The organism is Virgibacillus sp. DJP39 (assembly GCF_049310925.1).
GTDB lineage: Bacteria > Bacillota > Bacilli > Bacillales > Amphibacillaceae > Virgibacillus_F.
In genome coordinates this window covers 1-115,343 of sequence record NZ_JBMERP010000001.1, presented here as the reverse complement: position 1 = coordinate 115,343, position 115,343 = coordinate 1, and the positions used below count along the sequence as shown (strand labels likewise).

General features: G+C 36.5%; 108 protein-coding genes, 2 tRNA genes and 4 other annotated features (1 of these 114 running past the window's edge). Of the genes, 16 read left to right on the top strand and 94 right to left on the bottom strand.

Features of this window, described 5'->3' with window-relative positions; translation table 11 throughout:
* The 18 genes from nadE to ACOI1D_RS00465 all read right to left on the bottom strand — a co-directional run.
* Positions 1 to 225, bottom strand: the beginning of a protein-coding gene (gene nadE / locus ACOI1D_RS00550) for an NAD(+) synthase (RefSeq protein WP_422498322.1). 519 nt of this gene lie to the left of the window's left edge; the window shows 225 of its 744 coding nt (coding positions 1–225); the start codon lies at positions 223 to 225; its stop codon lies off the left edge, out of view.
* A gap of 132 nt (positions 226 to 357) precedes the next feature.
* Positions 358 to 1,254, bottom strand: coding sequence for a SafA/ExsA family spore coat assembly protein (gene safA / locus ACOI1D_RS00545; RefSeq protein WP_422498321.1), 897 nt, complete (start codon positions 1,252 to 1,254; stop codon positions 358 to 360).
* 154 nt (positions 1,255 to 1,408) lie between these two features.
* On the bottom strand, positions 1,409 to 2,689 hold the full coding sequence (gene obgE / locus ACOI1D_RS00540; protein WP_422498320.1) for a GTPase ObgE: 1,281 nt from the start codon (positions 2,687 to 2,689) through the stop codon (positions 1,409 to 1,411).
* Positions 2,689 to 3,225, bottom strand: coding sequence for a Spo0B domain-containing protein (locus ACOI1D_RS00535; RefSeq protein ID WP_422498319.1), 537 nt, complete (start codon positions 3,223 to 3,225; stop codon positions 2,689 to 2,691). The genes obgE and ACOI1D_RS00535 overlap by 1 nt, the downstream gene beginning before the upstream one ends.
* A 574-nt stretch (positions 3,226 to 3,799) precedes the next feature.
* Positions 3,800 to 4,090, bottom strand: a complete 291-nt coding sequence (gene rpmA, locus ACOI1D_RS00530) for a 50S ribosomal protein L27 (protein ID WP_422498318.1) — start codon at positions 4,088 to 4,090, stop codon at positions 3,800 to 3,802.
* Positions 4,091 to 4,104: 14 nt separating this feature from the next.
* Entirely contained in the window at positions 4,105 to 4,434 is a 330-nt protein-coding gene (locus ACOI1D_RS00525) for a ribosomal-processing cysteine protease Prp (protein ID WP_422498431.1), read from the bottom strand.
* A gap of 12 nt (positions 4,435 to 4,446) precedes the next feature.
* Positions 4,447 to 4,755 (bottom strand): 50S ribosomal protein L21, encoded by a 309-nt coding sequence (gene rplU, locus ACOI1D_RS00520; RefSeq protein ID WP_422498317.1) that lies wholly within the window; start codon positions 4,753 to 4,755, stop codon positions 4,447 to 4,449.
* A 15-nt stretch (positions 4,756 to 4,770) separates the two neighbouring features.
* Positions 4,771 to 4,845: a sequence feature (ribosomal protein L21 leader region), on the bottom strand.
* A gap of 73 nt (positions 4,846 to 4,918) precedes the next feature.
* Positions 4,919 to 5,779 carry a M50 family metallopeptidase gene (locus tag ACOI1D_RS00515; protein WP_422498316.1) on the bottom strand — a complete coding sequence of 287 codons (861 nt, stop codon included), beginning with the start codon at positions 5,777 to 5,779 and terminating at the stop codon, positions 4,919 to 4,921.
* Complete coding sequence (locus ACOI1D_RS00510; protein ID WP_422498315.1) at positions 5,766 to 6,539, bottom strand: peptidoglycan DD-metalloendopeptidase family protein; 774 nt, start codon at positions 6,537 to 6,539, stop codon at positions 5,766 to 5,768. The genes ACOI1D_RS00515 and ACOI1D_RS00510 overlap by 14 nt, the downstream gene beginning before the upstream one ends.
* A 920-nt stretch (positions 6,540 to 7,459) precedes the next feature.
* Entirely contained in the window at positions 7,460 to 8,257 is a 798-nt protein-coding gene (gene minD, locus ACOI1D_RS00505; RefSeq protein ID WP_422498314.1) for a septum site-determining protein MinD, read from the bottom strand.
* Positions 8,250 to 8,936, bottom strand: coding sequence for a septum site-determining protein MinC (minC, locus tag ACOI1D_RS00500; protein WP_422498313.1), 687 nt, complete (start codon positions 8,934 to 8,936; stop codon positions 8,250 to 8,252). Before minC ends, minD begins: the two co-directional genes overlap by 8 nt.
* Positions 8,937 to 9,003: 67 nt before the next feature.
* Positions 9,004 to 9,537, bottom strand: coding sequence for a rod shape-determining protein MreD (gene mreD, locus ACOI1D_RS00495; RefSeq protein WP_422498312.1), 534 nt, complete (start codon positions 9,535 to 9,537; stop codon positions 9,004 to 9,006).
* The gene (gene mreC, locus ACOI1D_RS00490; protein ID WP_422498311.1) at positions 9,537 to 10,418 is read right to left on the bottom strand and encodes a rod shape-determining protein MreC; all 882 of its coding nucleotides are present in this window, start codon (positions 10,416 to 10,418) and stop codon (positions 9,537 to 9,539) included. Before mreC ends, mreD begins: the two co-directional genes overlap by 1 nt.
* A 16-nt stretch (positions 10,419 to 10,434) precedes the next feature.
* Positions 10,435 to 11,475, bottom strand: a complete 1,041-nt coding sequence (locus ACOI1D_RS00485; protein WP_422498310.1) for a rod shape-determining protein — start codon at positions 11,473 to 11,475, stop codon at positions 10,435 to 10,437.
* 244 nt (positions 11,476 to 11,719) lie between these two features.
* A complete protein-coding gene (radC, locus tag ACOI1D_RS00480) occupies positions 11,720 to 12,409 on the bottom strand; it encodes a RadC family protein (RefSeq protein ID WP_422498309.1) in 690 nt (229 codons plus the stop codon).
* A gap of 194 nt (positions 12,410 to 12,603) precedes the next feature.
* Complete coding sequence (locus ACOI1D_RS00475) at positions 12,604 to 13,533, bottom strand: hypothetical protein (protein WP_422498308.1); 930 nt, start codon at positions 13,531 to 13,533, stop codon at positions 12,604 to 12,606.
* Positions 13,534 to 13,778: 245 nt separating this feature from the next.
* Complete coding sequence (locus ACOI1D_RS00470) at positions 13,779 to 15,305, bottom strand: sensor domain-containing diguanylate cyclase (RefSeq protein ID WP_422498307.1); 1,527 nt, start codon at positions 15,303 to 15,305, stop codon at positions 13,779 to 13,781.
* A gap of 287 nt (positions 15,306 to 15,592) precedes the next feature.
* A complete protein-coding gene (locus ACOI1D_RS00465; protein ID WP_422498306.1) occupies positions 15,593 to 16,867 on the bottom strand; it encodes a bifunctional folylpolyglutamate synthase/dihydrofolate synthase in 1,275 nt (424 codons plus the stop codon).
* A gap of 131 nt (positions 16,868 to 16,998) precedes the next feature.
* Between ACOI1D_RS00465 and ACOI1D_RS00460 the strand changes: the two genes are divergently transcribed.
* Positions 16,999 to 17,892, top strand: a complete 894-nt coding sequence (locus ACOI1D_RS00460; protein WP_422498305.1) for an ATP-grasp domain-containing protein — start codon at positions 16,999 to 17,001, stop codon at positions 17,890 to 17,892.
* Positions 17,893 to 17,905: 13 nt separating this feature from the next.
* Positions 17,906 to 18,781 carry an ATP-grasp domain-containing protein gene (locus tag ACOI1D_RS00455; protein WP_422498304.1) on the top strand — a complete coding sequence of 292 codons (876 nt, stop codon included), beginning with the start codon at positions 17,906 to 17,908 and terminating at the stop codon, positions 18,779 to 18,781.
* 77 nt (positions 18,782 to 18,858) lie between these two features.
* On the opposite strand, the gene ACOI1D_RS00450 is transcribed toward ACOI1D_RS00455, so the two are convergent.
* A complete protein-coding gene (locus ACOI1D_RS00450; protein WP_422498303.1) occupies positions 18,859 to 21,501 on the bottom strand; it encodes a valine--tRNA ligase in 2,643 nt (880 codons plus the stop codon).
* 94 nt (positions 21,502 to 21,595) lie between these two features.
* Positions 21,596 to 21,823, bottom strand: a binding site (T-box leader).
* A gap of 137 nt (positions 21,824 to 21,960) precedes the next feature.
* Between ACOI1D_RS00450 and ACOI1D_RS00445 the strand changes: the two genes are divergently transcribed.
* Complete coding sequence (locus tag ACOI1D_RS00445; RefSeq protein ID WP_422498302.1) at positions 21,961 to 22,149, top strand: hypothetical protein; 189 nt, start codon at positions 21,961 to 21,963, stop codon at positions 22,147 to 22,149.
* Here ACOI1D_RS00445 and ACOI1D_RS00440 read toward each other — a convergent pair.
* The 8 genes from ACOI1D_RS00440 to hemA form a co-directional block, all read right to left on the bottom strand.
* Entirely contained in the window at positions 22,146 to 22,883 is a 738-nt protein-coding gene (locus tag ACOI1D_RS00440; RefSeq protein WP_422498301.1) for a hypothetical protein, read from the bottom strand. The genes ACOI1D_RS00445 and ACOI1D_RS00440 overlap by 4 nt on opposite strands.
* A 429-nt stretch (positions 22,884 to 23,312) precedes the next feature.
* A complete protein-coding gene (spoVID, locus tag ACOI1D_RS00435; RefSeq protein WP_422498300.1) occupies positions 23,313 to 24,284 on the bottom strand; it encodes a stage VI sporulation protein D in 972 nt (323 codons plus the stop codon).
* 291 nt (positions 24,285 to 24,575) lie between these two features.
* The gene (hemL, locus tag ACOI1D_RS00430; protein ID WP_422498299.1) at positions 24,576 to 25,865 is read right to left on the bottom strand and encodes a glutamate-1-semialdehyde 2,1-aminomutase; all 1,290 of its coding nucleotides are present in this window, start codon (positions 25,863 to 25,865) and stop codon (positions 24,576 to 24,578) included.
* Between the two features lie 33 nt (positions 25,866 to 25,898).
* The gene (gene hemB / locus ACOI1D_RS00425) at positions 25,899 to 26,879 is read right to left on the bottom strand and encodes a porphobilinogen synthase (protein WP_422498298.1); all 981 of its coding nucleotides are present in this window, start codon (positions 26,877 to 26,879) and stop codon (positions 25,899 to 25,901) included.
* The gene (locus ACOI1D_RS00420; protein WP_422498297.1) at positions 26,876 to 27,661 is read right to left on the bottom strand and encodes a uroporphyrinogen-III synthase; all 786 of its coding nucleotides are present in this window, start codon (positions 27,659 to 27,661) and stop codon (positions 26,876 to 26,878) included. The genes hemB and ACOI1D_RS00420 overlap by 4 nt, the downstream gene beginning before the upstream one ends.
* Positions 27,662 to 27,664: 3 nt before the next feature.
* Complete coding sequence (gene hemC / locus ACOI1D_RS00415; protein WP_422498296.1) at positions 27,665 to 28,591, bottom strand: hydroxymethylbilane synthase; 927 nt, start codon at positions 28,589 to 28,591, stop codon at positions 27,665 to 27,667.
* Positions 28,592 to 28,606: 15 nt separating this feature from the next.
* Positions 28,607 to 29,425, bottom strand: a complete 819-nt coding sequence (ccsA, locus tag ACOI1D_RS00410) for a cytochrome c biogenesis protein CcsA (RefSeq protein ID WP_422498295.1) — start codon at positions 29,423 to 29,425, stop codon at positions 28,607 to 28,609.
* 20 nt (positions 29,426 to 29,445) lie between these two features.
* Entirely contained in the window at positions 29,446 to 30,819 is a 1,374-nt protein-coding gene (gene hemA, locus ACOI1D_RS00405) for a glutamyl-tRNA reductase (protein WP_422498294.1), read from the bottom strand.
* Between the two features lie 209 nt (positions 30,820 to 31,028).
* Between hemA and ACOI1D_RS00400 the strand changes: the two genes are divergently transcribed.
* Positions 31,029 to 31,511, top strand: a complete 483-nt coding sequence (locus ACOI1D_RS00400; RefSeq protein WP_422498293.1) for a LiaI-LiaF-like domain-containing protein — start codon at positions 31,029 to 31,031, stop codon at positions 31,509 to 31,511.
* 29 nt (positions 31,512 to 31,540) lie between these two features.
* On the opposite strand, the gene ACOI1D_RS00395 is transcribed toward ACOI1D_RS00400, so the two are convergent.
* The 16 genes from ACOI1D_RS00395 to ACOI1D_RS00320 form a co-directional block, all read right to left on the bottom strand.
* Positions 31,541 to 32,281 (bottom strand): amino acid ABC transporter ATP-binding protein, encoded by a 741-nt coding sequence (locus ACOI1D_RS00395; RefSeq protein ID WP_422498292.1) that lies wholly within the window; start codon positions 32,279 to 32,281, stop codon positions 31,541 to 31,543.
* Positions 32,282 to 32,296: 15 nt separating this feature from the next.
* Entirely contained in the window at positions 32,297 to 32,959 is a 663-nt protein-coding gene (locus ACOI1D_RS00390; RefSeq protein ID WP_422498291.1) for an amino acid ABC transporter permease, read from the bottom strand.
* Positions 32,960 to 33,021: 62 nt separating this feature from the next.
* Positions 33,022 to 33,840, bottom strand: coding sequence for a transporter substrate-binding domain-containing protein (locus ACOI1D_RS00385; RefSeq protein ID WP_422498429.1), 819 nt, complete (start codon positions 33,838 to 33,840; stop codon positions 33,022 to 33,024).
* 340 nt (positions 33,841 to 34,180) lie between these two features.
* On the bottom strand, positions 34,181 to 34,762 hold the full coding sequence (gene yihA / locus ACOI1D_RS00380; RefSeq protein WP_422498290.1) for a ribosome biogenesis GTP-binding protein YihA/YsxC: 582 nt from the start codon (positions 34,760 to 34,762) through the stop codon (positions 34,181 to 34,183).
* A complete protein-coding gene (gene lon, locus ACOI1D_RS00375; RefSeq protein ID WP_422498289.1) occupies positions 34,749 to 37,079 on the bottom strand; it encodes an endopeptidase La in 2,331 nt (776 codons plus the stop codon). Before lon ends, yihA begins: the two co-directional genes overlap by 14 nt.
* 291 nt (positions 37,080 to 37,370) lie before the next feature.
* Positions 37,371 to 38,645, bottom strand: coding sequence for an ATP-dependent protease ATP-binding subunit ClpX (gene clpX / locus ACOI1D_RS00370; RefSeq protein ID WP_422498288.1), 1,275 nt, complete (start codon positions 38,643 to 38,645; stop codon positions 37,371 to 37,373).
* Positions 38,646 to 39,072: 427 nt separating this feature from the next.
* Complete coding sequence (gene tig / locus ACOI1D_RS00365) at positions 39,073 to 40,359, bottom strand: trigger factor (RefSeq protein WP_422498287.1); 1,287 nt, start codon at positions 40,357 to 40,359, stop codon at positions 39,073 to 39,075.
* 128 nt (positions 40,360 to 40,487) lie between these two features.
* Positions 40,488 to 41,465: a DUF3196 family protein gene (locus tag ACOI1D_RS00360; protein WP_422498286.1), complete on the bottom strand. Its 978-nt coding sequence runs from the start codon at positions 41,463 to 41,465 to the stop codon at positions 40,488 to 40,490.
* Between the two features lie 236 nt (positions 41,466 to 41,701).
* Positions 41,702 to 41,775, bottom strand: a tRNA-Arg gene (locus tag ACOI1D_RS00355).
* Positions 41,776 to 41,797: 22 nt separating this feature from the next.
* Positions 41,798 to 41,871: transfer RNA gene (locus ACOI1D_RS00350), tRNA-Gly, on the bottom strand.
* A gap of 129 nt (positions 41,872 to 42,000) precedes the next feature.
* Positions 42,001 to 42,513: a metallophosphoesterase gene (locus ACOI1D_RS00345; RefSeq protein WP_422498285.1), complete on the bottom strand. Its 513-nt coding sequence runs from the start codon at positions 42,511 to 42,513 to the stop codon at positions 42,001 to 42,003.
* Positions 42,514 to 42,528: 15 nt separating this feature from the next.
* Positions 42,529 to 43,122 carry an XTP/dITP diphosphatase gene (locus ACOI1D_RS00340; RefSeq protein WP_422498284.1) on the bottom strand — a complete coding sequence of 198 codons (594 nt, stop codon included), beginning with the start codon at positions 43,120 to 43,122 and terminating at the stop codon, positions 42,529 to 42,531.
* Positions 43,122 to 43,886 carry a ribonuclease PH gene (rph, locus tag ACOI1D_RS00335; protein ID WP_422498283.1) on the bottom strand — a complete coding sequence of 255 codons (765 nt, stop codon included), beginning with the start codon at positions 43,884 to 43,886 and terminating at the stop codon, positions 43,122 to 43,124. The genes ACOI1D_RS00340 and rph overlap by 1 nt, the downstream gene beginning before the upstream one ends.
* A gap of 116 nt (positions 43,887 to 44,002) precedes the next feature.
* Positions 44,003 to 45,055, bottom strand: a complete 1,053-nt coding sequence (locus ACOI1D_RS00330; protein ID WP_422498282.1) for a GerMN domain-containing protein — start codon at positions 45,053 to 45,055, stop codon at positions 44,003 to 44,005.
* 138 nt (positions 45,056 to 45,193) lie between these two features.
* On the bottom strand, positions 45,194 to 46,009 hold the full coding sequence (racE, locus tag ACOI1D_RS00325; RefSeq protein ID WP_422498281.1) for a glutamate racemase: 816 nt from the start codon (positions 46,007 to 46,009) through the stop codon (positions 45,194 to 45,196).
* Between the two features lie 23 nt (positions 46,010 to 46,032).
* A complete protein-coding gene (locus ACOI1D_RS00320) occupies positions 46,033 to 46,485 on the bottom strand; it encodes a MarR family winged helix-turn-helix transcriptional regulator (protein WP_422498280.1) in 453 nt (150 codons plus the stop codon).
* Positions 46,486 to 46,724: 239 nt separating this feature from the next.
* Here ACOI1D_RS00320 and ACOI1D_RS00315 point away from each other — a divergent pair, with 239 nt between their 5' ends.
* On the top strand, positions 46,725 to 46,949 hold the full coding sequence (locus ACOI1D_RS00315; protein ID WP_089531918.1) for a helix-turn-helix domain-containing protein: 225 nt from the start codon (positions 46,725 to 46,727) through the stop codon (positions 46,947 to 46,949).
* Between the two features lie 48 nt (positions 46,950 to 46,997).
* On the opposite strand, the gene ACOI1D_RS00310 is transcribed toward ACOI1D_RS00315, so the two are convergent.
* From ACOI1D_RS00310 to ACOI1D_RS00295, 4 genes are all read right to left on the bottom strand, one after another.
* A complete protein-coding gene (locus ACOI1D_RS00310) occupies positions 46,998 to 47,432 on the bottom strand; it encodes an acyl-CoA thioesterase (protein WP_422498279.1) in 435 nt (144 codons plus the stop codon).
* 83 nt (positions 47,433 to 47,515) lie between these two features.
* The gene (gene sdhB / locus ACOI1D_RS00305; protein WP_422498278.1) at positions 47,516 to 48,280 is read right to left on the bottom strand and encodes a succinate dehydrogenase iron-sulfur subunit; all 765 of its coding nucleotides are present in this window, start codon (positions 48,278 to 48,280) and stop codon (positions 47,516 to 47,518) included.
* 19 nt (positions 48,281 to 48,299) lie between these two features.
* Positions 48,300 to 50,051 carry a succinate dehydrogenase flavoprotein subunit gene (gene sdhA / locus ACOI1D_RS00300; protein WP_422498277.1) on the bottom strand — a complete coding sequence of 584 codons (1,752 nt, stop codon included), beginning with the start codon at positions 50,049 to 50,051 and terminating at the stop codon, positions 48,300 to 48,302.
* A 42-nt stretch (positions 50,052 to 50,093) separates the two neighbouring features.
* Positions 50,094 to 50,705 carry a succinate dehydrogenase cytochrome b558 subunit gene (locus ACOI1D_RS00295; RefSeq protein WP_422498276.1) on the bottom strand — a complete coding sequence of 204 codons (612 nt, stop codon included), beginning with the start codon at positions 50,703 to 50,705 and terminating at the stop codon, positions 50,094 to 50,096.
* Between the two features lie 442 nt (positions 50,706 to 51,147).
* Between ACOI1D_RS00295 and ACOI1D_RS00290 the strand changes: the two genes are divergently transcribed.
* On the top strand, positions 51,148 to 51,585 hold the full coding sequence (locus tag ACOI1D_RS00290; protein ID WP_422498275.1) for a YslB family protein: 438 nt from the start codon (positions 51,148 to 51,150) through the stop codon (positions 51,583 to 51,585).
* A 52-nt stretch (positions 51,586 to 51,637) separates the two neighbouring features.
* On the opposite strand, the gene uvrC is transcribed toward ACOI1D_RS00290, so the two are convergent.
* The 10 genes from uvrC to polX all read right to left on the bottom strand — a co-directional run bounded on the left by uvrC (position 51,638) and on the right by polX (position 64,303).
* A complete protein-coding gene (uvrC, locus tag ACOI1D_RS00285) occupies positions 51,638 to 53,413 on the bottom strand; it encodes an excinuclease ABC subunit UvrC (protein ID WP_422498274.1) in 1,776 nt (591 codons plus the stop codon).
* A gap of 252 nt (positions 53,414 to 53,665) precedes the next feature.
* On the bottom strand, positions 53,666 to 53,980 hold the full coding sequence (gene trxA / locus ACOI1D_RS00280) for a thioredoxin (RefSeq protein ID WP_422498273.1): 315 nt from the start codon (positions 53,978 to 53,980) through the stop codon (positions 53,666 to 53,668).
* 206 nt (positions 53,981 to 54,186) lie between these two features.
* Positions 54,187 to 55,164 (bottom strand): electron transfer flavoprotein subunit alpha/FixB family protein, encoded by a 978-nt coding sequence (locus ACOI1D_RS00275; protein WP_422498272.1) that lies wholly within the window; start codon positions 55,162 to 55,164, stop codon positions 54,187 to 54,189.
* A gap of 27 nt (positions 55,165 to 55,191) precedes the next feature.
* On the bottom strand, positions 55,192 to 55,965 hold the full coding sequence (locus tag ACOI1D_RS00270; protein WP_422498271.1) for an electron transfer flavoprotein subunit beta/FixA family protein: 774 nt from the start codon (positions 55,963 to 55,965) through the stop codon (positions 55,192 to 55,194).
* A 124-nt stretch (positions 55,966 to 56,089) separates the two neighbouring features.
* The gene (locus ACOI1D_RS00265; RefSeq protein ID WP_422498270.1) at positions 56,090 to 56,863 is read right to left on the bottom strand and encodes an enoyl-CoA hydratase; all 774 of its coding nucleotides are present in this window, start codon (positions 56,861 to 56,863) and stop codon (positions 56,090 to 56,092) included.
* A 20-nt stretch (positions 56,864 to 56,883) separates the two neighbouring features.
* Positions 56,884 to 57,468 carry a TetR/AcrR family transcriptional regulator gene (locus tag ACOI1D_RS00260; protein ID WP_422498269.1) on the bottom strand — a complete coding sequence of 195 codons (585 nt, stop codon included), beginning with the start codon at positions 57,466 to 57,468 and terminating at the stop codon, positions 56,884 to 56,886.
* 222 nt (positions 57,469 to 57,690) lie between these two features.
* Positions 57,691 to 59,385, bottom strand: coding sequence for an AMP-binding protein (locus ACOI1D_RS00255; protein WP_422498268.1), 1,695 nt, complete (start codon positions 59,383 to 59,385; stop codon positions 57,691 to 57,693).
* Positions 59,386 to 59,778: 393 nt separating this feature from the next.
* Positions 59,779 to 60,186, bottom strand: coding sequence for a DUF350 domain-containing protein (locus tag ACOI1D_RS00250; protein ID WP_422498267.1), 408 nt, complete (start codon positions 60,184 to 60,186; stop codon positions 59,779 to 59,781).
* 28 nt (positions 60,187 to 60,214) lie between these two features.
* Entirely contained in the window at positions 60,215 to 62,557 is a 2,343-nt protein-coding gene (locus ACOI1D_RS00245; RefSeq protein WP_422498266.1) for an endonuclease MutS2, read from the bottom strand.
* 27 nt (positions 62,558 to 62,584) lie between these two features.
* On the bottom strand, positions 62,585 to 64,303 hold the full coding sequence (gene polX / locus ACOI1D_RS00240) for a DNA polymerase/3'-5' exonuclease PolX (RefSeq protein ID WP_422498265.1): 1,719 nt from the start codon (positions 64,301 to 64,303) through the stop codon (positions 62,585 to 62,587).
* Between the two features lie 328 nt (positions 64,304 to 64,631).
* Here polX and ACOI1D_RS00235 point away from each other — a divergent pair, with 328 nt between their 5' ends.
* Positions 64,632 to 64,946, top strand: coding sequence for a hypothetical protein (locus tag ACOI1D_RS00235; protein WP_422498264.1), 315 nt, complete (start codon positions 64,632 to 64,634; stop codon positions 64,944 to 64,946).
* Between the two features lie 204 nt (positions 64,947 to 65,150).
* Here ACOI1D_RS00235 and ACOI1D_RS00230 read toward each other — a convergent pair whose 3' ends face one another.
* Positions 65,151 to 65,705 carry a CvpA family protein gene (locus tag ACOI1D_RS00230; protein ID WP_422498263.1) on the bottom strand — a complete coding sequence of 185 codons (555 nt, stop codon included), beginning with the start codon at positions 65,703 to 65,705 and terminating at the stop codon, positions 65,151 to 65,153.
* A 5-nt stretch (positions 65,706 to 65,710) separates the two neighbouring features.
* Entirely contained in the window at positions 65,711 to 65,971 is a 261-nt protein-coding gene (gene zapA / locus ACOI1D_RS00225; protein ID WP_422498262.1) for a cell division protein ZapA, read from the bottom strand.
* A gap of 135 nt (positions 65,972 to 66,106) precedes the next feature.
* Here zapA and rnhC point away from each other — a divergent pair, with 135 nt between their 5' ends.
* Positions 66,107 to 67,051 (top strand): ribonuclease HIII, encoded by a 945-nt coding sequence (gene rnhC, locus ACOI1D_RS00220; RefSeq protein WP_422498427.1) that lies wholly within the window; start codon positions 66,107 to 66,109, stop codon positions 67,049 to 67,051.
* Between the two features lie 65 nt (positions 67,052 to 67,116).
* Here rnhC and pheT read toward each other — a convergent pair whose 3' ends face one another.
* From pheT to ACOI1D_RS00205, 3 genes are all read right to left on the bottom strand, one after another.
* Positions 67,117 to 69,543 (bottom strand): phenylalanine--tRNA ligase subunit beta, encoded by a 2,427-nt coding sequence (pheT, locus tag ACOI1D_RS00215; RefSeq protein WP_422498261.1) that lies wholly within the window; start codon positions 69,541 to 69,543, stop codon positions 67,117 to 67,119.
* A 14-nt stretch (positions 69,544 to 69,557) separates the two neighbouring features.
* Entirely contained in the window at positions 69,558 to 70,592 is a 1,035-nt protein-coding gene (pheS, locus tag ACOI1D_RS00210; protein WP_422498260.1) for a phenylalanine--tRNA ligase subunit alpha, read from the bottom strand.
* A gap of 335 nt (positions 70,593 to 70,927) precedes the next feature.
* Positions 70,928 to 71,665, bottom strand: coding sequence for a TrmH family RNA methyltransferase (locus tag ACOI1D_RS00205; protein ID WP_422498259.1), 738 nt, complete (start codon positions 71,663 to 71,665; stop codon positions 70,928 to 70,930).
* A gap of 101 nt (positions 71,666 to 71,766) precedes the next feature.
* Between ACOI1D_RS00205 and sspI the strand changes: the two genes are divergently transcribed.
* The 6 genes from sspI to ACOI1D_RS00175 all read left to right on the top strand — a co-directional run bounded on the left by sspI (position 71,767) and on the right by ACOI1D_RS00175 (position 77,630).
* Complete coding sequence (sspI, locus tag ACOI1D_RS00200) at positions 71,767 to 71,982, top strand: small acid-soluble spore protein SspI (protein WP_422498258.1); 216 nt, start codon at positions 71,767 to 71,769, stop codon at positions 71,980 to 71,982.
* Positions 71,983 to 72,336: 354 nt separating this feature from the next.
* Positions 72,337 to 73,914 carry a hypothetical protein gene (locus ACOI1D_RS00195; RefSeq protein WP_422498257.1) on the top strand — a complete coding sequence of 526 codons (1,578 nt, stop codon included), beginning with the start codon at positions 72,337 to 72,339 and terminating at the stop codon, positions 73,912 to 73,914.
* 16 nt (positions 73,915 to 73,930) lie between these two features.
* Entirely contained in the window at positions 73,931 to 75,154 is a 1,224-nt protein-coding gene (locus tag ACOI1D_RS00190) for an ABC transporter permease (protein ID WP_422498256.1), read from the top strand.
* On the top strand, positions 75,151 to 76,281 hold the full coding sequence (locus ACOI1D_RS00185; RefSeq protein ID WP_422498255.1) for an ABC transporter permease: 1,131 nt from the start codon (positions 75,151 to 75,153) through the stop codon (positions 76,279 to 76,281). Before ACOI1D_RS00190 ends, ACOI1D_RS00185 begins: the two co-directional genes overlap by 4 nt.
* Entirely contained in the window at positions 76,274 to 76,945 is a 672-nt protein-coding gene (locus ACOI1D_RS00180; RefSeq protein WP_422498254.1) for an ABC transporter ATP-binding protein, read from the top strand. Before ACOI1D_RS00185 ends, ACOI1D_RS00180 begins: the two co-directional genes overlap by 8 nt.
* A 64-nt stretch (positions 76,946 to 77,009) precedes the next feature.
* Positions 77,010 to 77,630 (top strand): lytic transglycosylase domain-containing protein, encoded by a 621-nt coding sequence (locus ACOI1D_RS00175; protein WP_422498253.1) that lies wholly within the window; start codon positions 77,010 to 77,012, stop codon positions 77,628 to 77,630.
* A 43-nt stretch (positions 77,631 to 77,673) separates the two neighbouring features.
* Here ACOI1D_RS00175 and ACOI1D_RS00170 read toward each other — a convergent pair whose 3' ends face one another.
* Both ACOI1D_RS00170 and ACOI1D_RS00165 read right to left on the bottom strand, forming a co-directional pair.
* Positions 77,674 to 78,759, bottom strand: a complete 1,086-nt coding sequence (locus ACOI1D_RS00170; protein ID WP_422498252.1) for a M42 family metallopeptidase — start codon at positions 78,757 to 78,759, stop codon at positions 77,674 to 77,676.
* Between the two features lie 77 nt (positions 78,760 to 78,836).
* Positions 78,837 to 79,322 (bottom strand): dUTP diphosphatase, encoded by a 486-nt coding sequence (locus ACOI1D_RS00165; RefSeq protein WP_422498251.1) that lies wholly within the window; start codon positions 79,320 to 79,322, stop codon positions 78,837 to 78,839.
* Positions 79,323 to 79,442: 120 nt separating this feature from the next.
* Here ACOI1D_RS00165 and ACOI1D_RS00160 point away from each other — a divergent pair, with 120 nt between their 5' ends.
* A complete protein-coding gene (locus ACOI1D_RS00160) occupies positions 79,443 to 79,835 on the top strand; it encodes a sigma-w pathway protein ysdB (RefSeq protein WP_422498250.1) in 393 nt (130 codons plus the stop codon).
* 150 nt (positions 79,836 to 79,985) lie between these two features.
* On the opposite strand, the gene ACOI1D_RS00155 is transcribed toward ACOI1D_RS00160, so the two are convergent.
* From ACOI1D_RS00155 to citZ, 23 genes are all read right to left on the bottom strand, one after another.
* The gene (locus ACOI1D_RS00155; RefSeq protein WP_422498249.1) at positions 79,986 to 80,558 is read right to left on the bottom strand and encodes a TVP38/TMEM64 family protein; all 573 of its coding nucleotides are present in this window, start codon (positions 80,556 to 80,558) and stop codon (positions 79,986 to 79,988) included.
* Positions 80,559 to 80,817: 259 nt separating this feature from the next.
* Positions 80,818 to 81,093 carry a DUF1294 domain-containing protein gene (locus tag ACOI1D_RS00150; protein WP_422498248.1) on the bottom strand — a complete coding sequence of 92 codons (276 nt, stop codon included), beginning with the start codon at positions 81,091 to 81,093 and terminating at the stop codon, positions 80,818 to 80,820.
* A gap of 639 nt (positions 81,094 to 81,732) precedes the next feature.
* Positions 81,733 to 82,089: a 50S ribosomal protein L20 gene (gene rplT, locus ACOI1D_RS00145; protein ID WP_422498247.1), complete on the bottom strand. Its 357-nt coding sequence runs from the start codon at positions 82,087 to 82,089 to the stop codon at positions 81,733 to 81,735.
* A 66-nt stretch (positions 82,090 to 82,155) separates the two neighbouring features.
* Positions 82,156 to 82,350, bottom strand: coding sequence for a 50S ribosomal protein L35 (gene rpmI / locus ACOI1D_RS00140; RefSeq protein WP_404453472.1), 195 nt, complete (start codon positions 82,348 to 82,350; stop codon positions 82,156 to 82,158).
* A gap of 30 nt (positions 82,351 to 82,380) precedes the next feature.
* Positions 82,381 to 82,884 (bottom strand): translation initiation factor IF-3, encoded by a 504-nt coding sequence (gene infC, locus ACOI1D_RS00135; RefSeq protein WP_422498246.1) that lies wholly within the window; start codon positions 82,882 to 82,884, stop codon positions 82,381 to 82,383.
* Between the two features lie 152 nt (positions 82,885 to 83,036).
* Positions 83,037 to 83,164 (bottom strand) — a sequence feature (ribosomal protein L20 leader region).
* A 149-nt stretch (positions 83,165 to 83,313) separates the two neighbouring features.
* Entirely contained in the window at positions 83,314 to 85,257 is a 1,944-nt protein-coding gene (gene thrS / locus ACOI1D_RS00130) for a threonine--tRNA ligase (protein WP_422498245.1), read from the bottom strand.
* A gap of 165 nt (positions 85,258 to 85,422) precedes the next feature.
* Positions 85,423 to 85,647: a binding site (T-box leader), on the bottom strand.
* 56 nt (positions 85,648 to 85,703) lie between these two features.
* The gene (gene ytxC, locus ACOI1D_RS00125) at positions 85,704 to 86,558 is read right to left on the bottom strand and encodes a sporulation protein YtxC (RefSeq protein ID WP_422498244.1); all 855 of its coding nucleotides are present in this window, start codon (positions 86,556 to 86,558) and stop codon (positions 85,704 to 85,706) included.
* Positions 86,559 to 86,667: 109 nt separating this feature from the next.
* Complete coding sequence (gene dnaI, locus ACOI1D_RS00120; RefSeq protein WP_422498243.1) at positions 86,668 to 87,603, bottom strand: primosomal protein DnaI; 936 nt, start codon at positions 87,601 to 87,603, stop codon at positions 86,668 to 86,670.
* A 30-nt stretch (positions 87,604 to 87,633) separates the two neighbouring features.
* On the bottom strand, positions 87,634 to 88,962 hold the full coding sequence (locus ACOI1D_RS00115; protein ID WP_422498242.1) for a replication initiation and membrane attachment family protein: 1,329 nt from the start codon (positions 88,960 to 88,962) through the stop codon (positions 87,634 to 87,636).
* 18 nt (positions 88,963 to 88,980) lie between these two features.
* Positions 88,981 to 89,445, bottom strand: coding sequence for a transcriptional regulator NrdR (nrdR, locus tag ACOI1D_RS00110; RefSeq protein WP_422498241.1), 465 nt, complete (start codon positions 89,443 to 89,445; stop codon positions 88,981 to 88,983).
* A gap of 26 nt (positions 89,446 to 89,471) precedes the next feature.
* Positions 89,472 to 89,852: a cytosolic protein gene (locus ACOI1D_RS00105; protein WP_422498240.1), complete on the bottom strand. Its 381-nt coding sequence runs from the start codon at positions 89,850 to 89,852 to the stop codon at positions 89,472 to 89,474.
* Between the two features lie 216 nt (positions 89,853 to 90,068).
* Entirely contained in the window at positions 90,069 to 90,446 is a 378-nt protein-coding gene (speD, locus tag ACOI1D_RS00100) for an adenosylmethionine decarboxylase (RefSeq protein WP_422498239.1), read from the bottom strand.
* 298 nt (positions 90,447 to 90,744) lie between these two features.
* Positions 90,745 to 91,776, bottom strand: a complete 1,032-nt coding sequence (locus ACOI1D_RS00095) for a glyceraldehyde-3-phosphate dehydrogenase (RefSeq protein WP_422498238.1) — start codon at positions 91,774 to 91,776, stop codon at positions 90,745 to 90,747.
* Positions 91,777 to 91,911: 135 nt separating this feature from the next.
* Positions 91,912 to 92,511, bottom strand: coding sequence for a dephospho-CoA kinase (coaE, locus tag ACOI1D_RS00090; RefSeq protein ID WP_422498237.1), 600 nt, complete (start codon positions 92,509 to 92,511; stop codon positions 91,912 to 91,914).
* 11 nt (positions 92,512 to 92,522) lie between these two features.
* A complete protein-coding gene (gene mutM, locus ACOI1D_RS00085; protein WP_422498236.1) occupies positions 92,523 to 93,347 on the bottom strand; it encodes a DNA-formamidopyrimidine glycosylase in 825 nt (274 codons plus the stop codon).
* A 14-nt stretch (positions 93,348 to 93,361) separates the two neighbouring features.
* The gene (polA, locus tag ACOI1D_RS00080) at positions 93,362 to 96,001 is read right to left on the bottom strand and encodes a DNA polymerase I (protein WP_422498235.1); all 2,640 of its coding nucleotides are present in this window, start codon (positions 95,999 to 96,001) and stop codon (positions 93,362 to 93,364) included.
* 36 nt (positions 96,002 to 96,037) lie between these two features.
* On the bottom strand, positions 96,038 to 96,334 hold the full coding sequence (locus ACOI1D_RS00075; RefSeq protein WP_422498234.1) for a hypothetical protein: 297 nt from the start codon (positions 96,332 to 96,334) through the stop codon (positions 96,038 to 96,040).
* Positions 96,335 to 96,726: 392 nt separating this feature from the next.
* Positions 96,727 to 98,100, bottom strand: a complete 1,374-nt coding sequence (gene pnpS, locus ACOI1D_RS00070; protein WP_422498233.1) for a two-component system histidine kinase PnpS — start codon at positions 98,098 to 98,100, stop codon at positions 96,727 to 96,729.
* Positions 98,100 to 98,792 carry a response regulator transcription factor gene (locus ACOI1D_RS00065; RefSeq protein WP_422498232.1) on the bottom strand — a complete coding sequence of 231 codons (693 nt, stop codon included), beginning with the start codon at positions 98,790 to 98,792 and terminating at the stop codon, positions 98,100 to 98,102. The genes pnpS and ACOI1D_RS00065 overlap by 1 nt, the downstream gene beginning before the upstream one ends.
* A 140-nt stretch (positions 98,793 to 98,932) precedes the next feature.
* Positions 98,933 to 99,412 (bottom strand): MaoC/PaaZ C-terminal domain-containing protein, encoded by a 480-nt coding sequence (locus tag ACOI1D_RS00060; protein ID WP_422498425.1) that lies wholly within the window; start codon positions 99,410 to 99,412, stop codon positions 98,933 to 98,935.
* A gap of 350 nt (positions 99,413 to 99,762) precedes the next feature.
* Entirely contained in the window at positions 99,763 to 100,701 is a 939-nt protein-coding gene (gene mdh / locus ACOI1D_RS00055; RefSeq protein ID WP_422498231.1) for a malate dehydrogenase, read from the bottom strand.
* A 21-nt stretch (positions 100,702 to 100,722) separates the two neighbouring features.
* Complete coding sequence (icd, locus tag ACOI1D_RS00050) at positions 100,723 to 101,994, bottom strand: NADP-dependent isocitrate dehydrogenase (RefSeq protein WP_422498230.1); 1,272 nt, start codon at positions 101,992 to 101,994, stop codon at positions 100,723 to 100,725.
* A gap of 195 nt (positions 101,995 to 102,189) precedes the next feature.
* Positions 102,190 to 103,305, bottom strand: coding sequence for a citrate synthase (citZ, locus tag ACOI1D_RS00045; protein ID WP_422498229.1), 1,116 nt, complete (start codon positions 103,303 to 103,305; stop codon positions 102,190 to 102,192).
* A 288-nt stretch (positions 103,306 to 103,593) separates the two neighbouring features.
* Here citZ and ytvI point away from each other — a divergent pair, with 288 nt between their 5' ends.
* On the top strand, positions 103,594 to 104,700 hold the full coding sequence (gene ytvI, locus ACOI1D_RS00040) for a sporulation integral membrane protein YtvI (protein ID WP_422498228.1): 1,107 nt from the start codon (positions 103,594 to 103,596) through the stop codon (positions 104,698 to 104,700).
* Between the two features lie 14 nt (positions 104,701 to 104,714).
* Here ytvI and ACOI1D_RS00035 read toward each other — a convergent pair whose 3' ends face one another.
* From ACOI1D_RS00035 to dnaE, 7 genes are all read right to left on the bottom strand, one after another.
* The gene (locus ACOI1D_RS00035) at positions 104,715 to 105,101 is read right to left on the bottom strand and encodes an FxsA family protein (protein WP_422498227.1); all 387 of its coding nucleotides are present in this window, start codon (positions 105,099 to 105,101) and stop codon (positions 104,715 to 104,717) included.
* Between the two features lie 79 nt (positions 105,102 to 105,180).
* Positions 105,181 to 106,941: a pyruvate kinase gene (pyk, locus tag ACOI1D_RS00030; protein WP_422498226.1), complete on the bottom strand. Its 1,761-nt coding sequence runs from the start codon at positions 106,939 to 106,941 to the stop codon at positions 105,181 to 105,183.
* Positions 106,942 to 106,971: 30 nt separating this feature from the next.
* Complete coding sequence (gene pfkA / locus ACOI1D_RS00025; RefSeq protein ID WP_422498225.1) at positions 106,972 to 107,931, bottom strand: 6-phosphofructokinase; 960 nt, start codon at positions 107,929 to 107,931, stop codon at positions 106,972 to 106,974.
* Between the two features lie 117 nt (positions 107,932 to 108,048).
* Positions 108,049 to 109,011: an acetyl-CoA carboxylase carboxyl transferase subunit alpha gene (gene accA / locus ACOI1D_RS00020; RefSeq protein WP_422498224.1), complete on the bottom strand. Its 963-nt coding sequence runs from the start codon at positions 109,009 to 109,011 to the stop codon at positions 108,049 to 108,051.
* Positions 109,008 to 109,868 carry an acetyl-CoA carboxylase, carboxyltransferase subunit beta gene (gene accD / locus ACOI1D_RS00015; RefSeq protein ID WP_422498223.1) on the bottom strand — a complete coding sequence of 287 codons (861 nt, stop codon included), beginning with the start codon at positions 109,866 to 109,868 and terminating at the stop codon, positions 109,008 to 109,010. The genes accA and accD overlap by 4 nt, the downstream gene beginning before the upstream one ends.
* A gap of 684 nt (positions 109,869 to 110,552) precedes the next feature.
* A complete protein-coding gene (locus tag ACOI1D_RS00010; protein ID WP_422498423.1) occupies positions 110,553 to 111,764 on the bottom strand; it encodes an NAD(P)-dependent malic enzyme in 1,212 nt (403 codons plus the stop codon).
* A 162-nt stretch (positions 111,765 to 111,926) separates the two neighbouring features.
* On the bottom strand, positions 111,927 to 115,268 hold the full coding sequence (dnaE, locus tag ACOI1D_RS00005) for a DNA polymerase III subunit alpha (protein WP_422498222.1): 3,342 nt from the start codon (positions 115,266 to 115,268) through the stop codon (positions 111,927 to 111,929).
* Positions 115,269 to 115,343 lie beyond the last annotated feature (75 nt).

Here is a 115,343-nt window from a genome sequence, read left to right as displayed (position 1 = left end):
AATATTACATTTTTTGATTACCATTTCTGCATGTTTTTCACTATCAGGGTTACTGTTGAGAGGCATAATTACACCTAACGAATGGTCAGGAACAGCACGTTTAATCAGATTTGCAACAACAGCAGAATCTAAGCCTCCACTTACACCAACCAAGAGCCCCTTGACATTTGCTTCTTCTACCTGATCCCTTAACCATTGAACAATTTTTTCGATTGTTTCCTCCATACCGTTAACTCCTTTATGTAACTTACTTTTATCTATTATCTTAACATTATTTCTTGTATTAGGAAAAAATTTAATTAAACTGGACCAATCAAAAAGAGAGACGAAAATTGCTACCCGTCTCTCTACATTGGTTTACTTATTGTTTTGTTCTTCTTCATCGTCTCTAAATGGTTGGAAACCGGGTGGAGTTGGATATGGATCTCCATACCCGTTATTCATACCCATTTTGGGATATGATTTGCCATCATGATGACTTTGTGGCTTCTTCGGCATTGGTATATCAGGAACATCATCATACATATTCATGACATCGTTATAATGTGGTGAATTTTGATTATACTTATCCATTGCAGCATTATAATGTGGTTTTTGATGCATATTCATGTTCATTGTGCTATTTGGGTAAGGAGGTTTAGCTCCAGAACACCCACATGGTTTGGGTGGGCTTTTATATGAAATTGGTTTTTTTGCCGGCATAGACATTGGTGAATGGTGGTACATCGGTTGCATTGGATAACAACACATTGGTACTCCCATTGGCATTGGCTGATGCATTGGCTGATGCATTGGTTGGTTCATTGGTTGTTGCATTGGCTGATGCATTGGTTGGTTCATTGGTTGTTGCATTTGGTATGGCTTTTCTTTAAACGGCGCTTCCTTCTTTTGCGGTGGCATTTGGGATAAATTAATAGTTGTATACTGATACATGTCTTGATCCATGATTGGCATTTGATACATCGGTTGCTTTTGATTCATGATTGGTGTTTCTTTTTCGTCTTCCTTTATTACTGGCATCGGCTTTGGGGAGATATCCTTGTAAGGTGTTTTGACCATCTCTTTTTCATTTAATGCTAAACTTTCTTTTTTAACTGGTTTTGCATTACTAGGTACTTTAATTTTCATCCCGGGCATAATCATATCAGGGCTGGATAATTGTGAGTTAAGTTCCTTCAACTGATTAAAGTTGACATCATACTTATTTGCAATTTCCCACAATGTATCCCCCTTCTTCACAATGTGTATTCTCAATCTAATTCAATCTCCTTCCTTATCTTGTTAAAACTGGGCTAACCATTCATTAACAACATATGCAGGAACCTAGAGAAAGTTGAACTAGAATAAAAAAATACTACATCAAATAAATAAAATGACGTAGTATTTTATGTTTCTATTTATTAAATTTTTACTCGATAAATTCAAACTCATAATCCGTTAATCGGATGGTGTCACCATTTTTAGCTCCACGTTTACGGAGCTCTTCATCTACACCCATACCGCGCATCTGGCGTGCAAAACGTTGCACTGCTTCATCTTTGTTAAAATCTGTCATTTTAAAGAGCTTTTCTATCTTTATACCAGATAATACGTAGGCACCATCTGGGTCCCTTGAGATCGTAAATGGTATCTCTTCTTTTTGATACCTATAAACCACTTTCTCATCTTTATCCTCAACGGTTGTAGTTACTTTTGGAATCTGATCTAATCTATCTGCAATTGCAAACAAAATATCTCTGAGTCCATTTTTTGTAACAGCGGAAATAGAAAAAATTGGGTAATCATCATTTATTTTCTCTTTAAATATTTTTAGATTTTCTTCAGCATTTGGCATATCCATCTTATTAGCAGCAATAATTTGTGGGCGTTTCGTGAGTTTTAAATCATATTCTTTTAACTCTTGATTAATCTTCAAAAAATCTTCGTATGGGTCCCTACCTTCTGTGCTGGCCATATCGATTACGTGTACAATTAATCTTGTCCGTTCCACATGCCTTAAAAACTGATGCCCTAAACCAACACCTTCACTTGCACCTTCAATTAAACCAGGTAAATCTGCCATCACAAATCCACGTTGATCACTTGTTTCAACGACCCCCAAATTTGGTGAAAGTGTTGTGAAGTGGTAGTCAGCAATTTTAGGTTTTGCAGCGCTAACAACAGATAACAAAGTAGATTTACCTACACTAGGAAACCCAACTAAACCAACATCGGCTATCAATTTCAATTCAACTTTAATTGTACGTTCTTTCCCTGGCTCTCCGTTTTCAGCCATATCAGGAGCAGGGTTCCTTGGGGTAGCAAACCTTGTGTTTCCACGTCCACCTCTTCCTCCAACAGCTATGACAGCACTTTGCTTGTGGGTAGTTAAATCTGCTATAACGGCGCTTGTTTCTTCATCTATTACAGTTGTACCCGGCGGAACAGGAACAATTAAAGGTTCTGCATTTTTTCCGTGTTGTGTTTTGCTCATACCGTTTTCCCCACGTTTAGCTTTAAAATGACGATTATACCTGAAATCCATTAAGGTATTTAACCCTTCATCAACTTGAAAAATAACGTCACCACCATTTCCACCATCGCCACCTGCTGGACCACCCATTGGTACATATTTTTCTCTACGATAGGCCACAAGACCGTTGCCTCCATCGCCTGCTTTTACAAAAACACTGACTTGATCTACAAACATTATTCTTCACCTTTTCTTATCCTAGGGATAGTTATCGTGTAAGTGAATAGATTTTCACTTCTGTTATGTGTAATATTTTTACTTTCAATTGGAAAATCATCATTCACTATTTCATTAAATGATCCAGCTAAAGTAAGTTGAACTTTTAGTTGTTTAACTTTTGGATGATATTGGAATAAAAATTTTCCTTCGTACAGTTCACTGTCCTTTGAAAACTTCTGCATGTGTGAAACACACTGTTGTGAATATGCAGTAAGTTCCTCATCTATTTCAGAAATATCTATTTCATCACGAATAGCGTATGTAAAACGAAAATTTGGATGTATAGAATTAAATGGAATTAACCATAACGCAAAATTTGGTGCATTCAAATTCATAAGTCTTCGTTCCTCTTCATAGTGCGCCATATATGTGGCTAGCTTTTCCTCAACTTTGTCCAGTTTCCCCATACTTGTGTATGCATGAACGACTTGCAGATCATTCATGAGATCGTGTCGATAATAGCGTAGTATATCCATTACTTTCTTTTCTTCCACTAATATCCCTCCATTGATATGAAAAGTATAGCAGATAAAAACTAAAAGGGTAAGCATCCATTTCTTATTTGTTTTTAGTTATTACCAACATCCATTATTATAAAAGGCTGTTTTCTATAACATTGCTGTTATTGACATAGAATCTATAAACTGCTACGTAACTGCTATGTTTATTTCCGCTGCGGACCGTTACTTTCCGCGGGAGTCAACGCTCCGTAGCGTAAATCAACTATCGTAATAGTAAGTGAGCCACACAGTACTGTTGAAACATCGTGTTAGCGGAGGGAAAACACGAAGACTCCTGCGGGAAAGCGAAGCGTTGAAACCCCGCAGAGTGCGGTTTTTACGATGTCTAGCTGTGGCTCCTAGCGCCTCCGCTTTTCGGAAGACCGAGGAGGCTCATGCAAGCCCTAAGGTGCGCGTAGTGATTTTTCCGCAGCGATTGCAGGGCGTTGAAAAACTTTTCACTACATCGCAGTTTTAATCAACTGCGAAGCTTAAAAGCAACAAAACTTATGAAAAGAGCCTTATTAAAAAAACTCCAATCAGAAAATTGATTGGAGTTTTTTTAAATTTAAGCTTCTTGTGCACTTGGATAAACACTTACTTTTTTGCGATCGCGACCATAGCGTTCAAATTTTACGATACCATCAGCCTTAGCAAAAAGTGTATCATCTCCACCGCGTCCTACGTTTTCACCAGGATAAATTTTAGTACCGCGTTGACGATACAAAATAGATCCACCAGTTACAAACTGTCCATCAGCGCGTTTAGAACCAAGACGTTTAGAATGGGAATCACGACCGTTCTTTGTACTACCTGCACCTTTTTTCTGAGAGAAAAATTGTAAATCTAGACGTAACATATTGCTGCACCTCCTTATTTATTCTGTATTGTTACAAATTGACTGTATTCCAGTTCAATGGTTTCAAGTGAAATAACCATACTTTCGAACAATAGTTGTATCTTCTCCAATTCAACGTTGTTTAAATGACTTGGGATAGATACATGAAGATACCCACCTTCACCTGCTTGTTCAATTTCCAAGTCTGTATCACACAACTTCATTACTGCATTTACTGCCCCAAATGTCACTGCTGATACTCCAGCACATACTAAATCATATCCGTATGGACCGCTATCAGCATGACCTTTGATTTGAAAGGCATGTATTTGGTTATCTTTACGATAAACAGTTACTTGGATCATATGCATTTACCTTTATAAATTAATTTTATCAATAACCAATTTAGTATATGGCTGACGATGACCTTGCTTACGGCGATAGTTTTTCTTTGCTTTAAATTTAATAACAGTGACCTTCTTTTGACGGCCATGTTTATCAACTTTAGCAGTTACCGTTGCTCCACTTACATATGGAGTTCCAACTTTAACATCATCTCCACCAACAAAAAGCACTTTGTCAAAGGTAATAGATTCATTTGTATCTCCTACAACCTTTTCAACAATAATTTCCTGACCTTCTGTAACTTTGATTTGTTTACCACCTGTTTCAATAATTGCGTACATATTACTGCACCTCCCTAACTGACTCAGACTCGCCATAGTAGGTAACTTACAAGAAGTTTTAAAACCTATTCTGTGCGGTTGTAGCATTTGGTGCTACTACGATGTTTAACGTATTGATATTATCATGTTTTAATAGAGTATGTCAAGCAACCATTCTAAAAGTTTACTTCATTCTACTGACTTCGTCAATTGTAATATTGTACTGTTTATACTGGAAATAACTTTTGAGGCAGTCTCTTTCAGTGATCCTTTTTTTACGTCCCTCAGGATAAGAAATATAAATAATATGATTCCTCTCTCTCGCAAAAAGTGAAAATACATCAAATAAGGAATAATAATCCGCGACCCTAATCGGAGATACTTTTTTCACTTGATGCTCACTATAAAAACGCTTTGACAAAAAGCGTAAAAAAACATAATACCTTTGTTTCCATTCGGTCCGATTCTCTAAAAGAATAAACAGAAAAATAAATAAGGAGCTCAAAGTAAATGGTAAAACAAACAGTAATAAAAACAAGATGCAAACACTAATAGACACTGAAATCAGAATTATGTTCGTATGAGCTTTTTTGTATGGTAAGTAGGCTGACAACAATGTAAATAAAAGCTTTCCACCGTCTAATGGCCAGATAGGCAACAAATTAAAAAGTAAGATAACATTATTATAATAGATAATTAATTCCATAATCGAGTTTGGAAAGAAATTCATTGGCATTAGTATCACGATAAAAAGGTAAATGAATGCATGTTGCATTGGTCCGGCTATGCTTACCAATGCTTCTTCATACAAAGGTTTATTACCGAATTCATCGGTTTCCATCACGCCTCCGAAAACCCATAATGTTATACTCTTGATTCTCCACTTGAAAGAAGTTGCCATTACATAATGTCCAATTTCATGAAAAAACACTATAGCTAGCATGACAACGATTTCCATGAACGTTCCCGTAATAAATCCAATTAAAAGAAAAGTGATTAATAGTGGATGTAAATGTATAATAGGAAACAATTTACGATTGGTCATCGACTTCAATTACCTGCAAAGGGTCAACAAACTGATCATTTTTTTTAACGGCAAAGTAAACACTTGAACTGCTGTCTGATGGAACAAAATTGCCAATCACCTGATTACTGTTCACTGCCTGGTACAGATGAACATTGATAGCGCTCAAATGACCATACGTTGAAGTACTGCCATCTGGATGCTGGACGACGACCGTTTTACTCGTTTCTGGGTCATTCCCTGCAAAAATAATGACACCTTGGCGTATAGCAGAAATACTAGAGGATTCACTGGGTGAAATTAACACTCCTTCACCATTAGTTTGAAACGACTCTGCTATGCTCCCAGATACCGGTAAAGCAAACATAGGGTTGAATTCACTTGTCATTACTTTATTATCGCTGGGAGTTAATGCTACTGGCGTGCCAAAAGATTGCTGATACCACTGATTTACTTTTGCAAATGGGAACTCATTTGTCAGCAGACTCTTCGCCACAACTTTGGGATTCTCTAAAGCATCATTGGTTGACTGTAACAAAAGCGCAGTTCCAAGAAACAAAATACTCGATAAAATCCCTTTAAAAACAAAACTGGAAACCATTTTGCTTTTTCTTTTTTGTAATGATGAGGCATCAGTGAAAATTGGGAAATAACCGTGTTTTTCCTCTTCCTGAACTTGAAATTGAGAAAATTGATTTTGAATTGAATCAGAATTAGTTACACCACGTGCTTTTTTTCTGGATGAAATTGATTTACGAACTTTATTAAGTTTTGGATCCACATTCTCACGTCCTTTGTCATACTTTCATTCAATTATATGAAACAAATGGACAAGATATGATAAACTACTTCTTTAAAGAAAAGCTATTCTCTAAAAGATTGTTGTTTTTGACATAAAACCTATAAACTGTGACGAAACTGTTAGGTTGATTTTCTACCACCCTTTACTAAATTGGTGCTGACCCAGCGCTGCTGAAAACACTCGCTTTCCGTGGGGAACGCTTCAGCCTCCTCGGAGCAAAAACCGCTCACTGCGGGGTCTTCAGACTGTTCCTTTCCAGGCCACTGAAAAAACGGTAGATTTTAAAAATTTAACTTTTCTCTTCAAATTAGCATCTTGAATATACGTAGACTCCTGCGGGAAGTAAGAGATCGACGAGACCCCGCAGGACGGTAGTCCGAGGAGGCTCGGCACTCTCCCTAAGGTGCGCGAAGTATATTCGAAGATGCGACGGCAAATCGACACATTTTGTACTACATTTAACTTTTTCAGCGGCCTCGTTCCTTTCCCACTGGAGACATGCATTTTTCCGCAGCTTAAATAGCTTTTCTCTTCAAGGAACAAGGAGTCCCATGAAACATAGGGTTCATTACATGTTTCTATCTTAGTGAAGGCAGAAATACGTAGACTCCTGCTTAGAACAGCACGCGTCCGAAGACCCCGGAAGAAGCTTTCTTTGCTTCTTAGGAGGCTGAGGACGTGCCAGGCGTCATAGAAGACACTGTGAAAGCGTCAGCTTGAGCAGTTGTCGCACTTGTACCCGGAGTGGTGAAAGCGAAGTATTCTGCCGGAACGGCGTCGGAAAAGTTTTCACTATGTCGCAGTTTGCATCAACTATAAAGTTAAACAGCAACACAACTTACGAATAGAACCTAAAAAAAGATACTTAGAACGATTAATGTTCTTTGTATCTTTGTATTTTAGGAGTTCATTCCAAAAAAGCCTTTTAACTTCTTAAACATCCCTTTATCATTCTCTAGAGATTGCAACGGTACTGTTTCACCGAGAATTCTTCTTGCTATATTCCGATATGATATGGAGGCACTCGTATTAGGGAGTAGAGCTACTGGCTCACCTAAATTGGATGCTTTTATAACTGAATCATCATCAACAACTATACCAATCAGGTCTATAGAAAGTATTTGAATAACATCATCTACATCAAGCATATCCCCATTTTTCATCATATGTGTACGAATCCTATTGATTACTAGACTAGGTGGTTCAATATCTTCTTTCTCCAATAGCCCGATAATCCTGTCAGCGTCCCGTACACTTGCTTTTTCTGGAGTAGTTACAACTATTGCTTTATCAGCTCCTGCAACCGCGTTTTGAAAACCTTGCTCTATGCCAGCTGGACAATCAATTATGATATAATCATAATCCTGTTTCAGTTCAGCTATAATTTTTTTCATTCCGTCAGTGGTTACAGCCGATTTATCACTTGTTTGAGCTGCTGGTAATAAAACCAAGTCATCAAAACGCTTATCCTTAATCAACGCCTGTTTCAGCTTACATCTTTCTTGTATGACGTCTACGATATCGTAAATAATTCGATTTTCTAACCCCATAACTACATCAAGATTCCGTAACCCAATGTCAGTATCAATTAAGCATACCTTTTTCTCCATTAGTGCTAAAGCTGTTCCTACATTTGCAGTTGTAGTTGTTTTACCAACTCCGCCTTTACCTGATGTGATAACAATTGCTTCACCCATTATTTATTCTCCTCTCGAACCCACTCAAATCAATCTGTTTATGTGAAAGAACTTGTAGTCTATCAATAACAATTTTATCTTGCTTTTCATCGATTCGGCCACATTCCATGTATACACCCTCAGATTCATAATCTGGTGCTCGACTAATATAGTCTGCAATTCGGAGCTGGCTGGGTTTCATATAAGAAGCCACGATTATTGCACCACGATTCCCATTAAAACCAGCGTGGGCAATCCCTTGTAAACTGCCCATCACATAAATGTTCCCAGTAGATACGACCCTACCACCAGGGTTTACATCACCAATCAGTAGTAAATCACCCCTTACTTCTACTACTTGTCCAGATCTAACTATACGGTTTAATGTTTTTATTTCACTATCTTCCATCCATGATAACGCATCCTGGCGAGACACCACATTGGACTCAATCGATTCTACGGTGAAGTGGTTTCCATTACTGATTAATTCTGTTAACTGATTCAATTCAGTCTGTTCCAAGTAGCGGTTCCCAAGTTTAACACTTACTGGGACAACAGGTTCATCTTTTTGTGGTCTATTTATTGATAATTTTTCACTCAAGTCATAGTATGCTTCATCGTAAGAGCAAGAGTCTTCTATAAACAGGGTAAGCCCGTCTCTTGTACCCTTTATAGTAATTAATTGTTTTTTTTCTTGCATGTAATTTCACCTCAATAATCTCAAAGCATTTTTGAGCAAATAATAATAATAGACTTGTAAATTGTGGTTAATTAGTTTTAGATATTTGGTCATCCTGCCATTTGATTAAACGATTTTTAATAATAGGATATAAAACTATTAACAGCAATAAATTTGCTAGTATTGTTGGTACCATTCGGTAAAGCAGGTAATTCGCTAGAACCATATCTGTTAATCCAACTACTGAAAATATTAAATAAATTATAAAATCAGCAAACATAATACCAATTATACCCAATAAAATAGTTACATGTATATTTCCATGTACAAATTTACTAATACCATGCAAAAGATAAATTGTAAATGCATATGCAAACATATAAACACCTAAAACTCCTGTGTAGACTATATCAATTAACATACCAAAAATCGCGCCATACAGTACAGAAAAATATGTATGGTCACTATCATAAAATATTGCCATGTATAACAAAAAGACAAACACCCAATGTGGGATAATAAGTAAATTATTCATAACAAGGTCAGAGGGTAACAATTCTATAGCTACACCTTCTAGTATAACAAAGACAAACAGAATAAGTGGGAGGTATAAACGTTTCATTATTGTTTATCCTCCTGTACCTCTTCTGTCTTATCCTTCTCGGCAATTGTGCGATCGACCACAATCAAGTTATTAATTTCATACATATTTGCTGCGGGTTTAACCAATGCAGTTCTCGTTAATCCATACTGATCCGGAACAACTTCTTTAACTGTTCCTATTACTAATCCTGCCGGGAATACCCCGCCCATACCTGAAGATACCACCAGCTCACCTTTATTTAAATCTGACTCAGATTCTTCAATTATCTTAAACAGTAATGAATTAGTTTCTTCGTTGTATTCTTCAATTAATCCGAAAATATCATTTCCTTTTTCTCGAGATATAGTTGCAGAAATACGGTTGAATTGATCAAATCCAGTCAACAATTTGACAGTTGAGGAGGTTTTTGACGGAGTTTGTATTTTACCAACCATACCGGCGCTTGTAATTACAGCCATATTGGCACTAACTCCATCTAGTTTCCCTTTATTTATCGTTACCTGTTCAACCCAACGCTCGGGGGTTCGGGATATAACGGTTGCCTGTATTGGATTGAAATCGCGAATACTTTCAGTTTTATCCAGTGTTTCTCTTAGTTTTTCATTGTCTTCTTTAATTTCCTGAACTTCATAAATCAAGCTTCTGTACTGTGCTAGCTTCTCTTTGAGTAATTCGTTTTCTTTGTACGTATCCTTCAAATCATCAATATTAGTGAAAATATTTGTTACAAAATTAACTGGAGTGTGAACAACACTTTGAGCCCATCCAACTGTGTCCTTTATAAATTGCTCTGGAGTAGTTAATTCGTCTCTGCCCTTTAGGGAGAATCCGATTAACACTACCAGAACAATAATTCCAATTAAAATAATAAACAATCGTTTTTTTCTGAAAAACAGCATTAATTACACCTACTTCTTAATCGACAGTTGGACGAGAAGATACATTCGGATGGGATCGAAAATGCTGAATGTATTCTAAAGATTTACCTGTGCCGATTGCAACACTATCTAGTGGATCATCTGTTACAAATACAGGCATTTTTGTCTCATCACTTAAAACAGTATCTAAATTCTTCAAAAGAGAACCCCCACCTGAGAGAACAATCCCACGATCCATAATATCTGCTGCCAGTTCTGGAGGTGTTTTTTCTAATGTATTCTTAACTGACTCAATGATCGCGTCTACTATATCTTTTAACGAAGAGGCAATTTCATTTGCAGTAATTGTAATGGTTTTTGGTAAACCAGTTAACAAATCCCGCCCACGTATTTCCATTTCAACGTTATCAGCAACTTCACTAGCGCTGCCTATATCCATTTTTATCGACTCTGCTGTTCTTTCACCAATCATAAGGTTGTAATTTTTCTTAATATAAGAAATTATAGCTTCATCCATTTTGTCTCCTGCAACACGAATTGATTGACTCGTAACAATCCCGCCTAAAGATATAACAGCAACCTCTGTAGTTCCACCACCAATATCAACAATCATACTGCCAGTTGGTTCCCAAACTGGAAGTCCTGCTCCAATTGCCGCTGCAAAAGGTTCTGCAATTGGAAATGCATCCCTAGCGCCCGCTTGTTTTGTTGCATCAATAACAGCACGTTCTTCAACCATTGTTATACCAGATGGGACACATATCATTACATTAGGTTTTTTTGCGAAAATAGAACGGTTACGCATAGCTTTCTTTATATAATATTTCATCATTATAGCGGTTGTCTCGTAATCTGCAATAACCCCGTCTTTCATTGGACGGATAACAGAAATATTACCAGGTGTTCTACCGATCATATTCCGTGCTGAACTTCCAACTGCCTGTACCTGCCCTGTTTCAATGTTTTTAGCAACGACTGATGGCTCACGAACAACCACACCTTTTCCTTTTACAAAGACAAGGCTATTAGCAGTTCCTAAATCTATTCCTAAATCTTGCGAAAAATCAAATATACCCAAAGAGATCTCCCTTTCCAATTCTCACTATTCGTTTGTAATATGTAGGTTTACTATATCGATTAAAAGTGGTTTATGCAACGTGAACAACATAATATAACGTGCATTTTGATCGGTAAAATAGTAAGCAAATTTCCACATGTTTATTCGTAATCATAATAAGCGCCAATTTCAATAGCAATTGAAAAATGGCGCTGAATTGTTTCCTAATAATAATTATACGAAAAAAACGTAAAAATAGATAGTGTTATAAGTATCCTTTTTCTTTAAGTGATACAAATTTCCTATCACCAATAATTAAATGATCAAGCAATTCGATACCAATCATTTTTCCTGATTCAACTAAACGACGGGTTACATGAATATCTTCTTGGGAAGGGGTGGGGTCACCAGATGGGTGATTGTGTGCACAGATTATAGATGCAGCGGAACGTTTAACAGCTTCACGATAAACTTCTCTTGGATGAACAATTGATGCATTTAGACTTCCGATAAAAATGGTTTGATTATGAATAATTTGGTTTTTTGTGTTTAAAAATAATACAACAAAGTGTTCTTGATTTAAATTTCGCATCTCCTCCATAACATAATCTGCTCCATCTTCTGGGGATCGAATTACGTATCGGTCATTAGGCTTGTATTGATTCATCCTTTTACCAATTTCAATTGCGGAAAGAATTAAAACTCCTTTAGCTTCACCTATACCTCTTATAGCAGTTAACTCTTCAATCGTCGCATCCTTCAATAGTTTTAATCCTTCAAAATGCATTAGTATTCGTTGAGATAATGTCATTACAGATTCTTCCTTGGTCCCGGTCCCAAGTAATATCGCCAATAACTCCTGGTTAGATAAATGACCAGACCCAAGCTTCAACAAGCGTTCCCTTGGGCGATCTTCTTTAGGCACATCCTTAATCATTATTGTCGGCATTGTCATAACTTTTCCCCCTTTGAGTAAAAATATCATAGCGAGAATATCCAGTTTCATGCAAACAAGTAAGATTCAATTAATGAATGGTTATTTGGGCAATAATAGCATTTTCTTCTTAAACAAAAATGTGATTTGAGCATAAGTTTTTCTGACAAAAAGGAAAAGACATAGCTTGACGAAAAGATTTGGAACGATTATTTTTAGTTTACTATCAAATTTTCGTAATTTCTCAGTAACTTTAATAATGTAACCGGGGCGGTATTTTGACTAATTTCTCCAATTTTCGGATCAAGTTTTTTAATAGCTTCGTAAAATTCACGTGTTTTTTCACCCTGTGCCGGATAGGCTTTAACCCAGCTATTCCAATCAGTCGAGGAGAATTTTTTATTATTTGATACATTTTCTAGTGTTTTATTCCACAAAGTGTGAAAATCCTGAAGCCATTTGTATTCTGCTTCCGTAATTTTAAGTTCTGCTTTTTTAACCGACCATTCTTTAGCATACGTTTCAAGGTTTAAGTTTTTGTATGAGGATTTTATAGCATTTGCCTGATCCTTTGTATTAGTTACAGTGGCAAAAAGATAAAATTTCTCGCCTTTTTTCCAAACCATAGTTGGAATTCCTGGTTGCTTAAATTGATCCTGCACTGCAGTGACACTTGAATTTTCATTAAAAAGACCGGCTTGAAGCACAAATGCTTTGAATCCTTCGAGTGAATAAGTAGACGATTTTGAGACAACAGTGCCATTACCCGTATTTCCTGCATCATTATTAGTAGAATCTGTTGATGAATTCATCTTACCAGCCACTGGGCCTGAATTTATATCTATATTTGTGAACATATTCAGCATAAAGATTCCGAGAGCTGTTCCTAACACAATAGCTGAAATAATTGCTGTAAATATATGTTTATATGTTTTGGATCCCTTCCTTTTACTAGTACTAGTTTTAAAAAATTCTTCCGTTTCAAATGAGTTTTCTCGAACATAAGTAGGGATTTGATCATCTTCATTAGTCTCCTTAGCGGCTGCAATCTCAGAATTAATATGGGAATGTTGGACGTTTTTCTTTTTAGTAAGTTTTGTTTTCTTCCCGTCCATCCATACGATTATAGTTTTGCGATCATTCACTTTGTCCCCCCACTTTCATAAGTTTTCTATACTCTATCATAGCCAGACTGAAAAGTAAGAGGAGTTTTGTCATAGTCTATTAAAAACAGTTCAACAAAAACTGCAGTATTGAAAAGCTTTTCTATCTATTAGAAAAAGGTTTTAATTTTTTTAGAAACTTGGTTTATCGCCATACTTTAATGGTGAAGGCCTTAGTTTCCAAGAAAAAATACACAAGTTAGTTTCTTGTGTATTAAAAAGGTAATTTAATTTGGTTGTAGTTCCTGATAGACTGCTACTTTGTTTCTACCACGTTGTTTTGCTCCAAGATACATTGCGCGATCAGCATGTCGAATTAGCTCATTTAGTGTTTCACAGTGATCTGGGTAAGCAGAAACGCCAATACTAGCAGTGACAGAAACATACTCCACATCATTATGTGGAAAAATGTGCTTCATCACGGGAAATGGCGTCTCTGCAATCAAGGCTCTTAACGACTCTGCCAGTTTACAGGCTTCTGTTAGATTTATATGTGGTAGAGATATTACAAATTCTTCTCCACCATACCTTGCAACCAATCCTTTTTCACCAATGAACTCTGTTAATGTATCTGCAAACAAGCGTAAAATCTCATTCCCTGCTTCATGTCCATATTTGTCATTTACTTGTTTAAAGTGATCTAAATCCAACAATATTAAGGAGTATATACTGCTTTTAGTAATGTTGGATCCGTACTCTTCAACAGCATTGTTAAAATAACGATAATTATACAATTTAGTAAGACCATCTTTTTCACTATTCAGCTTTGTTATCTCATAATTTTTTGCATTTTCTATTGCAACACCAAAATAATTAGTTAGGATATCGAGAATTCGAAGATGTACCTTACCGAAAGCATTTTTCTCTTTCGAAACTAACGTTACAATACCAATTGTACTGTTATTTGTTTCTATCGGAAGTGATATTACACTTTCCATATCTTTCGGTATTTTATTGGCTTTTAAAAATGACCACTCCTTGGAATTATTATACAATATGGGTTTATTTTCTTCCCATACCATCCCACTAAATGCTTCATTCTTAGACAATCTACTATGTGTTGGCTGAATTTCATTTTTGGCATCAGTAAATCTTACTAATTCAAGGTGTTCATCGACAACCATGTAAATATAAGCACAATCCATTGTTACTAGATTAGCAATCTTACTAATAAAAACGTCATAAACCTCGTTTACTACCATCTTTTTTGTTAACTGGTGACCAATTTCACCTGTTTCTTCTAAATAACGATTAATTTCCTGATAGGAGTAAAGAAGTTTAAGTATAATTGCAATCATGACAAATGGTATCCCCATATAAAAGATCGCAATTCTTCCTATTTCCGTATATAAAACAAATAAAACGAAACCAACTGGTAGCACAATTAATGAGGATTGTATTTCCCATAAGAATCCTTTGTCAAATAACTTAACATTTCTTTTATAAAAAACACGATGGTTCATCTTTATAAACAACTGATTGACTACAAATACTGTTATCGCATAGCCAAATATAGCTACAATGTCTTGAAAACTAGTAAAATCAATTGATTGATGATCCCCGCCCAGCAACCAAAAAGTAAAAGCACCAATTAGGGACACCGCTGAAAACATGGTTAAATTCAATGGATAGCGATAATACTCTTTTTTTCCAACACCAATTCTTGCTAAAACGAGTAAAATTGCTAGTTGTGTTAATATTATTTCAACAAACAGTCCAAAGGATAGGAATACCGCTATACTTATTCCATTCACAAAAAAGACTGGTGAATGGCTAATCATTAAAGGGAAAAATGCAACAACACACATAAAAACACTGAATAACACTATATCAGTAAGTTGTCCCTGTACATTTAAAAAATTGTAATTATATGTAGCTATAAGACTAAGGGGCCATAGTATCGACCATATAACTAATAATATATTTATTCTTTTTTTTGAAACCATGTTAACTACATCTCCCCTTCAGAAAAATTATTAATTGTGACTTTATGCCTATTTTTTATAAAATTTCTGACAATACAAACATACCACATAAGTTATTATTTTGCTATAAAACTTCTAACAGATAAAATAAAGTCAAGTGACCCTGTTACAAAGAAATCTATTTCGAAATTTGATGAGTTAAGTGTCTCATTAATTTCCTGTTTCCAATCTTTCCTAATAACAAAATTAACAGAATCAGCATACTTCTTTAATTCTGTAATGCTTGCTGCTCTTGGATGATCGAATGTAGTCAAAATAACTTTGTCAAAATTCTCCTCAAGAAGTTTCAACATAGACCCTATGTCTTTATCTTTAAATGCGGCAAAGATCACATGTTTTTTTTTTTGTTGCATACTTACACTATTAACAGTTTCTACAAAAGCCTGAACACCAGACTCATTATGTGCACCATCAATGAATATTTGTGGTTTATGATAAATTAACTCGAATCTGCCTGATACTCGTGTATTCTCGACCCCACCTACTGCCGAATCAATATCTAGTAAATACCCTAATTCAATAAGCTTAACGATTGCCATTATAGCAATAGCAGCATTAGTATGCTGGTGTCTACCTATCATTTTCAGACTAACATCTAATTCCTTATACAGTTGGTTTCCCCAAGAGAAATAATTGTCTTTTCCACCAGATATTTTGAACTCTTTTCCAAATCGTGATAGATTTACTTTGTTAGCTTCTGCTATTTCCTGAATTACTTTCATTGCTTTATCAGACATTGGACCAATAATAGCAGGTATTTTGTATTTTAAAATACCTGCTTTATGTATAGCTATTTTATCTACTGTATTACCCAGAAAACTAACATGATCAAGGCTAACATTTGTTATAATAGAAAGCAGTGGATGAAAACAATTTGTTGTGTCTTCTCTACCACCCATTCCTGTTTCAATTAATGCAAAATCACAGGAATCAGCGAAAAACAATAAGGCGAGTACCGTAATTATTTCAAATTCAGTAGGATGATCGCCCTGCTCATCCAAATCCACAATTGCAGGATACATAAAATTTAACAACTCTACAAAAGTATGGTGGTCTATTGGGGTATCATTAATAAACATATGTTCCCTTAAGCCGACTGCACTTGGGGAAACAAATACACCGACCCTATAATTGTTGGATACTAAAGCATTTTTAATGAAATTAATTGTTGAACCCTTTCCATTTGTTCCAGCTACGTGGATACCGTTTATTTTTTTTTCAGGATGGTCTAGAACCTGAAGCAACATTTTCACTCGACCTAGTCCAGGCTTAATTCCTAAATGTTTTCGTCCATGTAAATACGTTTTTGCTTCCAAAAAACTGTTAAACACTATGTACACACCTACTTATAATGATAGATTAGTTAAAAAAGAAAGAATCTTCTCAGGTCTTTCAAGTTTTTAAACATTTAATTTTCTATAGTATATCATTTTACTATTCGAATGAGAAAGGAGTGTTCCCAATGAAAATAACCGGATGGATTGTATACAATGGATATTTAAAAGGCAATAAATTTTTAGATTATACGGAATGGCTGCAAGTAGCAGCAAGTAAAAAGGGCGTTTTTACCAAGGTTTGGAAAAATAATGAACTTCTGTCTTACTTAACTAGTCAAAAACTCGAAATTATTGAAGCTAATAACCAACTTCCGGATTTTGTTATTTTTGCAGATAAAGATATTTATTTGGCAAACCAATTAGAATTAATTGGGATAAAGGTTTATAATAGCGCTGATTCTATTCGTGTGAGTGATGATAAAATTTTGACCTACCAGGCACTAGCATCTAAAAATTTGCCGATACCAAACACCATAATAGCACCAAAGATGTTTATAAATGATAGTGAAATTGATCATTCTGTCTGCGAATCTGCTATCAAAGTGTTGGGATTGCCAATGATTTTAAAAGAAGCATTTGGTTCTTTTGGTGAGCAGGTTTACTTAGTCCATTCCAGGGATGATTTAGAGCAAACGGTTTTATCTATACAGGATAAACCGTTTATTTTCCAAGAATTTATTGGGTCAAGTTATGGAAAAGATATTCGTTTGCATGTTGTTGGCGATCAAGTAGTTGCTGGTATGGTTAGGACAGCATCTGATGATTTTCGTGCTAATATAACAGCTGGAGGCACTATGCAAGCCTATCAACCATCAACAACTGAGGTTGACATTGCAGTGGCAGCTACTAAAGCAATCAATGCCGATTTTGCAGGGGTGGACTTGCTGTTCGGAGCAGATAATCAACCAATTATTTGTGAAATTAATTCTAACGCGCATATTCGTAATATGTATGAATGCACAGGCGTTAACGTTGCAGACGATATTGTTGATTATATCATTGGAAAACAAACTAGTTAAATAAGGTGATTCTATGACGTATAAAGGTTGGTTAATTTATAAAAAGAAGGATGCTTTGGAAAACCAATCATTCATTGATTGGTTTATAAACGAGGCTAAATTACAAAATATAGTATTAGAGTTGCTTTACAGAGAGAATTTTACAATTGGGATTGTAAATAATAAACGAAGCATCATAAAAAATAACGTTTCGATCGAACCTCCGGACTTTGCTGTTGTGCGAACCGATGAACCTTTCTTAAGTTTACATCTTGAAGAGCTGGGAATTAATGTGTTTAATTCTGCAACTATCTCACAAATATGCAATAACAAAGAATTAACACATCATCATGTACATAACTTAAACATTCCTATGGTAGACACTATCTTTGTCGACGGCCGCCAAATGAACGATTCTTACAAATTAGACTACCCATTTGTTGCGAAACTATCAACAGGCCATGGGGGGAATAATGTTCATCTAATTGAAAATGAGCGGGATTGGCAAAATCAACTACCAGACCTTACCTCGGATACAGTCATCCTCCAATCATGTAATGTATCCTTTGGAAAGGATTTACGTGTATTTGTCGTGGGCAACGAAATAGTTGGTTCTGTTCTCAGAGAAAACAAAAAAGATTTCCGTGCTAATTTTAAACTTGGTGGTTCAGCGAAATGGTATCAATTGAACAATGATGAATTAAAAATAATAAACAAAATAATAAATAACTTTGAATTTGATATGGTTGGTATCGACTTTTTATTTAGTAATAGTGGCAAATTATTATTTAATGAAATTGAAGATGTTGTTGGCTCTAGAATCTTAAGTGCTGTTGGTAATGTAAATATCCTGGAAAAGTATGTTAGCCATATCAAATCTAAATTGGATAGTAGAAATAGCGGGCATTAACCACATTAATAACATGCTGGTGTACCATTAATAAAAAAGAAACGGAATTTCATCATCAAATGAAATTCCGTTTCTTTTTAGTTATCTAACTCCATTAAACGTGCTTTTACTTTTGCATGCTTTTCTAGATAGTCCTGTTCCTTCTCTTTTTCTTCATTTACCACTGATTCAGGAGCTTTTTTGACAAATCCTTCGTTTGATAGTTTCTTTTGAACCCGCGAAACTTCCTTATTCCACTTTTCCAGTTCATTTTCTAATCGTTGGCGTTCTTTTTCAATATCAATTAAACCCTCAAGTGGGAGAAATAATTCTATCCCCGTTACAACAGCTGACATAGCTTTTTCTGGTACTTCTATGTCCGAAGCAATTACAAGCTCGCTTGTGTTACAAAAACGCTCTAAATAGCTACGGTTTGCTTCAAGTTCAGAGATTGTAATGTCTTCAGCCTGAATAAGCAGTTTAATTTGTTTTGACATTGGTGTGTTTACTTCAGCACGAATGTTACGTACAGATTTTATAATTGAAACTAATTTTTCCATTTCATCCATTGCTTTCTCATCATGAAAATCTTTACGAACCTCTGGCCAGCTAGCGATTGTAATAGACTCACCTTTATGAGGCAGCTGTTGCCAGATTTCCTCTGTAATGAAAGGCATGAATGGATGCAGCATGCGCATTGTATTATCTAGAACATAAGCAAGTATAGATTGGGTTGTCTTCTTTTTAACAGCGTCTTCACCATATAATGGTAACTTGGCCATTTCAATATACCAATCACAAAAGTCATCCCATATAAAATTATACAAATGACGTCCCGCTTCACCGAAATCATATTTTGCTGTATTTTTAGATACATGGTCAATCGTTTCATTAAGTCTAGTTAAAATCCATTTATCTGCTACCGATTTTTCACCTGTTAAATCAATGTCGTCGTAAGTGAACTCCTCCATATTCATTAGACAGAACCGTGATGCATTCCATATTTTATTGGCAAAGTTCCAAGTTGATTCTACCTTTTCCCAATAAAAACGAAGATCCTGACCTGGAGAAGATCCAGTTAATAAAAAGTATCGAAGTGAATCAGCACCGTATTTATCGATAACCTCCATCGGATCAACACCGTTTCCAAGGGATTTACTCATTTTGCGTCCATCCGCATCTCGAATTAAGCCATGCATGAGCACATCTTTAAATGGACGTTCTTCTGTAAATTCAATCGATTGGAAAATCATTCGGGCAACCCAAAAGAAAATAATATCATAACCAGTAACCAATACATCGGTTGGGAAATAACGCTTAAAATCCTCTGAATCTTTATCTGGCCATCCCATTGTCGAAAAAGGCCATAAAGCAGACGAGAACCAGGTATCCAACACATCTTCATCCTGTTCCCAATTTTCTATGTCAGCTGGAGCTTCTTTTCCAACATACAGTTCATTGGTTTCTTTGTGATACCATGCCGGAATTCGATGTCCCCACCACAATTGCCTGGAGATACACCAATCTCTAATATTATCCATCCAATTAAGGTAGGTATTTTCAAATCGTTCCGGTACAAAATTTACTTTATTATCACCTTTTTGCATTTCAACGGAAGCATTTCCAAGCGGCTGCATATTAACAAACCATTGTGTAGACAAATATGGTTCAACAACAGCATCGCTTCGTTCGGAATGACCAACTGTATGTGTATGATCTTCTATTTTAAATAGTACGCCAAGTTCTTTTAGATCATTTACAATTTGTTTACGACAATCAAACCGATCAAGGCCTTTATATTTCCCTGCATTTTCATTCATTGAACCGTCTTCATTCATTACCAATACACGCTCAAGATTATGCCTATTTCCAATTTCAAAATCATTCGGATCATGGGCAGGTGTTATCTTAACAGCACCAGAACCAAACTCACGGTCAACATAATCGTCAGCAACTATTTCAATTTCACGGCCAACAATTGGCAAAACAACCTTTTTACCTACTAGATGCTTGTAACGTTCATCTTTTGGATGTACTGCAATTGCAGTATCACCAAGCATCGTTTCAGGTCGTGTAGTTGCAATTTCAATAGACAGGTCACTATCCTTAATTGGATATCTTAAATGATAAAAATGTCCTTGTATTTCCTTATGAATAACTTCAATATCTGATAGTGCTGTTTTTGTTTTTGGATCCCAATTTATGATATATTCTCCACGATAAATTAATCCTTTATTGTACAGACTTACGAATACTTCACGAACAGCTTCAGATAAGCCCTCATCCATTGTAAATCGTTCGCGTGAATAGTCTAAACCTAGTCCTAACTTTTCCCATTGTTGGCGAATAACACTAGCATACTCTTCTTTCCAATCCCATACTTTTTCAATAAATTTTTCGCGGCCAAGGTCGTAGCGGGATTCACCTTGCTCCCTTAACTTCGCTTCCACCTTAGCCTGCGTGGCAATCCCCGCATGGTCCATCCCAGGTAACCATAAAACATCATACCCTTGCATACGTTTCATTCTTGAAACAGTGTCTTGCATAGCAGTATCCCAAGCATGACCCAAGTGCAGCTTGCCAGTTACGTTTGGTGGGGGTATTACGATAGTGAAAGGTTCTTTTTCAGGATCACCAGTAGCTTCAAAATATTTCCCATCTAACCAAAACTGATAACGGTTCTTTTCCACAGACTCGGGATTATATTTTGAAGGTAATTCATTTTTTTGTTTGTCTGACATAATTTTTCCTCCTCAAACTAGTAATGCTAGCAATGCGATACCCGTCTTTTTATAAAAAATAATTCCATGAAACACAAAAAAATCCCTCCATCCTATAAAGGACGAAAAGATTGCTTCCGTGGTACCACCTTCGTTTGCAGGCTAAAAATAAACATGCACACTCATCATTTGTAACGGATCTAATCCGACTTCTTCTACCAAATAAATTTCAAAGAAGTAGCATCATGGGCGACATTCCAAGTAAATAGACCTGGGAAATTCTCAGCTTGTATTTCCCTCTCTTAAGGTATTACCTTGTACTCTTCCCAATCATTGCCTTTTGTTTTTCAGTTTATTATTTATCATACTACCTATTTCCGGCTAAAAAATCAACTAATATTACTATACTTTGCACAAAAACAAGGTGTTTATACATATTATAATAAAAATAATTTTATTTGTGAAGGGCGTGACAGCATTATGGCTAGATATTATAGGTATAAGATGCCACCATGGGCGAGAAATTGCATTATTGTTATAGAAAAAGTGACATTACCGATTGTGATTTTTCAACTAATACGCACACTGTTTATTCCAACTACTTTTGATGTCTTTTTGTTAGGTATTTTAATAGGTGTTTTTGTTGCTTTCTACTTGGAATGGATTTAATCTGTATCGTCATTACTTTCCAAATTTAAGTTATTTCTGGACCAGTCAACCATCTGGAGTAAAAATCGTTGGTTACGTTTTAATACCATTATGTACTCCATCATGGATTGGTCGGTAGTTCTGGTTGCATAACCCTCAACAGTTTGGAAGTATTCTGTAGGATCGAGCAGATAAATAGCAAGTAATTCTTTTTCAATCTGAACGAGACTGTTCTCTTTTCTATATAGAGTAAAGTACTCTGAAAGGTTCGTAGTTCCCAAATCCAGGTTATATAACTGGCATTTAATCATTGATACGATATCAAGTACTGCATTAGCATGAAAATAATCTGTCTGACTGCTTTGGTATAGGTTTCCTTTTACTAGCAAATTTTTAATATTATTTTGACCATAACAAAGACAATATCTCCACTCACTCACTTTCAATATCTCCGAATTAAATTGGTCTAGACGATTTAATAATTCTCTTACTATGTAATCTATGTCACGATAATGCGTACAAATTAACAACTCAACCGGCGCCATATATCTCTTCTGTTCAAATTCATCTATATATTGTTCGAACCGCTTCTGATATTCAATACAGGAATCATAATATTTCTTAAAATCTTTTTGAATATTTTCTTTATTGATAGGTATAGTCTGTAACGTACTATGATGTGCAGCTCCAATATTTCGATATATGTCTGATATAGAAAGCCTTTTTCCATATGTATTTTTATTATAATTTTCCATAGAACTCCTCACATTCCAAAAGCCATGCAAACCTTTTTGTATTAAATTTAACCCATAAGTCTTAAGTCAAACCACTATAAATTAGCGGCCTGACTTAGGATCTTAATGCGGGCAAAAATATAGAAGTTTTAAATTAAGTTTGCAAAAGACTCTTTTGTAAAGTTTTGTTGCTCCTTAACCCTCGCAGTTGATGAAAAGTGCGACGTAGCTGTTGTGTTGATTTCCGCTACGGCCAGTCTCTTTCCTCGGGTGGCCACTCGTGCCCATGGAATCAACCGTTATCCAGAAATATCACCCGTCGTGACCATGGAATCAACCGTCACGTTTAGTCACGTCGCAGATTATAGACTTTGTCAATAATCTTAAAGAACCGCCTTGCAAAATAAACAATTATTTAACTTTTATCTAATATTACAGATTTAGTGCCTTTTACTTGCTTGAATTTACGGGGATATAAAGTAACTGTCCTTCAGTTATTGTATCTTCGTCCAACTTATTTTGTTTAGAAATTTGAAGTGGATTTACCTGATATCTCTCCGCAATGGTGTCAATGGTATCATTATCCTGTACGATACATAATTTCATTTTAGAATATCTTTCTTCGTCCTGCCTAAACATATTAGACAAGTAATCAATCTTTTCACCTTTTTCTTCCTCTTCGTCTTTCTCTTTATCCTCTGAGGGTTTTACAGATGACTTAGGTATCCTTTCGGGTACTTCTTCATCTAATTCTTCATCATTCAAATATTCATCGCGTGGCATATACGTTTCACGTGTTTGCGCTAATTCCTGAACACTTGTATCTATTTCTTCCTGTTCATAGCTCTCTTCAGGTTTTTGTGCTTGGTTAGCTTCTACCTCTTCCTTTACGTCAAAACGAAATGTATCTTCGTAATTATCTTTCAATGTAAAAACTTCTTCTTGATTTTGCTCTACTGATTCAGTGTCCGTTTTTGTCTCTATAACATCATTTATCCCCTGAATGGCAATGATTGATGTTAACCTGAGTTGGTTTTGCTCAGGAATCTCATAATCAAAGTAGTCAATAGACACTGTTACATCATCCATATCATTTACGCGATAAGTTGGAACAGATATTTCTACGGGGAAACGATGAGAAAAGGATGTTTCTCCCCTCTCCGATTCAAATACCTGCTCTACATATCGACGGGCAGGATATTCATCTGAAATAGGATCATTATTTCTCTCATCACCATCATTAACTCTTTGGTATTCCCCTTTTAATTCAATTACTCCTCTAATAGATATATAATCATTAAATGGCTGAATAGATATCTCAGGTTCAAGTGCTATACTAATAACTTCTGCAACTTCCTGTCCCCGTTCAAAGTAAAGTGATTCATTAAGCTCAAAGCTAAACACTGCATTTTCTTGCGCCAAATTATTTCCTCCTTCCCAATACTAAAAATAAACATATTGTTTATATCACTATATGATTTCAGTTTGCATTATATGATTTTAAGATTTTATACCTAAGAACAAAAGCGCAAGCGCCCTTTTATGCGAGCCCATAAAAACGCCCCGTACTGTGACTTTATCGGTACTAATACGTCCTGGACTCCTGCGTTGGACGTGGCTGTTTAGGTGTCTAGTTAGTCACAATCTTTGAAATCTATAGTCCAAACAACAAAAAAGCATGCTATCAAAATTAATTGATAGCATGCCTAATCTTTATTTGTTTATTTGAGAGAAAGCTTGTCTTATTGCATTGATTGTATTCTCTATATCTTCATCTGTATGCGCTGTCGATAAAAATAAACCTTCGAATTGAGAAGGGGGCAGAAAGATACCTGCTTCAATCATTGCACGATAATACTGTGCAAAATAATCTAAATTTGATTTTTTGGCACTATCAAAATCCTGTACAGGTTCATTGGTAAAGAAAACGCCTACCATAGAGCCAGCACGATTTATTTGTAGTGGAATATCAAAATCAATTGCAGCCTGTTCAAACCCAGCAACTAACTGATCGACTTTTTCATTCATTTTAGTATAGCTTTCTTCTGTTAATGCATTTAATGTCTCATATCCTGCAGTCATAGCAAGGGGATTACCAGACAATGTTCCAGCTTGATAGATAGGGCCAGATGGAGCAACATGCTCCATGATTTCACGCTTACCACCATATGCTCCAACTGGTAGTCCACCACCGATAACTTTGCCTAAACAGGTCATATCAGGAATCACCCCAAAATATCCCTGTGCACATTCGTAACCAACACGAAAGCCAGTCATTACCTCGTCAAAAATAAGGATTGTTCCATAATCTTGTGTGATTGACCTTAACCCCTGCAGAAAGTCATCCTGAGGAGGGACTACACCCATATTTCCTGAAACAGGCTCGACGATAACAGCTGCAATTTCACTACCATAGTTGGCAAACGCAAGACGTAAACTTTCCAGGTCATTATAAGGAACTGTAATTGTATTCTCAGCTACTGAAGCTGGTACTCCAGGACTGTCTGGTAATCCTAACGTTGCTACACCAGATCCAGCTTTGATCAATAATGAATCACCATGACCATGGTAATTCCCTTCGAATTTTAAAATTTTGTCGCGGCCAGTATAACCTCTAGCAACACGTAAAGCACTCATAGTTGCTTCTGTTCCTGAGTTAACCATTCTAACCATTTCGACCGACGGCACCCGATTAATCACTAGCTGTGCCAATTTATTTTCTATTAATGTTGGTGCACCAAAGCTAGTACCTTTTTCAGCGGTTTCCTTCAGTTTTGAGACAACACGGTCATCTGCATGTCCGTGAATTAATGGCCCCCAGCTTAGTACATAATCAATATATTCGTTGCCATCGATATCTTTGATTTTTGAACCTTTGCCAGATTCCATGAATATTGGGGACATACCAACAGATTTGAATGCTCTTACAGGTGAATTAACACCACCGGGCATTAGATCTACTGCTTCTTTATATGCGTCAACTGATTGATCAAATTGTTTCATACAAGCTCACCTCATTTAAGTATTTTTTATCGATTACTCACTTAACCAACGTGCGACATCTTTTGCAAAATAGGTTATGATAAGATCCGCTCCTGCTCGTTTCATTGATGTAAGCTTTTCTAATACCAGTGATTTCTCGTCAATCCATCCATTCATTGCAGCCGCTTTAACCATTGCGTACTCACCACTAACATTGTAAGCTACAATCGGTGCGTTGAAGTTATCTTTGATGTCCCGAACGATATCGAGATAAGACAAAGCAGGTTTGACGATAAGAAAATCTGCCCCTTCCTCGATATCCGATTCTGCTTCACGAATAGCTTCTAACCGATTTGCTGAATCCATCTGGTACGATTTACGATCCCCAAATTGCGGGGTACTATCAGCAGCGTCACGAAATGGTCCATAGAACGCCGAAGCATATTTAACTGCATAAGACATAATTGGAATTGAAGAGTAGCCAGCTTCATCCAGCGCAGTACGGATTGCTATAACAAATCCATCCATCATATTTGAAGGCGCAATGATATCTGCTCCAGCTTCAACTTGAGAAACAGCAGTTTTTGCTAACAATTTTAATGATTCATCATTGTCAACATCTTCATTATGAATAACTCCACAATGACCATGAGACGTAAATTCACACAGGCATGTGTCTGCTATTAATAACAATTCTGGCACTTCTTTTTTAATAAGACGAATTGCCTGTTGCACAATCCCATCATTCACATAAGCCCCTGTACCAATTTCGTCTTTCTCATTTGGAACACCAAAGACAATTACGGAAGAGATCCCTAAATCTCGTACCTCTTTCATCTCATCTGAAAGGTTGTCTAGTGATAATTGGAAAACCCCCGGCATAGAAGAAACTTCATTGCGTATGTTTTCTCCCTCTATAACAAAGAACGGATATATTAAGTCCTCTTTTCGAAGGTGATTCTCGCGCACAATCTTTCGTATTGTAGCCGATGAACGAAGTCTACGATGACGCTTAAACTCAAAATTATTAGTCATTGCAACCTATCCTTTCGTTTTATGTAGTGAGAAATAGTGTTGACTATTCCCTCAATTGTAAAATAGTTTGGTGACATTGTCTGATTAAACCCATTTTCTATTGCGCGAGACTCGGTTGTTGTACCGATACAAACACAAGGAAGATCCTTTAGTTTTTCGATATGTTTAGCTTCTATGCCCATCTCCAAAAATGCATCCACAGCTGATGGACTAGTAAAAGTAAGGTAATCAGGATACCTTTTGTTAAGATAGTTTTTTAACGTCGCCTGACTATCAAAATCACTCATGGTTTTATAGGATATCACTTCGTCAAAACCTACACCATGTTTAACTAGGTCTTCTTGAATAACATTAAGGGACTTGCTCCCTTTCACTATTAATAGAGGGCCCTTTAATGGGATCCGTTGTAAAAATTCTATTGCTAATGTTTTAGCATTATAAACGGAAGGAAGAAAACTTGCTGATAAGCCGTATTCATGCAGAGCTTTTTCTGTTTTATGACCGACAACAGCAAATTTTGGGGTGTTGGACTTGATTAGGTCGAGTTCTTGCTGGTTTAGTTGCTTAAAAAAACAATCAACACCATTTGCACTTGTGAAAATTATCCATTCGTAATTTATGAACTTTTCAAGTCGTTCTACTGCAAAGCTTTTACAAGTCACTTTGACTAATGGAATTTGAACAGGCACACCACCAAGTTCAACTATTAAATCAGCAAGAGATTTTGCTTTACTTTTTTCCCTGGTTATAAAAATCTCTTTTCCTTCTAATAGTTGTTCCATTGTTTACTCAAGCTCCTCTTTCACTTCATCCACAATTTTTTTTGCACCTCGAGCAATTAACTTAGTGGCTGCCTCTTCTCCAACTGCAACTGGATTAGTACCTCGTACAGTTTCACTTAATACAGTTGTTCCATCTGCACTTGCCACAAGAGCATTTAATACGATTTCTTCATTCTCCAAGTGAGCATAGCCAGCAACCGGTACTTGGCAGCTACCTTCTAATAACTTTAAAAATGTCCGTTCTGCAGTAACCGTAATAGTCGAATATTCATTATTAATTTTGGCTAGCATTTCCCGTACTTCCGTATCATCCTCGCGGCACTCAATAGCTAGTGCTCCTTGTCCAACTGCAGGTACACACATTTCCGGGTCAAGGTATTCGGTAATCAGATTTTCATTCCAACCAACTCGCTGCATTCCTGCCACAGCTAATATGATTGCGTCATAATCCTCTTCTTCAAGTTTACGTAAGCGGGTTTCGATATTGCCACGGATTGATTTTATCTTAACATCAGGACGCTGAGCCAGGACTTGCGCTGCTCTTCTTAAACTGCTTGTACCAACAATAGCGCCATCAGGTAAATCGTTTAATTTTACGTTGTCTTTGGAAATATAAGCATCTCTATGATCTGCTCGTTCTGGAATGGAAGAAATGGTTAGCCCTTCTGGCATAACGGATGGCATATCTTTCATACTATGAACAGCGAAATCTATTTCCTTATCATACATAGCCTGTTCAATTTCTTTTACGAAAAGTCCCTTACCTCCAACTTTTGATAACGTGACATCAAGGATTTTATCCCCTTTTGTCATTATTTTTCTAGTTTCAAACTCATATGGAACACCAGCTTTTTTCAGCTCATTGATTACCCACTCAGTTTGGGTTAATGCAAGATTACTTTTTCTAGTTCCAACAATTATTTTACGCATGATTCTGTCTCCTCCTTAGAGATGAAAATTTGATAATAAACTAAATAGCAGAAAATTAATCAGTAGTATTAGAAAAGCTGCAGTATTGTAGATTGCTATTGATTTTCCTTGATGCCCTTTTACCATTCGTAATACTAAATAAAGCGTATATACACCAAGTACAAATATCGAACCCAATGTCTTAAGGTCAAACCAGTAAAACTCCGCATTTGAGACATATGCCCAAACTACTCCGAGAATTATACCAAGTAATAACAATGGAACACCTAATGTTACTGCTTTAAAAGAATATTGATCTAACTGCTTTAAATCTCCTAGCCTCCACATCCAGTTAATACCCTGTTTGTTTTTTAGTAATCGGTACTGAACCAGATACATAATAGAAAGCAAAAAGGATAGTGTGAAAAATCCATAAGAAACAATGGACAATGTAATATGTGTAATTAATATTTCGTTTACTAATTGAACACCTTGTGCCAACCCCTGCTGCTGTGCTTCAGTGAGTATATACATCAGTAAAATAAAGAATCCAAACAAATTAGTAAAAAATACAATAAAATGTATGGAAAACAAATGGTTAATAATTAATGAAAAAGTTACTAATACCCAGGCGTAAAAAAACAAACCATCATACAGGGAAAGTACAGGAAAGCTATGGTCGACAAACGCTTGTTTAAATAAAAAAAAGCTTTGAATAACCCAGACCATACTAAGTAACCAGAAAGCCATCCGATTAGCTCTCTGGTTACTTTGAATAAAATCAATAAAATAGCAGGTTACACTTAGACCATAAATGATTAGAATAATCTCATAAAGCCATCTGGATTCAAACATAGTGGTAATATCCTTTCATCTTAATTCGTCGTTACGTTTTCTACTAATGGAAAGGATATTTTCTTATCTTTTTCTGCATTGCTCAGTTCATTGTTTTTTTGGGATTGCTTGTCCAATTCTTCCTGTACTTCTTGTTTGATACCGAATATATCCATAAACAGCGCTAGCTTTTCATCTGAATTTTTTCCTGCAGCCAGTTCTTTCGCTTGATTGACAGGTTCTTTTAGCAATTGATTAATGATACTTTTTGTGTGCTTATTTAACACTTTCTTTTCCCGCGCTGTTAAATCAGGCATTTTACGCTCGATGCTCTCCATTGTTTCTTCCTGAATAGATAGCGCTTTTTGTCTTAATGCCGAAATGACAGGAACAACACCTAAAGTTTGTAACCAATCATTAAACATGACAATTTCAGCTTCAAGCATAATCTCTATTGCAACTGCAGCTTTTTTTCGTGAATTTAAATTTTGGTCAACTATATGCTGCAGGTCATCTATATCATACAAAAAAATACTGTCTAGCTGACTGATTGCAGGATCAATGTCTCGTGGTACTGCAATATCCACTAAGAACAACGGGCTTCCTTTGCGCTTTTTCTGTATTGGTTCAATCATATCTTTGGTAATTACGACAGAATCCGAACCAGTTGAGCTAATTAGAATATCCGCTTCCTGCAATACGGCTAACAGGTTTTCAGCGTGCTCAGCGGTTGCATCAAATTTATTAGCTAGTTCAACCGCTTTTTCAAATGTACGGTTTACCATTGTTATCTTCTTAGCACCAGAGCCATAAAGATTTTTAACAGCTAATTCTCCCATTTTTCCTGCGCCAAATATAACGATGTGTTTGTGTTGCAGATCGCCAAATATTTTTTTTGCTAATTCAACTGCAGCATAGCTTATTGACACAGCATGCTCACCAATAGCTGTGTCCTTATGGGCCTTTTTCGCAAAAGTAACTGTTTGTTTAAATAATTCATTAAAAATTGTTCCAGTAGTTCTCATTTTTTGAGCAGTTAAAAATGCTTGTTTTACTTGTCCAAGAATTTGAGTTTCACCTAGAACCATGGAATCAAGACCAGCAGAAACTTTAAATAAATGCTCAACTGCACTATCAGCTTCTAAAATACGCAAATAAGGAGAGAACTCCTCTTTATCTATTTGAAACCAATCTGCTAAAAATTGTTTTATATAATAACGTCCAGTGTGAACTTGATCAACCACAGCATATATTTCAGTGCGGTTACATGTAGAAACAATTACATTTTCTAAAATGCTTTTCTGTGTGTGCAAAAGCAACATCGCATTATTAATGTCCTGTTCAGAAAACGTCAATTTTTCCCTAACTTCAACTGGGGCTGATTTATAGTTAAACCCTACTTTTAATATATGCACAACGATCTACCCCCAACAAATCTTAAAACATAATCTTTTTTAATTATAACATAGATAATAAGTGCTATTTCTGTTAAAATGTGAACAGATTTTGAATCCATTTATTTTAATTTATATTTGTTTACGAACTCGTATGTACTTTATCATAACAGAATGTCATAAGCAAGAAATCGATTTGCTATATACTTGAGTTAAAGAAAGGAAACCTAATGAAAAAACAAAATGTATTTTCAGGCTATTTATTAATTGGAATTGGTTTGTATTTTTTATTAAGCAAACTAGAAATTCCAATCATCACAGATTTTTATTCTTGGCCTACTCTATTTATTATTATCGGTCTAGCTTTCCTTATACATTGCTACAAAACAAAAGATTATCAGAACCTGCTTAGTGGTACGATTATTCTGGGGCTTGGAATCCATTTTCATGGAATTAATCATTATTCATTCTGGATTGATCATTGGGGAATTTACTTACTAATTGTTGGTATTGCCTTCATTATACGCTTTCTTAAAACCAGGGATGGACTATTCACAGGTCTTGTTCTTGTTAGTGTCTCACTAATGATAGTATTTTCCGTAAATCTCCCATCCTATTTAAGTTGGTTTTATCAACTAGTTAAACTACTCGAGATGTTTTGGCCAGTTGTGTTAATTGCCTTAGGATTACTTTTGCTCAAACGAAAAAAGTAAACGTGCCAGATTCAGCACGTTTACTTTTTTTACAGAATTGAACTTAAAAATGCTTGTGTACGTTCTTCTTGTGGACTATCAAACAATTCTTTGGGATCTCCGCGTTCAACAATCTTTCCATCATGCATATAAATGACTCTATCGCCTACTTCACGAGCAAATCCCATTTCATGTGTCACGACCACCATCGTCATTCCTTCTTCAGCAAGCTGTTTCATAGTAGATAATACTTCTCCTACCAATTCAGGGTCAAGTGCCGATGTTGGTTCATCAAAAAGCATTACATCCGGTTTCATTGCTAAAGCACGTGCTATCGCAACTCTTTGTTTTTGGCCCCCAGACAATGTTGATGGATATACATCATATTTGTCAGCAAGACCAACCTTTTCCAATAGTTCCTTACCATCTCTAATTGCATCTTCTTTCTTGATACCCTTCACCTGGGTTGGTGCTTCAATTACGTTACCAAGCACGGTCTTATGTGGAAAAAGATTAAAATGTTGAAACACCATTCCAACACGTTCTCGAACCTTGTTCAGGTTATGTGTATTTTTTTCGATTTGTTCGCCCTCTATAGTTATAATTCCACTGTTTTTCATTTCCAAAAAGTTCAAACAACGAAGTAGAGTACTTTTTCCAGATCCACTAGCACCTATTAATACAACAACATCACTTTCTTTTACTGTCATATCAATGTCTTTAAGTACATGCAAATCGCCAAAAGATTTATTTAATTTTTCTACTTTTATCATTTCTTGTTTCTCACTCATACTAAACACCCCCTGTTAATCGCTTTTAGACAATTTTTTCTCAAGTTTATTAACTGCTAAAGTAAGTATTAGTACAATAAATAGGTAATAAACAGCTACAGTCAAATAATACGGTAGGTAATCAAAGTTATTGGAGCCAAGTGTACTAGCTACACCAAATAATTCCTGCATTCCAATGAAAGATACAAGCGAGGAGTCTTTTATACCTATAATGAATTGGTTACCAAGTGAGGGAACTGCACGGCGAAAAGCCTGTGGCAAAATAATTCTCCGCATTGTAAGTCCTTGTGTCATACCGAGTGTACGTCCTGCTTCGGTTTGCCCTTTATCAATAGATTGAATTGAACCACGAATAATTTCAGCGATATAAGCTCCACTATGAAAAGCAAGTCCTGCTGTCCCTGCCCAAAATGGAGATAAAAGTATAATTTCAGACAAACCATAATACAGAACGAATATTTGTACTATAAGTGGCGTACCGCGAACGATCCATATATATGCGTCAGCGATCCACTCTAAAATTTTTATATTTGAAATTTTAAATATGGCAAAAACTAAGCCGATACCAAACGCAATAACCAATGAGGCTGCTGATAATAGAAATGTAAGTTTGAGACCCTCAATAAAGACGTCTAAACTTCCGATAAACACATCAAAAAAGTGCGTTATTGCTGACAATTGTTTCACTCCTTAAAGGGACAAATGTGCGCTTAATAAGCGCACATTTGCTTCCTCATATCTTATTTTACTTCTTTAGGTTCGTCGGTAATGTCTACACCAATCCATTCTTTTGATAGTTCTGCAAGTTTTCCACTTTCTTTTAATTCCTGTAAAGCTTCGTTAATTGCTTTCAATAATTTATCGTTACCTTTTGCAACCGCAACAGCTTGTTTACTGACACCCAATTGTCCACGGCTTTCTATTTTCAAACCACTGTCAATTGCTGTTTGACCGGTAATCTTATCTGTAATTACTGCATCATGGTGACCCTTTGCAAGTGATTGCAGTGCAACAACATCACTGTCTACCTGTGGAATATCATCGGTATATTTTTTGGCAATATCTACATAAGTAGAGCCCCTTGAAACGGAAATTTCTTTACCTTCTAGATCGGCAGCTGACTCAATGTCACTGTCAGGTCGTGTATATATCACTGGACCTGAATAGTAGTAAGGATCTGAGAAGTTGACCTCCTTAAGACGTTTCTCATTTATTGTATGGCTTGCCACCGCTATATCATAACGACCAGATTTTACACCAGTTACAATGGCAGCAAATTTAGCTTTTTGCTGTACAGCTTCTAGACCAAGCTTTTCAGCAATTGCTTCAGCTACTGCAATGTCATAGCCAATCATTTCTCCATCTTTCATATAACTAAATGGCTTGAACTCTCCAGAAGCAGCAAAGTTAAGCTTTCCTTCTTCAATTAATTTAAATTCTTCACCTGAAGCATCACCTGATGTACTATCCCCAGTTGTTTCAGATCCTTCATCTGATCCACATGCTGCCAACAGCAAAGTTAGCAAAGTGAAAATTAATATAATAGTTAGTTTCTTAATGATCAACACATCCCCTTTTATATTTTAGCCCGCACAATAATATGTATAAATCTATATTCTTTTCAGAACTAATTTATATAATTATAACAAGTTAACAGAAAATATACTAATTGCATGCAATTCTATATTTTTGACTATTTGTACAAATTCACCACTGTAATGAAAATATCTCTTTGTACCTTACAAATATTAATAAATGCACCATAATACTCTAATAAACGAATGACACTGTCTTTTCTATTGATACTAAAAAAGCCTTGATGAAGGCTTCATCAAGGCTTTTTTAGCAGTGAAGTATACACAAGGCTTGGTGATAAGCCAGGTTCTCTACTAAGTAGTTTTATAGATATTGTCTAATTACACCCCAAGCTTCATCCTTGCCCTCACTTGTTTCAGCGGAGAATGGAATAACTAAGTCATCTTTGTCCATTTGGAGTGTTTCCCTAGTTCTTTTTAGGTGTTTAGCTTTTTTCCCTTTAGCAATTTTATCTAGCTTAGTTGCAATCACGATAACTCGTAGTTCAAAGTGTTTTAAAAATTGATACATGCTAATGTCATCAGCAGTCGGTTCATGACGGATGTCTGTTATAAGCATAACAGCTTTCAAAGTATCTCTAGTTTCAAAGTACTCTTCCATCATGACGCCCCATTTATCACGCTCTGATTTTGAGACTTTAGCATAGCCATAGCCAGGAACATCAACAAAGTAAAAAAACTGATTGATTTTATAAAAATTTAATGTCTGTGTTTTCCCTGGTTTAGATGATGTTCTTGCCAAATTTTTACGGTTAATTAATTTGTTAATAAAAGAAGATTTACCAACATTTGATCTGCCTGCCAAGGCAATCTCTGGCAAGCGATCATTTGGATATTGCTTTTGACTAACTGCACTAATAACAATCTCAGCGTTATTTACTTTCATTTGCTTCTCCCACCAATGCATGGTCTAATACTTGATCTAAATGGTTAACCTTAATGAATGTCAAATCATCACGTACACTTTTTGGAATATCATCAATATCTTTCGCATTTTCTTCAGGAATAATAATCGTCGTAATACCGGCTCTGTGAGCACTTAAAGATTTTTCCTTCAACCCACCTATTGGAAGGACACGCCCGCGTAACGTGATTTCTCCTGTCATCCCAACTTCTTTTTTAACAGCACGTCCTGTAAGCGCCGAAACTAGAGCGGTAGCCATTGTAATTCCTGCTGATGGACCATCTTTTGGAGTAGCCCCCTCAGGCACATGAATATGAATGTCAAAGGTTTCATGAAAATTTGGGTCTATATTCAATTCGGTTGCCCTGGATCGAATATAACTGAATGCTGCTTGAGCTGACTCCTTCATTACATCCCCAAGCTTACCGGTTAAGGTTAATTTACCTTTACCTGGATAATGGGAAACCTCAATAGAAAGAATATCACCCCCGGCAGCTGTATATGCTAATCCAGTTGCAGTTCCAATTTGATCCTCTTGTTCCATTTGACCATATCGATAAACCGCTTTCCCTAAAAGTTCTTCAATATTTTTTGTTGTTACGATAATCTTTTTCTTATCTTCAGATATTATTATTTTGGCTGCTTTACGACAAAGTCTTGCGAGTTGACGTTCTAAACTACGTACACCAGCTTCACGTGTATAAGTACGAATCAACATTAATAACGCTTCATCACGAAGTTGCAAATTACCCTTTTTCAAGCCATTTTCTTTTAGTTGTTTTGGTAACAAATGCTCTTTTGCTATATGAAGTTTCTCTACTTCTGTATATCCTGCTATCGAAATTAGTTCCATTCTATCTAATAGTGGACCAGGAATATTATTCACATAATTAGCAGTTGCAATAAACAAAACGTTCGACAAATCATAGGTTTCTTCAATAAAATGGTCGCTGAAGTTACTATTTTGCTCTGGGTCAAGAACCTCTAACATTGCTGACGAAGGATCCCCACGAAAATCATTGGACATCTTATCAATCTCATCTAAAAGAAATACAGGATTAACTGATTTTGCCTTTTTCATTCCTTGAATGATTCGGCCAGGCATAGCACCTATATAAGTTCGTCTATGACCCCTGATTTCAGCCTCGTCACGTACTCCACCAAGTGATACACGAACAAAGTTGCGATTTATTGCTCGAGCAACTGATTTTGCCAGGGAAGTTTTGCCTACGCCTGGAGGTCCAACAATACAAAGAATAGGTCCTTTTATAGAGTTGGTTAATTTCTGAACAGCAAGGTATTCCAGCACACGTTCTTTTACTTTTTCGAGTCCATAATGGTCCTCATCAAGTATTTTATGGGCACGCTCAATCTCAATTGTGTCTTGGGTTTCATTTGTCCAGGGTAAATTTGATAACCACTCAAGGTAATTTCGGATAACTGAACTCTCAGCAGAACTTTGTGGAACTTTTTCATAACGATCCAATTCCTTTAACGCAACTTCCAGGATTCGTTCGGGCATATCTGATTGTTCGATTTTCTCACGAATCTGATCGACCTCACCGGATTTACCTTCTCTATCACCAAGTTCTTTTTGAATGGCTTTTAACTGTTCACGTAAGTAATATTCTTTTTGGGTTTTCTCCATTGAATTCTTAACCCGCATTCCAATTTTCTTCTCCAAATCAAGTACTTTTTTCTCATTGGATATAAGTTTAATTAACCGTTGTATACGTTTCTTAACATTACTTATTTCTAAAAGTTCTTGTTTTTCTTTCAATTTAAGAGAAAGATGGGATGTTATTATGTCTGCAAGATTACTTGCCTGATCAATATCAGAAACTGTTGCTAATGTTTCCTGATTTATCTTTTTTGAGACCTTAATGTATTGTTCAAACTGATTTAATAATGAACGCATTAGTGCTTCTTCTTCATTCTTATCTCCATGTTCTTCTATCATTTCTTCAATTTCAACTAGAAATTGATCTTTTTCTTCTACAAACTGGATAATTTCAGCTCGATATAGCCCTTCTACCAATACTCTGTGTGTTCCGTTTGGTAACTTGAGCATTTGTTTCACCTTTGCTACTGTACCAACTCGAAATATATTTTCAGGGCTTGGGTCGTCCAGACTTACTTTTTTTTGAGCAGCTAAAAATATTGTCTGATCTTCCATCATTGCCTTTTCTAATGCTTGGATAGACTTCTCCCTACCAACATCTAAATGTATAACCATTGATGGGAAAACAAGTAACCCACGTAATGGAAGGAGGGAAAGCTGAAGTGTTTTATTTGTCATTATATGTACCTCCATGTATATATGAAATAGTTCAATTTTTTAATTTACTTTGTTGGCTTAAGGATAAAGTGTAATGAAAAATTTCCCATTTGTAAATATATACGGTTTTCGGTCGGGAAGTTTCGGATTACAGCTTTTTTAGTATTACCTACCAAGTGAGTCGTATGTATGAATGAAAGAGAAAAAGACTAACCATAAGAATAATTAGAACTTCTGCTCATGGTACGAAAGCAATAGTTGAGCTAATCATTCTTTCTAGTCAGTCTTTAACAGTTTATTACGTATTATGCACTATGCACTTTCCCTTGGTGACTTATTTTCATCCCTTACAGTACCATCCTTGAATATAAGTTTTGGACTACCATCCTCTAAAGTAACAGTTTCTTTTGTAATGATACATTTCTCAATATCATTACGAGAAGGTAGTTCAAACATTACTTCAAGCATCAAACCTTCAATTATGGAACGCAATCCACGTGCTCCAGTCTTACGCTTTATGGCATTTTTGGATATTTCGATTAATGCTTCTTCTTCAAACTCAAGCTCCACGTCATCCATTAGGAAAAGTTTTTCATATTGTTTCACTAATGCATTTTTAGGTTTTGTCAGAATTTCAACAAGTGCATCTTCATCTAATGGTTCTAGTGCTCCAATTACAGGTAATCTTCCAATGAATTCTGGAATTAACCCATAACGTAATAAATCTTCAGGTAGTACTTTTGAAAGTAGTTCACCTACATCTAAATCCTGCTGCTTATCACTAGCGCCGAACCCAATAATTTTCTTACCAAGTCTGCGTTTAATGATTTGATCGATTCCGTCAAAAGCTCCACCACAGATAAACAAAATGTTAGTGGTGTCAATTTGAATAAATTCCTGGTGTGGGTGCTTACGACCACCTTGAGGCGGTACACTTGCTACCGTACCTTCAAGAATTTTAAGTAATGCTTGTTGGACACCTTCACCGGAAACATCTCGTGTAATAGAAGGATTTTCGGATTTACGTGCAACCTTGTCGATCTCGTCAATGTAAATGATTCCTTTTTCTGCTTTCTCAACATCATAATCAGCTGACTGAATTAGTTTCAGAAGGATATTTTCTACATCTTCTCCAACATAACCAGCTTCCGTTAATGAGGTCGCATCAGCAATAGCAAAAGGTACATTTAAAATTCTTGCTAATGTTTGTGCGAGTAGTGTTTTACCACTACCTGTTGGTCCGAGCATTGCAATATTACTCTTGGACAATTCTACATCGTCATTATTTTTTGGTGAATTAATACGCTTATAATGATTGTATACCGCTACTGACAAGTTTTTCTTTGCTTTTTCTTGACCAATAACATAATCATCTAGAATTTCGCAGATTTCTTTAGGCTTTGGTACTTCTTTAAATTCGGTTTCTTCTTCCGTACCAAGTTCTTCTTCTACGATTTCCGTACAAAGATCTATACATTCATCACATATATATACACCTGGTCCGGCAACTAATTTACGAACCTGATCTTGACTTTTACCACAAAACGAACATTTTAATTGACCTTTTTCTTCATTAAATTTAAACATACTCTTCACCCCTAAAAGTCTAAATCTAGTCCTAATTTTTTCTGTTTTAGGATTCAACTTTCTTAGCCCATCATATCAGAACAAAATCAGAAAACAAAACAATATACTTTTCTATATTTATTTTTTAATTATGGAGAAATTATAATAAAAGTCAAATCATAACCGTTAGATTTGATTCTTTTACTCCTTTTTTTATTATCCCCAAATAGTGTACTAAATTATTATATGTAAGTATCCACTGGAAAGATTACAACTTGGAAAAGTGTTAGAAAACTTGACTTATCGCCAAGCCTTATGGCGATAGCCTAAGTTGCACTTATTCAAAAAGAAAGTTTTTATACTTTCTTTCTGCTAAAACAAGGCATGAAGTTATCATGCCTTGTTATATTTGCCTCATTTTGTTTTAAATAAACATGTTTGTAACTAATTAAACAACTTTACTTTCTTCAACTAAGAAATCAATAGCTCTTTTAAATTTAAGATCCTCTTTGATAGCATCTGTGTTCCCACCAAGCATTTGCTTGAGCTGATCAATGTCAGTTTGATACATTGAAGCCATGTTTTCAAGTTCGGCTGCAACATCATCTTCAGATACTTCTAGGTTTTCTGCCTCGTAAATGGCTTCTAACGTCAAATTAGTCTTAACACGTTTTTCTGCATCATCTTTCATTTGTTGTTTTAATGCATTTTCGTCTTGACCTGAGAATTGGAAATACATTTCCATTGTCATGCCTTGCATTTGCAAGCGTTGTTCAAATTCTTTGATCATGCGATCGAGTTCAGTGGTAACCATTGCTTCTGGAACATCAACTTCAGCGTTATCTGAAGCCTTTCCAATTAACGTTTCACGCTTTTGATTTTCTGCATCTTTTTTCTTTTGGTCTTCTAACTCTGTTCTTTTCTTAGCTTTCAATTCATCAAGCGTTTCAACTTCAGTATCTAAGTCTTTAGCAAATTCATCGTCAAGTTCCGGCAATTCCTTTGCTTTTATTTCATGAATCTTCACTTTAAAAATAGCTGCTTTACCTGCTAGGTCTTCAGCATGATATTCTTCAGGGAAAGTAATATCAATTTCTAGCTCTTCTCCTGCATCTTTTCCAACCAACTGTTCTTCAAAACCAGGAATGAATTGACCAGAGCCAATTTCTAGCGAATGGTTTTCACCTTTTCCACCTTCAAACGCTTCTCCGTCTAAAAATCCTTCAAAATCCATTACTACTGTATCACCTTGCTCAACTTTTCCTTCTTCTTTAACGATTAATTCAGCATGCTGTTCACGCTGGCCATCGATTGCTTGTTGTACGTCTTCATCGGTTACTTCTACTGTTTCTTCCTCTACTTCTAACCCTTTGTATTCTCCAAGTTTCACTTCCGGTTTAACTGTTACTTTAGCAGTGAATACAAGGTTCTTCCCTTGTTCAATTTCTTCTATGTCTACTTCAGGTTGCTCAACCGGTTCAATACCCGTTTCCTCTACAGCGTTTGTATATGCTGTTGGTAATACAATGTCAACCGCATCCTGATATAACGACTCTACACCAAAACGATTTTCAAAAATTTTGCGTGGTACTTTTCCTTTACGGAATCCAGGTATCTGGATTGTTTTGACCACTTTTTTAAACGCTTGGTCTATTGCTTTGTCAAATTCCTCAGAACTAACTTCAATTGTTAGTAATCCTTCATTTCCTTCTTGTTTTTCCCATTTTGCTGTCATATAATTCCCTCCAAAATCTATTGTTTCCTTTAAATTTTTACTCAATTATCCAGTATTTGATTCAAATTTACAACCACATCATTATAACATAATTATTAAGTCTTTCAAGAATTACAAACTTAACCCAATCAGTCTTCAATAATGCTTAAATACAGTGATTCACACAACTTGATTTCATTTTGGTATCGTAACACAACTGCCTCGAGCTCAGAATCTGATTGATACTGCCTCCCCATGTACGATTCACCTATATTTGTTAATGCTTTCGCTATTTCATTAACATGTTCACTTGAAGGAAGTATTGGATATCTCACATATATATAACGATATAACAAAGCTTCCATTAATTGGTATAGCGTCGGGTTCTTCAATTCAATTTTATTGATCAGCAACAAAATTTGTTTGTACATACTATGAGAGGTAATATCTGAAACTACATTAGGCGTTACCTGAAACTGCATGTCCAGCTTATTCACCTGGACTGATTCGTTATACTCGCTGTCTTTAAGCCACAGGAAAATAGCTGTCTTCGTTACGGGGTGAACTAAATTCTCTGTTAAAAGCTTATTGATCATTGTTTTAACTGGGTTGGCTTTAATTCTACGTAAATTTTCAACTGATCTCCACTGTTTCACATGATTCTCATCTTTTACTGCCTGTAATAAATCACTTATGTATTCTTTTTGTCTTTCAACAATAACTTCATTACGCATTTTTTCACTCATGTTATACAGTTGCTGAAATTGTTGTCTCATTTCAAGTGGCACAGTATCAGTGTCTAGTTCAATTTCCACTTGTTCCATAAGCCTATGGTACTGACTTGTTTGAAATAAAATGGTTAAATATATATGTAGATAATGATAATAGTTTTCATTCTTTACTTCTAGTAGTTGTTCACATAGCTCCTGTGCGTCTTCATATCTATCTAACTCCATAAGACATATAAGCTTTCCAATCACAATCTCGTGACTGTCCACCTCATAACTAATCAGTTTATCGAGTTTATGTAAAGCCTCTTCATATCTTTTTTCTTTTAACGCGACTAGACTATCTTCTTCTAATGTCTTTTTCCATTTCGGAAACAGAATGACCTTCTCATTTCCCACTAATTGTCACCTCCTTTAGCTTTATTCTAATACAAAACATATAATAAATACACCTTCCCGTTTTCTCCACAAAATAAACATTTCAATTGCTTAAAGGAATAAATTGCTCTGGTCAGGTTGTTTAACGTGTAGAGCAACAGCTACAACTATACTAGTATCACTGTGATATCAACTAAAAAACTAGTGCAAAAAAGAAGGAACCTATAATGATGCATAGGTTCCTTCTTAAAGCATGATGTCCCAGGCAGGATTCGAACCTGCGACCCACAGCTTAGAAGGCTGTTGCTCTATCCAACTGAGCTACTGGGACATAATTTATAAGTAAATATGTATGGAGCGGGTGAAGGGAATCGAACCCTCATCATCAGCTTGGAAGGCTGAGGTTTTACCACTAAACTACACCCGCGTAGTTACTGTCTTAGATTTTTAGCGGACAAGAATTATTATAGGCAATAGCACTTGTTTTGTCAAGACTTTTATCACAGAATTAACAAAGGCAGCTCATTAACTCAACAATAATTAATAAGCTGACCATCTAAAACAATGAAGTAAAATATGTTAACTGTTCAACTAAGCTTCCTTCAACAGTGTAAAATTTAATACTAACTTCATCAGCATTTTCCCATTCCATAATTGCATACGTTTTTTCTTGTATTCCTTTTGGTAAGCGAATGCTACCTGGATTCACAAAGAGTTGACCACCTACCTTTTCAGCCCCAGCGATGTGTGTGTGACCGAAACCAATAACAGTTGCATTTAATTCTTCAGCACGATAAGACAGTTTCGATAAACCTGACTTCACCTGATGTAAGTGTCCGTGGGTAATAAAAAAATTAAGATTTCCAATTGAAATTGTTTGTTCGTCTGGTAAACGACTATCAAAATCACAATTTCCTCTTACCCTGACGAAACCATTTAATTGCTCTGCATCTAGCTCTAATTCCGAATCACCACAATGTATCATCAAATCGACGCTTTCACGGCTCTTTATTAGATTAATTTCCTTTGTTAATCCGTGACTATCACTCATAAATAAAACTTTCGTCATGGTGTTCACTCCCTGCTACAAGCTTTTTAGCCAACTATCGAGCTGTACAATTGCTTTTTTTCGATGACTAATTTTATTTTTCTCCAAAGGCGTAAACTCCGCAAGTGTTTTATTAGAATTTTCGGGTATAAATATTGGGTCATATCCAAATCCATTGTCACCACTGGAACTAGTTGAAATGGATCCCTCACAGATCCCTTTGTAGTAAGTTGTCTCTACATGCGGTGCTGCTACTGCAAGAATACAAACAAATCGAGCTGTTCTTTTTTTTGCTGGTACTCCTTTAAGTTCAGCTAATACTTTTTCGATGTTAGTTTGGTCATTTTTAGGTTCCCCAGCATATCTTGCTGAATAGATTCCAGGTGAACCGTGTAGCGCATCAATAACCAGCCCTGAATCATCTGCAACAACGGGTAATTTTAGAAATGATGAGATATCTTCGGCCTTTAATGCTGCATTTTCCTCGAAGGTGGCACCTGTTTCCTCAATGTCTGGTAGATTTTTAGAAAGGTCCCATAAAGAGAGCGCACGAATCCCATAAGGTGCAAAAAACTCTGCAAATTCCCTTGCCTTGCCTTTATTCTTAGTTGCTACTATGACCTCTTTCACTATTTTTCACCTGATGAACGTTTTGTCTCTCCAACTCTGTCAGCGAGTTCACCCAAAACTTCTTTTTGATCTTCAATTATTTCCTTAAGACCTTTTGTAGCGAGCTTAAGCATGTTTTGTAATTGGTCGTAGGAAAAAGTAGATTCTTCCCCAGTACCTTGTATTTCGACAAATTCCATTGAGCCAGTCATTACAATGTTCATATCCACTTGCGCCTTGGAATCTTCCAGATAGTTTAAATCCAGAATTTCACTGCCGCCTTCTAATACACCTACTGACGTTGCTGCCAAGAAATCAGTTACTGGCATTTTGTTAATCGTTTTAGCGTCCAGTAATTTGCCGAAAGCAAGAACGACCGCTACAAAAGCCCCTGTTATAGACGCAGTTCGGGTCCCCCCGTCAGCCTGAATTACATCACAGTCAACCCAAACGGTTCTTTCACCAATTTTATCCAGATCAACAACAGATCGTAAGGCGCGTCCAATTAAGCGTTGAATTTCCATTGTACGTCCACTTACTTTTCCTTTTGATGATTCTCGAATATTTCGTTTATCCGTTGCTCTTGGTAGCATTGAATATTCAGCAGTTATCCAGCCCTTACCCTGCCCCCGCAAAAATGGAGGTACCTTATCTTCTATACTTGCGTTACAAATAACTTTTGTGTCTCCTACATGAATCAATACTGATCCTTCTGGGTGTTTAATAAAATCTGTATTCATACTTATAGTACGTAATTCATCTGATTTTCGATTGTCATTTCTCAAGTTCATACGCCTCCTTAATTGCAAAATTAATGGTAACATATAAATTAAAAAGATACATGTAAATACTATCTAATTTAATCCGCACAAACAAAAAAGGCTGATGAACAGCCTCTTGTTTACAGCTTTTCAGCTGGTGTAATCATTTTCTTTGTAACTGGTTCAGTGTAAGCTTTTCCACTTTCGTTAAAAATTTGTTCAACCTGATTTACTCTTACGTCTACTGCTTTTACTTCTTTATTCTCTGTTAAAGTTCTCACCAATGTTTCTATAATATCATCAGCAATCACTGCATTCTCTTCGTCTAACAATATTTCGTTGTTGAAAACTAATTCAAGTACACCGTCATCTAACTTAGGCTCTTCTACTAATGATGTAGATGAATTAAACACATCTATCAGATTTGTATTATATTGTGGCCCTTCAATCATAGCACTCACAATCGATTCGTAATCACTTACACCTTCCATATCCACGTATTGTGTCACTGGAACATAATAGTTTATGTCATTGTGTGCGGTTGGATAATATAATGTAACTGGTGTAGTTGCTAAGTAGTCTGTCGTATCAGTTTGGATCATATTTATGCCGTTTGCTCTAGAATATCCATCAGATACAGGCGTACCACTTACAGGCATATTATTAACAGGATACCCATTAATCCATAACTTGATCTTATCTACATTGTCAAATTGTGTCATTGTATATGTCATTGCCTGCAATATTTCTAGTTCCTCTTCCGCTTTGTATTCTTTAAAGTCATTGGATACATCTACAATCATCGTTCCGTCTTCCGTTATGTCTACACCTAAAACTTCTGTGCCAGCTGGTAAAACGGCTCTAAAACCGTTTGGTAGCAGTTGTGTTACTGGCCCATCTTTCACTAAATAATCCAGTGCTTGTTCTGCAACTTCGTTTGTAACAGGAAGCTCGAGTGTTTGTGGTACGACCATTCCATTTGAATCAATAAGAAACAATTGTCTTTCGACTGTTTCTTCTGTTTCTTCTTCGGTTTGCCCTTTTGTATCCATAGAGTCTTTGTTCTCTGTGCTATTTACCTCTGCAGCATCCTGTGGTGGGTCTATTAAGGATTGCTCTCCTTGTAGACACCCAGTCAATATTACGGAAATACTCATTATACCCGTTATTAAAAAAACTCCGCGCATCCGCATGTCATTACCTCCTACGATGGTTTGTACTACTATATATACGAGCCCATCATAGAATTAGACCAAACCTGTCAATAATTTTTCCGACAAATTGCTCACATAAACACACATATATCTAAAATAGACTCTGAAAAACAGAGCCTATTCATTAATGGTGACGTGTTCAATTACTACAGAGTCAGAATTTTGCTCCGAACTCTTAAATACCCGATTTGTTATGCTACTGAATTTATCCAAATCTCCAGTAGTAAAAAAAATGTGATACGGAACCCTATCTTCCTTGTTCATAATTTCATGGTACTCTAAAATCGCACTAGTATCACGAGCAGTTTCTTCACTCGATGATATGATAGAAACATGTTCCCCAATTACTTCCTGGATGGTATCCCTGATTAGTGGATAGTGTGTACACCCCAGGATTAATGTATCAATATGATTATTTTTCATTGGTTCCAACGTTTCAGAAACGATTTGCAATGTTGTTTCACCATGCAATATTCCTTTTTCTACCATTGGAACAAATAAAGGGCAGGCAACAGCGTTTATATGAATCTCTGAATTTATATTTAATAGCGCATTTGGATAAGCATTACTTCGAATGGTGCCCTCTGTACCAATGACACCAATATGCATATTTTTTGTGGCATTTATTGCTGCACGTGCTCCTGGGTTAATGACACCAATGACTGGAATATCTAATTCATCCTGTAACTCACTTAACGTAAACGCAGTTGCAGTATTACATGCAACTACCAATATCTTTATTTTTTTCTCCAGCAAAAAGTTAACCATTTGCCACGTATATTTTTTAATTTCATATTCAGATCTAGGACCATAAGGACATCTTAACGTATCTCCTACATATAAGAGCCTTTCTTTAGGTAATTGTCGCATTAGCTCGTGTGCAACAGTTAAACCACCAACACCCGAATCAATGACACCAATTGCTTTATCCAACGATAATCGCCTCTTCTAAGTTGTTATTTTTCACTAACTATTTTCATTTGTTCATGTAGAAATGCTAACAGTTTATTCAACGTATCAGCTTCATCCTCTGAAAAATTAACTAACACTTCACCTAAATATTCCTGCCGTTTTTTAATCACTTCATGGATAATTGTATTTCCTTTTTCTAACACATGTATTCTTACAACACGACGGTCATTTAAATCACGGACACGTTCAACCAATTCATTTTTTTCCATACGATCAACTAAATCAGTAGTAGTACTAAAAGCTAAACTAATCTTATTCGATAACTCACCAATTGTTAAATCGCCTTCTTCAAGTAGCCATTGCAGGGCTACAAACTGAGGTGAAGTAATAGGATAATTGTTAAGTATTTTACGCCCGTTTTGCTTGATAACTCCAGCTATATATCGCAATCTTTTTTCAGCATCAATAATTGCATCAGTTGTTACACCATTCTCCAAGTGAGTTACCTCCCATAATATTTCGTCAACCTGACTATATTTTAACATAATGGCCTTAGTTATACTTGTATTTCGCCCTCATCATGTTTCTGTAAAATCTCCGTATTAATGAGTAAGTACACTATTTTTTAAATATGGTTTAAATTGTGTGCACTGATTACATTAGGATTCATAAGCTATATTGACTAAATAATTTCCCTTCGTTACACAGCTTTATGTCAGCAAGGAGGGGTTAACATTTGAAGGACAACGACTACAAACCAAAGCAATTATTAACGAAACGGGAGAAAGAAGTTTTCGAATTACTCGTTCAAGATAAAACAACGAAAGAAATTGCCCAGGAATTGTTTATTTCTGAAAAAACTGTCCGAAATCACATATCAAATGCTATGCAAAAATTAGGAGTCAAAGGGCGTTCGCAAGCTGTGCTAGAGCTTATTCGTATGGGAGAACTAAAGCTCTAAAAAAAACCGACTATCCTCAATGGTAGTCGGTTTTTTATTTAACATTGCTTATGATAAATTTTGTTTTACATGATCATCAAGTGGGACTGGCTTACCGGTTTTTGGATTAATATAAACTAATCTACCTCTTCCAGTGACGCAAATTCTATTATCCTGATTTATCCCCATGTAATGGACATCCATAGAGGTGTTACCGACAGTATTCACTTTGACATAAACATCTAGTTTATCGTTAAAAAATAGTTGATGAAGATAGTCGCATTGAAGATCAGCAGCCACTGGCACTGCGTTATCGCTGTTCATCTCAAATAAACCAATCGATTTTAAAAACTCTATTCGTGCTTCCTCGAAATAAATAAATGGTGAGACATTGTTAACATGTCCGAACATATCCGTTTCAGAAAACCGGATTTTGATTGGTACTGAAAAGGAAAATGATTCTCTCCATTTTTCGATATCCTCAATATAGGCAATTGATTTCAACTTTTTACTCCCTTTCAATTAAAAAGTGACCCTACCAAAATAAAATGGGTAGAGTCACCTTGCATTTCAATTAATTACTGTGATTAATATGCGTTATCACTACCAAAGAAGTTTTTGAATGCTTGAATATTAGTCGCTCTATTCATTGCACCGATAGATGTTGTTAATGGAATTCCTTTAGGACATACCTCAACACAATTTTGTGCGTTACCACATCCTGAAATTCCTCCATCTTCCATTAGCCCTTCTAAACGGTCACTTGCATTTTTTTCCCCAGTTGGATGTGCATTGAACAAGCGAGCCTGTGAAAGTGCTGCTGGTCCAATAAAGTCAGATTTATCATTAACGTTAGGACAAGCTTCTAAACAAACTCCACATGTCATACACTTGGATAACTCATACGCCCATTGACGTTTTTTTTCTGGCATGCGTGGTCCAGGCCCTAATTCGTAAGTTCCATCAATTGGAATCCAAGCTTTAATTTGTTTTAATGCATCAAACATTTGCTCACGATCAATAATCAAGTCACGTATAACCGGGAAAGTTGACATTGGCTCGATGCGAACTGGTTGTTCTAATTGATCAACTAGAGCCGAACAAGATTGTCGAGCTGTTCCGTTTATAACCATGGAACACGCACCACAAACCTCTTCTAAACAGTTCATATCCCAGTACACTGGCGTTGTTTGTTCCCCATTTGCATTAACAGGATTTTGCCGTATTTCCATTAACCCAGAAATAACATTCATGTTTTTTCGATAAGGAACATTAAATGTCTCCTCATAAGGTGCGGAGTCTGGGCTGTCTTGCCGAGTTATAATAAATTTAACTGTTTTTTGCTCAGCCATTTTTCTTTCTCCCCTTAAATCAGTGTTTTTTAGAATAATCTCGTAATCTCGGTTCAATTAAAGAAGTATCTACTGCCTCGTAAGTAATTACCGGCATGTTTTGTTCTGCATCAAAAGTTGCTATGGTTGTCTTTAAGAAATCCGCATCATTACGGTCGGGAAATGCTGGTTTATAATGAGCACCACGACTTTCATCACGGTTTAAAGCTCCCAGTGTAATAACCTGTGCTAAGTGCAGCATATTCTTCAATTGACGAGCAAACATAACACCTTGGTTGCTCCAGCGGGAAGTATCATTAATATTGATATTTTCCCAACGTTCTTGAAGTTCTTTTATCTTTTCAATTGTTTGTTTTAGTTTTTCATTATCGCGAACAACTGTAACGTTGTCTGTCATTATGTCCCCAAGTTCTTTATGAATCATATAAGCATTTTCTTCACCATTCATATTGATAAGCTTTTCAAACTTGTCTTGTTCCTCTTGTTGTTTTTTATCAAAGAGCTCTGATGACATGTCCTGTACGTGGGTATCTAATTCTTCAATGTATTTAATAGCATTTGGTCCTGCAACAGCCCCGCCATAAATAGCTGACAGTAATGAATTAGCACCTAAGCGATTTCCTCCGTGCTGTGAATAATCACATTCCCCACATGCAAAAATACCTGGGATACTAGTCATCTGATCATAATCAACCCATAATCCACCCATTGAATAGTGAACAGCAGGGAAAATTTTCATTGGAACCTTACGTGGATCTTCACCAACAAATTTTTCATAAATTTCAATAATCCCACCTAGCTTAACATCAAGCTCTTTTGGATCTTTATGCGAAAGGTCAAGATAGACCATATTTTCTCCATTTATACCTAGCTTTTGATTAACACAAACATCAAAAATTTCACGGGTTGCAATATCACGGGTTACGAGATTTCCGTAAGCAGGATATTTCTCCTCCAAGAAGTACCATGGCTCACCATCTTTATAAGTCCATATACGACCACCTTCACCACGTGCTGACTCACTCATTAGTCGTAGTTTATCATCACCTGGGATTGCTGTAGGGTGGATTTGAATAAATTCACCATTAGCATATTTTGCACCTTGCTGATAAAGCATACTTGCAGCTGACCCAGTATTAATCATTGAGTTTGTTGATTTTCCAAAGATAATCCCAGGGCCTCCTGTAGCCATAATTGTTGCATCAGATGGAAATGACTTTATTTCATGGGTTTTGATGTCCTGTCCGAGTATTCCTTTACCAACGCCATCGTCGTCGACAATTGCTCCAAGGTATTCCCAACCTTCATACTTTGTAACTAGTCCTTCTACTTCATACCTACGAACCTGTTCGTCCAGTGCATATAATAATTGTTGCCCTGTTGTTGCTCCTGCGTATGCTGTACGGTGAACCGATGTTCCTCCAAAGCGTCTGAAGTCAAGCAGTCCTTCTGGTGTACGGTTAAACATAACTCCCATGCGATCTAACAAGTTTATAATTCCTGGTGCTGCGTCACACATTGCTTTAACTGGTGGTTGATTTGCTAGAAAGTCACCACCATAGACTGTGTCGTCAAAGTGTTTCCAAGGTGAATCACCTTCACCTTTTGTATTTACCGCACCGTTTATACCGCCCTGGGCACACACAGAGTGAGAACGTTTCACAGGAACGATAGAAAATAAGTCAACATTGACTCCTGCTTCGGCTGCTTTAATTGTTGCCATAAGCCCAGCAAGTCCACCGCCTACAACAACGACTTTTTGGTTACTCATTATTTACTCACTCCTTCTTTTCTTAGAACTTGTTCCTTAATTTTAAGTAAATGCGATTAAAGCGCTCACACCTACATAACTTAACGCTAAAAAGATAATCAATGTTGCATATGTAGCGATTTGTTGAGATCTTGGTGATTGAGTAATACCCCATGATACCAAGAAACTCCATAGTCCATTAGAGAAGTGGAAAGTTGTTGAAATCACTCCTATAATATAGAACCAGAACATTGCAGGGCTTGCTAAAATATTTTCCATTAAAGAAAAATTAGCTTCGGCATTTCCCATTCCAATTTGTACACGTGTTTCCCAAACATGCCATACAATAAAAATCAGTGTAATGATTCCTGTTATACGTTGTACGTAGAACATCCAGTTACGGAAAAATCCGTATCTTTTAGCATTATTTTTCGCAACAAATACAATATACACACCTAAAATAGCATGAAATAGAATTGGTAGGTAAATTACAAATGTTTCTAACACTAATTTAAATGGTAAACTTTCCAATACATGCGCTGCCTGGTTAAAACTTTCTCTTCCATAAACGGCATAATGATTCACCACCAAATGTTGAATCAAGAAAACCCCTATCGGTATTACCCCGAGTAATGAGTGTAATCTGCGATAGTTAAACTGCTTACGTCCTGACATGTGTTACCCCCCTTAGTAATAAAGTTATGTGGTTCACAAATTCTTAGAGGATGTTCGACAAAGTTACTAATGACTAAAGTGAATCTTTTAAGGATCATGATTAAAAGCTCTATTTCCTAAGTAAACTTTTAAATCTCACCCAACCCGGCTTCCCTTTGTCAGGAACTTAGACTTCTCGAACACACACTATTACTATTAAATCACATCAGATTTAATTATACCCTAACATTTCCCGTTAATGTACAATTTGTGACATATTTATTGTACTTCTATCTAAGATAAGCGTCAAGAAAAGGAAACAGTTATTTTTCAAAGCCCTTTCTGTTTTATTTTTAAAAATATTGGATGTTCACTTGCACATATGGCGAATTATATAGATAATAAAACTAGTAAACTATACTTCTTATTTTTTCTGTTGACAGCAAAAGAAAGGATGACATAAATGATCAAAAACGAACAAACATATTCTGCTTCTGAACTTGAGGAGCTGTATACATCAGGAGCTGGCTATGATGTTTTACGCTATATTAGCCTACCTGAACTACTTGGTCACGAATCTAGTACACTACTCTATTTTATGGGTAGAAACCTAGCTAGAAAACTATCATTCGAAACTATAGAAGATTTGTCTTCATTATTTGACAAATTAGGATGGGGAAAGTTGGAGTTAATTAAAGACAAGCGTAAAGAATTAACTTTTAGTCTAATGTCGGACGCAGTAGTAAATCGACTGAACGCTTCATTTGATACGGATTTTCGTCTTGAGGCAGGTTTCCTTGCCGAGGCTATTCAGCAACTTAAGGAAACGGAAGCAGAGTGCACGGAGGAAATAAATAGGAAGATCATGCAAGTAGAATTTTCTGTACTGATAACCAATTAGATTGAAGGCCCACACATTCAAAATGTGTGGGCCTGTTCTTTCTCCATCAATTTCAGTCTTTTGTTAAGTGATCTAGAATAAGCTCAGCTGTGTTTCTTGGTATACCAAGCTTTGTTATATCCAGAACGGATTTGTTTTTAATCTCATCAATAGATTTAAAATGAGTTAAAAGCAGACGGCGTCTCTTTTCTCCAACACCAGGAATTTTATCTAATTCAGATTGAAATAGATTTTTGCCGCGTAATTGGCGGTGAAATGTTATAGCAAAACGATGGACTTCATCTTGTATTCGTTGGACTAGGTAGAATTCCTGTGACTTCCTTGACAAGTCAATAATTGTTGGTGGGCTCCCATAGAGCAGCTCACTCGTTTTATGTTTATCGTCCTTTGCTAAACCACATAAAGGTATATCCAAACCTAATTCATTCTCCAATACATCCAACGCTGCACTGATTTGCCCCTTAGATCCATCGACCATAATAAGATCAGGAAGCGGCAACTTTTCTTTTAAAACTCTTGTGTACCTCCGCCTTATGACCTCACGCATAGTCTCATAGTCATCTGGACCCTTAACATCTCTAATCTTGTACTTTCGGTATTCTTTTTTATTGGGTCTACCGTCAATAAAAACAACCATAGCTGAAACCGGGTCCGTCCCTTGAATGTTTGAGTTATCGAACGTTTCGATCCTGTGGGGAGTTTCGATATTTAATTTCTCTCCTAAATTTTCTACTGCTTTAATCGTACGTTCTTCATCAATTTCTATAATTGAAAACTTTTCTGCCAGTGCGATTTTTGCATTCTTCATAGAAAGCTTTACAAGTTCCTTTTTTTGTCCTCTAATAGGTATGGTAACATCAATTTCAAGTAATTCTTTTAAAAGATCAGAATCAGTACCGATTGGCAACAATACTTGCTTCGGCTTTGGATGATGTTGATGCAAATAAAATCTCCCAATGTAACTGATGAATGTTTCCTCTGGATCATCAAAAAATGGAAAAATAGCAACATCACGTTCAATCAGTTTTCCTTGCCTGACAAAAAATACCTGGACACACATCCAGCCTTTGTCGTAGCTATATCCGAAAATATCCCTGTTGATTTGATCTTTTAGCGTCATTTTTTGCTGTTCCATCACCGCTTCAATATGTTGAATTTGATCCCTTAACTCTTTTGCACGCTCAAAGTCCAAATCTTCACTTGCCTGTAACATCTTTACTTTAATATCCTTTTTAATTTCTTTATGACCACCATTCAAAAATGAAGCAATACTCTGTACAATGGAACGGTTTGTCTCTTCAGAAACAGGGTAGACACATGGTGCTAAACATTGTTTCATGTGGTAGTACAAACATACTCTGTCAGGCATTTTATCACATTTTCTTAATGGATATAGCCTATCCAGTAGTTTCTTTGTTTCGCGGGCAGCAATGACATTAGGATAGGGCCCAAAATACTTCCCTTTATCTTTCTTTACTTTCCGGACAACTAATAACCGTGGGTGTCGTTCAGAGGTTATCTTTAAGTACGGGTATGATTTATCATCCTTTAATAACACGTTATATTTCGGATCATATTTTTTTATTAAATTCATTTCCAGTATAAGTGCTTCAATTTCAGAGGAAGTAACAATGTATTCAAAATCCTGAATCTCTGATACTAACCGCTGTGTCTTCTGGTCATTTGCACCAGCAAAATATGATTTTACTCTATTTTTTAATACCTTTGATTTGCCTACATAAATAATTGTATTATGCTTGTCTTTCATTAAATAGCATCCGGGTTGAACGGGGAGAACAGCTAGTTTTTCTTTAATTGTTTGGTTCATGACTTTTTCATCCCTTATTTAGAAAAGCGTAAGCGTTCATTTATTACCGAACAAATTTTTTGGGTGCAATCAGTTAACCTGAGGACAAAGAACTTAATCTGCAAACAGAATTTATTGTATCCGGATTGACAACGAACGCTTTGGCTAAACGGCTATATTTTATATTTAAAAGTAATCCCCTGTTACAATAAGCAACAAGGGATTCACATACTAAATTATAACAATGCTTACCATAGTTAGAAAGAACTACTTTTATCCATGTTTATTGATTAATTCTACTAAAGCTTCCTTTGGTTGGAAACCAATTACCTGGTCAACTACTTCGCCATTTTTAAAAAGCAATAATGTTGGAATACTCATAACACCATACTTACCAGCTGTTTCTTGGTTTTCGTCAACATCCAACTTCACGATTTGAACCTTTTCTTCCATTTCTCCATCTATTTCTTCTAAAACTGGAGCAATCATCTTACAAGGTCCACACCATGGTGCCCAAAAATCAGCCAATACTAATCCTTCAGCAGTTTCTTTTGAAAAGCTTTGATCTGATACATTTACAATTGCCATTTTTATTCCTCCTCAGTGAACATGAATCTAAATAAATTATATCATCGTTAGTTTTACCACGCTAATAACTTGCTTGCTTATATAAGATATTACCCGTTAAGAGCAACTAGTAATCATTAGAAAATGCAGTAAGAAAAGTTTTTGCACGCACAATAAAGGGCATAATCGGGTTTATCCAATTATGCCCTTTTGGAGAAAACAAACAATTAATTTTTTTGTAAGCTTTTAATTTCTTCAATAAGCATTGGAACAACTTCAAACAGATCTCCCACAATGCCATAATCTGCTACATTAAATATGTTTGCTTCAGGGTCCTTATTGATTGCTACAATCACTTTGGAATTGGACATACCCGCTAAGTGTTGGATTGCCCCAGATATCCCACATGCAATATACAGATCCGGTGTAACAACCTTACCGGTTTGTCCGATTTGCAATGAATAATCACAGTACTCTGCGTCACAAGCACCACGAGAAGCACCCACTGCACCACCTAGTACATCCGCAAGCTCTTGTAATGGTTTAAATCCTTCTTCGCTTTTTACTCCTCTTCCACCAGCAATAATTACTTTTGCTTCTGAAAGATCCACACCTTCAGTTGCTTTTCTAATGACTTCTCTTATAACAGTACGGATGTTAGCTACATCAATTTCTTTAGATACAATATCACCAGTACGGGATTCATCACGTTCCAAAGCAGCAATGTTGTTTGGACGAATGGTAGCAAATGTCACGCCACTCGTAATTACTTTTTTCTCAAATGCCTTACCAGAATATATTGGTCTAGTAAATATTACATTTCCGTCTTTCAATTCTATATCAGTAGCATCAGAAATTAAGCCAGTTTCCATTTTACTTGCAATTTTCGGTGTTAAATCTTTTCCAATAGCAGTATGTCCCATTATAATAGCTTTTGGTGACTCTTCTGAAACAATTGCCATAACTGCCTGACCATATCCTTCAGATGTATATGATTTTAGATTGTCATGCTTCACTGTAATAACACGATCTGCCCCAAAGTAAACCATTTCCTGGGCTTGTTCCTGCAGATCTTCGTTTCCTAGTACGACACCAACAATTTCGCCTTCAGCATTTATCTTCTTAGCTGCTGCAATAGCTTCAAATGTTACATTACGTAATGCTTCATCTCTTGATTCACCAATAACCAATAGTTTTTCGCTCATGTCAATTCTCCCTTCCTGTGTAAAGATTTATAATACTTTCGATTCAGTTTTTAATAATGTAACTAATTCCTTAACCTGATCTTCAAGATCGCCCTCCAAAACTTTACCGGCCTCTTTTTCTGGAGGTAGATAAATTTCAACTGTTTTTGTTTTAGGTTCCAGATCATCTTCATCTAGGTCAAGATCATCAATTTCTAATTCTTCTAGGGGTTTTTTCTTCGCTTTCATAATACCCGGAAGAGAAGGGTACCTTGGATCATTTAGTCCTTGTTGGCATGTCACTAGAACAGGCAGGCTAGTTTCTATTTTTTCAATGTCGCCTTCCACGTCTTTCTCAATATTAACTGTCTCTCCATCGATTTTAAGACCAGTAATTGTTGTAACGAATGGCATTCCTAGTCGCTCAGCAAGTCTAGGACCTACTTGACCACTTGCTTCATCTATAGCAACATTTCCAGCAAGAATAAGATCTACATCTTTTTCATCAAAATAAGCTTCCAATATTTTTGCTGTAGTAAATTGATCCCCTTCTTCTAGATCATCTTCAGTATTAATTAAAACAGCTTTGTCCGCCCCCATCGCCAAAGCAGTACGCAGCTGCTTTTCAGAATCTGCGTCCCCAACTGTAACGACTGTAACTTCACCACCGTGCTCATCACGTTGTTTTATCGCTTCTTCAACTGCATATTCATCATAAGGATTAATGATAAACTCAGCTCCATCATCCTCAATCCGTCCATTTGTTACAGTGATTTTTTCCTCTGTGTCAAATGTTTTTTTCAACAAAACATAAATGTTCATATGATTTCCTCCTTCAACTATTATCTTGCTCTGATTAAGAGCATAAGAAAGCGTTTTACTTACTGCTTATTCAAGCCCTTACGTTTTCCTCTCTTAACCCTTAAGAAGTGGACCTATTTCCTCTCTACTTATCTTGAAAATTAGGTTTTCTCTTATCTAGAAATGCTTGAATACCTTCCTTGGCGTCATCAGAACCAAAAATTTCACCAAATGCTTTGGCTTCTTCTTGTACTCCATCTTTAAATTTATCTGATTTTGTATAAGTAATCAAGCGCATAACATGATTTATTGTTGGTTTGCTCTTAGAAGCAATGTTTTTAGCTAGTTTAATAGCTTCATTGAATATTTCATCATCAGGAAGAACTCGATTTGCCAGGCCATAGCTATGCGCTTCGTTACCCGTAATTGGCACACCACTTAATAGCATTTCATATGCTTTGGCCGCACCAACATACCGTGGGAGACGTTGAGTTCCAGCAAATCCTGGAATAATCCCAAGTGTGAGCTCCGGAAGGCCAAGTTTGGCACTTTCCGTTACGAAACGAATGTGGCATGCCATCGCAAGCTCTAAGCCACCCCCCAATGCTGCACCGTGAATCGCAGCAATTACAGGGATGGAAAAGTTTTCAATTCGATCAAATATCTCTTGCCCATTTTCGGATAGGGTTTGGTAATCTGAGGCATTCTGAAGCGATGTGAATTCTTTAATATCTGCCCCCGCGGAAAAGAACTTCCCTTCTCCCTTCAAGACGATAGCTTTAATATCGGTGTCTTTTTCTATTTCGTCCAACTTACTATCTATGTCCTTAATTAGTTGACTGGATAGTGCATTTGCAGGTGGCTTTTGAATTGTTAATATTGCTACATGTTTATCTTTTTCATAGGCGATTGTTCCCAAATTCAAGTCCTCCTCTATTATTATTTAACGGAAAGTCCATTAATGATTAATTCGTGAACATCAGGAGCTTGTGAAAGTAGATCATACCTTTGTTCGTTCATAACCCAGTTTGTCACCACTTCATCTAGAGTCCCAAATATCATTTGTCTTACTAGTGGTAGATTTAAATCCCCACGAAAGTCTTTTTTAATTATACCTTCTTGAATGATGTTATCAATTTCGGCTAGATATGGCTTTAGCACCTTATTAATTTTCATACGCAATTCTGTGTTAGATTGACGAAGCTCAAGCTGGGTAACAATTGCCAAATGGTGGTCATTTGCTAATTGAAGAAAATGCATTTTAATTAAAGTCAAAAGTTTATCACTTACATTTTGTTCTTTGTTAATGCTGTGGGCTATTTGATCTACAAATTGACCCATTTTAACCTCAAACAATTTAACGAGAATATCTTCTTTATTTTTAAAGTAAAGATAGATTGTTCCGTCAGCTACACCAGCCTTTTTAGCAATCTTAGAAACCTGTGATGCATGATACCCATTTTCAGCAATCACCTTTACCGCTGCATCTATTATTTGGTTGTATTTTGGTTTATTTTTTTTCATTACGGTCATTCCCCTTAGCATTGCTACAATAGCCATAAAATGAATGAGACATCATTCATTTTTCATTGTACCCGACTACATTCCTTCATGTCAATCAATATACTGCTTGTACACTCTTTAATCAGAAAAACTTATAACTCGCTTATATTCCCTATAGCGAATAGTAAGAATTTCTTATATCCGTCTTTAAGTTACATTTTGGTTAACGTGATTTTGTAATTTCTATATTGTAGTGCTGACATTTTTCATTTTTTCTTTTTCTTCATCAACTAAAGATCGACGTAAAATTTTGCCTACTGCTGTTTTCGGTAGCTCATCACGAAACTCATAAATTCGTGGAACTTTAAAGGCGGCCATCTTTTTACGGCAATAAGCGTTTAATTCATCTTCTTCAAGCGTAAAACCTGACTTAAGTACAATATAGGCTTTTACCGTTTCTCCACGATATGCATCAGGTATACCAGCAACAACAGCCTCCTGTACAGCTTCATGTTCGTAAAGTACTTCTTCAATCTCTCTTGGATAAATATTGTATCCGCCTGCTATTATCATATCCTTCTTGCGGTCCACAATATAAAAATAACCTTCTTCATTCATGTAACCTAAATCCCCAGTAAATAACCAACCATCTTTTAAAACATTGTCAGTTTCCTCTTGATTATTCCAATACCCTTTCATTATTTGTGGACCTTTTACCACTATTTCTCCTATTTCCCCAACTGGAGCTTCTTCCATTGTACCTGGTTGAAGAATTTTAGAGTCAGTATCTGGCCATGGTACTCCAATACTTCCATTCACCCGCTTTGTCCAAACAAAATTAGAATGCGTTACTGGGGAAGATTCAGTCAGACCATATCCTTCCACTAGTCTACCTCCTGTTATCCGTTCAAATTGCTCCTGTACCTCTATCGGTAGCGGGGCAGATCCACTAATACAGGCCTCAATAGAGGACAAATCGTATTTTTTGAGGTTGGGATGATTTAATAAACCTACATAAATAGTTGGAGCGCCTGGAAACAAAGTAGGTTTTTGTTTTTGGATAGTCTTCAAAACATCTTCTACCTCAAACTTAGGCAACAATACCATTTTAGAACCTTGCATGATTGACATATTCATTACGGTTGTCATTCCATATACGTGAAAAAATGGCAAGACACCTAGTACTGTTTCTCCTTCTTCCCTCGTTTTGTACAACCAAGCTTGACTCATCTGTACATTCGCAACAAGATTATAGTGGGTTAGCATTACGCCTTTTGGATTTCCTGTAGTGCCCCCAGTGTATTGAAGTAATGCCAAATCTTCTTTTGCATTTATTTCAACTGGCTTGTAGTTTGTAGAAGCATGTTCTATTATTTCTTTCCATACATGGGTGTCTTCTGTTTGTTCAACTTTAACTACCATATTGTACTGCTTTTTTTGAATGAAAGGATAAATAAGATTTTTAGGGAAAGGCAGGTAATCTTTGATCCCAGTTACAATGGTATGCTTGATTGAGGTATTCCCTCTAACATTCGTTACTCGTGGCAGCAAAATATCCAAACAAATAATGAACGTTGCCCCAGAATCAATTAGTTGATATTCAAGCTCTCTTTCCATATAAAGTGGGTTTGTTTGTACAACAGTTCCACCCGCCATAAGTGTTGCATAGTAACCAATTACCGCTTGTGGGCAGTTAGGTAACATAATCGCTACACGATCTCCTTTTTCTAAACCTAAGGCCTGAAAGTAACAAGCCAGTTGTTTCGCCTCTTTATACAGCTCTCCATAAGTCATATCCTTACCTAAAAAGTGAAGCGCTTTCTTTTCTTTGTAACGCTCTGCATTTTCTGCTAAAAACTGATTAAGTGGCTTCGTATCATACGTAATACTTTTAGGTATTTCTGTTGGATAATGATTATGCCAAATACGTTCTTCCATTTTATTTCTCCTCCTTTTTATCTATGTATATTCATTATACCGATTAATTTGTATTTTTTGAAACTTTATTTGAAGTTTTTTTAAAAAAACAAAATTAAGACTCTTTATTATCATCTATTTCGTTGTCTGACTAAAAATGGTGTTGTAAGTTTTATTTGTCTTTAAGTTCCTATAGATGCTGATAAAAGTCGCGTCCTTGGAATCAGCCGTTATCCAGAAATATCGACCGTCGGGGTCTTGAAATCAATTTATAAAAAGAACCTAAAAAAATACTCCCGCTACTTTGTCAGTAGCGAAAGCTCTTTTTTATACCAAATAGAAAATCCCCACTATAGCAAATATTATTGCTACTACAATCAAAACCTTTGCTAATGTTTCCATTAATTTTCGCCCCTAACCAATACTTGCTCCAATTACAAATGACATACCAACCGAGATTAACATGGAAATAAAACCAACAGCATAGTTTCCGTTTCCGATTTCTTTATCAATTTTTATTTTTGGAGTTAAAAATTCAAAGATGAAGTAACTTAATAACAATAGGATAAAACCATATATTCCCCAGCCAATACTCTGTAGTATCGTGTCGTTGTGTTCAATTGAATACCGGAAAATAGTTGCTATTCCAAACAGCTTACCACCTGTGGCCATTGCAACAGCAAAATTCCCTTTTTTTATCTCATCCCAGTTCTTGTAAGATGTTACCAATTCGAATATTGCTAAAAACACTACAGTACATAAAATAACAACACTGTATCTTGCGGCGATTTCAACATAAGCAATTTCCCAAAAGTTCTCCATCAGTAGCACCATCTCCTATAGCTTCTATTTACTTCAGCTCTATTACAGTTACACCACTTCCACCTTCACCACTCACACCAGGTCGCGTGCTGGCAATTCTCGGATGACGATTTGCCATTTCCTGAACTCCTTTTCGTAATGCGCCTGTCCCTTTACCGTGTATGATTGACACCTTCTGATATCCAGCAAGAATCACATCGTCGATATACTTCTCCAGTTGTAACGAAGCATCTTCAAACCTTTCACCGCGCAAATCCAGTTCAGATTTAACATGAAAACCGGAACCTTTCACTGTTGTTATATGTTTTTCCGTAAACTCCTTTTTATCACTAATAAACAGGATGTCTTTCCTTTTCACTTTTACTTTCATTATTCCAACCTGAACCAAATACTCCTGGTTACCAACCTTTTCAAGCACACTTCCTTGTTGGTTAAGGGTTAATAACTTAATCGTATCACCGACCTTCAGATCTTTTGTGCTGTTTGAAGGTTCCGCTTTATCCACATCACGCTTTGTGGACAATTTTGGTCTTGCATCTTCTAACATTTTTTTTGCTTCAATCCACTCATGTTCTTTTAAATTTGCATTAGTCTTCATTTTCCTAATTTCATCAATTACCAGTTCTGCTTCTTCTCTTGCTTCTTGCAAGGCCTTATTGGCTTTATCTTCAGCTTTTTTGTATAATCGTTCCCTTTTATCCTCAAATTCCTTCCATTGCTTCTCTAAATCACGCTTTAACTGTTCTGTCTCAAGCATTGTTTGATGTGCTGCTTCATAATCCTTTTCAGAGTCGCGTTGTGATTTTTCAAGCGATGCAATCATTTTTTCAACGCTTTTTGAATCAACTCCAATATGTCCTTTGGCACTATCAATTATTGACTCACTTAACCCTAAACGTTTTGAGATTTCAAAAGCATTACTCCGCCCTGGAACACCCAGTAATAGACGATAGGTAGGTCTTAATGATTCCACGTCAAATTCAACAGACGCATTAACCACATTCTCCCGATTATATCCATATGCTTTGAGCTCAGGGTAGTGGGTGGTAGCTATTACACGCGCCCCCCTATCAATAACTTCGTCGAGGAGCGACATTGCTAGTGCTGCGCCTTCCTGCGGGTCAGTACCTGCACCTAACTCATCAAACAGAACCAATGCCTTATAGTTAACATTTTTCATTATCTCAACAATGTTTGTCATATGAGACGAAAATGTACTTAGGTTTTGTTCAATCGATTGCTCGTCACCAATATCTGCAAATACGTTTTCGAAAACTGCCATTTCACAACCATCAAGTGCAGGAACCTGTAATCCTGATTGAGCCATTAGTGTACAGAGGCCAACCATTTTCAAGGTAACAGTTTTCCCTCCTGTGTTAGGACCCGTTATCACGATGGAATTATAATCCTCCCCGATTTCAATGTCGTTAGCAACAACATCATCGATAGGAATCAAGGGGTGTCTCCCCTGTTGCATTTTTATTATCCCTTTATCATTCATTTTAGGCATCGAAGCTTTCATTGACTGTCCTAGCTTAGCCCTGGCAAACATAAAGTCTATTTTTCCTAATACTTCAACGTTCTCAGTTAAAAAGAGCTCTTCAGCTGCAATGTGACTCGTTAGTTCTCTTAATATCCGTTCAATTTCATGCTTTTCTTTTATAAATGCCTCCTGTAGTTGGTTGTTTAAATCTACTACGCTTTTCGGTTCCATAAACAATGTGGCACCAGAAGCCGACTGATCATGAACTATGCCCCCAATTGATCCACGATACTCCTGCTTAACAGGCAGCACGTAACGATCATTACGAATTGTTACAATTGGATCAGATAACATAGCGCTTTTCGATCTGGTGTAGCCATCTAGTCGATCGCGTACTCTGCTTTCATAAGTTCTTATCGAAGATCGAATACTTTTCAGTTTTACGGATGCACTATCCATTACATTTCCATGATCGTCAATACTACTTTTTATATGTTGTTCCAAATCTCTTAGCGGCTCTATTCGCTCAACTAAACTTACTAGTATGGGTAGTTCCTCTTCCAACTTATTAACAAAGCTTTTAACTTGTCTTCCTCCATAGATAGTATTGCCAATATCCAGGCATTCCTCTGTGCTTAACATACCGCCTATAACACTTCGTTTAATACTAGCACGGATATCAAATATTCCACCTAATGGAACTGCTAGATTCAGCCGAAGTATCTGAGCTGCTTCATCCGTTTCTTTTTGAATCTCTAACACACTGTCAAGATCGGTTAGTGGCTTTAACTGGAGAGCTTGATTTTTACCTAGACTTGATGCAGCGTGAGAGGAAAGTTGGTCAACTATTTTATTAAATTCCAGAACACGAAATATTCGTTCATTCATTATTACTTACTCCTTTTTCGTCGGCAATTACCTTTTTTGTTGCATAAACTGTATCAGTTTTTCTTTGGACCACGTGTTTAAGACATTGCTCTTCTCAATCCAACCCTTTCGTGCAATACCCACCCCATGTTTCATATCATCCAGCATTTGAAAGCTATGTGCATCTGTATTTACAACAACCATTACGTCGTTTTCCTGAGCTTTCCTAGCCCACTCAGCAGAGATGTCTAAACGATTAGGATTTGCATTAATCTCCAAAGCTGTATTGGTCTCTTTGGCAAGTTGAAATAATTTATTCATGTCAACAGGATAACCTGATCTTCTGCCAATCACTCTACCTGTAGGATGCGCTATAAAAGTTACATATGGGTTTTCCATAGCGTTCTCCAAGCGTTTCATTATTTTTTCCTCAGTTTGGTTAAAGCTAGAATGAATCGCACCTATAACAAAATCCATTTCCTTTAAAAATTCATTATCAAAGTCAAGCGTACCGTCCGGTAAAATATCCATTTCTACACCTGCAAAAACATGGATATCACTGTATTTATCATTTATTCTTTCTATTTCAACACGTTGTTTTCGAAGTTTTGTTTCATCTAATCCATTTGCGACACGTAAAAATTTGGAATGGTCAGTAATCGCTATATATTCATAACCAATTTTCCTAGCCTCATTAACCATTTCTTCTAACGATTGTCCACCATCACTCCAGGTTGTGTGCATATGAAGATCACCACGTATATCCGTATGCTCAAGTAAGTTAATGTTCTTTGTAAAAGTTTCAATTTCTCCTTGATTTTCTCTTACTTCAGGAGGTATATAAGGAAGTCCAAAATGATTAAAAAACTGTGTTTCATTTTCAAACGTGATAATTTCATCACTTTCAATTCGTGTAATCCCGTATTCGTTAATTTTCTCATCACGAGATTTTGCCAATTGACGCATAGCAACATTATGTTCTTTTGAACCTGTGAAGTGATGTAACGTTGTAGTGAATTCCTTAGGGTCCACAATTCTGAAATCAACATTAATATCATACACATCGTCTAATGTAACAGATACTTTTGTATCACCTTTAGCAATCACTTCTTTTATAGTATCCATTTGAAGTAACGCATCACGAACCACAGCTGGTTGAGCAGAGGAAATAATAAAGTCGATGTCTTTTACAGTTTCCCGCATGCGTCTTAAACTGCCTGCTCGCGAGAACGTATGAATTTCTTCAATAGTTGATAAAAATGCTTCTATTCTTTCCGCAACTGGGATGATCATAGCTATTGGTAAACGTTCCGGTCGACTACCTGCATGCTCCAACGCCTGTAAAATTTTTTCTGCGGTTTTTTTTCCGAATCCAGCAAGTTTCTCCACCTTTCCGGATTCACATACTCTTTGTAATGAAATAGCATCAGTAACGCCAAGCTCCTGGTATAATTTTGCCAATTTCTTACCACCCAGACCTGGTAAGTTCAGTAGCGGAACTAACCCTTGTGGCACTTCTTGTTCCAGTTGTCTTAATGTATCTGACTCTCCGTCAAGTATGTATTTCTCTATAACAGCACTGGTTCCTTTTCCAATTCCTTTTATTTTTGTAAAATCCTCAATCTCTGATAATGACCTGTCATCTTGCTCAAGTGCTAGCGACGCTCTACGGTATGCAGAGATTTTGAATGAATTTTCACCCTTTAGCTCTAAATAAATGGCTATTTTTTCCAATAACTTGATAATATCCTTCTTGTTAACATTCATTTTTTACACCTTCTTATAATTGTTTATAAATTAAGGCTGTTTTCTAAAAGATTGTTGTTTTTAACACATATATATAGACTGCGACTTAACAGCTGGATGGACTTTCTAACACCTTTTATTAGATTGGTGCTGATCAAGCGCTGCGGAAAAACACTCGCTTTCCGTGGGGAACGCTTCAGCCTCCTTGCCCCGGCAAGGGGTATGCCGATGTTGTCCGCAAAGGACGGTCTTAGTCGGCACGCGTTATCTACCGCTCACTGCGGGGTCTTCAGACTGTTCCTTTCCCACAGGATAAGGAAAGCTTCTAGCAAGACATCGCACGAAAAAAATGGGCTTTTCATTTTCGAGGAGTCTCGCATTTTTCCGCAGCTTAGATAGCTTTCTTCTCAAGGGTGAAGGAGTCCCAGTCAGGGGTCATGCGCTTTTATTAGTGAAGGCAGAATACGAAGACTCCTACGGGAACAGCGCGAGTCCGAAGACCCCGGAAGAAGCGTTCTTTGCTTCTGAGGAGACTGAGGCCGTGCCCGTGGAAAGCGAAGTATTCTGCCGGAACGGCGGCGTCAAAAGAATTTTCACTTCGTCGCAATTTGCATCAACTGCGAAGATTAAAAGCAACAAAATTTACGAAAAGAGCCTAAAATAATTATTTATAACTGCAATCTTTAGTAAACTTAGTATTAGGAAACTTGCCCTGTGGTGGTAGCCTTAGTTTCACTTGTGCAAAGAAGGAAAGTTTTACACCTTCCTTTCTGCTAAAAAAGACTGATTCTACGGTAGGTTTATACTATTGTACATTTCTCACAATTGTATTTCCACCTATTAAGAATCAGCCACTTATTGATTTTCTTTATGAACGTATTAAACCTTCAATTTGTGTAAACCATAGATCCTTTATTTTCTCAGAAAACAATGGTGTATGTTCTATAATGAACATTGCGACACCCGAACTATTTACCCACGACTGTACATTTGGTAATGGTGTCAAAACGAGTATGTACAGAACTATAAAGACAATCAAATATATCTCAATAAATCCAAGTAGTCCTCCAAGTAGTTTATTCACAGAATGAAGAACAGGCAACTCTGCAACAAAATCCAGCATTGATGCAATGATCTGCAGGACAACTTTTACTGCGAAGAATATAATTGCAAAGGAAATCGCATTATAGAAAGCAGCCTCAAGTGGAAGGTTTTCTAAAAAAGCTGCCCACGAGCTGGCGTCAGGTAATTCTGGATAAGGTATCCACAATGCTAACCTTGCAGATAATTGATCATAATATAAAACTGCAACGATAAAAGCTGCAATAAATCCAATTAAATGGAATAATTGCAATATGAAACCACGTTTTAAACCGACAAAAAAACCAAATATTAAAAGAACTATTAAAATAATATCAACCATATGTATTAATCCTCTTTCTTTCTCATTGATCCTAATAATTTCGCATAATCTTCTTTTAGTTTTAAATAATCATTCATTGTATTAACAGCCGTTAACACTGCAAGCTTAGTAGTTTCAAGTGTTGTATTACCCTGTTTTATTTCGCTCATTTTTTGGTCCACAAGACTTGCCACCAAACGCACATGATGTGCATCTTCACGACCTACTATTGTGTATGATTTGTTATGAATTTCAACTGTTGTTCTAGTTTTATCATTTTGGGTCACACGACTGCCCCCCTATTTTAAAAATTGTACACTTTATATTAACATGAAGATATCACTTTGGGAAAGTATTCGACAAAAATCATCTTTCCTTTATTCATCTAATTCTGCTATAGTCTGAGTATGAAACTGATAGGAGTGTTCGTTTTGCCACAAGAAATTCATGTATTTTCAAAAGAAAAAATAAATAAAATGAAGAACTTTTATAAGGATTCGATCATCGATATACCTCAGGGTGCTGTATTTCGAGCAAAAACGTCGAATGCAGTAATCACTGCGTACCGCTCAGGAAAAGTAATGTTTCAAGGTAAATCAGTGGAATTTGAATCAATTAAGTGGGTAGATGAAGTAATAGGAAGTGCAAACAAAACCAATACTGCTGCGAAAAAGCCGAAACATAACTTTGCTCCACCCAGCACTATCTTTACCATGTCGCATATAGGGTCTGACGAAGCAGGGACCGGAGATTATTTTGGACCAGTTACAGTTGCTAGTGTTTATGTTAAGCAGGAACAAATAGCTAAGTTAAAAGAAATAGGTGTACAGGACTCTAAAAATCTCACGGATACAACTATTAGACGCTTGTCTAAAGAAATTGTAGATTTAGATATCACCTATTCTTTGCTTGTTCTTCGTAACCCCAAATATAACACCTTAAAAACTAGAGGCTGGTCGCAGGGAAAGATGAAAGCAATGTTGCACCACCATGCAATCGGTAATGTTATCAAAAACGTTGGTCATGATTCATATGAGGGCATCGTAATTGACCAATTTTGCGAACCAGGTCTATATAACAAATACATTGGTGGTGAAAATGAGAAAAGCGCACCAAGGACCTACTTTATTACCAAAGCCGAAAGTCATTCAATTGCTGTTGCTGCAGCCTCAATTATTGCACGTACTAGCTTTTTAAAAGAGATGGATAAACTGTCCAAAGAGATAGGTATAACCATTCCAAAAGGTGCCTCTCAACATGTTGACAAGGCTATCGCTAAAATCATAAAAGAAAAAGGACACAAAGTCTTAGATTCCTGTGCCAAAACACATTTTGTTAATACTAAAAAGGCAGAAGCATATCTCTAACAATTGCAAAGTTTTAATTTAATGAAAAGGCAGGTAACCGTGTTTGGCTGCCTGCCTTTTCATTACTAAGACCTTACATATGCATGAAACCGTTCTTTAACAGCCGCTGTAATAGCTTGATATTTTTCTTCCACTTCATCATCCTTTAATGTACGTGTATCCTCTTGAAAGAGTAAACTATACGCGATCGATTTTTCACCATCTGGTAAATGCTCGCCTTGGTACACATCAAAGATATGAACTTTTTTAACTAGTGGGTGACCAATTTCTTCTATTAGCGATTTAACATCGCCGGCATTTACATTCTCATCCATTACAAATGCAATATCTCTGACAACTGACGGATACTTGGATTGTTGTTTGTAACTCGGAACATGGGCATAGTTTTCAAGAACAGTATCTAGATTAATATCAAAAACATATGTCTCATTCAAATCCATCTTTTTTTCTATACGTGGATGAACCTGCCCAATATAACCGATAACCTGACCTTCAATTGATAAAGTTGCACATCGTCCTGGGTGCATATCAGTTAATTTAGTTTGTTCGAAAGAAACAGTGATGTTCAAATAACTGAACAGTCCCTCTACGATCCCTTTTACCACATAAAAATCAACAATCTTTTTTTCTTGCTGCCACTGATTTTCATGCCAGACTCCTGAGACAGCCCCTGATAAACGTAGCTGTTCATATGGCTGATTTTGCAATGTTGACTCTTGTGAAATAAAAACTGAACCTAATTCGTAATACGCAAGATCAGTTTGATTTCTAGCATTGTTGTATGCAACAGTTTGAAGTAATTCTGGTACACCACTAAGCCTTAAATGACTGTGATCTTCGCTCATTGGCATGGCTAGTTTGACAGGCACAGCATTTTGTTCTGAAATTTCAGGGCTGACAAAAGTGCTTACATACTCTTCATTTGTTAACGAGTAAGTAATCGTCTCCATTAATCCAGCACTTTGTAAAAACCCTTTGATATCACGCTTTAACTGTTGACGCCTGGATAATGCTCCTGCTTGACCAGAGCCAGCTGGTAGGGTGAATGGTAGGTTATCGTACCCATATATTCGTGCTACTTCTTCAAGCATATCTTCGAAAATTGTTATGTCTCCGCGTCTAGTCGGAATCGACACGATGAACTGACTGCCTTCCTCACTATATGAAAAGCGAAGTTTTCTTATTATGTTGGCAATCTCTTCTTTGCTAATTTCAGTTCCTAGCCTTTTATTAATTTCATCAGTGTTGATTGTTACCTCTTTTTCTGCAGTATCTAAATCGTTAACTTCGACAGGTTGATTAAGAATATCCCCATTGGCATATTTCGCAAGCAGTTGACATGCACGCATGCCAGCACGGTTTACGCGATTTGGGTCTACACCTTTTTCATATCGTGTACTTGCCTCACTGCGAAGACCTGTTTCTTTCACTGTTTTTCTAACGGATGTTGAATTAAAAAGTGCCGCTTCCAACAGAATAGTAGTTGTATCGTCTTGAACCTCTGTATTTGCTCCGCCCATAACCCCAGCGACAGCAATTGGTTCTTTTCCGTTTGTAATTACTAAATCATTAACAGTCAAGCTTCGTTCCTGATGATCCAGGGTTACAATTTTTTCGTTTTCATTTGCTAGTCTAACTGCAATTTCCTTGGAATTTAATCGGTCATAATCAAATGCATGTAATGGTTGACCATATTCAAGTAACACATAGTTTGTTATATCCACGACATTGTTGATAGGTCGAATTCCAGAAGCCATTAAGTAGTTACGCATCCATAATGGGGAAGGTTTAACTGTTATATTTTTTATCATAAACGCACCATAATAAGGTGCTAAGTCTTTGTTGTCAACAGTGACGGAAATGAAATCACCAGCGGTCTCATCAATAGTTGAATAACTTTCATCTGGTAAGTTTATTGGTTTGTCAAGGATAGCCCCAACCTCGTACACTACACCAAGCATACTTAAACAATCTGCTCTATTTGGAGTTAATCCCAATTCAAGAATTGCATCATCTAAATTCAGTAGTGACGTTACATCTTTACCAATCTCTACGTCATTTGGAAACACAAAAATACCATCCGCTACATCCTTTGGAACATACTTTTCAGCAATTCCAAGCTCCTGTAAAGAACAAATCATTCCGTTTGATTCAACACCACGTAATTTAACCTTTTTTATTTTAAAGTTCCCAGGTAGAACTGCCTTAGGTTTCGCCACAGCAACCTTTTGCCCTTGTTGAATATTAGGAGCTCCACAAATAATCTGCAGTACTTCATCCCCAACATCCACCTGACAAAGGTTTAACTTGTCTGCATTTGGATGTTGCTCACATTCCTTTACGTAACCGACAACAACATTCTCGCTTTTTTCTGCAACATATTCAATTCCTTCTACTTCAATACCTGACTTAGTGATTTTTTCAGCTAAGTCTTCTGGTGAAATGTCCGAAATATCAATGTAATTTTTTAACCAGTTTAGTGATACTAACATTGCAATCTCCCTCCTTATGCTTGATGATATTGTTTTAAGAATCGTTTGTCGTTAGTGTAGAATTGGCGAATATCGTCAATACCGTACTTCAGCATCGCGATTCGTTCAGGTCCCATACCAAATGCAAACCCTGAATATACAGATGAGTCATATCCTGCCATTTCCAGTACTTTCGGATGTACCATACCAGCCCCTAAAATTTCAATCCAACCAGTTTGTTTACAAACCGAACAGCCTTTACCTCCACAAACTTTACATGAAATGTCCATTTCAACCGAGGGTTCGGTAAATGGGAAAAAGCTGGGACGTAATCGGATTTCTCTTTCATCCCCAAACATCTTTTTAGCAAATACGTCCAGGATTCCTTTCAGATCACTCATACGCACATTTTTATCAACATACAGCCCTTCAATTTGGGTAAACTGATGAGAATGCGTTGCATCGTCTGTATCCCGTCGATAAACTTTACCAGGACAGATCATCTTCACAGGTTCACTACCTTCAAGAGATTGCATTGTTCTTGCCTGAACAGGCGAAGTGTGTGTACGTAACAACAGTTCATTTGTTAAGTAGAATGAATCCTGCATATCACGGGCTGGATGATTTTTTGGCAGATTTAGTGCCTCGAAGTTAAAGTAATCAGTCTCTACCTCTGGACCTTCCTTAATTTCAAATCCCAGTCCAACAAATAAATCTTCTATTTCCTCGACAATAGAAGTTAATAAATGAGGTCCACCAACTTGGACACTACGACCTGGCAAAGTTACATCAATTGACTCATTAGCAAGCTGTTCTTCAAGTTCCTGCTCGTTTAATTCAGCACTTTTATCATCTAATGCGGATGTGATCGTTTCACGCACGCGGTTGGCAATTTCACCTACTACAGGTCGCTCTTCTTTTGATAATTTACCCATTCCTCTGAGTACACCTGTAAGTGAACCTTTTTTACCTAAATAAGCAACACGAATTTCTTGCAGGGCTTTTAATTTTTCAGTTTGTTTAACTTTAGCTAAAGCTTCTTGCTGAAGTGTTTCCAGTTCCTCTTTCATAGCTTGCTTCCTCCTTTTTTGCATACAAAAAACCCCATCCATAAAGGGACGAGGTTGTTATTTCGCGGTACCACCCTTGTTGACAACATACTGCTATCGCTTCGTTGTCCAACTTGAACTTGATAACGGAATTAATCCGGGACACCTTTACTTGGTTAGCAAGGTCTAAGTGCCAGCTCCAGAGTGAATAAGATAACGAAGAAATAGTGGAAATGCTTTCAATCCAGGGCATTCCCTTCCTAAACTATTTATTATGATTCGCTACTATGCTCTTTCAATGCTTGTTATTGTAAATTTGTTTTAATTATAATTAATTACCAAACTTGTTGCAAGTATTATCCGTTAATGTGGTACATAAGAATCCCTGCAGCAACACTAACGTTTAATGATTCAGCTTTTCCATTAATTGGTATCTTGACACTGCAGTCTGAAAGATCAATTAAGGATTGTGCAACACCATTCCCTTCGTTACCAACAAGTAAAGCTGTTTTGCTTGTAACCTGAACATCTTTGTACGGCTTTGCATTTTCAAGTGATGTTGCCCAAACAACAAAACCTTCTTTTTGTAAAGCAGGTATTTTTGTGTCTAAATTTTCCTGAAAAACCGCAATATGAAATAATGAACCTTGAGTGGACCTAATTACTTTTTCATTGTACATATCTACAGAATTGTCACCAATAACAACAGCGTCAAAGCCAACTGCATCTGCCGTTCGAATCATAGTTCCTAAGTTCCCAGGATCTTGTATAGAGTCAATTAGTAAAGCATTTTTGACATCTACCCATTCCACTTCCCTCATACTTACTATAGCTGCAATTCCTTGGGGTGTTTTAGTGTCGGCTATATGTTGAAAAACATTTGCAGTTACGATAGTAGTGGTGTATTGATCCGCAAAGGTAGGAATAGGCGTACCATCTTGGATTATAAGTTCCTCTATCCTCCAGTCGCTATCATGGACTTCAGCTACTAAATGTTCCCCTTCAATTAAAAAGAGATCAGTTTTCACTCGAAACTTTTTCATTTTCAATTTCGCCCAAGTTTTCACTTGAGAATTTTGCACTGACGTTATCATCAAATCGCATCCTCATTACTTTATGTTCCTATCATACATATTTCGAACAATGTAGGTCAAACTATATTCAGTTATCATTATCTAACAAGGAGTGATTTAGGATGGATTTAAATCTTCGAAAGGCAATATTGTCAAATATCGCAACAAATGATCAACAACAGCTGGAAGCAACAATAGTCGATGCCATTCAAAACGGTGAAGAAAAGATGTTGCCAGGGCTCGGTGTACTTTTCGAGCTAATTTGGCAAGAATCGGATGAAACCGAGAAAAAAGAAATGATTGATGCATTAGAACAAGGCGTTAAGAGTAAAGCATAAGGAACTGTTCGTTAATAGGCAGACATGTGTGCCTACAAGATAATTGTAAATAAGGAAAGATAAAACTAGGCTTATCGTCAGGACTTATGGCGATATCCTTAGTTGCACTTATGCAGAAAGAAAGTTTTTTTACTTTCTTTACTGCCAAAAAAAGTTCGGTGTAAAAAAACCGAACTTTTTTTTGCGCTGATATTTAAATCTCCTAATCATTGGCAGTTACTCAAAGGATAATTATATCTTTTGTCACTTACTGTAGAACATATTGACTATTCTCAATTGCAAGGTACAATAAATGTATAGATTGTACCTCGTTTTAATAGATACAATTACTAAAGGATAGGAAGAGGTTTTGATATGGAAAGATCTTTATTAGGTAACAACAGAAAAAAAGGTATCATAATTTTTGTTGTTACTGCACTATTAATTGTTGGCGGAAGCGTTGCTGCTTTTGTTCTACTAAATTTTTCCGATAAACAGAAATATTTCCTGGCAGAGAAAAGTAGCATTGAAGCGATCAGCGAACAATTCAATAATCGCTTTGAACCAGAGTTAAATTGGCAGGAAAAGGTACAGGAAAATCCAACAGAATCAACCTATGAACTTTCTGCTACATATAATGATCCTTCAGCAAACGTTACACTGTTTGGACCATCACAAATTATAAATAATTCAACTTTAACCTTAAAGAATGCCACTGATTTTAAGAACAAAAAAATGGCAACTGAAATAAGTGGTGCTTTTGGTGGGATTACAATTGATGGATTAAGTTTTTATCTTACTTCTGAAAAATTATTAGTTGAATTGCCTTTCCTAAAGGAATTACTGCAAATGAAAGAAGGAGACATCGGTCAGCTGTTAAAAGAATTAGACCCACAAATGTATACAGGTAAAGAAAAGATTGATTATGATACTTTTTTTAATCGGTCAAGTCTATCTGAGTCTGATCAAGAGTATTTGAAAGAAGAATATTTGGAAATGATTTATGATAGTTTACCAGATGAATCATTCCAGGCTTCTGAGGAAACCGTTGAAGTTAACTCAACTTCTTTCAACGCTGAAAAAATCGTTTTTCATTTAACCGAAAAACAATTAAAGAAAATTTTATCAACTACTTTGGAAAAAATGAAAAGTGACCAAAGATTGAAAGAAATAATCAAAGAGCAGGTAGCATTACGATCCTTTGGTGCAGGAATGTCAACTTCAAGTTTAACACCTTCAGTTGAAAGTGATATTGATGAAATGATAAATGAGTTTGAAACAACGTTAGATCATGGTATCGAACAACTTAAAACTATCCAAATACCAGATGGACTAAAATCTACTATTTGGGTTACCGATGACTCAATTATCCAGCGTGAACTTGTTTTCTCAGTTGGTCCTTCAAATGGTGAGATAGTGACTTTCAACGTTAGTGGTAAACAATTTATTAGTGAAACAGATCAGACATTTGACTACACATTTAGTGTTAAAGAAAATCAAAATGCGTCTACTTTAGCTTTAACCGGAGACCTATCATGGAAAAATAACGAGGCAAATGATTCTATTAAACTTGTAGCGGATGGATTGGAAGTTGGTTACGATGGAAATTCAACACTTACTGATGGCAAGCGAGAATTTGAACGTATATTCACTCTAAACACTGAACAAGATCAGGGTAGTTTGAGCTGGTCAGGCAATGCAATGTACAATAAAAATGAGATGAGCTCTGAACACTCTTTAACAATTCAAGCACCGGAAATGCCAAAAGACATGTTAAGTCTTCAGCTTTCAAAAGATGCAAGACTTATAAAAGAAGTTACTATTCCGAGTGGCCAAAATGTTAAAGACATTGGCAGTATGACTGCAGATGAAATTATGCAGTACTTCCAAACGGAGGTTACCCCAAAATTCCAACAATGGGTAATGGGAATTATGGGCTCAGGTGGATTCTAAGAAAAGGTGAATTTAAATGCTTTTTTTTCATCACGTATTTCTATTTATAAAAAGTAATCTGAAACAATTACAGAGGAAGTGGCCATCACTTCCTCTGCTTTTTCTATTCCCCATTATTATTGTTGGTTTATCTGCTTACATCCTTACCTCCTTTTTTATTCCTGATGAGGGTGAGGCTATACACGTTGGGTTAATTACGCACGATCAGTCAAAAGAGACCGCCATGATAGTTGAACTTATCGAGCAATCCTCGCAACTAAGTAGTTTTATTGAAATAGAAAATATGTCATCTTCAAAGGCTAAACAAGCCCTAACTAACAACCAGTTAAGTGCATACATCGTTTTACCCGATAATTTTACGAACAGCCTTTATAATGGGTCCTCTGTTACATTAAAGATAATAGGAAATCCTGACAAACGCGTTGAAAGCTACTTGGTTAAGGAACTTATTGATAGCGTCACCCGTCATATAAAAACAGCCCAGGCTAATATACTGACAATAAATTATTACGCGAAGCAATTAGAAATGGATGATGGTGTCCGTAATGACTTTATCTTCCAACAATTTACTGACTTTGTTTTCTATACACTTGGAAAAGACAAAATTATTGACGAAGAGCTGCTTAAGAATAATGTCACTACCTCTCCCGTTCAATACTATGGTCTTGGGGCATTATTTATTATCCTCACAATTTGGCTACTGGCTTTTTATTCTACTCTAACAAGAACAGAAGAATCCGGCTTAAAGAAACGTATGAAGTTATTTAATGTAACCGAAATGCAGCAACTACTAGCTAAAATAGTTGTATCATGGATCATATCTATTATCTTTACTATATTCATTTTTTATGGATTCATAAGACTTTTTGATATCTCACTTTATTTTAATGACTATGTAAAAGTCTATCTGTTTTTGTTAATTTACAGTTTTCTCTTCTTAATCGGGTTAGCTATTATTGAAGTTTCGGTGACAGGCCCAAAAATTCGATTATTTATTCACTCTTTTTATACTGTAACTCTCTTGCTGTTAAGCGGTGCAATTATACCAACGATCTATTACCCTATGTATTTACAAGAACTTTTACCATATAGCTTCAGTTACCAAGCATTTAAATGGTTACTTGAACTGCTATTAAACAATGGTATCTATGTGGACTACATTCCATTAATTATTTATCTAATAATTGGCAGCTTGTTACTTTTCGGAATCTCCTCATGGAAGGAGCGTATTTCATTATGAAAAATGTAGTTGAAACCCGTTTATTACATTTGAAAAAGCATTGGTTTAGCTTACTGTTTTGGTTATTATTACCTTTAATTGTTACCCTGGCAATATCAACTGTACTCAGTAATGTTCAGGATGACAGTAGGATTCCTATTGGTATAGTTATTGAGAATTCAAATGAACCGACAATTGAACTACTTAATGAAATAGCAACAACCACCTTCGTTAATGTACAGCAGCTAAGTGAGAAAGAAGCTTTATATCAATTAAGAAAGCATCAGCTTGATAGTGTTTTTGTAATACACAATGATTTCGCCAGCCAAATACGAGCAGGAAATAGAAGTCATATTATCACTAGTTACAGAACAAATCAGTCCTTAGCCTACACACCTGTTAAGGAGATGATTCTTTCCTACGTTCAGCAGGAAACCGGGAGATCGAAAGCGGCTTACATAATCAGAGAACTAACGGAAAGTTATCAAATGGAATCAGAATGGACTTGGAAACAAGTCATAGAAAAAAGTAAAGAAATCCAGGAAGAAGAAAGCTTATTACAAACAACTTTTTCCTTTAACGGAGGGAATTCACAGACAGTAGAGAATATCTCTATATGGAACACGCTGGCTTTGTGGAGCATTTTTAGTATGCTTTCTACCTTACTCATTTTCGATTGGGTTGTGAAGGAAAATCACTCTAAAGTAACTTTGCGGTTTGCATTCACGACCATTAGTTTAAAAGGTTACTTAACGAGGAATTTAATCTTTTATAGTATACTGCTTACCATTATGGATTCAGTCGCAATGTATGTCTTTGAGTTACTGCAATATGTACAATTAGATTCACAAATAATTATCGGTGTCATCTATTACCGGTTTATTCTAATACTTGGTGCATTTCTATTAGCACTTTTATTTAAAAACAGTTATAAATACTATGTGAGTTCTTTTGCGATTGTCCTTTTCTGTATGATAAGTAGTGGGGCAATCCTACCAATGAATGGGCTTCTTTTGAGGTGGCCATTACTTTCAACAATTAATCCCACTACCCCTATAGTATCCAGTGAATTCATTAATTTTTGGCCTGGATTTTTACTAATCACGTTTATCATTTGGATTGTAAGAAAGGAACGTTATTATGCTTAAGATTACATCTCTATCCCAAACCTACGGGAAAAATCTAATATTAAATTCTATATCCTTTTCAATTGATACTGGTGAGATTGTTGGCCTGGTCGGCGAAAATGGAGCAGGTAAATCTACATTACTTAAAACAATAGCAACACTATTACCGCAAACGGAAGGAACCTTATCCTTACACGGGAAATCATTTAATAAAAACATTAAAAATATAAGAAAAAAGATTGGTTATGTTCCACAGGAGATTGCAGTTTGGGATGAATTCACTGTGGAAGAAAACATGCTTTTTTTTGAAAAACTTTGCCCCGTAAAAAAGACAACAGAGGAACTTCGTCAAATATGCCTGGATATGAACTTGACTAAATGGAAAGAACCAGTTAATCAATTGTCTGGCGGAATGAAACGTAAATTAAACTTAGCTATCAGCCTAATACACAATCCAGAAATTCTATTATTAGATGAACCAACAGTAGGCATCGATTTGAAATCAAAAAAAGAAATCCGCTCCTATTTACAAAAAGTTGCAGCAGAAAAGGGTACCATGATTCTTCTGACCTCCCACGATATGGACGAAATTATTTCTTCCTGTAATCGCGTGTTATGTATAGGAAACGATAGTTTTTACAAGAATGTACTTATTGAAGCTGGAACCAACCCCCAACTATTGTGAAAAATCTATTGCAAATAGGATGGCTTAAAGCTAAACTAAATACAAGCTATCAAGGAGGAAGAGAATGGAACTAAAAAACCTGCAGAATCTTATTAAGTACCAAGCTATGTCAATCATGTCATCGCCATCTAGTGATTCGATGTCTTATAATTCTCCTTTAATTGATTTAGCTTTTAAACAGCTTTTACAAGATAGAATAAATCAGGCTGAAATAAAACAGCAATCGAATACTATATATAATAATGTGATTAAGCATCCATCAATGTCTGCATACAATCCAATTAATGTTGAGGGAAAAACGGCGTCACCATCACAATTTGATGCATTAATAACACAAAAAGCAAGTAAATATGGAATAGATGAAAAACTTATTCATTCAGTTATCGCGGCTGAGTCAAACTATCAGGCAAATGCTAAAAGCAGTGCAGGTGCACTTGGTCTTATGCAGTTAATGCCAGGTACTGCACGTGGGCTTGGTGTTGGTAATCCATTAGACCCTTCCCAAAATATTGAAGGTGGGACAAAGTATCTAAGCCAAATGTTGAATCGTTATAACGGAAACATAGAATTGGCTTTAGCAGCTTATAATGCCGGACCAGGTAATGTTGATAAACACCAAGGCATCCCTCCCTTTAATGAAACGCAAAACTATGTGAAGAAAGTAATGAACAGTTACATAGCGTAAAAAAAGATCAGCGGCAGTTTTCTGCTACTGATCTTTTTGTTTCCTATGCAAGAAATATTTCCTTCACCTTATTACGGTCTAATTTCTTAATTGCCTCAACAATTAATTTAACTGCATTGTCAAAGTCATCTCTGTGCAGGATTGCTGCATGAGAATGAATATAGCGTGTTGCAATTGTAATAGATAAAGATGGCACTCCATTAGCTGTTAGATGAATTGAACCTGAATCAGTTCCGCCACCAGCAATTGAAGCATACTGGTATGGAATACTATGTTCATCTGCAGTATCAATAATAAAGTCACGAACACCTTTATGCGATACCATTGAAGCGTCATATAAAATAATTTGCGGTCCCTCGCCAAGTTTACTGTCAGCATCTTTATCAGATACGCCAGGCATATCACCGGCAATTCCTACATCAACTGCGAAACCAATGTCAGGTTTAATCGTGTTTGCAGAAGTCTTCGCACCTCGCAAACCAACTTCCTCCTGAACAGTTCCGACACCGTATACTACGTTCGGGTGATCTACATCTTTAAGTTGTTTTAATACCTCGATAGCAATTGCACAACCGATACGGTTATCCCATGCTTTTGCTAAAAGCATCTTTTCATTTTCCATTTGGGTAAATTCAAAATATGGTACGACTGAATCGCCAGGCTTTACACCAAACTCTAATACTTCCTCTTTGCTTGATGCTCCAATGTCGATAAACATATCTTTAATATCTACAGGCTTTTTACGAGCCTCAGGCGAAAGGATATGTGGTGGTTGTGATCCAATAATACCTGTGACGTCACCCTTACTAGTCATAATGGTTACGCGTTGAGCAAGCATTACCTGACTCCACCAGCCACCAACTGTTTGAAAATAAACAAAGCCCTTATCATCAATTCGTGTAATCATAAAACCTATTTCATCAAGATGACCTGCGACCATGATTTTTGGTCCATTTTCATCTCCGGATTTCTTAGCAATTAAACTACCTAGATTATCCGTGAAAACTTCGTCTGCAAATGGCTTGATATACCTCTCCATTACATCTCTTGCTTCTTTTTCATTGCCCGGAATACCTTTTGCGTCTGTTAAGTCTTTAAACATTGTTAGTGTTTCGTCCAATTTTGGCATATGTATGCTTCCTCCTTATATACTGCACATTAATTATAACTTGAATTAGCAAAATAACAAATCATTTACCGGTTATACTAGTAACCCTGTTCTTGCCTTACATAATTTTTTTCATTTTTCAATTCATAAGCTTCCACAATTGAATTTTCATTAAAACCAAGAATATCTCCTAACACCAAAAAATTATAAAACAGGGCCGTATAGTTTGAATGTGTTGGATTCTCATGAAATAATACACAATGACTAAACAATTTATTAAACTGATCTGTGGCAGATCTGCTGGACGAATAATCACCATCTGATTTGTATTCATAACCTTTGTTAATACCTAACGATAAAATAAAATGAAGACCATCAACGTATTCTTCTAGGATGATGGACTGATCACTTGGCCCCTTTTGACTCCAGAATTTAAAACATCTTGTTTCGTTTGCAAGTTCTCCCAGTTCAACAAGCAATGCAAGGTATTTTGATTCAAAAAGATCATTTTTATCCAATTTGTGTTTTTCCTCGATATGACTATCGAGTTGTTTTTGCATGGAAAACAGTTTTTTCCAGTCCATTTACTATCCCTCATTTCATATTTATTATGATTGTATCATGAAAATCTTTCAAATTGTGAAACCTGTTTCAGTGCTTTAACGTATAAAAGAGTAATAAACTTTCGAGGAGACGTTTGAATTATGATTATTATTTTATTTCGGATCTTAATACTGATTGCAATTATTCTACTCGTCTACACATTTTATCAATATTACCAAAATCCTAAACGAAAGTTAACAATTGCAAAAGCGAATAATGACTTTTATTTTTTAGACGAACCAAGTAATAGCAAAAAAAATCTGCAGTTCGTCTACAAAGGCTGCTCTTTTGAAGGTGAAAAATATCTTGGTACAACAGAACATGCCTTTGAAGTAATGGATATCCACGTGTTCGTTCATGAACCAATGGAACTTAGGGGTTTCACCCGGGACGATCTTTACTTTCTGGAAAAAGAAATATTGATCAGGTATCCGTATTCCAAAATTGAATGGAAGCACCCTGTTAATAAGCTTGTCCTAACCCAAATCGATTAATTCCGACGACTATTTATTATATAAATGCATTAGAAAACTTAGCTTATGGTGAAAGCCTTAGTTGCACTTGTGCAAAAAGAAAGTTTCTATACTTTCTTTACCACCAAGAAAGAGGAATTCAAACTAATTGAATTCCTAGACCTGGAATGACTATGTTCGTATAGGAAAAAACTCATTCCACTTAATTATCACTTCTTTTCTTCTTAAAATATAAATAAGCGGTAATAATGAAAGAAGTAATACAACAATGTAAAGAGGGGATAAATTGGAAATCCACTTACCTATTGACGTGTACACCAGTGCTAAAGGTATGTTTGTTAACAGTGAAGACTTAGTGTAGTCTTTAAATCCTTGTGTAACTTCAAATAGGCAAAGTGACAATAAATGAAAGTGTATAAATGGTATAAGACGAAGTATAGCAATTTGCGAAGTGGTGAACTCTGAACGATCCCCGATTAGTTTTCTTTTGATGGAAACTAACTTCTTAAACGTATTTGGCATCCACCTAATTATTCCGTAGAAACCGATACTTGATAATGTTATACCAATCACGGAATACAATGTTCCCGCTATAGCACCAAATAATATCCCCCCAGAAATACAAATAAATACTACTGGAAGAAAAAACAATGGCCTTAGCAAGTGAAAGCCTATAAATAATAGCGGTGCAAATATTCCTCCAGTTTCAACGACCGCCATTAGATAACTACCAAATAGTTCCATACCATGCCTCCTCTGCCTTTTTCATTGTTGATTGTCTGCAGCATGTTTAAAACCACTTTGTACATGTATATGACATAAGACGAGCCTTTATGACACAGAGCAGAGAAAAGCTTTTACAACCTTGGTATCCGACTTTATAGGAAGCTGTCATTACTTCAGCGGAAAGTGACTGCTGAAGTGGAAATCACTATTACTGAAGGGATGCCATGCATGCCCACCTGCCAAGATTGAAAAGCTACAAAACTAGTGAAAAGAGCTATTAAAATAATTCAAAAAAGTAAAAGAAAGAGACAATCTGTAGTATTAAAACTAGTGGTAGTCCAATTGAGAACATACGATGTTTGGTCTTATGTCTAAAAAATCGCATACCCACAATAGCTCCTATTGATCCACCCAAAATAGCCACTGTCCAAATTGTTTTTTCAGGTATTCGCCACTTTTGTTTTATTGCCTTTTTTTTGTCGATCCCCATTATGATAAAAGCAATTATATTTAAGACTATAAAAAACCAAAATAATGTTGTTTCAAAGTTCATGTGAACTTACCTTCCTTTCTAGCAACCAAACTACATCAATGCAGATATCCTTTTTGTTTCTATTTAATGCAGAATCAAAAATGTAAGTATAAAAATGACCAAATTCCTTGGAACGGAATTTGGTCATTTGAATTACTTATATGCTTTTTGTCTAGCTACGCGGGCTAGCGGTTCGTGACGTAAGCAATTGACACTCCGAGCACTTAGATCGTGTGCTCTACGGTCCCTTACTTACGCATTTCACCGCTGAGTAAGCCCGCTCTGCTTTTCTTGTCTAGCTGCGCGGGCTAGCGGTTCGTGACGTAAGCAATTGACACTCCGAGCACTTAGATCGTGTGCTCTACGGTCCCTTACTTACGCATTTCACCGCTAAGCAAGCCCGCTCTGCTTTTCTTGTCTAGCGGTGGCTCCTAGAAGCTACCGTCATAAACAATTAACTCTCTGAACGCTTAAACCTTTGCGTTCTTCGGTTCCTTGCTTATGCGTCAGCTTCTGACCAGTCGCCTCCGCTTTTCTTTGTCTAGCTGCGGCTCCTAGCGACTAGCAAATAGGTAGTCCTGATGAACGTACGTATAGTTCCACGTACTTTTCACAGTCCTATCTATTTGTACGTCGCTGACCAGTCGCCTTCGCTTTTCTTTACTTAATTGCTGATTTTGCTTTTTCTGCAAGTTGGCTGAAAGCTTTTTCGTCATTAATCGCTAAATCAGACAACATTTTACGATTTACTTCAATACCAGCAACTTTTAATCCGTGCATCAATTTGCTGTACGAAATATCGTGAATGCGAGCTGCTGCGTTAATACGTGTAATCCAAAGTTTACGGAAATCACGTTTTTTCTGTCTACGGTCACGATAAGCATATTGACCTGACTTTATTACTTGTTGTTTTGCTGTTTTAAATAGCGTGCGTTTTGAACCATAATAACCTTTTGCAAGTTTTAGTACGCGTTTACGACGAGCGCGCGTAACTGTTCCACCTTTTACACGTGGCATATTAATACCCTCCTAATACAAATCTATATCATTGTATATCCTGTTAGTTTAGTAGCATATAATTGCTTACTTTGGAAGCATTGCTTTGATGCGCTTGTAATCTCCTGCTGATACCAGTGTAGATTTACGTAACTTACGCTTTTGTTTTTGCGATTTATTTGCAAACATATGACTTGTGTATGCATGTGAACGTTTTAATTTTCCAGATCCCGTTCTTTTAAAACGTTTTTGAGAACCTTTATGGGTTTTCATTTTAGGCATGTAGAGTTCCTCCTTGTAAACATATAAGAATTATTTTTCCGCTATGGGTGCAAGCATTATGAACATATTACGACCTTCCATTTTCGGTCTTGATTCAATCGTTGCAATGTCCTTACATTCCGCGGATAATCTGTCCAATACTTCTTGTCCAAGCTCTTTGTGTGTGATAGCACGACCACGAAAACGTACTGCTGCTTTAACCTTATCACCATTTTCAAGGAACTTTCTGGCGTTCTTTAACTTGGTCATAAAATCATGTTCGCCAATTCCAGGTGTGAATCGAACTTCTTTCACATTAATGATTTTCTGCTTTTTGCGTGCTTCTTTGTCTTTCTTTTGTTGCTCATAACGATGTTTTCCATAATCCATAATTCGACAAACAGGTGGTTTTGCATTAGGAGCAACTGCAACTAAATCTAAGTTTCTAGTTTGGGCAATTTCTAATGCTTCCTGACGAGTCTTAACTCCCAGTTGATCACCGTTTGAATCGATTAGACGTACTTCTCTCGCACGAATTTTTTCATTGACATTCATATCTTTGCTAATAGCCAGCCACCTCCAAATTAGTATAAAGTAATTCCTGATCCATCATTGACAAGTGCATTCGAAAAACGTAGCTTACTGAATAATGATGACAGATGCTTCGTTTCCCTTATACTTTAAACATTAAATTTATCAACTTAATTAAAGCACAAAAAATGCAGGTGCATGATATGCACCCACACAACTTTAATTATCTATTTAAAGAAGTTAGAACCAGTCAACTGCTAATTTGCGTTGAACAGGTGAGAAGCGGGTGCCTCTACTTGTCTCAGATCATTTAATTTTATTCAACTTTTAAACTATACCATTTAATCCAGGCTTAGTCAAATAAATCTAGTGTAAAAGCATCAAAATTATGCATTACTTTATCTACCATACCATATGCAGCATAGTAGGTAAAGTTTACCTTAGTGTGACAACCTATTTTCTTAATGTTTTATTCTTTATTTCTTCTGTAACTAAATTCTCGAAATCCAGATAACTGATTGTCTCGGAATTCTTTTCCCCATATCTTCGTACATTTACTGCACCTTCTTTTATCTCATTGTCACCTACAACTAATCCAAAAGGAATTTTTTGTGTTTGCGCTTCACGAATTTTGTACCCAATTTTTTCATCACGTTCGTCTACTTCAACGCGGATACCCTGCAGTCTCAATTTATCAACTACATCATTAGCATAATCTAAATGAACGCCAGGCGAGACAGGGATAACCTTAACCTGTACAGGAGATAGCCAAGTTGGGAAAGCTCCTTTATACTCTTCTAAAAGGAATGCTACAAAACGTTCCATCGTTGACACAACACCTCGATGGATAACTACTGGACGGTGTTCTTTTCCATCTTCGCCAATGTATGTTAAGTCAAAGCGATCTGGTAAGTGGAAATCCAACTGAACAGTAGATAACGTTTCATCTTTACCTAATGCAGTTTTAACCTGTACGTCCAGTTTAGGGCCATAAAATGCCGCTTCACCTATAGCTTCTACATAATCAAGCTCCATGTCCTCCATTGTTTCTTTTAACATGGCCTGTGCCTTATCCCACATCTCATCGTTGTCAACATATTTTTCTTTATCTTCAGGGTCACGATAAGATAAACGGAAATAGTACTCATCAATTCCAAAATCTTCATATACTTTTTGTACGAGCTCTACCACCCTAATAAATTCCTCTTTTAATTGGTCTGGACGGGCAAAGATATGTGCATCATTCAATGTCATCGCACGAACGCGTTGCAATCCTGCTAACGCACCACTCATCTCATGACGATGCATTGTCCCTAGTTCAGCTATCCGCACTGGTAAATTGCGGTAGCTATAAAGTTGATGCTTATATACCATCATATGATGTGGGCAGTTCATTGGACGTAAAACAAGGTCTTCATTGTCCATTTCCATAGTTGGGAACATGTCCTCTTTATAGTGATCCCAATGTCCACTCGTTTTATAAAGCTCAACACTTCCTAACACAGGAGTATATACATGGCTATACCCTAAACGTTCTTCTAGATCAACAATGTATCTTTCAATGTTACGTCGAATTGTAGCTCCCTTAGGTAACCATAAAGGTAAACCTTGTCCAACCTTCTGAGATACTGTGAATATTTCTAATTCCTTTCCAAGCTTACGATGATCACGTTCCTTGCGTTCTTCCAAAAGTTGCAAATAATCATCAACTTGTCCCTTTTTTTCAAAAGCTGTACCATAAATGCGCTGCAGCTGTTGGTTATTGCTATCACCACGCCAGTAGGCCCCGGATATACTTAATAGTTTAAATGCCTTAATTTTACTTGTAGATGGTACATGAACTCCTCTACAAAGATCAAAAAATTCACCTTGTTTGTAAATTGTTACTTGTTCCTTTTCTGGAATCGCATCAATTAACTCTAGCTTCAATTCATCTCCAATATCTTTAAACATTTGTTTTGCTTCTTCTCTAGAAACCTCTACTCGCTCAATTTCTAAATTTTCGTCAACAATTCGTTGCATTTCTTTTTCTATTTTAGGAAGGTCCTCAGGTGTGATAGATTCTTCCATATCCATGTCATAGTAAAATCCTTCTTCAATTACTGGACCAACACCAAACTTTACATTTTTGTATAACCGCTTAATAGCCTGAGCCATTAAATGTGCAGTTGAATGACGGACAACATCTAACCCTTCTGGACTTTTATAGGTGATAATTTCAATTTTCCCACCAAATTTTAACCCTCGACGAAGGTCAACCAATTGATCATCTAACTTTATTGCCAAAGCCTGTTTCTTTAATCCAGGTGATATAGAGAATGCTATTTCTTCTCCAGTTGTTCCATTTGGGAATTCCTTGCTAGCTCCATCTGGAAATATAATTCTGATGTTTTCCATTTTATAACACTCCTTCTTATGTTCTTTATTCTGTTAAATCGAGTTCAAATTTTAGAAAACTTGGCTTATCGCCAAGCCTTTATGGCGACTTAGTTGCGCTTATGCAGTAAGAAAGGATTTATACTTTCTTAACTGCAAAAAACGCCCATCCCTCTGCACTAATTGCAAAGGGACGAGCGTTGGTCACGTGGTTCCACCCTGATTCCCGCGAAAACTTAATCACGGCTTCATTATCTTTAACGCAGAATATACGCTACTACTTACTAGTTATTCAATAGTAGAGTTCAAAGGTGGTAATCATTTGTTATACACAAGGAAGCTTTCAGCCGTGTCCTTCCATCTCTAGTCTGTATAATTATCAAACAATCTTGTCCTTATCATAACCAAATATCAATTTAAATATATATAAATTGTATTATAGCCTCTCTATGATACATTTGCAAGTATCATTCATAGTTTTTTAAGTACTGAGGAAATGGAAAATCAATCATTGGCTTAAACTCAACTCGCTCTTGAAAAACATTAATTATAGTTAACGTTTTTGGCTCATCTGGATTTTCCCCATAAATCAATATGTTCTCAGGCGCCATTGCTATTAGAGGGGATAGGTTTTTTTCGTTACTATCGAGCCCCACTATATACAATGGTTCTTTCTGCATAATCATGTGTAATTCCATGTTTGTAAAACGTTTTCCATTTGAATGGAAAAATACGAATGGATCCTCTTGAAGCATATAAACTGTAGGTATAACTGCTTCCTTCTTCGCAATATATTCCCTAAGTGCATTAATAAAAGAAAGATGGTCTTCTTCTCTCTTTAACTCATCAATAGCTAGTCCAGTAAAACATTTGATGAGTTCCTTGAAAGGTTTGATACGAAACTTAACCAATGAATCGTAATGAACCGTGCATGCATTTTTTACCATAGAATTAAATAATGATTCCAAAAATAAACCTGGGTCTTGCGTTTCTGTTAGGTCGATATTTTCATCATCACCCCCGGTTATAATCCAATGGGTCAGATCTAAAATTTTGTCAATTTCATCTTGATTGGTGTAGTAGAATTCATCCTGTATGACAGACCTTATCATATCTGAGAGACGATGAAACATAAATACATCAACTAATGCCCCTGCGATTGAATCAAGTGATGAATTATCGACATCCTTTATCTCAATCTGTAAATGATTCCCCCATTCATCATGTGTTTTCCAGTGTAACTCAATCTTCTTGTTAATTTGAAACAATGCCTCACAAAAACTGATTACTTCCTTGTCTGATTCCATATAAATATCCAGCAATACATCTCACCCTCACAAAACCAAGCTGATACATTATATGGAAAGAATAAGGAAAAAATGTATAAAGAAAAAAACTACCTTTTAAAATTAAAATGATAGTTTTTTACCTTTACCTGTTTCTTCTGTTTTCACCGGCTATTCGTACTTCATTACTAACCTGTTTTATACGCTCAGTAATACGTCCTGCTTTTACTGTTTCAATAGCTCCACGATTTGTTTTGGCTAATTGATCTTCTAGTTGATCCAAATTATAGTTAGAGGTAAAAAAGACAGGAAGTCCTTCCATCATACGATACTGTAATATCGAGCCGAGAATTTCATCACGAAACCAGGCAGATTGTGATTCCGCACCAATGTCATCAATCATTAAAACTTCAGCTTTTTTAAAATACTCGATTTTTTCATTTATAGAATCGTCTTTAAGAGAAGCTTTTATTTCTCTTACAAACTCGGGCATATAAATGATCATTGAGGAAATATTAATCTTTCTCAGTTCGTTTGCAATAGCTCCCAGGAAAAACGTTTTCCCAACACCAAATGGGCCATAAAAATATATTCCTTTAGATGGTAGGCCAGATGAGTGAACTTTAACCAGAAAGTTGTCTATTGCATCAATTGCTTCAAGTCTTTCGTCATCACTTTCAATTATTTTCATTGATGCATTTAGTATTTCCTTTGGCATATATAAACTTTGGATTAAATCCTGTTGTTGTTTCTGTTTTTCATGTGCTACATGATTATGACACTTTTCATATTGCATATGAATTTCATTATTATCTGTTTTGAGGATAGGTGAATATCCCTTTAGCATATTGACACAACTACCAAATGACTTGCACTTATCACATTGTTTTGATTGCGTTTTGTACTCATATAACTTAATTAAATTCTTATTAATCTCCCTCTGTGTTAATTCAGGATGTAATAAAAGAAATTCTTTTATCTCTGGATCCATCAGAATTTCGTTTTTGATTTTATTATAGTTATCTTTAAAATTCTTATTTTCGTTCATCCATTTTTTTAATGTAGATTGGACTGGTTTCATAGCAATCATCCTTGGCAATGATTATTTTTGTTACTCTGCTGAATACTTTTTTAAAATTGCTTCCATTTTTTCTCTTTCCATGGACTTATCTTTATCATTATTTTTAGCTGTATTTTTCTTTTTATCCTTGTTTCGATCCTTAAACCAATCTGGAACAACTTCATTAGAATAACTCTTATTATACGTTTGTCTAGAAAATGTTGGTGCGGTTTTCTGGTATCTATTTTTCTCCTTTTTAGCAAAACCCATTGCTTCCTTAGCTGTTTTTAGATTAGCCCTCGACCAATGACTAGCAATCTTCTCTAAATAAGCTTTCGATAGTTTCATATTCGATTGAAGTAAAACGAAATGAATCAATACGTTCATAACAGGAGAAGGTAACCCTTGTGAGGTCATTACTTCACGTATCACCCGCATATCCTGATCTGAAGCATGGTTACCACTAGATAGGTCTTCTAGTAGTTGTTTTGGAGAAATAGTTTCCAAGTGTTGGATTAATTGTTCCTCCTGCGTTTCGGGTACGGACTTTGGTTTTTCCTTTGGCTTTTCCTTCTCTGTCAGTTTAACAGTGGTAGTATTGTATTTGGATTTAAACAAATCATGACACGCATTTTTAAATTCATCGGTGTGCAACGTGTTTTCATCAGTCAACGCCCATAACATGCCTTTTTCAATTTCATGTGACTGTAATTCATATAGCTTCATCATCTGTAAAATAAGTTGTTTGTTATCTGGAGTCAAAATATTTTTAACAGGTATCATTCGCTGCTCAAGCATTATTTTAATCCAGGTAAAATCCACCGAATCTTCTGTAGGCGTTGTCTCTGTGGAATCGACGTCGTTCATAACTTGTCCATAAGGTGTAAATGTCTGAAACACGTCATTGAAAGAAACTGTAACATTATCCCCAGGGTGATTTGTTTGTCTCTTATAATACTTTTGTTTCAAATGATCAAACTTTTCTTCGCCAATATGATAATAGAGCAATTGTGCCAACATTTCATCTCTGAAGAATTCACGTGGAGAAAAAGGGGCTTTTAATTCATACGTATAAACTGACTGTTCGTTTACTAGCCGATGATAGGTTCTCATCAATCCAATACCTTCTAGTTTAAGTCTGGCTCGATATATTTCATCAAGAGGCAAGTTTAAATAATTCATTAAAGTATGATGCGTTTGAGGAATGTTTTCATCCTGTATATCAGCCTCATGTAGTAATGTCATGAACAGGGAAACTGATTCAATTCCAATTAGTGGTTGATATAAATGGGTCATTGCCTTTTCAAAGTCTACTGGTAAACTCTTCTTTTGCAAAATATAATATCCATCCACCGGTAGGACTTTTCCAATAATGTTCATAACCTTTATACCCCCTTACTAATGGCTTTTATCTGTTTTAATCAAATCCTTCAGTTCATCCAAAAAGACACTTATATCCTTGAACTGTCGGTAAACGGAAGCGAAACGAACATATGCAACTTCATCGACCTTCGCTAGGCGATCCATAACCATTTCACCTATTTCTTTACTTTCTACTTCTGAAGCCCCAGTATCCCGTAACTCCTTTTCTACCTCTAATGCTATCGATTCTATTTTTTCTATCGGTACAGGTCTTTTTTCACAGGATTTAATTAAGCCTCTTACCAACTTTTCCCTGCTAAATTCCTGTCGAGCTCCTTCCTTTTTAACAACGATTAAAGGAACAGTCTCAATTCGTTCAAACGTGGTAAAGCGAAACCCACATTGTTCACATTCCCGCCTGCGTCTGATTGACCTACCTTCTTCAATCGGCCGTGAGTCAAGAACCTTTGTACTCTTATTATCACAATTGGAACATCGCATTTCGCCCCACCCCGTTTCTGTTAAATCTAGTTTGTCGTTTTGATATATGGCAATTCTTTATTTATTTGTTGATACAGTTGTTCAATCCGTCTAGTACTGTTGCCAAAATCAAAAGGCAGGATAGTTTCGGTAGTTACAGAGAAATCAATCGCAGTATTATACGGTCTGACAGAAATAACCGTTATGATTATAAATGTCTTTTTATAATACATGCTGATTTCACCATGTTCTTTTGAAATAGCTTGTATAGAATAGTTCTGTTTGTTTGTATATAATTCTTCTAATTTCAGTAAAGCTTTATCTTTGGTAGTTTTATAATAATGTGTTTGAAGAGATGCATCCCAATGCTTGTCCCTTGTTTCGGCATGATTCCCAAAATATTTCATAAGTGTTTGTTTGATTGACATCTAGACACCTCATCACATTATTTTATGCTGATTTTCGACTAACTTCAGTATAATTTTATTTATTACTTCAATAATATAAGTTTAATTTTGTTTAATCTACATTATATTTTAACATGTTTTTTATGATTTAACTAATTAAAAAAAGTTGATTAGCATATTCTTATCGATGGTCGATATAAGAATAAGTCTAATCAACTTTTCATTTCGGCTATTTCGTTATAATGCTTGAAATTGATTTACTTTTATAGGTCCCATCCCACGTGGTACTTCTACTTTTTCATAGGACTTGGATTCTAATGCAGTCGCGATATACTCAGCCGCAACATTAGGATCAATCACATCTCCACATGTATAGACATCTATACTTGCATAACCATGCTCTGGGAAGCTATGGATTGTCAAGTGAGATTCCGAGATTATAACTACCCCACTAACACCATGAGGTGCAAATTTGTGAAAGGCTACCTCGCGAACTTCTGCACCAGCCTTTAGTGCTGCATCCACAAATGTTCGTTCAATTAACCCCATATCATTTAATTTATCTATATTGCAATCCCATAATTCTGCAATAACATGTCTTCCCATTGTATCCATTGAATTTCCCCCTTAAAACATATTGTAAAGTACATTTGTTAGTTACTTTCACCAACCACGGGGGAAAGTTAGTCCAAAGAGGTCCCAACCCTTTAAGCAGGTTAATTGTAGTTTATTTTAGAAGTACACAAAAAAGTATAAACCGTATATATTTTTTTTGCAATATGTTTTTTGGAAAGATAAGCCAGATTAAGTCAGCATCTAATTACAAAAAATCACCTTAGAAGGACAACTTAATTTCCTTCTAAGGTAACTATATTGCTAGATTGATGATTAGAGCAAAAACACCAAATTTCATTTAAGAAATTTTCACTTGTGCCTGGTTTAAATAATTTCCAACATATTTTGTTAAGTCAACCACCCGTTTTGAGTAGCCCCACTCGTTATCATACCATGCCAAAACTTTAATTTTATTATCTCCTATTACCATAGTTGAAAGTCCGTCAATAATTGCTGAATACTCTGTTGTAGTATAATCAATGGATACTAATGGTTCATCACTATACTTTACAATTCCATTTAAATCCCTATCACTAGCTAGTTTGAATGCCTGATTAACATCTTCAGCAGTAACAGAATCTTCCACATCCACTACAAGATCAACTAATGACACATTTGGTGTTGGAACACGTAATGACATGCCATGAAGTTTTCCGTTTAAATGTGGTAAAACAAGTCCCAATGCTTTCGCAGCACCTGTAGATGTTGGAATAATGGACTGTGTACATCCTCTGGCACGACGCAGATCTTTATGTGGATTATCTAAATTATTTTGATCATTAGTAAATGCGTGCACGGTTGTCATAAGTCCATTAATAATCTTAAAGTTATCATCAAGAACCTTTACAACAGGTGCTAAACAATTTGTTGTACAAGAAGCATTTGATATAACATGGTCTTTTTCAGGATCATACGTACCATGGTTTACACCCATAACGATTGTATTATCTACATTCTTACCCGGCGCTGAAATAACAACCTTTTTTGCTCCTGCTTGTAAATGTAATCCAGCACCCTCTCTACTGTTAAATTTACCAGTAGCTTCGATTACAACATCTATATCGTGCTCATTCCAAGGCAGATTTTGAGGCTCACGTGAATTAACAATTAAAACAATTTTACCATTGACTTCAATAGTATCCTGAACCGCTTTCACTTCACCGTCAAAAATGCCATGAACGCTATCATATTTAATTAAATGTGCGAGTGTTTCTGGTGAATATCTCGCATTTATAGCTATAACATCCAATTGGTTATCCTTAATTGCCTGACGAAAAACCACGCGTCCAATACGACCAAACCCATTTATGGCAACTCTTGTTTTATTCATAAAAAAGTCCTCCTATATATATGTTATACTTATTAGCCTTTATTAATAAATAGTATAACATATTATTATGAGAATGTGCTTTTAAATATACAAAATAAAAAACAGATATGGAAGAGTTTTCTCCCATATCTGTTTTCAAATTATCTGCCATGTCTGTAATAGTTCATTCAATTGTTTAGACGTTTGTTCTTTGGTTCCATTATTGTCAATTACGTAATCAGCCTTCTTAGCCTTCTCATCAATCGAGAGTTGGGAATTAATACGAGATTCAGCCTCTTCTTTTAAGGAGTTATCCCGTATCATCAAGCGTTGAAGTTGTGTTTCTTTGTTTACGTACACTACAACAGTCTTGTCAACCAAATGCGTCAATTTACTTTCAAATAATAAAGGGATATCAAGTATGACACAATCTACACCCTTAGCTACATATTTATCCCTTTGCTGCAGCATCTTTTCTCTGACGGCTGGATGTACAATTGCATTTAACTGCTTTCGCTTGTCTTCGTCAGGAAAAATAATCGCACCCAACTTCTTTCGATCAATCGTTTGGTCAGCCAGCAAAATTCCGTCACCAAATGTTGCTACTATCTGTTCGTAGGCTTTTTCACCCGGTCGGACAACTTCCCGGGAAATTTCATCCGCATCTACAATAGGGAGCTGGTAGTCACGAAACATAGATGACACTGTACTCTTTCCGCTAGCTATACTTCCGGTTAGTCCAATAATTAATGACATCTAAACACCCCTTACTTCTGACAGTTCATGCATACATGTGTACCACGACCACCAATTTTCATTTTCACTATAGGCTTACCACAATCTTTACACGGATTATTTTCTTGTCCATAGACATACAATGTTTGCTGAAACATTCCCATCTCTCCACTACTATTTGTATAGGATCGTATCGTTGTTCCCCCAAGCTCAATTGCATGCTGAAGAATTGTTTTTGCATGCTCCTGAATGGCCTTGACTTCTTTTTTAGTAAGTTTGTTCGATTTCTTTAATGGATTCACCTTCGCTTTAAACAGTGTTTCATCAACGTAGATATTCCCAAGACCAGCTACAATTGTTTGATCAAGTAATGCCGATTTAATAACACGATCAGTCTTATGCAGCTTTTGATAAAAGTAATCAAATGTAAATGCTGCATCAAATGGGTCTGGACCCAACTGATTTAACGGCTTCTGACTCAATTCAGTACCTTTAGGCATAATGTGCATGGTTCCAAATTTACGAACATCGTTATAACGCAGCTCACTGCCATCTGTAAACATAAAAATGACGTGGGTATGCTTTTTCACTGGTTCACTATGGTCATGTACACTGTATTTACCTTCCATTCGAAGATGAGAAACAAGCATATAATCGGTTAACTCGAACAATAAAAATTTACCTTTACGGTGTATATCAACGATGGTTTGTTGGTTTAATCTTACTTTAAATTCCTCAACATCATCTGGTAACTTAATAATATTTGGCCAAAAAACTTCTACATGATTTATGGTTTTATTTTGAACAAGACGTTTTAACGTTAGTTTTACAGTTTCTACTTCTGGTAATTCCGGCATGTTATTACTCCTTCTTACTTAGCTTCGAACCAACTATCACCAAACGCATAATCAACCTTTAATGGTACATCTAAAGGAACTGTATTTTCCATGATTTCAGGTACGATTAGTTTTAGCTTATCCAACTCTTCTATTGGAGCTTCTACTATTAATTCATCATGAACCTGTAGGAGAATGCGTGCCTGAAGCTTCTCGTCCTTTAATCTCCTATATAAGTCAATCATCGCTTTTTTGATAATATCTGCTGCACTACCTTGGATAGGTGTGTTCATTGCGGTTCGTTCTGCAAAACTGCGCAGATTAAAATTTCTACTGTTTATTTCTGCTAAATACCGTCTTCTATTCATCAGAGTTGAGACAAAACCTTGATGTTTAGCTTCCTGAATACTGGAGTCCATATACGATTTAACGCCTGGATAACTTTCTAGGTAACGCTCAATAAACTTTTTGGCTTCCTTACGGCTAATACCTAAACTTTGCGATAGTCCAAAATCACTAATACCATATACAATCCCAAAGTTGACTGCTTTAGCTTGTCTACGCATCGTTGCTGTAACTTCGTCTGCTACCACATGAAATACATCCATAGCAGTTTGCGTGTGAATATCTAGGTCATTACGGAAAGCTTCAATCAATTTCTCATCTTTTGCAATGTGCGCTAGAACTCTAAGCTCAATCTGGGAATAATCTGCTGCAAACATAATCCAGCCTTTTTCAGAAGGTATAAAGGCCTGTCTAATCTTTCTTCCTTCTTCCAGGCGAATAGGTATGTTCTGCAGATTAGGGTCGACTGAACTAAGTCTGCCAGTTTGTGCTAAAGCCTGATTATAACGTGTATGAATTTTATTTGTATCTTTATTGACTACTTTTAATAATCCTTCAATATACGTTGATTGCAGTTTTCCCAGCTGGCGGTACAATAATAATTTAGGAATAATCTCATGTTCACCCTGTAGTTGTTCCAATACATCAGCCGCTGTGGAATAGCCTGTCTTCGTTTTTTTTATAACAGGAAGTTTTAGTTTTTCAAATAGTATCGGCCCCAGTTGTTTTGGTGAATTCAAATTGAACTTTTCTCCAGCTAGTTCATAGACACTTGATTCGATTTCATCTAACCGTTCCTGCAGTTCCACACGCATTTTTTCCAGACGTTCTGTATCAACCTTTACACCAGTGTGTTCAACATCCCCCAGTATGAGTGCTAAAGGCATTTCAAGGTCGTGATACAATTCAAATAGCTCGTTATTTTTTAAATCAGATTCCATTTCAGGTTTTAAATCGTAAAGTACTTGGGCTTTTCGCGCTAAATGTTCCGCAAACTTGTCCGCTTCAGGAACTGTAATCTTAGCACCTTTACCATAGACTTCTTCATCAAACAATACATTTTTGTGACCAAATCTGTGGCCAATTGCTGAAATATCATGATGATTTTCTGCTGGGTTTAATAAGTAAGATGCTAGAAGCATGTCGAAAGTAATACCTTTGATATCAATATCGCGGTTTAACAGCGCTACTAACGAACCTTTGCCATCAAATAGATATTTTTCCATAGAAGGGTCATTTGCCCACGCCTTGAATTCCTCAGATTGTAAGGCGACTTCTGTTGGAACAAAGTACGCGTGGTTTTCATTCGCTATGCCAAAGCCTTCGATTTTTGCCTGGTGATAGTTATCTTTAAGCATTTCTACAACTAAAGCTTCTTTTCCAGTGAATAGATCCTTTGTTACGTTTTCCACTATTTCAAATTCTATGTCCTCAATAGACTCCTGAGATTCAGCTGTCTCTTCCTCCACACCATCCAGCTTTCCTAACAATGATAGAAAGCCTAAATCTTTAAAAATAGCACTCACCTTATTTGATTGGTACCCATTGTAGGATACATCTTTCAGACTAATCTCAATCGGTGAATCAGTGTTAATCGTAACAAGTTGTCTACTCATATATGCATCATCTTTATGATTTGTAAGATTTTCTTTTAACTTCTTTCCACTTACTTCGTCTAAATTTTCATAGACACCATCAAGCGTACTGTATTGTTTCAGTAACTTAGTTGCGGTTTTCTGACCTACACCAGGTACTCCCGGAATATTATCAGAGGTATCGCCCATTAGTGCTTTTAGTTCTATTACTTGTTCAGGGTTTATTTCCATTTTCTCTTTTAAAAATTCAGGTGTGTAAGCTTCTACGTCACTAATACCTTTTTTTGTTAGATTTACCTTAACATTGTCCGACACAAGTTGAAGTAAATCCTTGTCTCCTGATATAACTGTGACATCCCAATTATCATCATTTCCATTTTTGGACAACGTCCCAATAATATCGTCAGCTTCATATTGGTCTAATTGGTAATGTTGTATATCAAATGCATCGAGGAGCTCCTTAAGCAATGGAAATTGCTCAGATAGCTCTGATGGTGTCTTTTGACGACCTCCCTTGTATTCTTTATATGTCTTATGGCGAAAAGTCGTTTTCCCCGCATCAAAAGCAACTAACATATGTGTTGGCTTCTCTTCTTCTAAAATCCTTAGCAGCATCGTTGTAAAGCCGTATACCGCATTTGTATATACACCCTTATCATTATTAAGTAATGGTAGAGCAAAAAATGCACGATAAATAATACTATTTCCATCAATTAAAACTAGTTTGTTTGACATAATGCGCCTCCCTATCATAAATCAAATCCGACTCATCTAATAATAGCTTATGTAATACTTATAGTATAAAGCAAAAGCAGTAAATCCTCTAACGATATAGATAACTTTAAAATTACGCTTTAAATAAGGCTCTTTTCGTAAGTGTTGTTGTTCTTTAACCCACGCAGTTGATGAAAAGTGCGACGTAGTGAAAGTTCTTTTGACGCCGCCGTTCCGGCAGAATACTTTGCTTTCCACGGGCACGGCCTCAGTCTCCTCAGAAGCAAAGAACGCTTCTTCCGGGGTCTTCGGACTCGCACTGTTCCCGTAGGAGTCTTCGTATTCTGCCTTCACTAAGAAAAGTGCGCATGACCCCTATGTTTGACTGGGACTCCTTCACCCTTGAGAAGAAAACTATCTAAGCTGCGGATAAATGCGAGACTCCAGTGGGAAAGGAACAGTCTGAAGACCCCGCAGTGAGCGGTAGATGATGAGGGCCGACTAAGACCGTCCTTTGCGGACAACATCGGCATACCCCTTGCCGGGGCAAGGAGGCTGAAGCGTTCCCCACGGAAAGCGAGTGTTTTTCCGAAGCGCTGGATCCGCACCAATCTAAAAAAGAGTGGTGGAAAATAAACATAGCAGTTACGTCGCAGTTTATAGATTTTATGTCAAAAACAACAATCTTTTTGAAAATAGCCTTAAATAAAAACAGATCACATCATATTAAGACGTGATCTGTTTTTTTAACTTAAATTGGTTGGTATATACACATGAAAGGTTGATCCTTTATTTATTTCACTATCAACACTGATTTTACCATCATGAACTTCTACGATATGTTTCACAATAGCAAGACCTAAACCAGTACCACCAGTATTGCGGCTGCGTGCTTTATCAACCCGGTAAAAACGTTCAAACAATCTTGGGATTGCGTTCTTCTCGATGCCAATACCAGTGTCCTTAATGGAGACATGAATATACTCCTCAGTCTTTTTAACCTCAAGCTTAATCTCGCCATTTTCAGGTGTATAACTTACAGCATTTGCAAGAAGATTAATCAACACTTGCTTAATCTGTTCTTTATCGGCTTTTATCATGAGTTTATTTTCAATATCTACTGTTAGATTAAGTTTTTTCATTTTTGCTTGTTGGCCAATTATTGCCACTACTTCATCTACAACCTTGACTAAATCGAATTCCGTAACCTTCAATTCAAATTCACTTTTTTCTAAGTTAGATAAAGTTAGTAAGTCTTGAATTAACAACTGCAAGCGTTCACTTTCATCAAAAATAATCTTATGAAACTTGTCTAACACCTCTGGATTGTTCTCCTTACTTTCGATAAGTGTTTCAGCAAAACCCTTAATAGAGGTTATAGGCGTTTTCAATTCATGCGAAACGTTTGCGACAAAGTCTTTTCTCATCAATTCCAGCTTCTTTAATTCTGTAATATCATAAAATACCAGGACTGCACCTTTTAATATTCTCCTCTCATTAAAAATTGGCGCCCCAACAATTTGGATATACTTTTTGTTAAAATCAATAATTTGCGTAAATGATTCCTTAACATTTTCTTCATATAAAAAAGTTTGTTGGACCAAATTATGAATTTTTTCATTGTCTAGAACGTCATAATATAGATACCCTTTATAGTCCTTTGGTGTTTTACCAAACATAGAAACAAATTTACGGTTTACAAGGTGGATGTATCCTTTTTCATCAATGAGAACAAGACCGCTTTCCGTGTTATCAATAACAGTAGTTAATTGCTTCTCGTGCATGTCTTCTTGTATTGTTAACTCACTAAGATTCCTTGCTAAAATATTGACTTTATTGCTAAGTTCGCCAACACTACCACTTGAATTATGGTGTATACGGGCGCGGTAGTTTCCTTTCACTAGTTCGTTTACGGTTTTAGTTACTTTCTTAATAGGCTTCATATATCTATCAAAAACATGAAGTAACATGATAATTAAGACAACAAACTCAACGAACAATACAGAAAATAAAATAATATAATCAGATGTTAATTGGCTAAGTACCAACCCAGTTAGTAACACCAATACAAAAATTCCAATTACATACGGAAAAAGTGGTTTTTTAAAAATATAACGCATTATTTCGGCTCCTCCATCTTATAACCTAATCCACGAATCGTTTTGATATAACTAGGATGCTTCGAATCTGGTTCAATTTTTTCCCGTAGATGACTGACATGTACATCAACAATTCTAGTATCACCAGCAAAGTCATAGTTCCAAACCGCACTTAATAATTGATCTCTTGATAGAACATTACCTAGATGGTTTGCTAAGTAATGCAAAAGCTCAAATTCTTTGCGAGTAAAGGTTATTGTCTCTCCCTTTAACTCCGCTTCATATCTCTCCGGATAGATAATTAGATCTCCAATTTTGTAAGAAGAATGCATTGTTTTTTGTGATTTACCTGATCGTCTTATGATTGCTTTTATTCTAGCAACCACCTCTTTTGGGCTGAATGGCTTTGTTAGATAATCATCAGCCCCTATTTCTAGACCAAGAATTTTATCTAATTCTTCTTCCTTTGCAGTTAACATCAAAATTGGTGTATCGATACGATTTTCTCTAAGGTACTTGCATACTTCCATACCATCCATTTCTGGTAGCATTAAATCTAATATAATAAGGTCAAAGTGAATCGTTCTTGCTTTTTTAATTGCTTCAAGCCCATCATATGCAACATCAGTCTCATATCCTGCTTGTTCCATATTATACTTAAGCAATGTTACAATCGATATTTCATCATCAACAATAAGTATTTTTAGTTTCATCGTATCCCCCCATATCCAAAGCTTTTGCTCCTTATATACTACATGGAACTGAACAAGAAAGGAATACATTGTATTGTAAAAAAATATTTACAATAAAAAAACTATCACAGTTTAGTGATAATTTTTTCTGTTAATTTCTGTTAAAAAAAGTTTTCCAACGAATTTGCAGTTAAAGAATTGGGTTTATAAACAGGACATACTTTTAAGTTACCTGTCATAACAGTTTGCCCCTCCGTATTATAGCCTTCAACTGATAATAAAATGTTGTGATCATCGTTATTAATTGCCGCTATTTCTAGCGTGAAAGTAACTTCCGAACTGTGGAAAACCGGTTTCGGATACGTTATTTCCTGAGAAATAATGTGACTACCTGGTCCTGGTAAATGCATGGACACAATGGAGGATACTATTCCCAAAAGCATTATTGGTGGAACAATTGGTTGTTGATAAGGTGTCTGTGATGCATAATCATGTTGAATATACAATGGATTAGCATCATTTGTTAATCCTAAATAAAGTAATAGATCCTTATCTTCAATACTGTGTACAGCTGTATAAGACTCCCCCACCTGCAGTTCGTTTATCTTCTTTCCAAGCTTTCTTTTTTTCCCAAGCACTATTCCCACCCCCAATTATGTAAGCGTTTTCTATTATAACAAAAAATCCATCCTAAATCTAGAACAAAAGCGCAAGCGCCCGTTTATTTCCGTTTGGCCTGTGCTCACGCAAAGTGGCGGTTTTAGTCGAACATCCTTTAGGAGATAAAGGAAAAAACAAGGAGTGTCAGTTGTGGGACGTTCGAATAATGTCGAACTATTGATTGATGTGCGGCACTAGTACGCCCTGGACTTCGGAGCTGGACGTGACTGTTTAGATGTCTATTAATCAACAGCCTTTGAAATCTAAAGTTAAGCTAAACTATTAAAAACACCTCACTCACACTATTGTGTAAGAGAGGTGTTTATCTAATCTAACCTAGAATGCTCAATACCTTTTTAACAGAGTCAGCTGATTTGTCCAAAGCAGCTTTTTCATCATTTGTTAAGTCCAGTTCGATAATATCTTCTATACCTTTTCCACCAATTATAGTTGGTACACCAAGATAGATATCAGAATAGCCATATTCACCTTCAAGGTAAGCAATTGCTGGAATCACACGACGCTGATCTTTAAGAATTGCTTCAGCCATCACGGTTAGTGATGCAGCAGGGGCGTAATATGCGCTACCATTACCTAATAGTCCAACAATTTCGCCGCCACCTTTACGCGTACGTTCTACAATAGCGTCTAAACGTTCTTTTGAAATAAGCTTTTCCAGTGGAATACCACCAGCATAAGAATAACGAATTAATGGAACCATATCGTCACCATGCCCACCAAGAACAAATCCTGTCACGTCTTTCACTGAAAGGTTAAGTTCCTGTGCTACAAATGTACGGAAACGGCCAGTATCTAATACACCGGACTGTCCAATAACACGTTCTTTAGGGAATCCAGATTCTTTAAATGCAGTATAAGTCATTGCATCCACAGGATTTGACAATACAACAATAATTGATTCTGGTGCATATTTAGCAATTTCACCAGCAACAGATTTCATGATTTTAGCATTAGTATTTACTAGATCATCACGGCTCATCCCTGGCTTACGGGCAATACCTGCTGTGATAATAACTAAGTCAGAGTCTTTTGTCTCTTCATAGTTTGAGGTACCAGTAATCTTTGCGTCAAAGCCTTGAATTGGACTAGCTTCAAGCATGTCTAATGCTTTACCTTTTGTGGGATCTTCCATATTTGGAATATCTACTAATACAACGTCACCAAGTTCTTTTTGCGCAAGCATAAGAGCTGTAGTAGCTCCAGTAAAACCAGAGCCAATCACTGAAATCTTATTACGTTTAATAGCCATTGTAATTCCCCTTCCTTACTATTAGTCCATATTTTTGATTAGTTCTTGACCAAATGCTGAACAACCAACCTCAGTAGCACCGTCCATTAAACGAGCAAAGTCGTAGGTAACTACTTTTGATGCAATTGTTTTGTCCATTGCTTTTGAAATTAGGTCTGCAGCTTCTCTCCACTCAAGGTGTTCAAGCATAAGAACTGCTGAAAGAATAACAGAAGATGGATTAACCTTGTCCAGTCCGGCATATTTCGGTGCAGTACCATGTGTTGCTTCAAATATAGCGTGACCTGTTTCAAAGTTAATGTTTGCTCCAGGTGCAATACCAATTCCACCAACTTGTGCTGCTAAAGCGTCAGATACATAATCTCCATTTAAATTCATTGTTGCAACTACATCAAACTCGTTCGGGCGAGTCAGGATTTGTTGTAAGAATATGTCCGCAATTGAGTCTTTAACTAGGATCTTTCCTGATTTAATTGCTTCATCCTGTGCTTTATTTGCAGCATCTTTCCCGTCTTTTTCCACGATACGGTCATATTCAGCCCATGTGAATACCTTATCACCAAATTCTTCCTCAGCTAGCTCATATCCCCATGCTTTGAAAGCACCTTCAGTGAATTTCATAATGTTACCTTTGTGGACTAGTGTAACACTTTTGCGGCCTTCGTTAATCGCATATTCAATACTAGAGCGGACGAGGCGTTTAGTCCCCTCTTCAGAAACTGGCTTGACACCAATACCAGATGTTTCAGGAAAACGGATATTATGTACACCCATTTCATTTTGTAGGAATTCAATAACTTTCTTCACTTCAGGCGTACCTTGCTGCCATTCGATACCAGCATAAATATCCTCCGTATTTTCGCGGAAAATTACCATGTCAACATCTTCAGGGCGTTTTACAGGTGATGGAACTCCTTCAAAGTAGCGAACTGGACGTAAACATGTAAATAAATCTAATTCCTGGCGTAATGCCACGTTTAGTGAACGAATACCTCCACCGATTGGTGTAGTAAGCGGTCCTTTGATTGCAATTTTATAGTCGCGAATTACATCAAGTGTTTCAGCAGGTAACCATTCACCTGTTTTATCAAATGCTTTTTGACCAGCATAAACTTCTTTCCACTCAATTGCTTTTGTGCCATTATATGCTTTATCAACTGCAGCTTCAATTACTTTGCTAGCCGCCGCCCAAATATCAGGACCAATTCCGTCTCCTTCAATAAATGGAATGATTGGACGTTCTGGAACATTCATTTGTCCATTTTCAACTGTAATTTTTTCTCCTTGTGCCATAAAAAATACCTCCTAGTGATAGTCATACTCAGTTATTTTATCATAAAACATGCAAAGTGTAAGCGCCGACTAATTAACACGTATATTTCAATTATATTTATAACGGGTCAAAGCTTCGGCTTATCTGATAAATTATAAACGCAGTAATAGCCGGCTTTTAACCGGCCATCAATTATGAACCTAGTTTACATTTGTTTACCGATTTTCGATTTCAACATAGCTATGAGTCTTTGGTCCAGTGTACTCAGCTCGAGGACGAATTAAACGGTTGTTTGAGTACTGTTCAAGGATATGTGCCAACCAACCAGAAACACGACTAACTGCGAACAGTGGCGTGAATAGATCGTGATCTATTCCTAAACTATGATAGACAGAAGCAGAATAGAAATCTACATTTGCTGGTAAGCCTTTTTCTTCTTTGATATAATCTTCAATTTTAACAGACATATTATACCACTTTGATTGTCCTGTTATTTTAGTTAATTCTTTGGACATATGTTTTAAATGTTTTGCACGCGGATCACCATTTTGATATACGCGATGACCCATACCCATGATTTTTTCTTTTTGTTCTATCTTTTCTTTAATATAAGGGATAGCGTTTTCTTCTTCCCCAATTTCAGTCAACATCTTCATAACGCGTTCGTTAGCACCACCATGCAAAGGACCTTTTAATGCTCCGATTGCTGCAGTTACGCCAGAATAAACGTCTGACAATGTTGCAACACATACACGTGCTGTAAAAGTTGAAGCATTTAGTTCATGGTCTGCATGAAGGACAAGCGCCTTATTCACTGCTTCGACTTCGATATCTTTTCCTTCTTCACCGTTTAACATATATAAGAAATTAGCAGCATAACCCAATTCTTTCTTAGGCTTTACCGGTTCCTTTCCTTGGCGAATACGAGCAAATGAGGTAACTATTGTTGAAATCTGTGCTTGCAAACGCAAAGCTTTACGCTTATTTGCAGATTCCTCCATTACATCGGACTCAGAATCGTAAACTCCCAGTAACGATATTGCTGTCCTTAATGCCGCCATTGGATGAACTGTAGATAAATCATAAGAACGTAAGTGTTCTATTACAGCCTCTGGAAGCTCCATATTAGATGCAAGTTCGACTTTAAAAGAATCTAGTTCAGACTTCGTCGGCAGCTTAAGATTCCATAGTAAGTATACCACTTCCTCAAAACTTGAGTTTTCGGCTAAATCATCAATCTTGTAACCAACATATGTAAGCTGATCATCTATAATTGAACTTATTGATGATTGTGTTGCTACAATTCCTTCAAGACCCTTAGTTGTTGTCATAATAATCCTCTCTCCTTTTTCTATAGTTATTCGCATTAAATAATAGGATACATTAATGAATTAATGACAATGTATGACAATATTCGCAAAAATAGCTATTGTCATCCCCACGCACAATTATAAAGTAAAACCTCAGTAATGTGAATTGAAACCGATTAAATTCACCAATATTTTAAGGGAATACATTATATTACTCTTAAAAAAATGTCTATTTGTTGCTTTAAATTCATACATAACATAAGACAAGCTTAATATTATAATCAGCTTATAACCATTGAGGTGATAGTTATGTATTTAAACTATATTGATCGTTTACTCAGGCTTCTATTTATTTCTCTATTATGTGTAGCAGGGTATTTTTTAGTAAAATATAGCGTGGTTTATCTTTATCCATTTATTATTGCTGTTCTATGTGCATTTATTCTTAATCCCGCGGTTTCTGTATTGGAACGTAAATTAAAATTCCCAAGATTTCTTAGCACCTTGATTATATTATCGGTTTTCCTATTAGTAAGTGGTTTCACTATAGCAATCATTTTTAATGAGTTAATTCAAGGTTCTACCTTTCTAGCTAATCAATTACCTACTCATTTTAACGGGTTTGTAGTGATACTAGAAGAATTTTTGAATTCTACTATTTTGCCTCTGTATGACAAAATAGCGACTTTCTTTCATTCTTTAAATCCCGCCCAACAGCAGGCAATTAGTAGTAATTTAGAAAAAATCACAAATCAAATTACTGCTTCCGGAACAGTTCTAATTAAGGGATTTTTGTTGAGTATCCCTGAGACATTGACCATACTTCCTAGCTCATTAACTATACTAACTGTAACGCTATTTGCTACATTTATGATCACTAAAGACTGGCATGAGCTTAATAGCATGATAGTTAATACGATTCCCTTTTTTAGAAAGTCTATAGTAGGAAAATTTTTAAACCATGTTAAAACTTCTATTATGGGATTCTTCAAAGCACAGATTTTAATAATCCTTGTTACAGCTTTATTAATTTATACTGGATTAGTAATTCTTGAAATAGAATATGCGCTTACAATTGCCTTACTAGCTGCATTTCTGGATTTACTCCCTTATATCGGTACAGGAGTAATTTTTATCCCATGGATTTTCTACGTGTTTGTTACAGGTAACTATTCAATGACAATTCAATTAGCTGTCTTATACATAGTAATTACTGTTGTTAGACAAATAGTAGAACCCAAACTCCTATCGGCAAGCATAGGGTTGAACCCATTAGCTACCCTCGTAACCATGTTTGTCGGCTTAAATCTTTGGGGCTTGATGGGATTGTTTCTTAGCCCTTTTTTACTCATCATTTGGAATTCATGTTATCAAACCGGAATATTTAAACGGCTGTTTTTATTTATTAAGGGATAGGGAATGCTTGTTTTCTACTTTCGGTAGATGATTGTTCCATTATTCAAACGGCTTTTAATAAATTCAACTATCAGTTTCTTAAACGGTATACGGGTTTGAGGTAGAACCAGTAAGAAACCCACTGTATCTGTTATAAATCCAGGCGTGAATAAAAAAACGGCACCGACAAAGATACAAATGCCATCTATAATTTCTTCTGCTGGCAACTGCCCGTTATTCATAGAAATTCTTGCCCGATTCCAGGTTTCTGCTCCTTGTTTCTTAGCTATCATTACACCAACTATTCCAGTAAGTATGATAATAAACACGACCCACCACGGCCCAACTATCCCACCTGCCCAAATAAAAATTCCTATTTCCAAGGCAGGGATTATTAATAGTGCAAGTATTAACCAGCGCATTTGTCATCAACCTTTCTATAATGGAGAGCACATGACTAGTGGTAATCGTTAAAAAAGAAGGGAGTTATCCCTTCAATTTTTATAGAACTTTTGTATGTCCTTTATAGATATCACCTTTTGCAGCGTCAATAGTAATATCATCGCCATCTTTGATAAGATCAAATGCATTTTCAAGACCGACAATGACTGGTATTCCCAGGCTCAATCCTACTACTGCAGCGTGTGATGTTAATCCACCTTCCTCAGTAACAATTCCACCAGCTTTCTCAATTGCTGGCATCATATCGCGATCTGTACCATACGTAACCAAAATATCCTCTTCCGTAATTTTAGAAATCGCTTCTTCTGCTGTTTTAGCTACCACTGCTTTACCATATGCACTTTTTCTACCTATTCCTTGTGCTTTAGCAATAACGTCTCCAATAACATGTACCTTCATTAGGTTTGTAGTCCCACTTTCTCCAACAGGCACTCCTGCTGTTATAATAACCCTGCTTCCGCGTTCAAACAATCCTGTCTTTAATCCTTCTTCTACAGCAATATCAAGCATTTCATCAGTTGAATTTACCTTGGTTCCAATTGCCACATGTACACCCCAAACCAATGATAATTGACGATTTACATGATCAGAATAAGTAACAGCTATTATAGGTGCCTTCGGACGGTATTTAGAAATCATACGTGCTGTGTGTCCACTTTCAGTAGGAGTAATAATAGCACTGACGTCTAAATTCATTGCAGTATGCGTAACAGATTGACTAATAGCATCTGTAATTGTCATGTCCACTGTTTTGGAACGATTGGTCAAGATCAACTTGTGATCAAGTGCTGTTTCTGTTTTTAGTGCTATATTACTCATTGTTTGAACGGATTCTACTGGATAGTGACCAGCAGCTGTTTCTCCTGATAGCATTATAGCATCTGTTCCGTCAAAAATTGCGTTCGCAACATCAGACGCTTCAGCCCTTGTAGGTCTAGGATTGCGCTGCATGGAATCTAGCATTTGGGTTGCAGTAATAACTGGTTTCCCTGCAGTGTTACACTTGCTTATGAGTTGTTTTTGTACTAGTGGTACGTCTTCTGCTGGTATCTCTACTCCCAAGTCACCACGGGCAACCATGATCCCATCACTCACTTCTAAAATTGAATCGATGTTTTCAACACCTTCGTGGTTTTCAATTTTAGGGATAATTTGAATCTGAGTAGCATCATGCTTTTCCAACAATGCTCTGATTTCATACACATCAGAAGGTCTACGAACAAAAGAAGCTGCAATAAAGTCCACACCTTCTTCAATACCAAACAAAATGTCATTGGCATCCTTTTCAGTGATACCTGGCAAGTTAACTTGTACATTCGGAACATTAACACCTTTTTTATTCTTGATTGTCCCACTGTTTAACGCAGTAGTTACTAGTTCCTGATTCTCGTTATCAACTTCTTTAACCTTAAGTTCTATAAGGCCATCATCAAGTAAAATAGAAGAACCCACGTGAACATCATTAATCAATCCTGGGTATGTAATTGAAAATCGCTCAGCTGTGCCTTCAATTTCTTTCATGGATAAAACAACAGTTTTCCCTTCTTCTATTTCATCCTCACCATTTTTAAATGAACCTGTCCTGATTTCTGGACCTTTTGTGTCAAGTAGAATTGCAACTGTAGCACCAGTGTTTTTAGCCGCTTCTCTAATATTTTTAATTCGTTGACCATGTTCGTTGAAATCCCCGTGTGAGAAGTTTAAACGAGCAACATTCATGCCTGCTTTAATCAGTTCTTCTAACGTTTCAACTGTTTCTGAAGCAGGTCCAATCGTACAGACTATTTTTGTTTTTCTCATTGCTATTTCCTCCTGAATTCTATTTGGTTTCTATATTGATAATTCGCTGGATAACTTATACATATCCATATCGATAGTGTGTTTCTGATCAAGTATTTCCAGTATGTCGTGGTCGACTAGTTGGTTAGCTTGAATTCCTACAACTCTCCCACCTTTACCCTCTATCAAAAGGTCTACAGCTTTTGCACCTAAACGGCTAGCTAATACGCGATCAGCTGCTGTAGGAGAACCCCCACGTTGGATGTGACCTAAGACAGTAACACGCGTTTCCAAATTGGTGGCATCCTGAATTCGCTTTCCATACGCAAATCCACTTCCTGCACCTTCTGCCAAAATAATGATGCTGTGCTTTTTTCCACGTTCATGACCTCTTTTTAATTTCTGAACAACCGCTTCGAAGTCGTCTTTTTTTTCTGGAATTAATATACTCTCTGCACCATCAGCAAGTCCTGCCCATAAAGCCAAATCACCGGCGTCACGTCCCATAACCTCAATCACATAGGTTCTTTCATGTGAAGTTGCAGTATCTCTGATTTTGTCAATCGCTTCAATAATTGTATTTAGGGCTGTATCAAAGCCAATAGTAAAATCTGTACCAGGTATATCATTATCAATCGTACCGGGAACACCAATACAAGGAAAACCACTTTCGGTCAATTTTTGAGCACCTCTGAAGCTTCCGTCGCCTCCAATAACGATTAAAGCTTCTATTCCATGTTTCTTAAGTTGTTCAATTCCTTTCTGTTGACCTTCTGGTGTTTTAAATTCCAAACATCTTGCAGAAAATAAAATCGTTCCACCCCGCTGAATTATGTCCCCAACAGAACCTAGCTCCATTTTTGTTATATTTCCGTCCATTAAGCCCTGAAACCCATTTTGGATTCCAAATATCTCCAACCCGTGGAAAATGGACTTCCTTACTACAGCACGAATTGCCGCATTCATACCAGGCGCGTCACCACCACTTGTTAACACAGCTATTTTTTTCATCTTTCCACCTCAATATTTTCAAATGTATATTGTATTTAACAGAATAAAAATTACTTTCCTTCGATAAATAATCATGAGGTTGACCAGAGTCAACCCCATTAAGGATAAAACGTCCACCTATAGTTCAAGATTCTGATAATCACCAATTTCTCTATACTTTTCCCATCTTTTTTCAAGTAATTCATTTTGTTCAATTCCACGCAATGTTTCCAGTGATTTAATTAATACCTCATTGATATAGGATGCCTGTAATTTAACATCACGATGCGCCCCAGCTCTTACTTCTGGTATTATCTCATCTATAACACCAAGTTCTTTTAAATCATAAGAAGTTATTTTCATGGTCTCTGCAGCCTTCTGGGCAAGCCCTGAGTCTTTCCATAATAAAGCTGCCGCTCCCTCAGGTGAGATAACCGAGTATGTTGAATTTTCAAGCATATGGATATGATCTCCGACACCAAGCGCCAGAGCCCCGCCACTTCCACCTTCACCAATTACGATACAAATAATCGGTACAGTTAGACCAGCCATATCCATTAAGTTATGTGCAATAGCTTCACTTTGCCCACGTTCTTCTGCAGCCTTTCCTGGAAAAGCACCTTTTGTATCAATAAAACAAACAATCGGTCGATTAAACTTTTCAGCCTGCTTCATATGACGCAATGCTTTACGATAACCTTCTGGATGTGGCATACCAAAATTACGGCGAATGTTTTCTTTTGTATCTTTTCCCCGTTGATGACCAATTACAGTTACGGGTGTGTCGTTATAGTTTGCAATCCCTGCTACTATTGCAGCATCATCTCCAAAAAAGCGGTCCCCATGGAACTCTATAAAATCAGTGAATAATTCTTCTATATAATCTAACGTAGTCGGACGTTCTGGGTGTCTTGCCATTTGAACACGATTCCATGGTTTCAGGTTAGTATAGATATCTTCCTCTAATTTTTCCAACCGTTTTTCCAATGTATTAATTTCCTGTGATAAATCAATCTCACTATCTTCTGTGAAGCTCTTAAGTTCGACAATTTTTTCTTTAAGGTTAACAATTGGCTTTTCAAAGTCTAATACTTGCTTCATTTTGACTCGCCACCTTTTTTATGCATCATAAGCAATGTGGTAATGGTTTGTTTTAAATCCTGTCGATGAATTACTTTATCCAGTTGTCCGTGTTCCAAAAGAAACTCAGCTGTCTGAAAATCATCCGGTAATTTTTCCCGTATAGTTTGTTCAACTATCCGTCGTCCCGCAAATCCGATAAGGGCACCAGGTTCAGCAAAGTTATAGTCACCAATTGATGCAAAACTTGCAGACACTCCGCCTGTTGTGGGATTTGTCATGATTGATAACATTAGTCCACCCGAATCACTGAAACGCTTAATAGCAATAGAAGTCTTTGTCATTTGCATTAAACTAAGAACACCTTCTTGCATCCGGGCACCACCTGAAGCGGTAAATATAATAATAGGTAATGATTGCTTTCTTGCTTCTTCAACAGCACGGGCAATTTTTTCACCCACAACAGATCCCATACTTCCCATCCGAAATCTTGAATCCATCACACAGACAACTGTCGGGTGTTTATTTATAGTACCTTTGCCAGAAACAACTGCTTCGTTTAATCCAGTCTTTTTACGGTCACTTTCCAGTTTCTCCTCATACCCAGGAAAACCAAGTGGATTGCTTGAAATTAAATTTTCATCCCACTCCTGAAAAGAACCTTCATCAAATAAACTGTCTATTCGTTCCCATGCAGTCAACTTATGATGGTGTCCACAATTAGGACAAACGTTAAGATTTTTGATCATTTCTTTTCGATAATAAATTTTCCGGCATCCCTGACACTTTTTCATTAATCCTTCTGGTACGTCCAATTTCCCTTGTTCACTAGGAATGGATGCATATTTCTTTTTCTTGCCAAAAAAATCCTTAAGCAAGGTAACTCCTCCTTTTTCAAAAACCAGTGATGCTCTTAAGTAAAATTTGTCATTACCCAATATGTAGTAATCTTAGTGTACCAAAATCTGAAAGTAAATATTGTCATTTTATGGCTTTGTTGACAACCAATCAACTCTCTATTTACTTAAAGTTGAATAATTTCTCAATCAGCTCATAGTTTTGGTATTTATACAATTCAACATGTTTTTCATAAAACATTCTACCATAATTGGATTGAACCATCGCCAGGGAAAATTACTTCATCAAACTAAACCCTCCTCAACAAAAGGTTGTCTGTTTTTTGAAATAACAAATGTAAATTTTGTTGTTTTTAAACTTCGCAGTTGATACAAACTGTGAAGTAGTGAAAACTTTTTCGACGCAGTTCCGGCAGAATACTTCGCTTTCACAGTGTCTTCTATGCCGCCGGGCACGGCCTTAGCCTCCTCAGAAGTAAAGAACGCTTCTTCCGGGGTCTTCGTATTCTGCCTTCACTAACAATTCTATGTTTTCACGACTTTTTCTCCATTGAAGAGAAAGCTAACTGGGCTTCGAAAAATGCGAGACTCCCCGAAAATGAAAACCACTCGTGCGATGTATTTTCTAGAATTTTTCCTTATCCAATGGGAAAGGAATAGTCTGAAGACCCCACAATAAGCGGTTTTTGCTCAGTATTTTAAACGTTACTCAGCATTATCTATTTGTGTTAATCTTCTGGTTTTTTCTGCTATTGCTTCAGGATCCACTTCAATTCTTGCAACGCCAGATTCCATAGCTGCCTGGGCAACACTTTTTGCAACAATCGGTGCTACTCGAGGATCAAATGGAGCAGGAATTACATAATCTTCATTTAACTCTTCTTCACTTATTAATGAAGCAATTGCATTTGCAGCAGCGACTTTCATTTTTTCATTTATTCGTGTAGCTCGCACATCCAATGCTCCGCGAAAAATTCCCGGGAATGCTAGCACATTGTTTACTTGATTAGGGAAATCTGATCTCCCTGTTCCAATTACTTTTGCACCAGCTGCCTTTGCAACATCAGGCATGATTTCAGGGTCAGGGTTGGCCATTGCAAAGATGATAGGGTCTGCACTCATCTTTTCAACCATTTCTTTTGACAACAAGCCACCAACGGAGACACCGATGAACACATCAGCACCCTCAAGAACATCCTCAAGCGAACCTTCTTTGTGGTCTTTATTGGTCATTTTAGCAACTTGATCTTTCACGTCATTCATACCATATTGTCGTCCTTCAAATATTGCACCTTTAGAATCGCACATTATCATTTCCCGCACACCAAAGCTATGTAGTAATTTAATAATGGCCACTCCAGCTGCCCCAGCTCCATTTGCGACTACCTTGATGTCTGAGAAAGATTTACCGACAACTTTCAAAGCATTTATTAAGCCTGCAACAGTTACAATTGCTGTACCATGCTGATCGTCATGAAAAATAGGAATATTTGTTTCCTTCTTAAGTCTTTCCTCAATAATAAAGCAATTTGGAGCTGCGATATCCTCTAAATTCACACCACCAAATGTAGGTTCCATTAATTTAACTGTACGTACAATTTCTTCTATGTCATGTGTTGCAAGACATATAGGAAAAGAATCTACACCGGCAAAGCTTTTAAATAGAACTGATTTCCCCTCCATTACAGGTAAAGCAGCTTCAGGACCTATATTTCCCAGACCAAGTACTGCAGAACCGTCGCTGACGACTGCAACCATATTCCCCTTCATTGTGTAATCATATACTTTTTCTTTATGATCATATATTTCCTTACATGGTTCTGCAACACCTGGAGAATAGGCCAAACTTAAATCTTTTGCATTTCGAATAGGTACCTTTGATTGTATAGTTAATTTACCCTTATGTTTTTTGTGCATTTCTAATGCTTCATCCCTTAAGTTTGACACGCGCATTCGCTCCTTTTAGCAATATTAAGTTAACCGCTCTTGAAAAAGTGGTCAGACCACTCGACTATTACATTATAACAGATGCTAATTGTCTGTAAAGTAAAGCGCAAGTGAATCGGATACCAACGCTGATCAGTCGACTTTTAAAACCACATTCATTTTTCCGAAATAGTCTTTTAGTTCCTGCAAGCATTGCTTAGTTGCTTCTACAAAATACTCACTGGCAAGCTGATAGGTTTGTTTATTATCCTCCCTATGTATAATTATTGGTATATCCCCAGGATGGTTTATTGCAATCTGTTTCAGTTTCACCAGAACATCCCCATCGTTTATTGCGTTAATTTTTATAAAAATCCGTTGGTTTGTCCGTGTATTTAGTTCTTCTTCATTAAACTCGTGAATCTCGGAAACAAGCCATTGATTTTTGTTATTTCGTCTTTCCATCTTACCCGTAATAAATACAATAGATTCTTCAACAAGCCACCTGTTCACATTTCTGAATACCTCAGGGAAGATAACTCCTTCCACGTCTCCAGTTTCATCACTCACCGTTATAAAAGCCATAGGTTCTCCACGCTTGGTTCGGATTGTTTTAATTGTTTGTATAATCGCAGCGCTTTTGATATTTCGTTTACCTGTTAAATTGCTTGATTGATTGAGAGTAATGTAACCGTTCATTCTTAACTTCTGCCGATAGCCAGCCAATGGATGGCTTGAAATATAAATTCCTAATAATTCCTTCTCATCGGCAAGCTTCTTCATCAAACTAAAATCTTCTATTTCCGAATAAGTTGCTTCTAAGTCCATCTTGTCCTGAAATAAACTTGGCTGATCAGCAAATTCACGAAATAGTTCACCCTGCTCTATTGCATGATCAATTGATGCCAGAAGACTAGCACGGTTACGGTATGTTGAATCAAACGCACCCACCATAATTAATAACTCTAATGTACTTCGGTTTACTAATTTTGTGGCTACGCGTAAGCAAAAATCAAAAATGCTTTTAAATTGTCCCGACTTACGAGCACGTACAATTTCCTTAACTGCCTGATTACCTATCCCCTTGATAGATAAAAGACCCATTCGTATCTGTCCGCGATCAACCGTATACTTACCAAAACTGTTATTAATATCTGGTGGCAGAAATTCAAGACCAAACTCATTTGCCTCTTTCCGGTAAAGGTGTACTTTGTCCTGCTGATTAACACTTGAACTAAGTAATTCAGCATAAAATGCGGCTGGATAGTGCGCTTTTAAATAGGCTAAATGATAAGATATTTTACTGTACGCAACCGCATGGCTTCGATTAAATCCATAGTTTGAAAATTGGACAATCCAATCAAAAATCTCAATTGCAACTATTTCTCCATATCCTTTACTTATACAACCAGCAACGAATGATTCTCTTTGTTCATCCATTACCCCATGTTGTTTTTTACTAACTGCTCGCCTCAAAATATCAGCCTTGCCCAATGAAAAACCGGCAATTTGATTTGCTATTTGCATTATTTGTTCCTGATAGATTAATACTCCATAAGTATTCTTTAGTATTGGCTCCAAATCTGGATGTGGATAATCAATAGAGGATTTATGATGCTTTCTACTTATATACGTTGGTATGTTTTCCATCGGACCTGGTCGATAAAGAGCATTTACAGCTACTATATCTTCAAACGACGTCGGTATAAGTTTTGTTAGTACCTGTTTCATCCCTTCAGATTCCAATTGAAATATCCCATTTGTCATTCCAGTCTGAAGAAGTTTAAAAGTTTTTTCATCGTTCTCTGGAATTTCCGCTAATTCCAGTTGTGCTTTTTGTGATTTATTTATCCGCTCAAGCAAGGTTAGGTTTCTTAATCCTAAAAAGTCCATTTTCAGTAAACCTACTGACTCAAGTTCATTCATTGAGTATTGAGTCAGTAGAGTTTGACTAGACCCCACAGTGAGCGGTACATGTTCTACAAGCTGCTTCTCACTAATCACTACTCCAGCTGCATGAGTGGAAATATGCCTTGGTAAACCTTCAAGCTTTAACGCAATTGTAAAAAGCGCCTTTAGCGAAGCAGACTGCTTTATATATAACTTTAAATCTTCGGAGGCTTGAATAAGCTCGAGTAGTGACTTATTTGATTGTACGGGAATTTCTTTTAATAAAAAATATGCATCTTGCTGATCAATCCCCATTGTTTTAATTAACTCACGTAGTAGCGACCTTGCAGCAAATGTACCAAATGTAATAATCTGTGCCACATGCTCAGATCCATACTTTTCCCGTACATAGTCAATCACTTCATCCCTTCTTACATCGGAAAAATCAATATCGATATCTGGCATCGTGATTCGTTCCGGGTTGAGAAACCGTTCAAAAAGCAACTGATGTTTGATTGGGTCAACATCAGTTATGCTTAGTACAAAGGAAACTAATGATCCTGCGGCAGATCCACGTCCTGGGCCAACAACAATCCCATGTTTCTTTGCATAATTAATAAAGTCCCATACAATTAAAAAGTAATCACTAAAGCCCATTTTTTTTATTATAGACAATTCGTATTGCAAACGGCTTGTGACCTCATCTGTAATTGATGTGAATCTTTTCTCTAAGTTATCCCAACACTGTTTTTCTAAGTATGTATGTGCATCTATATCACCAGGTACTGGAAAGGAAGGGATTAATCGTTCATCAAAGCTTAATTCAACATTACATTTTTCACCTATCTCATTCGTCATTTCCAAAGCCTCTGGCCAAATAGAACCAAACACATCTTTCATTTCAGAATCTGTCCGCAAATGGTGATTTGGAAGAGCCGAATTACTATTAGGTTCATAGCGCTGTCCTTTTTTTATTGCCTTCAGACAATCATAGGCTTGATCATCTTTTTTGTCTAAATATCTAACGTCATTGAGTGCAACAACCTTTACGTGGTTTTCAACAGGAAAAGTTAGAAGTGTATGTTGCAGCTTGTTTACGTCGCACTTACCATGATCGTCTACCCCCAAGTAAAAATCATCAGCTGCAAATATTTCTTTCCATTCATTTGTATAATTTTTTAGTTGATCCATTGACTCATTATCTATTAGCTTAAGCAATCTTTCACTTCCTGTTGGTACTATTCCAACAAGGTCCTGCGTATACTTATGTAATAGTGTAAATTCAATATAATTTTCATCGCCTGTTTGTATGGCGGTGCTTAAACGCATCAATTGCTTGTATCCACGATTGTTTTTCGCTAGCAATAAACAAGGAATCTGGTCAGTATCTTCATCTAGTACAATTACATTCATTCCTATAATAGGTTTTACCCCATGGTCAACACATGCTTTATAAAAAGGAATAGCGCCATACAAAACGTGATCATCTGTTAACGCTAACGCACGAAAACCATGATCGGCAGCTTTTTTTACAAGCTTATCAATCGTAATGGTACTTTCCATTAAACTATATCCACTTTTAACTTGTAAATGTGTAAATGACATACTACCCCACCTTTTGTTACCTTCTCGTTTATTATAACGAAATGCACAAACAAGTGCATCACAAACCTTCTCCCA

Coding starts and splice junctions, on each gene's coding strand:
- ccsA (WP_422498295.1), bottom strand. CDS start 29,425: ATGTTTGAATCCAGATGGCTTTATGAGATTATTCTAATCATTTATGGT.
- ACOI1D_RS00295 (WP_422498276.1), bottom strand. CDS start 50,705: ATGTCAGGACGTAAGCAGTTTAACTATCGCAGATTACACTCATTACTC.
- ACOI1D_RS00165 (WP_422498251.1), bottom strand. CDS start 79,322: ATGGACTGGAAAAAACTGTTTTCCATGCAAAAACAACTCGATAGTCAT.
- clpX (WP_422498288.1), bottom strand. CDS start 38,645: ATGTTTAAATTTAATGAAGAAAAAGGTCAATTAAAATGTTCGTTTTGT.
- pfkA (WP_422498225.1), bottom strand. CDS start 107,931: ATGAAAAAAATAGCTGTGTTAACAAGTGGTGGTGACGCGCCTGGTATG.
- radC (WP_422498309.1), bottom strand. CDS start 12,409: ATGACAATGCCGACAATAATGATTAAGGATGTGCCTAAAGAAGATCGC.
- sdhB (WP_422498278.1), bottom strand. CDS start 48,280: ATGGCTGAGCAAAAAACAGTTAAATTTATTATAACTCGGCAAGACAGC.
- minC (WP_422498313.1), bottom strand. CDS start 8,936: ATGCAAGAAAAAAAACAATTAATTACTATAAAGGGTACAAGAGACGGG.
- hemC (WP_422498296.1), bottom strand. CDS start 28,591: ATGCGTAAAATAATTGTTGGAACTAGAAAAAGTAATCTTGCATTAACC.
- ACOI1D_RS00170 (WP_422498252.1), bottom strand. CDS start 78,759: ATGCCAAAATTGGACGAAACACTAACAATGTTTAAAGACTTAACAGAC.
- ACOI1D_RS00010 (WP_422498423.1), bottom strand. CDS start 111,764: ATGCACAAAAAACATAAGGGTAAATTAACTATACAATCAAAGGTACCT.
- yihA (WP_422498290.1), bottom strand. CDS start 34,762: ATGAAAGTAAATAACGCTGAGATTGTTATTAGTGCAGTTAGTCAAAAG.
- trxA (WP_422498273.1), bottom strand. CDS start 53,980: ATGGCAATTGTAAATGTATCAGATCAAAGCTTTTCAAAAGAAACTGCT.
- ACOI1D_RS00515 (WP_422498316.1), bottom strand. CDS start 5,779: ATGACCAATCGTAAATTGTTTCCTATTATACATTTACATCCACTATTA.
- mreD (WP_422498312.1), bottom strand. CDS start 9,537: ATGAAACGTTTATACCTCCCACTTATTCTGTTTGTCTTTGTTATACTA.
- ACOI1D_RS00175 (WP_422498253.1), top strand. CDS start 77,010: ATGGAACTAAAAAACCTGCAGAATCTTATTAAGTACCAAGCTATGTCA.
- pheT (WP_422498261.1), bottom strand. CDS start 69,543: ATGTTAGTATCACTAAACTGGTTAAAAAATTACATTGATATTTCGGAC.
- ACOI1D_RS00345 (WP_422498285.1), bottom strand. CDS start 42,513: ATGACGAAAGTTTTATTTATGAGTGATAGTCACGGATTAACAAAGGAA.
- polX (WP_422498265.1), bottom strand. CDS start 64,303: ATGAATGTTAACAAGAAGGATATTATCAAGTTATTGGAAAAAATAGCC.
- ACOI1D_RS00260 (WP_422498269.1), bottom strand. CDS start 57,468: ATGAAAAAAAATAAACCAAAATACAACCAAATAATAGATGCAGCGGTA.
- ACOI1D_RS00095 (WP_422498238.1), bottom strand. CDS start 91,776: ATGAATAAAACAAGAGTTGCCATAAATGGGTTTGGTCGTATTGGACGC.
- ACOI1D_RS00270 (WP_422498271.1), bottom strand. CDS start 55,965: ATGAACATTTATGTTTTGTTGAAAAAAACATTTGACACAGAGGAAAAA.
- coaE (WP_422498237.1), bottom strand. CDS start 92,511: ATGTCATTAATTATTGGACTAACCGGAAGTATAGCTAGCGGAAAGAGT.
- rplU (WP_422498317.1), bottom strand. CDS start 4,755: ATGTACGCAATTATTGAAACAGGTGGTAAACAAATCAAAGTTACAGAA.
- infC (WP_422498246.1), bottom strand. CDS start 82,884: ATGAATGTCAATGAAAAAATTCGTGCGAGAGAAGTACGTCTAATCGAT.
- ACOI1D_RS00420 (WP_422498297.1), bottom strand. CDS start 27,661: ATGGAACAACTATTAGAAGGAAAAGAGATTTTTATAACCAGGGAAAAA.
- ACOI1D_RS00450 (WP_422498303.1), bottom strand. CDS start 21,501: ATGTCAGACAAACAAAAAAATGAATTACCTTCAAAATATAATCCCGAG.
- speD (WP_422498239.1), bottom strand. CDS start 90,446: ATGGATACAATGGGAAGACATGTTATTGCAGAATTATGGGATTGCAAT.
- minD (WP_422498314.1), bottom strand. CDS start 8,257: ATGGGTGAAGCAATTGTTATCACATCAGGTAAAGGCGGAGTTGGTAAA.
- sdhA (WP_422498277.1), bottom strand. CDS start 50,051: ATGAGTAACCAAAAAGTCGTTGTTGTAGGCGGTGGACTTGCTGGGCTT.
- ACOI1D_RS00185 (WP_422498255.1), top strand. CDS start 75,151: ATGAAAAATGTAGTTGAAACCCGTTTATTACATTTGAAAAAGCATTGG.
- hemL (WP_422498299.1), bottom strand. CDS start 25,865: ATGAAACAATTTGATCAATCAGTTGACGCATATAAAGAAGCAGTAGAT.
- pnpS (WP_422498233.1), bottom strand. CDS start 98,100: ATGCGTTATATTTTTAAAAAACCACTTTTTCCGTATGTAATTGGAATT.
- ACOI1D_RS00230 (WP_422498263.1), bottom strand. CDS start 65,705: ATGGTTGATATTATTTTAATAGTTCTTTTAATATTTGGTTTTTTTGTC.
- dnaE (WP_422498222.1), bottom strand. CDS start 115,268: ATGTCATTTACACATTTACAAGTTAAAAGTGGATATAGTTTAATGGAA.
- ACOI1D_RS00400 (WP_422498293.1), top strand. CDS start 31,029: ATGAAAAAACAAAATGTATTTTCAGGCTATTTATTAATTGGAATTGGT.
- dnaI (WP_422498243.1), bottom strand. CDS start 87,603: ATGAAACCAGTCCAATCTACATTAAAAAAATGGATGAACGAAAATAAG.
- accA (WP_422498224.1), bottom strand. CDS start 109,011: ATGAAGCAAGTATTAGACTTTGAAAAGCCAATTGTTAACCTTAAAGAA.
- ACOI1D_RS00255 (WP_422498268.1), bottom strand. CDS start 59,385: ATGGAAGAACGTATTTGGCATAATCATTATCCAACAGAAATACCTAAA.
- ACOI1D_RS00235 (WP_422498264.1), top strand. CDS start 64,632: ATGGGCTTTTCATTTTCGAGGAGTCTCGCATTTTTCCGCAGCTTAGAT.
- ytvI (WP_422498228.1), top strand. CDS start 103,594: ATGTATTTAAACTATATTGATCGTTTACTCAGGCTTCTATTTATTTCT.
- sspI (WP_422498258.1), top strand. CDS start 71,767: ATGGATTTAAATCTTCGAAAGGCAATATTGTCAAATATCGCAACAAAT.
- ACOI1D_RS00395 (WP_422498292.1), bottom strand. CDS start 32,281: ATGAGTGAGAAACAAGAAATGATAAAAGTAGAAAAATTAAATAAATCT.
- ACOI1D_RS00445 (WP_422498302.1), top strand. CDS start 21,961: ATGGCTAGATATTATAGGTATAAGATGCCACCATGGGCGAGAAATTGC.
- ACOI1D_RS00190 (WP_422498256.1), top strand. CDS start 73,931: ATGCTTTTTTTTCATCACGTATTTCTATTTATAAAAAGTAATCTGAAA.
- ACOI1D_RS00250 (WP_422498267.1), bottom strand. CDS start 60,186: ATGGAGAACTTTTGGGAAATTGCTTATGTTGAAATCGCCGCAAGATAC.
- ACOI1D_RS00275 (WP_422498272.1), bottom strand. CDS start 55,164: ATGAGCGAAAAACTATTGGTTATTGGTGAATCAAGAGATGAAGCATTA.
- ACOI1D_RS00150 (WP_422498248.1), bottom strand. CDS start 81,093: ATGAACTTTGAAACAACATTATTTTGGTTTTTTATAGTCTTAAATATA.
- ACOI1D_RS00205 (WP_422498259.1), bottom strand. CDS start 71,665: ATGATAACGTCAGTGCAAAATTCTCAAGTGAAAACTTGGGCGAAATTG.
- lon (WP_422498289.1), bottom strand. CDS start 37,079: ATGACAAATAAAACACTTCAGCTTTCCCTCCTTCCATTACGTGGGTTA.
- rplT (WP_422498247.1), bottom strand. CDS start 82,089: ATGCCACGTGTAAAAGGTGGAACAGTTACGCGCGCTCGTCGTAAACGC.
- ACOI1D_RS00035 (WP_422498227.1), bottom strand. CDS start 105,101: ATGCGCTGGTTAATACTTGCACTATTAATAATCCCTGCCTTGGAAATA.
- tig (WP_422498287.1), bottom strand. CDS start 40,359: ATGACAGCAAAATGGGAAAAACAAGAAGGAAATGAAGGATTACTAACA.
- ACOI1D_RS00160 (WP_422498250.1), top strand. CDS start 79,443: ATGATTATTATTTTATTTCGGATCTTAATACTGATTGCAATTATTCTA.
- pheS (WP_422498260.1), bottom strand. CDS start 70,592: ATGAAAGAGGAACTGGAAACACTTCAGCAAGAAGCTTTAGCTAAAGTT.
- pyk (WP_422498226.1), bottom strand. CDS start 106,941: ATGAGAAAAACAAAAATAGTCTGTACGATTGGACCTGCTTCAGAAACA.
- hemB (WP_422498298.1), bottom strand. CDS start 26,879: ATGACTAATAATTTTGAGTTTAAGCGTCATCGTAGACTTCGTTCATCG.
- thrS (WP_422498245.1), bottom strand. CDS start 85,257: ATGGAAAACATCAGAATTATATTTCCAGATGGAGCTAGCAAGGAATTC.
- ACOI1D_RS00440 (WP_422498301.1), bottom strand. CDS start 22,883: ATGGAAAATTATAATAAAAATACATATGGAAAAAGGCTTTCTATATCA.
- rpmI (WP_404453472.1), bottom strand. CDS start 82,350: ATGCCTAAAATGAAAACCCATAAAGGTTCTCAAAAACGTTTTAAAAGA.
- citZ (WP_422498229.1), bottom strand. CDS start 103,305: ATGACAACAACTAAGGGTCTTGAAGGAATTGTAGCAACACAATCATCA.
- ACOI1D_RS00455 (WP_422498304.1), top strand. CDS start 17,906: ATGACGTATAAAGGTTGGTTAATTTATAAAAAGAAGGATGCTTTGGAA.
- uvrC (WP_422498274.1), bottom strand. CDS start 53,413: ATGAACCAAACAATTAAAGAAAAACTAGCTGTTCTCCCCGTTCAACCC.
- icd (WP_422498230.1), bottom strand. CDS start 101,994: ATGGCACAAGGAGAAAAAATTACAGTTGAAAATGGACAAATGAATGTT.
- polA (WP_422498235.1), bottom strand. CDS start 96,001: ATGTCAAACAAACTAGTTTTAATTGATGGAAATAGTATTATTTATCGT.
- ACOI1D_RS00195 (WP_422498257.1), top strand. CDS start 72,337: ATGGAAAGATCTTTATTAGGTAACAACAGAAAAAAAGGTATCATAATT.
- ACOI1D_RS00115 (WP_422498242.1), bottom strand. CDS start 88,962: ATGAACATTATTGGAAAAGTCCTACCGGTGGATGGATATTATATTTTG.
- ACOI1D_RS00180 (WP_422498254.1), top strand. CDS start 76,274: ATGCTTAAGATTACATCTCTATCCCAAACCTACGGGAAAAATCTAATA.
- ACOI1D_RS00155 (WP_422498249.1), bottom strand. CDS start 80,558: ATGGAACTATTTGGTAGTTATCTAATGGCGGTCGTTGAAACTGGAGGA.
- mreC (WP_422498311.1), bottom strand. CDS start 10,418: ATGCTGTTTTTCAGAAAAAAACGATTGTTTATTATTTTAATTGGAATT.
- ACOI1D_RS00245 (WP_422498266.1), bottom strand. CDS start 62,557: ATGAATGAACGAATATTTCGTGTTCTGGAATTTAATAAAATAGTTGAC.
- nrdR (WP_422498241.1), bottom strand. CDS start 89,445: ATGCGATGTTCCAATTGTGATAATAAGAGTACAAAGGTTCTTGACTCA.
- mdh (WP_422498231.1), bottom strand. CDS start 100,701: ATGGCTATTAAACGTAATAAGATTTCAGTGATTGGCTCTGGTTTTACT.
- ACOI1D_RS00525 (WP_422498431.1), bottom strand. CDS start 4,434: ATGATCCAAGTAACTGTTTATCGTAAAGATAACCAAATACATGCCTTT.
- obgE (WP_422498320.1), bottom strand. CDS start 2,689: ATGTTTGTAGATCAAGTCAGTGTTTTTGTAAAAGCAGGCGATGGAGGC.
- ACOI1D_RS00290 (WP_422498275.1), top strand. CDS start 51,148: ATGATCAAAAACGAACAAACATATTCTGCTTCTGAACTTGAGGAGCTG.
- rpmA (WP_422498318.1), bottom strand. CDS start 4,090: ATGTTACGTCTAGATTTACAATTTTTCTCTCAGAAAAAAGGTGCAGGT.
- ACOI1D_RS00460 (WP_422498305.1), top strand. CDS start 16,999: ATGAAAATAACCGGATGGATTGTATACAATGGATATTTAAAAGGCAAT.
- ACOI1D_RS00065 (WP_422498232.1), bottom strand. CDS start 98,792: ATGAAACTAAAAATACTTATTGTTGATGATGAAATATCGATTGTAACA.
- ACOI1D_RS00105 (WP_422498240.1), bottom strand. CDS start 89,852: ATGTCAATCAAACAAACACTTATGAAATATTTTGGGAATCATGCCGAA.
- mutM (WP_422498236.1), bottom strand. CDS start 93,347: ATGCCGGAATTACCAGAAGTAGAAACTGTAAAACTAACGTTAAAACGT.
- ACOI1D_RS00330 (WP_422498282.1), bottom strand. CDS start 45,055: ATGCGGATGCGCGGAGTTTTTTTAATAACGGGTATAATGAGTATTTCC.